General features: G+C 57.1%; 109 protein-coding genes and 2 tRNA genes (1 of these 111 running past the window's edge). 48 read left to right on the forward strand and 63 right to left on the reverse strand.

The features are described from left to right. The first annotated feature begins 17 nt into the window (after positions 1-17). The gene (locus KP708_RS06640; RefSeq protein WP_215757160.1) at positions 18-476 is read left to right on the forward strand and encodes a hypothetical protein; all 459 of its coding nucleotides are present in this window, start codon (positions 18-20) and stop codon (positions 474-476) included. A 19-nt stretch (positions 477-495) separates the two neighbouring features. Here the strand turns inward: KP708_RS06640 and KP708_RS06645 are convergent, their stop codons facing one another. The 4 genes from KP708_RS06645 to KP708_RS06660 all read right to left on the reverse strand — a co-directional run bounded on the left by KP708_RS06645 (position 496) and on the right by KP708_RS06660 (position 4,341). Further along, the gene (locus tag KP708_RS06645) at positions 496-1,263 is read right to left on the reverse strand and encodes a sulfite exporter TauE/SafE family protein (RefSeq protein ID WP_215748924.1); all 768 of its coding nucleotides are present in this window, start codon (positions 1,261-1,263) and stop codon (positions 496-498) included. Between the two features lie 114 nt (positions 1,264-1,377). Continuing rightward, positions 1,378-2,946 (reverse strand): 2-isopropylmalate synthase, encoded by a 1,569-nt coding sequence (locus tag KP708_RS06650; RefSeq protein WP_215748925.1) that lies wholly within the window; start codon positions 2,944-2,946, stop codon positions 1,378-1,380. 205 nt (positions 2,947-3,151) lie between these two features. Continuing rightward, positions 3,152-3,997 carry an N-acetylmuramoyl-L-alanine amidase gene (locus KP708_RS06655; RefSeq protein WP_252347279.1) on the reverse strand — a complete coding sequence of 282 codons (846 nt, stop codon included), beginning with the start codon at positions 3,995-3,997 and terminating at the stop codon, positions 3,152-3,154. Positions 3,998-4,179: 182 nt separating this feature from the next. Then, complete coding sequence (locus KP708_RS06660; protein ID WP_202206808.1) at positions 4,180-4,341, reverse strand: hypothetical protein; 162 nt, start codon at positions 4,339-4,341, stop codon at positions 4,180-4,182. A gap of 200 nt (positions 4,342-4,541) precedes the next feature. Between KP708_RS06660 and KP708_RS06665 the strand changes: the two genes are divergently transcribed. Next, positions 4,542-7,316: an Rne/Rng family ribonuclease gene (locus KP708_RS06665; protein WP_215757161.1), complete on the forward strand. Its 2,775-nt coding sequence runs from the start codon at positions 4,542-4,544 to the stop codon at positions 7,314-7,316. A gap of 66 nt (positions 7,317-7,382) precedes the next feature. Here KP708_RS06665 and KP708_RS06670 read toward each other — a convergent pair whose 3' ends face one another. From KP708_RS06670 to xseA, 4 genes are all read right to left on the reverse strand, one after another. Continuing rightward, entirely contained in the window at positions 7,383-8,234 is an 852-nt protein-coding gene (locus KP708_RS06670; RefSeq protein ID WP_215748928.1) for an NmrA family NAD(P)-binding protein, read from the reverse strand. 115 nt (positions 8,235-8,349) lie between these two features. Then, positions 8,350-8,703 carry a zinc ribbon domain-containing protein YjdM gene (locus KP708_RS06675; RefSeq protein WP_215748929.1) on the reverse strand — a complete coding sequence of 118 codons (354 nt, stop codon included), beginning with the start codon at positions 8,701-8,703 and terminating at the stop codon, positions 8,350-8,352. 85 nt (positions 8,704-8,788) lie between these two features. After that, complete coding sequence (locus KP708_RS06680; RefSeq protein WP_215748930.1) at positions 8,789-9,154, reverse strand: hypothetical protein; 366 nt, start codon at positions 9,152-9,154, stop codon at positions 8,789-8,791. Between the two features lie 45 nt (positions 9,155-9,199). After that, entirely contained in the window at positions 9,200-10,696 is a 1,497-nt protein-coding gene (gene xseA, locus KP708_RS06685; protein ID WP_215748931.1) for an exodeoxyribonuclease VII large subunit, read from the reverse strand. A 77-nt stretch (positions 10,697-10,773) separates the two neighbouring features. Between xseA and purD the strand changes: the two genes are divergently transcribed. Both purD and KP708_RS06695 read left to right on the forward strand, forming a co-directional pair. Continuing rightward, positions 10,774-12,003, forward strand: a complete 1,230-nt coding sequence (purD, locus tag KP708_RS06690; protein ID WP_215748932.1) for a phosphoribosylamine--glycine ligase — start codon at positions 10,774-10,776, stop codon at positions 12,001-12,003. 48 nt (positions 12,004-12,051) lie between these two features. Beyond that, on the forward strand, positions 12,052-13,167 hold the full coding sequence (locus KP708_RS06695; protein ID WP_215748934.1) for a hypothetical protein: 1,116 nt from the start codon (positions 12,052-12,054) through the stop codon (positions 13,165-13,167). 39 nt (positions 13,168-13,206) lie between these two features. On the opposite strand, the gene KP708_RS06700 is transcribed toward KP708_RS06695, so the two are convergent. The 3 genes from KP708_RS06700 to polA are packed head-to-tail and all read right to left on the reverse strand — an operon-like array spanning position 13,207 to position 18,269. Continuing rightward, a complete protein-coding gene (locus KP708_RS06700; protein WP_252347227.1) occupies positions 13,207-14,856 on the reverse strand; it encodes an ABC transporter substrate-binding protein in 1,650 nt (549 codons plus the stop codon). Further along, positions 14,857-15,465: an SCO family protein gene (locus KP708_RS06705; RefSeq protein ID WP_064273936.1), complete on the reverse strand. Its 609-nt coding sequence runs from the start codon at positions 15,463-15,465 to the stop codon at positions 14,857-14,859. A 14-nt stretch (positions 15,466-15,479) separates the two neighbouring features. Continuing rightward, positions 15,480-18,269, reverse strand: coding sequence for a DNA polymerase I (gene polA, locus KP708_RS06710; protein ID WP_215748936.1), 2,790 nt, complete (start codon positions 18,267-18,269; stop codon positions 15,480-15,482). A gap of 50 nt (positions 18,270-18,319) precedes the next feature. Here polA and KP708_RS06715 point away from each other — a divergent pair, with 50 nt between their 5' ends. Further along, on the forward strand, positions 18,320-19,342 hold the full coding sequence (locus tag KP708_RS06715) for an alpha/beta hydrolase (RefSeq protein WP_252347228.1): 1,023 nt from the start codon (positions 18,320-18,322) through the stop codon (positions 19,340-19,342). A gap of 62 nt (positions 19,343-19,404) precedes the next feature. Then, positions 19,405-19,481 (forward strand) — tRNA-Arg (locus KP708_RS06720). Positions 19,482-19,615: 134 nt separating this feature from the next. Here KP708_RS06720 and KP708_RS06725 read toward each other — a convergent pair. Further along, positions 19,616-20,428 carry a mechanosensitive ion channel family protein gene (locus tag KP708_RS06725; protein WP_202206503.1) on the reverse strand — a complete coding sequence of 271 codons (813 nt, stop codon included), beginning with the start codon at positions 20,426-20,428 and terminating at the stop codon, positions 19,616-19,618. Positions 20,429-20,739: 311 nt separating this feature from the next. Here KP708_RS06725 and fdhA point away from each other — a divergent pair, with 311 nt between their 5' ends. Together fdhA and KP708_RS06735 are read left to right on the forward strand one after the other, a co-directional pair. Further along, on the forward strand, positions 20,740-21,933 hold the full coding sequence (gene fdhA / locus KP708_RS06730; RefSeq protein ID WP_215748937.1) for a formaldehyde dehydrogenase, glutathione-independent: 1,194 nt from the start codon (positions 20,740-20,742) through the stop codon (positions 21,931-21,933). Between the two features lie 75 nt (positions 21,934-22,008). Continuing rightward, complete coding sequence (locus tag KP708_RS06735) at positions 22,009-22,578, forward strand: NADPH-dependent FMN reductase (RefSeq protein WP_215748938.1); 570 nt, start codon at positions 22,009-22,011, stop codon at positions 22,576-22,578. A gap of 76 nt (positions 22,579-22,654) precedes the next feature. Here the strand turns inward: KP708_RS06735 and gltB are convergent, their stop codons facing one another. From gltB to KP708_RS06750, 3 genes are all read right to left on the reverse strand, one after another. Further along, positions 22,655-27,175: a glutamate synthase large subunit gene (gene gltB / locus KP708_RS06740; RefSeq protein WP_215757162.1), complete on the reverse strand. Its 4,521-nt coding sequence runs from the start codon at positions 27,173-27,175 to the stop codon at positions 22,655-22,657. Beyond that, entirely contained in the window at positions 27,172-28,605 is a 1,434-nt protein-coding gene (locus tag KP708_RS06745; RefSeq protein ID WP_215748941.1) for an NAD(P)-dependent oxidoreductase, read from the reverse strand. Before KP708_RS06745 ends, gltB begins: the two co-directional genes overlap by 4 nt. 176 nt (positions 28,606-28,781) lie before the next feature. Next, entirely contained in the window at positions 28,782-29,738 is a 957-nt protein-coding gene (locus KP708_RS06750) for a complex I NDUFA9 subunit family protein (RefSeq protein ID WP_252347229.1), read from the reverse strand. Positions 29,739-29,848: 110 nt separating this feature from the next. Here KP708_RS06750 and KP708_RS06755 point away from each other — a divergent pair. The 7 genes from KP708_RS06755 (at position 29,849) to rpoN (ending at position 35,444) form a co-directional block, all read left to right on the forward strand. Continuing rightward, a tRNA-Leu gene (locus KP708_RS06755) sits at positions 29,849-29,935 on the forward strand. Positions 29,936-29,996: 61 nt separating this feature from the next. Then, the gene (locus tag KP708_RS06760; protein WP_215748943.1) at positions 29,997-30,641 is read left to right on the forward strand and encodes a ribonuclease D; all 645 of its coding nucleotides are present in this window, start codon (positions 29,997-29,999) and stop codon (positions 30,639-30,641) included. 21 nt (positions 30,642-30,662) lie between these two features. Further along, positions 30,663-31,649, forward strand: coding sequence for an SIS domain-containing protein (locus KP708_RS06765; RefSeq protein ID WP_086634479.1), 987 nt, complete (start codon positions 30,663-30,665; stop codon positions 31,647-31,649). Then, positions 31,646-32,416 (forward strand): LPS export ABC transporter periplasmic protein LptC, encoded by a 771-nt coding sequence (lptC, locus tag KP708_RS06770; protein ID WP_215748945.1) that lies wholly within the window; start codon positions 31,646-31,648, stop codon positions 32,414-32,416. Before KP708_RS06765 ends, lptC begins: the two co-directional genes overlap by 4 nt. Continuing rightward, positions 32,413-33,357: an LptA/OstA family protein gene (locus KP708_RS06775; protein ID WP_202206493.1), complete on the forward strand. Its 945-nt coding sequence runs from the start codon at positions 32,413-32,415 to the stop codon at positions 33,355-33,357. The genes lptC and KP708_RS06775 overlap by 4 nt, the downstream gene beginning before the upstream one ends. Continuing rightward, on the forward strand, positions 33,354-34,109 hold the full coding sequence (gene lptB / locus KP708_RS06780; RefSeq protein ID WP_046899759.1) for an LPS export ABC transporter ATP-binding protein: 756 nt from the start codon (positions 33,354-33,356) through the stop codon (positions 34,107-34,109). The genes KP708_RS06775 and lptB overlap by 4 nt, the downstream gene beginning before the upstream one ends. A 9-nt stretch (positions 34,110-34,118) precedes the next feature. Beyond that, the gene (gene rpoN, locus KP708_RS06785) at positions 34,119-35,444 is read left to right on the forward strand and encodes an RNA polymerase factor sigma-54 (protein WP_215748946.1); all 1,326 of its coding nucleotides are present in this window, start codon (positions 34,119-34,121) and stop codon (positions 35,442-35,444) included. A gap of 14 nt (positions 35,445-35,458) precedes the next feature. On the opposite strand, the gene KP708_RS06790 is transcribed toward rpoN, so the two are convergent. Further along, positions 35,459-37,078, reverse strand: coding sequence for an ABC-F family ATP-binding cassette domain-containing protein (locus KP708_RS06790; RefSeq protein WP_215748947.1), 1,620 nt, complete (start codon positions 37,076-37,078; stop codon positions 35,459-35,461). An 85-nt stretch (positions 37,079-37,163) separates the two neighbouring features. After that, positions 37,164-38,219 carry a hypothetical protein gene (locus KP708_RS06795; RefSeq protein ID WP_215748948.1) on the reverse strand — a complete coding sequence of 352 codons (1,056 nt, stop codon included), beginning with the start codon at positions 38,217-38,219 and terminating at the stop codon, positions 37,164-37,166. Between the two features lie 259 nt (positions 38,220-38,478). Here KP708_RS06795 and fucP point away from each other — a divergent pair, with 259 nt between their 5' ends. Continuing rightward, positions 38,479-39,813, forward strand: coding sequence for an L-fucose:H+ symporter permease (gene fucP, locus KP708_RS06800; RefSeq protein ID WP_215748950.1), 1,335 nt, complete (start codon positions 38,479-38,481; stop codon positions 39,811-39,813). Between the two features lie 160 nt (positions 39,814-39,973). On the opposite strand, the gene KP708_RS06805 is transcribed toward fucP, so the two are convergent. The 3 genes from KP708_RS06805 to KP708_RS06815 all read right to left on the reverse strand — a co-directional run bounded on the left by KP708_RS06805 (position 39,974) and on the right by KP708_RS06815 (position 41,186). Beyond that, positions 39,974-40,336, reverse strand: a complete 363-nt coding sequence (locus tag KP708_RS06805; RefSeq protein ID WP_215748951.1) for a RidA family protein — start codon at positions 40,334-40,336, stop codon at positions 39,974-39,976. A 9-nt stretch (positions 40,337-40,345) separates the two neighbouring features. Further along, the gene (locus tag KP708_RS06810) at positions 40,346-40,597 is read right to left on the reverse strand and encodes a DUF1150 family protein (RefSeq protein WP_202206487.1); all 252 of its coding nucleotides are present in this window, start codon (positions 40,595-40,597) and stop codon (positions 40,346-40,348) included. A gap of 76 nt (positions 40,598-40,673) precedes the next feature. Next, positions 40,674-41,186 (reverse strand): Hsp20 family protein, encoded by a 513-nt coding sequence (locus KP708_RS06815; protein ID WP_046899766.1) that lies wholly within the window; start codon positions 41,184-41,186, stop codon positions 40,674-40,676. Between the two features lie 166 nt (positions 41,187-41,352). On the opposite strand from KP708_RS06815, the gene def reads away from it, so the two are divergent. Genes def through truA form a run of 3 tightly spaced genes read left to right on the forward strand, consistent with a single transcriptional unit; the run spans position 41,353 to position 43,597 of the window. After that, positions 41,353-41,907, forward strand: coding sequence for a peptide deformylase (def, locus tag KP708_RS06820; RefSeq protein ID WP_215749418.1), 555 nt, complete (start codon positions 41,353-41,355; stop codon positions 41,905-41,907). A 6-nt stretch (positions 41,908-41,913) separates the two neighbouring features. Then, positions 41,914-42,825, forward strand: coding sequence for a methionyl-tRNA formyltransferase (fmt, locus tag KP708_RS06825; RefSeq protein ID WP_215748952.1), 912 nt, complete (start codon positions 41,914-41,916; stop codon positions 42,823-42,825). A 1-nt stretch (position 42,826) separates the two neighbouring features. Then, the gene (gene truA, locus KP708_RS06830) at positions 42,827-43,597 is read left to right on the forward strand and encodes a tRNA pseudouridine(38-40) synthase TruA (RefSeq protein ID WP_046899768.1); all 771 of its coding nucleotides are present in this window, start codon (positions 42,827-42,829) and stop codon (positions 43,595-43,597) included. A gap of 2 nt (positions 43,598-43,599) precedes the next feature. Here truA and KP708_RS06835 read toward each other — a convergent pair whose 3' ends face one another. From KP708_RS06835 to dapD, 3 genes are read right to left on the reverse strand one after another with little or no spacing between them, the layout of a single operon-like run. Further along, positions 43,600-44,178: a hypothetical protein gene (locus KP708_RS06835; protein ID WP_215748953.1), complete on the reverse strand. Its 579-nt coding sequence runs from the start codon at positions 44,176-44,178 to the stop codon at positions 43,600-43,602. Between the two features lie 38 nt (positions 44,179-44,216). Further along, entirely contained in the window at positions 44,217-45,362 is a 1,146-nt protein-coding gene (dapE, locus tag KP708_RS06840) for a succinyl-diaminopimelate desuccinylase (RefSeq protein WP_215748954.1), read from the reverse strand. A 3-nt stretch (positions 45,363-45,365) separates the two neighbouring features. Continuing rightward, on the reverse strand, positions 45,366-46,196 hold the full coding sequence (gene dapD, locus KP708_RS06845; protein WP_099211095.1) for a 2,3,4,5-tetrahydropyridine-2,6-dicarboxylate N-succinyltransferase: 831 nt from the start codon (positions 46,194-46,196) through the stop codon (positions 45,366-45,368). Positions 46,197-46,564: 368 nt separating this feature from the next. Between dapD and KP708_RS06850 the strand changes: the two genes are divergently transcribed. Continuing rightward, positions 46,565-47,449: a diguanylate cyclase domain-containing protein gene (locus KP708_RS06850; RefSeq protein ID WP_252347231.1), complete on the forward strand. Its 885-nt coding sequence runs from the start codon at positions 46,565-46,567 to the stop codon at positions 47,447-47,449. Between the two features lie 6 nt (positions 47,450-47,455). Here KP708_RS06850 and argB read toward each other — a convergent pair whose 3' ends face one another. The 6 genes from argB to rpmH all read right to left on the reverse strand — a co-directional run bounded on the left by argB (position 47,456) and on the right by rpmH (position 51,610). Continuing rightward, the gene (gene argB, locus KP708_RS06855; protein ID WP_202206481.1) at positions 47,456-48,391 is read right to left on the reverse strand and encodes an acetylglutamate kinase; all 936 of its coding nucleotides are present in this window, start codon (positions 48,389-48,391) and stop codon (positions 47,456-47,458) included. After that, complete coding sequence (yihA, locus tag KP708_RS06860; RefSeq protein WP_064273916.1) at positions 48,388-49,068, reverse strand: ribosome biogenesis GTP-binding protein YihA/YsxC; 681 nt, start codon at positions 49,066-49,068, stop codon at positions 48,388-48,390. The genes argB and yihA overlap by 4 nt, the downstream gene beginning before the upstream one ends. 6 nt (positions 49,069-49,074) lie before the next feature. Continuing rightward, entirely contained in the window at positions 49,075-50,796 is a 1,722-nt protein-coding gene (yidC, locus tag KP708_RS06865) for a membrane protein insertase YidC (protein ID WP_215748957.1), read from the reverse strand. 90 nt (positions 50,797-50,886) lie between these two features. After that, entirely contained in the window at positions 50,887-51,135 is a 249-nt protein-coding gene (gene yidD / locus KP708_RS06870; protein ID WP_215748958.1) for a membrane protein insertion efficiency factor YidD, read from the reverse strand. Then, positions 51,132-51,479 (reverse strand): ribonuclease P protein component, encoded by a 348-nt coding sequence (gene rnpA, locus KP708_RS06875; protein WP_046899775.1) that lies wholly within the window; start codon positions 51,477-51,479, stop codon positions 51,132-51,134. The genes yidD and rnpA overlap by 4 nt, the downstream gene beginning before the upstream one ends. After that, complete coding sequence (gene rpmH, locus KP708_RS06880; protein ID WP_202206479.1) at positions 51,476-51,610, reverse strand: 50S ribosomal protein L34; 135 nt, start codon at positions 51,608-51,610, stop codon at positions 51,476-51,478. The genes rnpA and rpmH overlap by 4 nt, the downstream gene beginning before the upstream one ends. Positions 51,611-51,752: 142 nt before the next feature. Between rpmH and KP708_RS06885 the strand changes: the two genes are divergently transcribed. Beyond that, positions 51,753-51,962, forward strand: coding sequence for a hypothetical protein (locus tag KP708_RS06885; RefSeq protein WP_252347232.1), 210 nt, complete (start codon positions 51,753-51,755; stop codon positions 51,960-51,962). Here the strand turns inward: KP708_RS06885 and gloA are convergent. The 19 genes from gloA to rpoZ form a co-directional block, all read right to left on the reverse strand. Further along, complete coding sequence (gene gloA / locus KP708_RS06890) at positions 51,946-52,335, reverse strand: lactoylglutathione lyase (protein ID WP_215748960.1); 390 nt, start codon at positions 52,333-52,335, stop codon at positions 51,946-51,948. The two genes, KP708_RS06885 and gloA, sit on opposite strands and share 17 nt — an antisense overlap. Continuing rightward, a complete protein-coding gene (locus KP708_RS06895) occupies positions 52,332-53,177 on the reverse strand; it encodes an LpxI family protein (RefSeq protein WP_371822656.1) in 846 nt (281 codons plus the stop codon). Before KP708_RS06895 ends, gloA begins: the two co-directional genes overlap by 4 nt. A 2-nt stretch (positions 53,178-53,179) precedes the next feature. Continuing rightward, the gene (gene lpxA, locus KP708_RS06900) at positions 53,180-54,037 is read right to left on the reverse strand and encodes an acyl-ACP--UDP-N-acetylglucosamine O-acyltransferase (RefSeq protein WP_215748961.1); all 858 of its coding nucleotides are present in this window, start codon (positions 54,035-54,037) and stop codon (positions 53,180-53,182) included. Positions 54,038-54,041: 4 nt separating this feature from the next. Then, positions 54,042-54,560: a 3-hydroxyacyl-ACP dehydratase FabZ gene (gene fabZ, locus KP708_RS06905; RefSeq protein WP_202206476.1), complete on the reverse strand. Its 519-nt coding sequence runs from the start codon at positions 54,558-54,560 to the stop codon at positions 54,042-54,044. A gap of 102 nt (positions 54,561-54,662) precedes the next feature. After that, a complete protein-coding gene (gene lpxD, locus KP708_RS06910) occupies positions 54,663-55,724 on the reverse strand; it encodes a UDP-3-O-(3-hydroxymyristoyl)glucosamine N-acyltransferase (RefSeq protein WP_215748962.1) in 1,062 nt (353 codons plus the stop codon). Positions 55,725-55,735: 11 nt separating this feature from the next. Beyond that, complete coding sequence (locus tag KP708_RS06915; RefSeq protein ID WP_174694768.1) at positions 55,736-56,647, reverse strand: OmpH family outer membrane protein; 912 nt, start codon at positions 56,645-56,647, stop codon at positions 55,736-55,738. A 58-nt stretch (positions 56,648-56,705) separates the two neighbouring features. Then, entirely contained in the window at positions 56,706-59,180 is a 2,475-nt protein-coding gene (gene bamA / locus KP708_RS06920) for an outer membrane protein assembly factor BamA (protein ID WP_215748964.1), read from the reverse strand. 168 nt (positions 59,181-59,348) lie between these two features. Further along, positions 59,349-60,449, reverse strand: a complete 1,101-nt coding sequence (gene rseP / locus KP708_RS06925; protein ID WP_215748965.1) for an RIP metalloprotease RseP — start codon at positions 60,447-60,449, stop codon at positions 59,349-59,351. After that, positions 60,442-61,665: a 1-deoxy-D-xylulose-5-phosphate reductoisomerase gene (dxr, locus tag KP708_RS06930; protein WP_215748967.1), complete on the reverse strand. Its 1,224-nt coding sequence runs from the start codon at positions 61,663-61,665 to the stop codon at positions 60,442-60,444. The genes rseP and dxr overlap by 8 nt, the downstream gene beginning before the upstream one ends. Then, positions 61,658-62,506, reverse strand: a complete 849-nt coding sequence (locus tag KP708_RS06935) for a phosphatidate cytidylyltransferase (RefSeq protein ID WP_215748969.1) — start codon at positions 62,504-62,506, stop codon at positions 61,658-61,660. The genes dxr and KP708_RS06935 overlap by 8 nt, the downstream gene beginning before the upstream one ends. Beyond that, the gene (uppS, locus tag KP708_RS06940) at positions 62,503-63,264 is read right to left on the reverse strand and encodes a polyprenyl diphosphate synthase (protein ID WP_215748971.1); all 762 of its coding nucleotides are present in this window, start codon (positions 63,262-63,264) and stop codon (positions 62,503-62,505) included. The genes KP708_RS06935 and uppS overlap by 4 nt, the downstream gene beginning before the upstream one ends. Positions 63,265-63,278: 14 nt before the next feature. After that, positions 63,279-63,845 carry a ribosome recycling factor gene (frr, locus tag KP708_RS06945; RefSeq protein WP_046899786.1) on the reverse strand — a complete coding sequence of 189 codons (567 nt, stop codon included), beginning with the start codon at positions 63,843-63,845 and terminating at the stop codon, positions 63,279-63,281. 70 nt (positions 63,846-63,915) lie between these two features. Next, the gene (gene pyrH / locus KP708_RS06950; protein ID WP_046899787.1) at positions 63,916-64,653 is read right to left on the reverse strand and encodes a UMP kinase; all 738 of its coding nucleotides are present in this window, start codon (positions 64,651-64,653) and stop codon (positions 63,916-63,918) included. 126 nt (positions 64,654-64,779) lie between these two features. Then, positions 64,780-65,667, reverse strand: coding sequence for a GTPase Era (gene era, locus KP708_RS06955; RefSeq protein WP_211496029.1), 888 nt, complete (start codon positions 65,665-65,667; stop codon positions 64,780-64,782). A gap of 25 nt (positions 65,668-65,692) precedes the next feature. Beyond that, positions 65,693-66,427, reverse strand: a complete 735-nt coding sequence (rnc, locus tag KP708_RS06960) for a ribonuclease III (RefSeq protein ID WP_215748972.1) — start codon at positions 66,425-66,427, stop codon at positions 65,693-65,695. Next, complete coding sequence (lepB, locus tag KP708_RS06965; protein ID WP_083956265.1) at positions 66,424-67,218, reverse strand: signal peptidase I; 795 nt, start codon at positions 67,216-67,218, stop codon at positions 66,424-66,426. Before lepB ends, rnc begins: the two co-directional genes overlap by 4 nt. A 61-nt stretch (positions 67,219-67,279) precedes the next feature. Then, on the reverse strand, positions 67,280-67,684 hold the full coding sequence (acpS, locus tag KP708_RS06970; protein WP_215748973.1) for a holo-ACP synthase: 405 nt from the start codon (positions 67,682-67,684) through the stop codon (positions 67,280-67,282). A gap of 4 nt (positions 67,685-67,688) precedes the next feature. Beyond that, on the reverse strand, positions 67,689-69,989 hold the full coding sequence (locus KP708_RS06975) for a bifunctional (p)ppGpp synthetase/guanosine-3',5'-bis(diphosphate) 3'-pyrophosphohydrolase (RefSeq protein WP_202206468.1): 2,301 nt from the start codon (positions 69,987-69,989) through the stop codon (positions 67,689-67,691). 38 nt (positions 69,990-70,027) lie between these two features. Continuing rightward, the gene (rpoZ, locus tag KP708_RS06980) at positions 70,028-70,423 is read right to left on the reverse strand and encodes a DNA-directed RNA polymerase subunit omega (RefSeq protein ID WP_202206467.1); all 396 of its coding nucleotides are present in this window, start codon (positions 70,421-70,423) and stop codon (positions 70,028-70,030) included. A gap of 205 nt (positions 70,424-70,628) precedes the next feature. Between rpoZ and KP708_RS06985 the strand changes: the two genes are divergently transcribed. Together KP708_RS06985 and KP708_RS06990 are read left to right on the forward strand one after the other, a co-directional pair. Continuing rightward, complete coding sequence (locus KP708_RS06985) at positions 70,629-71,234, forward strand: NYN domain-containing protein (protein WP_046899794.1); 606 nt, start codon at positions 70,629-70,631, stop codon at positions 71,232-71,234. Next, on the forward strand, positions 71,231-71,809 hold the full coding sequence (locus tag KP708_RS06990) for a hypothetical protein (RefSeq protein WP_215748975.1): 579 nt from the start codon (positions 71,231-71,233) through the stop codon (positions 71,807-71,809). The genes KP708_RS06985 and KP708_RS06990 overlap by 4 nt, the downstream gene beginning before the upstream one ends. Here KP708_RS06990 and msrQ read toward each other — a convergent pair. Together msrQ and msrP are read right to left on the reverse strand one after the other, a co-directional pair. After that, positions 71,781-72,428 carry a protein-methionine-sulfoxide reductase heme-binding subunit MsrQ gene (gene msrQ / locus KP708_RS06995; RefSeq protein ID WP_215748976.1) on the reverse strand — a complete coding sequence of 216 codons (648 nt, stop codon included), beginning with the start codon at positions 72,426-72,428 and terminating at the stop codon, positions 71,781-71,783. The genes KP708_RS06990 and msrQ overlap by 29 nt on opposite strands. Next, a complete protein-coding gene (gene msrP, locus KP708_RS07000; protein WP_215748977.1) occupies positions 72,415-73,359 on the reverse strand; it encodes a protein-methionine-sulfoxide reductase catalytic subunit MsrP in 945 nt (314 codons plus the stop codon). The genes msrQ and msrP overlap by 14 nt, the downstream gene beginning before the upstream one ends. Positions 73,360-73,438: 79 nt before the next feature. Here msrP and KP708_RS07005 point away from each other — a divergent pair, with 79 nt between their 5' ends. Together KP708_RS07005 and KP708_RS07010 are read left to right on the forward strand one after the other, a co-directional pair. Continuing rightward, positions 73,439-74,311 carry an NAD(P)-dependent oxidoreductase gene (locus KP708_RS07005; RefSeq protein ID WP_215748978.1) on the forward strand — a complete coding sequence of 291 codons (873 nt, stop codon included), beginning with the start codon at positions 73,439-73,441 and terminating at the stop codon, positions 74,309-74,311. Positions 74,312-74,382: 71 nt separating this feature from the next. Further along, a complete protein-coding gene (locus KP708_RS07010) occupies positions 74,383-74,991 on the forward strand; it encodes a superoxide dismutase (RefSeq protein ID WP_046899798.1) in 609 nt (202 codons plus the stop codon). 80 nt (positions 74,992-75,071) lie between these two features. Here the strand turns inward: KP708_RS07010 and yajC are convergent, their stop codons facing one another. Further along, a complete protein-coding gene (gene yajC, locus KP708_RS07015) occupies positions 75,072-75,416 on the reverse strand; it encodes a preprotein translocase subunit YajC (protein ID WP_086634449.1) in 345 nt (114 codons plus the stop codon). 17 nt (positions 75,417-75,433) lie between these two features. On the opposite strand from yajC, the gene KP708_RS07020 reads away from it, so the two are divergent. Together KP708_RS07020 and bla are read left to right on the forward strand one after the other, a co-directional pair. Continuing rightward, a complete protein-coding gene (locus KP708_RS07020) occupies positions 75,434-76,390 on the forward strand; it encodes an ATP-binding protein (protein WP_215748980.1) in 957 nt (318 codons plus the stop codon). Further along, positions 76,387-77,274, forward strand: coding sequence for a class A beta-lactamase (bla, locus tag KP708_RS07025; protein ID WP_215748981.1), 888 nt, complete (start codon positions 76,387-76,389; stop codon positions 77,272-77,274). The genes KP708_RS07020 and bla overlap by 4 nt, the downstream gene beginning before the upstream one ends. Positions 77,275-77,315: 41 nt before the next feature. Here bla and KP708_RS07030 read toward each other — a convergent pair whose 3' ends face one another. Further along, positions 77,316-79,730, reverse strand: coding sequence for a TonB-dependent receptor domain-containing protein (locus KP708_RS07030; RefSeq protein WP_215748983.1), 2,415 nt, complete (start codon positions 79,728-79,730; stop codon positions 77,316-77,318). A gap of 260 nt (positions 79,731-79,990) precedes the next feature. Here KP708_RS07030 and KP708_RS07035 point away from each other — a divergent pair, with 260 nt between their 5' ends. After that, the gene (locus KP708_RS07035; RefSeq protein WP_215748984.1) at positions 79,991-81,103 is read left to right on the forward strand and encodes a Rieske 2Fe-2S domain-containing protein; all 1,113 of its coding nucleotides are present in this window, start codon (positions 79,991-79,993) and stop codon (positions 81,101-81,103) included. Beyond that, a complete protein-coding gene (locus KP708_RS07040; RefSeq protein WP_215748986.1) occupies positions 81,100-82,113 on the forward strand; it encodes a bifunctional GNAT family N-acetyltransferase/(deoxy)nucleoside triphosphate pyrophosphohydrolase in 1,014 nt (337 codons plus the stop codon). Before KP708_RS07035 ends, KP708_RS07040 begins: the two co-directional genes overlap by 4 nt. A gap of 42 nt (positions 82,114-82,155) precedes the next feature. Here KP708_RS07040 and KP708_RS07045 read toward each other — a convergent pair whose 3' ends face one another. After that, positions 82,156-83,049, reverse strand: coding sequence for an SMP-30/gluconolactonase/LRE family protein (locus KP708_RS07045; protein WP_215748987.1), 894 nt, complete (start codon positions 83,047-83,049; stop codon positions 82,156-82,158). A gap of 101 nt (positions 83,050-83,150) precedes the next feature. Here KP708_RS07045 and KP708_RS07050 point away from each other — a divergent pair, with 101 nt between their 5' ends. Continuing rightward, positions 83,151-83,915: a molybdopterin-binding protein gene (locus KP708_RS07050; protein WP_215748991.1), complete on the forward strand. Its 765-nt coding sequence runs from the start codon at positions 83,151-83,153 to the stop codon at positions 83,913-83,915. Between the two features lie 47 nt (positions 83,916-83,962). Here the strand turns inward: KP708_RS07050 and KP708_RS07055 are convergent, their stop codons facing one another. Genes KP708_RS07055 through KP708_RS07065 form a run of 3 tightly spaced genes read right to left on the reverse strand, consistent with a single transcriptional unit; the run spans position 83,963 to position 86,301 of the window. Then, positions 83,963-84,937, reverse strand: coding sequence for an acetyl-CoA carboxylase carboxyltransferase subunit alpha (locus KP708_RS07055; protein ID WP_202206454.1), 975 nt, complete (start codon positions 84,935-84,937; stop codon positions 83,963-83,965). 60 nt (positions 84,938-84,997) lie between these two features. Then, positions 84,998-85,906, reverse strand: a complete 909-nt coding sequence (locus KP708_RS07060) for a tyrosine recombinase (protein WP_215748993.1) — start codon at positions 85,904-85,906, stop codon at positions 84,998-85,000. Between the two features lie 17 nt (positions 85,907-85,923). Beyond that, on the reverse strand, positions 85,924-86,301 hold the full coding sequence (locus KP708_RS07065; protein WP_215748995.1) for a hypothetical protein: 378 nt from the start codon (positions 86,299-86,301) through the stop codon (positions 85,924-85,926). 62 nt (positions 86,302-86,363) lie between these two features. Between KP708_RS07065 and aroB the strand changes: the two genes are divergently transcribed. From aroB to mtnK, 8 genes are all read left to right on the forward strand, one after another. Next, positions 86,364-88,046: a 3-dehydroquinate synthase gene (gene aroB, locus KP708_RS07070; protein WP_215748996.1), complete on the forward strand. Its 1,683-nt coding sequence runs from the start codon at positions 86,364-86,366 to the stop codon at positions 88,044-88,046. A gap of 319 nt (positions 88,047-88,365) precedes the next feature. Next, positions 88,366-89,505: an OmpA family protein gene (locus tag KP708_RS07075; protein ID WP_202206451.1), complete on the forward strand. Its 1,140-nt coding sequence runs from the start codon at positions 88,366-88,368 to the stop codon at positions 89,503-89,505. A gap of 146 nt (positions 89,506-89,651) precedes the next feature. After that, positions 89,652-90,215: a GtrA family protein gene (locus KP708_RS07080; protein WP_202206450.1), complete on the forward strand. Its 564-nt coding sequence runs from the start codon at positions 89,652-89,654 to the stop codon at positions 90,213-90,215. Positions 90,216-90,298: 83 nt separating this feature from the next. Continuing rightward, the gene (gene alaS / locus KP708_RS07085; RefSeq protein ID WP_215748998.1) at positions 90,299-92,938 is read left to right on the forward strand and encodes an alanine--tRNA ligase; all 2,640 of its coding nucleotides are present in this window, start codon (positions 90,299-90,301) and stop codon (positions 92,936-92,938) included. 116 nt (positions 92,939-93,054) lie between these two features. Further along, complete coding sequence (locus KP708_RS07090) at positions 93,055-93,738, forward strand: carbonic anhydrase (RefSeq protein WP_086634437.1); 684 nt, start codon at positions 93,055-93,057, stop codon at positions 93,736-93,738. A 14-nt stretch (positions 93,739-93,752) separates the two neighbouring features. Further along, positions 93,753-94,598, forward strand: a complete 846-nt coding sequence (locus KP708_RS07095; protein ID WP_215749424.1) for an endonuclease/exonuclease/phosphatase family protein — start codon at positions 93,753-93,755, stop codon at positions 94,596-94,598. 88 nt (positions 94,599-94,686) lie between these two features. Continuing rightward, on the forward strand, positions 94,687-95,379 hold the full coding sequence (locus KP708_RS07100; protein ID WP_215748999.1) for a hypothetical protein: 693 nt from the start codon (positions 94,687-94,689) through the stop codon (positions 95,377-95,379). Then, on the forward strand, positions 95,379-96,569 hold the full coding sequence (mtnK, locus tag KP708_RS07105) for an S-methyl-5-thioribose kinase (RefSeq protein WP_215749000.1): 1,191 nt from the start codon (positions 95,379-95,381) through the stop codon (positions 96,567-96,569). The genes KP708_RS07100 and mtnK overlap by 1 nt, the downstream gene beginning before the upstream one ends. 3 nt (positions 96,570-96,572) lie before the next feature. On the opposite strand, the gene KP708_RS07110 is transcribed toward mtnK, so the two are convergent. From KP708_RS07110 to rpsD, 3 genes are all read right to left on the reverse strand, one after another. Then, on the reverse strand, positions 96,573-97,430 hold the full coding sequence (locus tag KP708_RS07110; protein ID WP_202206446.1) for a PhzF family phenazine biosynthesis protein: 858 nt from the start codon (positions 97,428-97,430) through the stop codon (positions 96,573-96,575). A gap of 115 nt (positions 97,431-97,545) precedes the next feature. Further along, a complete protein-coding gene (locus tag KP708_RS07115; protein ID WP_215749001.1) occupies positions 97,546-99,093 on the reverse strand; it encodes a peptide chain release factor 3 in 1,548 nt (515 codons plus the stop codon). 118 nt (positions 99,094-99,211) lie between these two features. Continuing rightward, complete coding sequence (gene rpsD, locus KP708_RS07120; protein WP_007282513.1) at positions 99,212-99,829, reverse strand: 30S ribosomal protein S4; 618 nt, start codon at positions 99,827-99,829, stop codon at positions 99,212-99,214. Between the two features lie 347 nt (positions 99,830-100,176). Between rpsD and KP708_RS07125 the strand changes: the two genes are divergently transcribed. Next, a complete protein-coding gene (locus KP708_RS07125; RefSeq protein WP_202206444.1) occupies positions 100,177-100,647 on the forward strand; it encodes a BON domain-containing protein in 471 nt (156 codons plus the stop codon). 57 nt (positions 100,648-100,704) lie between these two features. Then, a complete protein-coding gene (locus KP708_RS07130) occupies positions 100,705-101,949 on the forward strand; it encodes an MFS transporter (RefSeq protein ID WP_215749002.1) in 1,245 nt (414 codons plus the stop codon). Here KP708_RS07130 and KP708_RS07135 read toward each other — a convergent pair. After that, the gene (locus KP708_RS07135; RefSeq protein ID WP_215749003.1) at positions 101,912-103,294 is read right to left on the reverse strand and encodes an MATE family efflux transporter; all 1,383 of its coding nucleotides are present in this window, start codon (positions 103,292-103,294) and stop codon (positions 101,912-101,914) included. The two genes, KP708_RS07130 and KP708_RS07135, sit on opposite strands and share 38 nt — an antisense overlap. 87 nt (positions 103,295-103,381) lie before the next feature. Here KP708_RS07135 and cysS point away from each other — a divergent pair, with 87 nt between their 5' ends. Genes cysS through KP708_RS07155 form a run of 4 tightly spaced genes read left to right on the forward strand, consistent with a single transcriptional unit; the run spans position 103,382 to position 107,374 of the window. Further along, positions 103,382-104,740 (forward strand): cysteine--tRNA ligase, encoded by a 1,359-nt coding sequence (cysS, locus tag KP708_RS07140; RefSeq protein WP_215749005.1) that lies wholly within the window; start codon positions 103,382-103,384, stop codon positions 104,738-104,740. A gap of 4 nt (positions 104,741-104,744) precedes the next feature. Continuing rightward, positions 104,745-105,521: an RNA methyltransferase gene (locus KP708_RS07145; RefSeq protein ID WP_010501168.1), complete on the forward strand. Its 777-nt coding sequence runs from the start codon at positions 104,745-104,747 to the stop codon at positions 105,519-105,521. Positions 105,522-105,552: 31 nt separating this feature from the next. Next, positions 105,553-106,512, forward strand: a complete 960-nt coding sequence (locus KP708_RS07150) for an ion channel (protein WP_215749426.1) — start codon at positions 105,553-105,555, stop codon at positions 106,510-106,512. Then, on the forward strand, positions 106,505-107,374 hold the full coding sequence (locus tag KP708_RS07155; protein WP_252347236.1) for an aldose 1-epimerase family protein: 870 nt from the start codon (positions 106,505-106,507) through the stop codon (positions 107,372-107,374). The genes KP708_RS07150 and KP708_RS07155 overlap by 8 nt, the downstream gene beginning before the upstream one ends. Before the next feature lie 47 nt (positions 107,375-107,421). Here the strand turns inward: KP708_RS07155 and gltX are convergent, their stop codons facing one another. Beyond that, complete coding sequence (gene gltX, locus KP708_RS07160) at positions 107,422-108,756, reverse strand: glutamate--tRNA ligase (protein WP_215749008.1); 1,335 nt, start codon at positions 108,754-108,756, stop codon at positions 107,422-107,424. Positions 108,757-109,048: 292 nt separating this feature from the next. Between gltX and KP708_RS07165 the strand changes: the two genes are divergently transcribed. Beyond that, positions 109,049-109,642 (forward strand): LemA family protein, encoded by a 594-nt coding sequence (locus KP708_RS07165; RefSeq protein WP_046900877.1) that lies wholly within the window; start codon positions 109,049-109,051, stop codon positions 109,640-109,642. Between the two features lie 23 nt (positions 109,643-109,665). After that, positions 109,666-110,505 carry a YgcG family protein gene (locus KP708_RS07170; RefSeq protein WP_371822660.1) on the forward strand — a complete coding sequence of 280 codons (840 nt, stop codon included), beginning with the start codon at positions 109,666-109,668 and terminating at the stop codon, positions 110,503-110,505. A 27-nt stretch (positions 110,506-110,532) separates the two neighbouring features. On the opposite strand, the gene KP708_RS07175 is transcribed toward KP708_RS07170, so the two are convergent. Beyond that, the gene (locus KP708_RS07175; protein WP_215749012.1) at positions 110,533-111,606 is read right to left on the reverse strand and encodes a glycosyltransferase family 4 protein; all 1,074 of its coding nucleotides are present in this window, start codon (positions 111,604-111,606) and stop codon (positions 110,533-110,535) included. A 258-nt stretch (positions 111,607-111,864) separates the two neighbouring features. On the opposite strand from KP708_RS07175, the gene KP708_RS07180 reads away from it, so the two are divergent. After that, on the forward strand, positions 111,865-112,065 hold the full coding sequence (locus tag KP708_RS07180) for an entericidin A/B family lipoprotein (protein WP_046899903.1): 201 nt from the start codon (positions 111,865-111,867) through the stop codon (positions 112,063-112,065). Between the two features lie 64 nt (positions 112,066-112,129). Here KP708_RS07180 and ade read toward each other — a convergent pair whose 3' ends face one another. Next, the gene (ade, locus tag KP708_RS07185; protein ID WP_215749013.1) at positions 112,130-113,827 is read right to left on the reverse strand and encodes an adenine deaminase; all 1,698 of its coding nucleotides are present in this window, start codon (positions 113,825-113,827) and stop codon (positions 112,130-112,132) included. Positions 113,828-114,034: 207 nt separating this feature from the next. Between ade and KP708_RS07190 the strand changes: the two genes are divergently transcribed. After that, positions 114,035-115,343 carry the 5' portion of a TonB-dependent receptor gene (locus KP708_RS07190; RefSeq protein WP_202206435.1) on the forward strand. Its footprint extends 1,223 nt past the window's final position, so only the first 1,309 of its 2,532 coding nucleotides appear in the window; it begins with the start codon at positions 114,035-114,037; its stop codon lies off the right edge, out of view.

Below are 115,343 nucleotides of genomic sequence, written 5' to 3' on the forward strand. Positions count from 1 at the left end.
GTCTAAGGATGTGTGACATGAGGTCCGTTAGCGTCCGCTCTGCGTTTCGGGGCGTAGCTCTGATTGGCGCGTGTGCGACCGGTCTTTCCCTGGGCGGTTGCCAGGGAAACTATGACCCGGGATCGCGCGCCCTGGGCGGCGGTCTTCTGGGAGGCGGCGCAGGTGCGGCCATCGGCGCACTAGCCGGCGGCGGTCGTGGAGCTGCCATTGGTGCGCTTGCTGGTGGCGCACTCGGGGCAACGACGGGCGCCGTCACGGCTCCCAATCGCCCGAGCTATCAGCAGGGCGGGTACCAGAACGGTTACCCCCAGCAAGGTGGCTACCCTCAGGGATATCAGCAGCAGAACGGTCAGTACCCGACCTATCCGCAGCAGCAATATCAGTGCCCACCCAACACGAACTGCCAGAACCCGTACCCTCAGCAGCAGGGCTATAACAACGGCGGCTACCCTCAGCAGAGCAATTACGGCTACTGAGTTTCACGGTTTCCGGATGTTAGATCATCCGGAAACCAATAACAGCGAGAAGAATACCCAGAACCCACCGCTGGGTGTCTTCGTGCAATTTGCCCGCACATAACGTTCCCAAAATAATTCCCGGGATGGATCCCATCAGAAGCGCCAGAAGGACGGCGGTATCCACCGCGCCCTCCAGCCAGTGACCTCCCCCTGCAATCAGCGTGAGCGGAACTGCATGGGCGATATCCGTTGCAACGAGCGTTCGTGTTGTCAGGCGCGGATAAAGCATCGTCAAGGCGGCCATGCCGACAGCTCCAGCTCCCACGGAAGACAGCGTCACCAACGTCCCAAGTAAAACACCGAGCAGAACCGTTAAAATCGTTTCAGCCCGGTCGCTCAGGGGTTTACGCCCTTCAGCCCATGTTCTGAGCCTTGGCTTCAGCAAAATTGCCGGTGCCGTCAGAAGCAGAGCTACACCGAGAACAACTTGGATCAGACGGGACGCAGCGTCCGACATACCCGCATGATGCAGGAAAATCAGGCACAGAAGACCTGCGGGAAGACTCCCCGCCATCTGCCAGCCAACAATCTTCCAGTTCACAACGCCCATGTGGCGGTTGAGCCCTGTGCCAACAATTTTCGTAACGGCTGCGTAAAGCAGGTCTGTCCCGACAGCTGACTGAGGCTTTGCCCCAAACAGCAGGATCAGCAGTGGCGTCATGAGGGACCCTCCCCCCACTCCGGTCATGCCTACCAGAAAGCCTACAAATAGACCCGACGCCGTATAAAGCCACGAATGCGGCATAGCTGCCCCTTCCAAATTCAGAAGGAGACAATATCAATCGTGTTATTTTTGTCTAGATCATCAATAAACTATATTAATTAGTTTATTGATGATCTCTCATGGTTCGTTCGAAGCTTAGAGTGCTTCAGGCTCAGTCCGCTCGCGCTTGGTGAGCAGCTTATTCAGGGCATGGATATAGGCACGAACAGCAGACACAACCGTATCGGCATCAGCACCCTGACCGTCTACGAGCTTGCCATTCTCTTGCAGACGAACCGTTGTACGTGCCTGAGCGTCTGTCCCTTCCGTGACGTTAGCCACCGAGAACAGCGCCAGTTCTGCTGAATGAGGGAATGCCTCACCGATGGCACGGAATGCCGCATCAACCGGGCCATTTCCACTGACAGCCGCATACTGGATGGCGCCATCAACGCTGATTTCCAGCTTGACCTGAGACTTCTGCTTGGTACCGGAAGCAACTTCCAGAGAAATCAGATGAACGCGCTCGTGGTCGCGACTTTCGTCATCGACCAGTGCACAGATATCGTCATCGAACACGACCTTTTTGCTGTCAGCCAGATCCTTGAACCGGGCAAAAGCGGCGTTCAGAGCCTCGTCTTCGAGCGGCGGGTAGCCCAGCTGAGCCAGCTTATCGCGGAATGCTGCGCGACCGGAATGCTTGCCCATCACAAGTGAGCTCTTGTTCCAGCCCACGCTTTCCGGCGTCATGATTTCATACGTGGCTGCGTTCTTCAGAACACCGTCCTGATGGATGCCGCTTTCATGTGCGAAGGCGTTCCGGCCAACGATGGCCTTGTTCGGCTGCACGTCGAAGCCCGTGATCGTCGCCAGCATCCGGGACATGCCTAGCAGCTTCGGCGTCTCGATGCCCGTTACCTTGCCGTACTGGTCATGACGCGTCCGCAGCGCCATGACGATTTCTTCCAGCGCAGCATTACCGGCACGCTCACCGATGCCATTGATCGTGCATTCGATCTGGCGTGCGCCGCCTTCGACAGCAGCCAGCGTATTCGCAACGCCCAGACCCAGATCGTTATGGTTATGCGTAGAGAAAATCACCTGATCCGCCCCCGGAACACGCTCACGCAGCATGGTAAAGATGCGGCGCATTTCTTCAGGCGTTGCAAAGCCAACCGTGTCGGGAATGTTAATGGTGTTCGCACCATTTTTGATGGCGACTTCAACACAGCGGCACAGGAAGTCAGGGTCCGTACGGGAACCATCTTCGGCAGACCATTCCACGTCATCCGTGTACTGGCGTGCCTTCTGATTGCCAGACGCAATAATGTCCAGAACCGTTTCAGGCTCCATCCGCAGCTTATACTTCATGTGCAGTGGAGATGTGGAAATAAAGTTATGAATACGGGAGCGTTCAGCACCCTTCAGAGCTTCGCCGCAGGACTCAATGTCGCGCTTGCCACCACTGCGAGCAAGACCGCAGATAACAGAGCCACGCACCTGCTCCGCAATGCTGCGAACACTCTCGAAGTCGTCCTTGGAGGCGACCGGGAAGCCCGCTTCGATCACATCCACACCAAGGGCGCTCAACGCATGGGCCATGCGGAGCTTCTCTTCGAGGTTCATGGAGAAACCGGGGGACTGTTCACCGTCACGCAGCGTCGTATCAAAAATGATAACGCGGTCGTCGGAAATCGTACCGAAGGACGGATGTTGGAAAGTCATGTCTTGATCATCTCGCTGGTCAGGAAATTTTCTGGTCTGTCATCCCCTGAACGCAACGGAACGCTGCCCGCCTTGATGTGGCGTTCAGGGGCCGATAAGTCGAAGCGAGAGGATCGAAAGAAATGTCATAGGCACGGAAAATGTCCGATTCTTTCGTCATGCGCAACCCACATGACTAAAAACTCTGCCCTGCGTTCTTATGGGGTCAGCCCGTCATCACCCCGGGCCGAGTTGAAAAGTACCGATCAACAGCGGTTTTCATAGCGCTCGCAACCTGTGTGCGGTGCACAGCCTGCCGCAGGGCGGCTTCATCCAGCCGGTTAGACATGAAACCCATTTCCACCAAAACTGACGGTATCTCTGCGGACTTCAGCACCACAAAAGCCGCATGGCGCGACGGATGCGTCAGCAGCCCAATGCGACTACGAAATGCGCCTACAACACTTGATGCCATGTGCGCAGACCCGCGCCGCGTTTCTTCAGAAACCAGACTGGAAAGGATCTGCTGGACGTCGGGAGACATGCCATGAAACGCCGGGCCGCCAAAGCGGTCTGCACTATTCTCCCGCTGGGCAAGAGCCGCTGTTTGAGCGTCCGACGCTCCGCTGGAAAGCGTATAGACACTCGCCCCGCGAACATCACGGTCATGCAGTGCATCGGCGTGCATAGAGATAAAGAGATGCGCCTGATGCTGCTGGGCCATTTCCACGCGCCCTTCCAGGGGAATGAAATGGTCCTCTGAACGGGTCATAGCCACGCGGTATTGTCCGGATGCCAGAAGCTGGCGCCGCAGTTCTGTCGCCGCAGCTTCGGCAATATGTTTCTCATACGTACCGGAAATACCGATTGCGCCAGGATCTTTCCCACCATGTCCGGGATCCAGCATGACCAGCGGTTTGGGTGGCGGCGCATTTCGGTGAACGGCCGGGGCCTGAAGCGGTTTGGCAGAGGGAGAATGCGCTGTCAGATGCTTAGTCCGGGCGCCGGCTCCCAAGGGAGCCACCGTGGAGAGGCAGGCAAGACCTTCCATTACCATGCGTCGCGTCAGCATCCGTTTACCCTGCGTCTTTTCGATCATCTGGACCTTCAATCATAACAGACACAGGACAATGTCTGAAACAAGGCAAAGCACCTTTTGGAGAGCCGTAAAAAGCCCTGCTTGCCAGCGGCCCTTCTTTAAGTCATCCTGTGCACCAAGGACCTGAAGAGAGCGGTCCGATCGTTTGTGGGCTTTTATCCTTTCCCCACAACGCTCCCGCCTCGATCGTCCGAGCCGCGACGCCCCATCGTTTGACATGTGCCGGACATTTTCTGCGCCATGTCCTGATCGGGCTGCTCCGGCAGAATTAGTTCAGTCCGGCACAGGCTCACAACCTGACCGGAGTGCGTTTTCATCCGGTACCAGACCACGGGCCGGACGTCTGTCAGGGGTCGAATGTCACGCGACGTGATCACAGCCAGGAGCCTAACCGAAACGGGACCAGATGCGTCCCGCGGTTTGGCATTCCGGTTGATCCGCCCCCTCCACCCCGTACAATCAGGTGTTCCCTCTGGCCCAAAGCGCCACACTGGAGCATCGTGGAGTTCAGTTTTCCATGACCAAGCGTATGCTTATCGACACCACACACGCGGAAGAAACGCGTGTTGTGGTCATGGACGGTGACCGCGTTGAAGATTACGACGTCGAGACATCATCCAGAAAACAGCTCAAGGGCAATATTTACCTTGCCAAGGTCATCCGCGTTGAGCCGAGCCTTCAGGCCGCTTTCGTAGAATACGGCGGAAACCGTCACGGCTTCCTCGCGTTCAGCGAAATTCACCCGGATTACTTCCAAATCCCCGTCGCAGACCGCGAGAAGCTTCTGGCCATCCAGGAAGAAGAAATTGCGTCTGAACAGCGCGCTGAACTTCCGGACAGTGAGGAAGAGCCTGCTTCTGACGAGACGGAAGAGAACGACAACCAGGATCGTCGCGCACCGGAGACCGTTGGTGGCGAGCATGACACAGGTGAGGAAAGCGCGGCTTCGCGTCGTACGGCCCGCTTTCTACGCAACTACAAGATCCAGGAAGTCATCCGCCGCCGTCAGGTTCTGCTTGTTCAGGTCGTGAAGGAAGAGCGTGGCAACAAGGGCGCGGCCCTTACCACCTACGTCTCTCTTGCTGGCCGTTATTGCGTTCTGATGCCGAATGCCCTGCGTGGTGGTGGCGTCTCTCGCAAGATTACGTCTGACACGGATCGCCGTCGTCTGCGCGACATTATCGCAGAACTGAACCTGCCCAAGACGATGGCCATGATCGTCCGGACCGCAGGTGCAGGCCGTCCAGGACCGGAAATCGTTCGGGACTGTGAATACCTGCTTCAGCTTTGGGACGACATCCGCTCACACGCGCTGTCATCCGTTGCTCCAACGCTGGTTTATGAGGAAGCAAGCCTCATCAAGCGCGCCATTCGCGACCTGTTTTCCAAAGACATCGAAGACATCATGGTCGACGGTGAGTCTGCGTGGAGAAGTGCGCGTGAGTTTATGCGTCTGCTGATGCCGCACAATGCTGGCAAGGTGAAGCTCTGGCAGAACCGTGGACAGAGCCTATTCGCGCGTTACAACGTCGAAGGGCATCTGGATGCGATGTTCTCCCCAACTGCACGCCTGAAGTCTGGTGGCTATCTGGTCATCAACCAGACGGAAGCACTCGTCGCCATCGACGTGAACTCCGGTAAATCCACGTCACAGCGCAACATTGAGGAAACGGCACTCCGCACGAACCTTGAAGCTGCTGAAGAAGTTGCGCGCCAGCTGCGCCTGCGTGATCTGGCCGGCCTTGTCGTGATTGATTTCATCGACATGGAAAGCCGTCGCCATAACGCTCAGGTCGAGAAGCGCCTCAAGGAATCTCTGCGTACCGATCGCGCACGCATTCAGGTGGGACATATCTCTCATTTCGGCCTGCTCGAAATGTCCCGCCAGCGCCTGCGTCCGTCCATCGCTGAGTCGCTACTGACGCCTTGCCCGCACTGTCAGGGCACTGGCTTCATTCGCGGTACGGAAAGCTCCGCTCTTCATGTGCTGCGTGCCATCGATGAAGAAGGCACCCGCCAGCGTGCCGCCGAGATCGATGTTCATATCGGATCGGACATTGCGCTTTACATTCTGAACAACAAGCGCGACTGGCTGTCTGACATTGAGCAGCGTCACCGCATGCGCGTGATCTTCCGCACGGAAGAAGATCTGCCCGCAGCAGACATGCGTATCGAGCGTATCCGTCCGCAAACGGCTGCACCGGCACCTGAGCCAGTACCAGCTCAGATTGCTGCACCTCACAACGTCCGCACGATCGAAATCATTGAGGACGAGGCGCCTGTCGTTCCTCAGGCAGCCGCTGCTGAAGCACAGGCTGAGCCTGCCCGGGGTGAAGACATCGAAGTCAACACGGGTGACGAGGAAGAGGGCAATAACGGCAGCCGTCGTCGTCGCCGTCGTCGCCGTCGGGGTCGCCGTGATCAGAATGGTGAGAACGAAACCGTTCAGGGCAATGCTGCCGAACCAAACGGCGAACAGCCTTCCGTCCACCGGTCTGACGATGAAACCGAAGAAGTCGGTCTTATCCCGGGCCGTCGCCGGACGCGCTTCAAGCGTGTTCAGAAGGAAGACGAAGTCGCAGCAGAAGCCCCGGTGCAGGAGAAGGTGTCCGTCCAGGAGGAAGCACCTAAGCCAGCACGCCACGCTCCGGTGCAGCAGCCTTCCCAGCGCCGCCGGGAAGAACGCCAGCCTGTTTCGCGTGGATATGCAGGCCCGACGCCGGCTGATCCGTTCGGTGGAAGCTTCGATATTTTCGATGTGATCGAACAGGCTGAAATGGAGCAGGCTTCCCGCCCGCTTCAGACGTCTACAGCAACCCCTGCCCGTCTTTCTGTCGAGAGCGCTCCGGTAGTTGACGTTGTCGAGATCGCTGCCGAGCCGATTGCTGCAGAACAGGAAAAGCCAAAGCGCACCAGAGGCCGCCGCAGCACCAAGACTGTGAAGGCTGAAGCAGCGGCACCGGTAGTGGCAGAMGAAGTCGTCGTGGCTGCTCTGGCCGCTCCGACGGAAGAGGAAGCTCCGGCAAAGCCAAAGCGTCCACGCACCCGTCGCACGACCAAGGCTACAGAAGCCAAGGCAGACGACGTTGTTGTGGAAGCAATGGCTCCGGAGGCCTCAGCTCCCGTCGCCGAGGAAGAGGCAACCGCCGAGCCGAAGCGTACTCGCGCCCGTCGCGCAACCAAGGCTGTCAAAGCCGACGATGCCGCAGCGGATGATGGAAACACGTTACAGCCCATCAACATTGACGAGTTGCCACCGGTGACGCGTCGCATGGGCTGGTGGAAGCGGTAACACCCGCTTCTCACCCCAACAAAAAGCCGACCGGATATTTCCCGGTCGGCTTTTTTTATGCCCGGCTTATGCGTAACGCTTCAGACAAGCTTCAAGGCTTGTGGAGCCCCGCACGGGGTCTGCGGGGCGGTCATAATGTTGATGAACAAAGAGCCCGGTCATGTTCACATAAGACTGCGCGGCTTCTTTCGAGAAACCATTTCCGCGATAGGTTTCATACCACCTCTCTTGGGGAATGACCTGCACTTGGACGGCGCGCCCTAATATTCTGGAAAGGGCGGCAACAACGTCTGAAGGCGTATAGCTCTTCGGCCCCTCGATATTGTGGATGCCCGTCTGTTCAACGTCAGACATCAGTAACTGACCTGCCAGACCTCCAACATCTTCTGGAGCGACCATGGGAAACGCCTGTGTTGGCGGCAGACATGTCTGTAGCACTCCTGTAGCTTTCGCAGCGCTCATCGCCCCTGCCCAGTTGCTCATGTAATAGGCCGCGCGGACAATACACACCGGAACGTTCAGGGCCTGCGCACCCTGTTCCAGCTCATACAAAACGCCAAGATCACCACAGTGCTTACCTGGCTGGGCTCCATAGGTGGATTGCACGACAAGCTTCTCCAAAGGGACGCCCCGCAGTGCTTTCAAAATGGAGCACACGGTCTTGCGTTCTTCCACATCCGTATTGCCAGATACTGCCGCAGGTGGATTGAGAACGAACACGCGCCGCGCCCTCTGAAAAAGCGCCCTCAGAGTATCGGTGTCATTCACATCCACTGCCGCATAATCTACGCCGTCATGGCGTTGTTCAGAGGCCCCAACAACCTGGCGGGTTACTACCGTGACATCATGCCCAGCCGCCAGAACAGTTTGTGCAACAGCGCGGCCGACATGGCCTGTCCCGCCAAGAATGACATACATGCCTGTATCTCCTGTATTTTTGGGAAACGCACCCCTAGAACGGCATCAGCCTTCGCAAGGAGACCTCACGAAGGCTGATAAAAGCACACGCGTTTTAACCGAATGGTAGAACCTGTCAGGATTTCTTTACGAATTCGGACTTAAGGTTCATTGCTCCAATGCCTGCGATCTTACAGGCAATATTATGCCCGTCCGTCGCATCAACAAGACGAATGTTCTTGACCTTGGTGCCGCTTTTCACAACCAGCGAAGATCCTTTGACTTTCAGGTCCTTCACAACCGTAACGCTGTCACCATCTACAAGGACATTGCCATTGGCATCTTTGATTTCCGCAGATGCTTCGCCAGCATCGGCCTGACCGCCCTCTTCCGGATTCCATTCATTGCCGCAGTCCGGACAGACCCACAGGGTCCCATCCGGATAAACATGCTCCGACCCACATTTGGGACATTTCAGCTCATCAGTCATATCAAACCTCACTCTTTCGTGAGATCCACTTTAAAGCACTGAAGATGATAGGGAAATGCGCCAGCTCAATCTGCCCGGAAAACTTTTACCGGCAGACGCTCTTATTGCCGTTTGCCGCAATGAACGTTCCCGTCAAAGGTTCAAAACACGCATTCTGCGGGCAGGACGACGTTGTGGTGGCTAAACCCTGCGCATAGAGAGCAGATCCTGCCAGATTGGCTTCACGCTGCGCTGTCCCGCAAAGCGGCGTATTTGACGGCGCAGACGGGTCATTCAGAAGCACCTTATGACCATCCGCCGGAGCTTCTTCGGCCAATCCCGGAGCAAAATCCTGCGGGGGAATCTTTTGGGCTGGAGCCTGCACGGCTGCATGAGAAGACGTGGCGGAAGGCTGCTCCGCACAAGCTGCCAGAAGAGGCAGGACAACAAGGCTCAACCAGAACGAACGCATGTGAACTCCGGATCACAAACCGGGCCACGCCCGGACACTTCACCATTAAAGACCCAGATCGGCCTGGGACGTAAGAAGGGTATCGAGTTTTGCCCCACGTTGGCCGTCAGCGAAAGACAGAACCACACGTCCGTTCAAAGGTTCCGCGTCGGAATGGGTCACGGGACGCCCCTTGCTATCCTGGACGAGCACATATCCCCTGCTGAGGATCGCCCTCGGGGAGACCGCTTCCAGATGACTTCCCAACCCATCAAGACGCGCTTTCTGAAGCCGGATGGCGCTATTGAGCGTTTCAGGAGACAGTCTCTGTCGTTCTACCCGAAGGTGGAACCGTTGGGACGCGCGCTGCCATGCCGTGATAAGAGCGGTCTCTGACGCACGAAGAGCGCTCTGTCGCCGTTCGATCATTAAACGTGGTGACGGAAGCTGCCTTGAGGGCGCCGTCAGGGCGGCCCTCGCCCGGCTGACAATCAGTTCCGGCGACGGCAGTTGCCGTACCGGAGCATCAAGGCGGCTTCTTGCGCGCATGACAAAGGCTGGAAGAGCAAGATCAAGGCGCTGGCTCCGGTCATCCAACCGCATGCGTGCAGTCTCAAGAAGAGACGGCAGATCTGGCAGTCGCGATGTAGCCTGCTCCAGCCTTGCCCGGGATGTCTGCATGATGCGGCTCAAACCGCCTGCGAGACGGGCCGTCCGATGTGCCAGATCCGCGACCAGTTCAGAGCGCAAGGGCACGGCCATTTCTGCCGCAGCCGTTGGCGTCGGTGCCCGCCGATCTGAGACAAGATCAATCAGTGTGGTGTCTGTCTCGTGGCCCACAGCAGAAATAAGCGGGATGGGACAGGCTGCGACGGCACGTAAAACACGCTCATCATTGAAAGCCATAAGATCTTCAAGAGAGCCACCGCCACGAGCGACAATCAAAACATCCGGCCGACGCGGCCTTTGCGCCATACCGTCAATGGCCGCAGCGATCTGGGCTGCTGCCCCCTCTCCCTGCACGGCAACAGGCCACAACAGCACATCCCGGGGAAAGCGACGTTCAATGGTCGTACGAATATCATGAAGAACCGCCCCGGACCGTGACGTCACAACACCGACAAGCGATGGCAGAAACGGAATGGGCTTCTTGCGATCGGCTTCGAACAGTCCCTCATCCAGCAGTTTGCGACGGAGGCGCTCGATATTGGCGAGCAGAGCCCCCTCGCCCGCAAATTCCATCCGATCAATAATAAGCTGATAGCTGGAACGCTCGCCATAGGACGAGACTTTGCCCGTCGCGATGACTTCGTTACCATTCTCAGGCGCCATGCCAAGCCGGGAAACGGTTCCGCGCCAGATAACGCCGGAGATCTTTCCGCCCTCATCTTTCAGGGACAGATAGATATGCCCGGACGGGTAACGCTTGAGTTCCGTCACCTCACCACGCACACGAACACGCCCGAATCCGGTCTCAAGCGTGCGCTTGATGGCTCCGGAAATCTCGGAAACTGAATATTGCGGCACATTCCCGCGTGCAGACGCGGCATCACTCTCCATCATGGCGCCAGTCTATGCTACGCACGCCGTCAGACGAAGCCCTGATCTTAGGGACCCGCAGATGAAAAAGGGAGAGCGGAATGCGCGTTTTGCTGGTCGGTTCCGGAGGGCGCGAACACGCCCTGGCAACATGTCTGGCGCGCTCGCCCAGTCTTTCGTCGCTTTATGCGGCACCTGGCAATCCCGGCATGGCCTCTCTGGCAACGCTTGTTCCGCTAAAAGCCGATGACGTCGCGGGGCTTGTCGCCTTTGCAAAAGAGCAGAACATCGACCTGATCGTTCCCGGCCCTGAAGCGCCTCTGGTGGTCGGTCTGGCGGATGCCTGCGTCGAAGCTGGCATCCCCTGCGCTGGCCCAACCAAGGCAGCGGCCCTTCTGGAAGGCAGTAAGGCGTTCACCAAGGACGTTGCGGATGCCGCTGGCATTCCAACAGCAAAATGGGAACGCTTCGAAGACGAGGCACCAGCCCTTGAATTCGTTCGCCGTCGCGGTGCGCCGATCGTCGTGAAAGCCGACGGTCTGGCAGCCGGTAAGGGCGTGGTGGTCGCCCAGAGTGTCGAAGAAGCGGAAGGCGCCATTCGCAAGCTCGGCATGCCGCTCGTCATTGAAGAATGTCTGGTGGGCGAAGAAGTCTCGCTGTTCGCGTTCTGCTCGGACGAAAAGGCCGTTCTGATCGGTGCAGCCCGCGACCACAAGCGTCTGGGCGATGGTGATACGGGGCCAAACACCGGCGGTATGGGTGCCATTTCCCCACCACCCGGTTTTGATCGCGCGGCTCAGGAAAAGGCGCTGGACCTCAGCGTCCGCCCGATGCTGGCGGAAATGGTGCGTCGCGGGACGCCTTTCCGTGGCGTGATTTTCGCTGGCCTGATGCTGACCAACGAAGGTCCAAAGCTAATTGAGTACAATGTCCGCTTCGGTGATCCGGAAGCTCAGGCTTTGCTCATCCGCCTCAAATCAGACCTACTCCCCATTCTTGCGGCTCTCGCAGATGGCAATCTCGATCATGCTGCCGCCGAGTTCTCCGACGAAGCGTCTATCTCACTGGTGCTGGCTGCTAATGGCTACCCGGATGCCCCGAAAAAGGGCGGTCGCATTTCGGGCATCGAACGCGCCGAAGCCGTCCCGGGCGTTTCGGTATTTCATGCTGGGACAAAGCTGGTTGACGGCGTTCTTGTCGCGGATGGTGGACGTGTTCTGACAGTCTGCGCCAAGGCTGCTACGCCAGAAGATGCACGTCGTCTTGCTTATGAAGGCGCGTCAGCCATCCAGTGGGAAGACAAGATTTTCCGCACCGATATCGGCCTGTAAAAACGATAGGCGGCGGCTTTCGGACGTGATCGGGGAAGAGATGAGAATATGACGTTGATCATTGCTGAAATTTACAACACAACCCCCATCCTGTTAGGCGACACTGCGGTCTTTCAGAAAGAACTTTCAACAACAACTGGGATTGAAGTCCCATTCGGAACGCCTTTAGTGGATATTCAATCCGCCCAACAAAAAATTATGCGCATAAACGCATTCTTTGCTGTCGGCGGCGCAGGCGACGCAGAAACAGTTCAAATTTTCTGTCGCCTCCTCTCTGAATGCGCCAACCATTTGAACCAAATGGCTGATCTGTACGCTTTCGTTGAAACGCAGCCGGTGGACTTCAAACCAGAAACTGAGATTGCTGGCGTTTTTTCTGGAAATGTTAAAGAAAAACCAGTCGCATTTCGAATTAATCTACGCCCACACCTTACTTTTACAGAGCGAATAAGCACTGGAAAGCGCTTCCTTATAGGTTCTGAAACTGCCATCCGCGACGTAACGCGCTTTCTGGAGAACAGCAAAGAGGTTAAGCAAGAGATCAATGTCGAGCGAGACCCTGAAGATCGTTTGATAAGCCTCATCAATCTATTGATGAACTATGACCGCGGAACATCGGCCGCTGGAAAAAATGGTTATGGCCTCGCCTATAGAGCGATATGGCACGACAATCATGATTTCCGAGCCCTTCCAGCCTACTTATCAATATTTGGTGCGATAAAATCTGAAATATCATGGGATAATGAAGCGTTATCAGGCTGGATACCAAACTCGCATGCATTTCTTTTACAATATGATACTATATATACTTCCACGATCATGATCATTCAAAGTAATAAAGATGCCAGAATTTGGGAAATTCCTCCATTAACAGAAGAAAAGTGTACGAAGGCAGAAATCACAAGGCCTACAAAACCGATATTTCCCAAAGCAGTTCCATTCGTTCTTTTACTCTGCGTAGATGTTCACATGCGACTTACTGGTGGTGCTTTTCCAAAAATTGTCCCCATTATCTGCCTTTGGAGATTGGGGAAAAATTCTCTCCTACAGCTTGATACCTTTGTCCCACCTAAAGACCTTTATGAATTAGTACCAAAGGAAGCTGTTTACACTATCGTCGACAATGCTTGTAAAAAATATTTAGATTTTCTATCAACCATATAATAATACTGACTAATTATCCTAAAATATTTCTCGTAATATTTACTGCACCCAAACATGCGAAAACAGCATGTGACTCAAAAGCGTCGAGTAATAATTTCCCAGTCTTTTCGAAACGAAATCAATGGTCTTCATCTGGATCATCGGCGCACCCGGCATCTGCCGCATGATCTCATGCCCCGCCACCTGCCAGATGGGCGCGGCTTTGGCTGGATCGGTCTGCGCCTTGGCCTGCTCGAACAGCCTCTGAACGTGCTGGTCACAGAAGCCGGTAAAGTTCGGGGAAATGGCAGAATTCGGATGGTAGTTATCACACCCGAACAAATCATCCAGAAAGGTTGAGGCGGACGGATAATCGGCAAACCAGTAAGCCAGAGCGATCTGCACATGGTTAGCCGTATTCTGCTCGTAAGAATCTGCCAGACCAGCCGTGATCGGGCGTAGCTGCGCTTTCAAGCCAATCTGCTGAAGCACATTCCGCAGATACGTCCCCATGCCCAGTTCGATAGCGCGGTTGGGCACAACCAGCGTGACCGCCTGCCCTTCCGCACCAGCCTCCCGAACCAGCCGCCGAGCCTCTTCCAGATTTTGCGGGCAGGACAACCCAAGGTCCGCGCCCGGAATACCATGCGGCACCATCTGGCAAAGCGGTTCAGAAATGGCACTGCCACCAAACAGAATGGTCATGGCATGTCGATTAACAGCCATACTGACAGCCTGACGGACCCGCTGATCTGTGAACGGCTTTTCGTGCACATTCATGGCCAGATAATACAGTCCCAGCAGCGGCTCGATATGAACCTGCGAGGTGTATTTCGCGCCAAGCTCACCCAGTCGGTCAGAGGGCTTGGCATCAAGCATCCAGTCATATTGACCCTGCTCGACCGCAGTAATCTGCGCCTCGTCAGAGAGACCAAAATTATACTCGATCCGGTCAGCAAACCCATCTGTCTGGGCCTGCGGGTTCCAGACATGAAAGTAAGAGTTTCGTTCCAGCACAATGCCATGCTCGGGATCGTAATGCGTGATCCGATAAGGCCCTGTGCCCGGCACGGTCTCATTCCCCACATCGTGCACAGACACTGACGCAGGCAGAATAACTGCGTGAGGGAACGCAAGCTTGTAGAGAAATTCTCCATCCGGATGAGCTAGATGAAACACGATCGTTCCATCTGGGCGCCCTTCCACACCCGGCAACGTGCAGTGATCCGGCGCATCCAGGCACTCTTTCGCACCGACAATCCCACCGTAGAATGAGGCGGCCGTCGGGCTGCCGACCCGATAGATCCGACGAAAAGACGCAACCACATCCTCAACACGAACCGGCGATCCATCCGAAAACTTCAGACCGGACCGTAAATGGAGTGTCCATGTCAGCCCATCAGGGCTGATGGTCGGCATGGCGTCCGCAAGATCGGGAACGACCTCCAACCCGGTAGGACCACGCGCCTCTCTGAACGTCAGCAGGGGATCGTACATATTGACGAACACCTGCATATACTGCGTGCCGTAATTAACCTGCGGGTCCAACGTCCCGCCGGGACCATCAGCGGTAAGCCGAAGCGTTCCACCTCTGTGCGGGCTGCCCAGCGTCTGCCCGTCCCAGTCAGGAGGTGTCTGCTCCTGAGCAAACGCCGTCCCGGCCACGCCAAGTGAAAGAGCGAGGAGAAAAGCCGGGACACGCATTGCCATTTAGCGCTTTGACAGCTGACGAAGGCGGGCAATCAACGCATCTGCATCGCCAGTCGCGTCGATCGTGCCAGCATAACGGGCACTTGGATCCATGATAACGATCCGCGGGGCCGGAACGTAATGATCACCCTCTTTCTGATCCGGAGCATGATACTCAGCCGTCATGGCCTTGATCATGTTCGGCGTACCCGTGAACGGCATCACATGGGGAGCGACCGGAATGACATAGTTTCTGAGGGCTTCGTTTTCATCAAACGGGTCCAGAGACACCGCAAGCGGAGAGACACGGACGCCTTGTGCATGAAGGGCCTGATACGCCTGCTCCATGCTTTTCAGCACCGGCTGGCAGCGATCTTCCGGGCAGTTGGTATCAAAGAACCACACCAGAACCCAGGTCCCGTGGAAGTCTCCTTCCGTCACCGTGCTTTCCCCTAGGGAATCAAGACGGAAGCTGCCGCCAACTTCATTTCCGTTGGACTGTACCAGCAGCCCCGGTCCACCATGAGAGGCCAACTGGAAGCCGACCCCGGCCAGAACTGCCGCAACTGCCAGCACTCCCCAGATGATGCGATTGCTGATCCGCTTGCGGCGTTCGTGTTGGGTTTCCATGGTCGTTCAGTCTCTCAGTGTGCGTCAGCCCAGCTCGGGCCAATACCGGTTTCAACCTCAAGTGCCACATCCAGCTTGGCAGCACTTCCCATTTCCTGACGGACGAAATCCGCCAATGCCTGCGCATCCTGCTCCTGAACTTCGAAGAGCAGTTCATCATGCACCTGAAGCAGCATCTGCGCTTTCAGGCCCGTCTCAGGCAGCTTTCTCGCCAGACGCACCATGGCCCGCTTGATGATGTCAGCGGCACCGCCCTGAAGCGGCGCATTGATCGCCTGACGCTCAGCATAAGATCGACGAGCGCCGTTCTTGTCCTTGATTCCCGGCACATAACAGCGGCGACCAAACGGCGTCAGAACGTAGCCATGTTCCTTCGCCTCTTCCTTGGTGCGCTCCATGTAGGCGCGGATACCGGGATAACGGGCAAAATACGCATCAATATAAGAGCGTGCTTCACCCGGCGAAATCTGAAGTTGGCGCCCCAGACCGAACGCTGAAATCCCGTAAATAATGCCGAAGTTGATGGCCTTGGCCCGGCGACGGGTCAGCGGGTCCATGCCTTCAATGGGAATACCAAACACTTCGGAGGCCGTGCGGGCATGAATGTCCTGCCCAAGATGGAACGCCTCCAGCAAAGGCTCGATCTTCGCCACATGGGCCAGAAGTCGCAGTTCGATCTGGCTGTAATCCGCAGACACCAAAACATGCCCCGGAGCCGCCACGAAAGCCTTACGGATCAGCGCGCCTTCTTCCGTCCGGATCGGGATGTTCTGAAGGTTCGGCTCATTGGAAGACAGACGCCCAGTGGTGGTAATGGCCATCTGGAAGGATGTATGAACGCGCTGCGTCCCTTGGTCCATCTGCTCAACCAGCGCATCGGCATAAGTCGATTTCAGCTTGGCCAACTGCCGCCACGACAGGATCTTCTGCGGCAGATCATGCCCCTGCTCCGCCAGCCCCTCAAGGACAGAAGAGTCTGTGCCCCAAGAGCCGCTTTTGGTGCGTTTTCCGCCCGGAAGCTCCATTTCGTCGAACAGGATTTCACCAAGCTGCTTGGGCGAACCCACGTTGAAACTGCGCCCAACCTGCTCGTGAATATCCTTCTCGATCACAGCCATACGCGTTTCAAAATCGGCCGACATGCGCCGGAGCTCGACGGCATCCACCTTGATCCCGACGTCTTCCATATCCGTCAAAACTTCAATCAAAGGCCGTTCGATTTCTTCATACAAAGCCAGTGACTGACGAAGACGTAACTGCGGACGCAGAACCTGCCACAACCGCAGCGTGACATCGGCATCTTCCGCCGCATATGCGGTCGCCTGATCCAGCGGCACTTCAGCGAACGGAATGCGCTTGCGCCCCGTTCCCGTCACGGAGTCATAAGTGATCGGCGTATGGCCCAGATGGAGCTGCGACAGTTCATCCATGCCCTGCCCGTGCTCACCCGCAGACTGCGCGTAGGAAATGAGCATCGTATCGTCGATCGGCGTTATTTCAGGCAGTCCAGCCTTGCGGAACACCGTCAGATCATATTTGGCGTTCTGGAAGATCTTCAGAACAGACGCATCCCGCATCAGCGGGGCAAGACGATCCAGCGTTGCGGCACGATCAAGCTGCTGATCGGTCGGCTGATCGTCCGGCCCATCCTGCAACAGATCCCGCTTGCCCTCATGCAGGAACGGCACATAACAGGCCTTGCCCGGCGCAACAGAGAGCGACAGCCCGACCATCTTGGCCTGACGCGCATTGAGGCTGTCCGTCTCCGTATCAACGGCGACGACCCCAGCCGTTCGCGCCTCGGCAATCCACCGATCCAGCGTCTCGAAATCTGTAACCGTTTCATACGGTCCATAAGATGCTTCAGAAAGCGTGACGGTCGGCGCCTCACCCTCCGCTGGCGCTGCCTTGGGACGTGGCACGGGCCTCGGCTTCGCCGCCAACCCCAAACCCATACGCTGGATCGTAGAATGGAAGCCCATCGTGTCGAGCCAGTCCCGGAGCGTTTCTTGAACCGGCTCACGGCACCCCAGTTCCTCAATCGGCTGCGGCAACGGCACATCATCCGCCAGCAGAACCAGCTTGCGGGACATCCGGGCGGCATCCGCAAATTCGATCAGGTTCTGGCGACGCTTGGAGGCTTTCATGCCTTCCGCAGCATCAAGTACCTTTTCCAGCGTGCCATATTCATTAATAAGCTGGGCCGCGCCCTTCGCGCCAATGCCCGGCACACCCGGCACGTTATCGGTAGAGTCCCCCATCAGGGCCTGAACATCGACAACCTGATCTGGCCGCACACCGAACTTGGCCTCAACCTCAGCTTCCCGAATCGGCTTCTGCTTCATCGGGTCCATCAGTTCGACACCAGGGCAGATCAACTGCATCAGATCCTTGTCCGATGAGATGATCGTGCAACGCCCACCCTGCGCCACTACAGCCTTGGCATAACTGGCGATCAGATCATCCGCTTCCCAGCCAGCCAGTTCAATCGACGGCACATTGAATGCCGCTGTCGCATCCCGGATCAGACCAAACTGCGGGCGCAGGTCTTCTGGCGGCTCCGGACGATGCGCCTTGTATTGCGGGTAAATTTCATTACGGAACGTGTGACGACCAGCATCAAAAATAACGGCCAGATGCGTGCCGACATGATCGCGCAGTAGCCGTGTCAGCATATTCGTGAAGCCGTAAACCGCATTGACCGGCACACCATCCGGGCTGCTCATAGGCGGGAGGGCATGGAATGCACGGAAAATGAACCCAGACCCGTCAACCAGAACCAGATGAGGCGTTTCAGACGGCACGAATATCTCCCTTCTCGCCCGGAAGGGCCGGACGTTCTAAAATCTTCGCGATGATAGGCTCATTCCCATCCGTTTCAAACCGCCTCTGGCGTCTTTCCTGCACCTTGGCCTGCTTTGCAGCCTGCACGCCGCTTCTCGGTGCCTGCACACACCGGCCAATGCCCGACCTGCATCCGACAGCGAAAGAAACAGCCCTCATTCCCCCGGATGTGACGCTTGACATGTCGGATGGCGCTCACATTCCTTTAAGAATTTATCCCGCAGCACACTCCTTGAAGGCCGTTATTCTGGCGCTTCATGGCTTTGGAGACAGCCGGGATGCGTGGGAATTCTTTGCACCTCCCCTGAGCACGGCCGGTATCGAAATCGTCGCCCCAGACCAGCGCGGGTTCGGCGCCACACAGGACGCAGGTGGCTGGAGCAGCACAGCGCGCATGGTTCAGGACACGCGAGAAGAGCTTACGTGGCTCCGCAGGCGTTATCCCGGTGCGCCTCTCTATGTCATGGGCGAAAGCATGGGCGGAGCCGTCGCCCTGCTCCTTGCGACCGACCCGCCACCAGAACTGTCCGGAACCATTCTTCTCGCACCAGCCATCATGAAACTCGGTGAGCTCTGGCAGACCGTTCTGGATGGCATCGATACAGTCGCGCCCCACTGGAAACTGGATGGATCAGCCGTCCCCGGAGAGCGCGTTGCGAGCGATAACATCCATGCTCTGCGACGCATGTATTTTGACCCGCTGACCCAGCATAGTTCGACCATTCATCCGCTTTTTGGCCTGACCCACCTCATGGCAACAGCTTTTGACGACGCACCACGGGTCAGAACGCCCATGCTTATGATTTTCGGTGGTCGGGACCAGTTCGTTCTTCCGTCTTACACCGCACGTCTGTTGAAACGCCTTCCCAACTCAGTACGACTAGATGAATTTCCGACGGCCCATCATCTGCTGAGCCGCGATAAACGAATCACAGCACAGGACGTCACCTCATGGATTTTGACGCCCGACCACGCCCTTCCATCCGGAGGAGACGTCGCTGCCGCCCTCTGGAAAGCCACCGCGCAACCTTGAACAAACAAAATTCTACTAAGGGCTTGGCAAGCCTGTCCTGAACCGTCTATTGGAAACCCGACGGACCCGTAGCTCAGCTGGATAGAGCGTTGCCCTCCGAAGGCAAAGGTCACGCGTTCGAATCGCGTCGGGTCCACCACCAATCTCAGAAATCGCTGTTTTAAGCCGAGTGGTTTTCCTTACGGAAACAACGGCGCTGTGCTCTTAATGGAACACGTTCAAAAGACCATAACGCGGCCTGCCCAGCATAATCCTGAACAGGCCTCAAAAAGGTCAGGCAGCGGTGCGAGCCGTAACACCCAGACGGAAGCCTTCTTTCTTCAGCGCCTGAATAGATGCTTCAGAGTACTTGGCAACCAGCGGCGTTACATTGCCCGGAGCACACCAGAAGCCCAGCGTAACGGCGACATTGGCCGGACGAGGCAGAAACGAAACGGATGGCGCGGGCGTCTTGAGAACCAGAGCATCATTTTCAAACAGCCCCAGAAGCAGGGCACGAGCCTTGTCGATATCGTCATTATAATCAATCAGCAGGCTGACCGATGCCAGCAGTCGCTCGGACTGGGAGCTGTTGATGACGACATTGTTCGAAAGCGTTCCGTTGGGCACGTAAACGATGTCATTCGTGGAATCCTGTAGCACAGTCCGGAACATCTCGATCGAGACAACCGTTCCGGTATTGCCCGCTGCCGTAATGGAATCACCCACCTTGAATGGACGGAACAGCAGGATCAGCACGCCACCCGCAAAGTTGGCGAGACTGCCCTGAAGCGCCATGCCAACAGCTAGACCAGCTGCACCCAGAACTGCGACGAAGGACGTCGTTGCAATGCCAACCATCGAAGCAACGCTGATCAGCAGAAGCGCCTTCAGCAGCAGCCCGACGACGCTGAGCAGGAAGCCCCTCAGGGTTGGCTCAATGTTGCTGGCGGCCATCATGCGGCCCATGCCGCGCGTGATCATGTTGATGATGGACCAGCCCACCAGCAGCACAATAATCGCCAGAACAAGCTGTCCGACATAGCTCAGTAGTGTGGGCAGCCAGCCATAAAACTGGCCCCATAACGTATTGACGTGATTTTCCATGAACACCTCGGTTGATCGTACAGTTGGCACCACCGTGCCTACAGATGAACCACAGGTTAATGGGGTTATAGGGCCAGCTTCAAGTCTGCCCTGGAAAGTCGGTTATATCCCGGCTCACAAACCACCCTCGAAAGAGGACGGCAAGCAACAGACATGTTTCCCATCACTTTCAGGCGAGAGGCGCGTCTGTAGCCCTATGTCACGGTTCCAGAGAGCATGACGAACGTTGAGGTCTCTGTACGACAACATTTCGTCGTGCCGGGCGAACCCGGCCGCAAGGGATGGCCGCTGCCCGAACCTGGAGAGAAGCCATGTCTGACGAAAACAGAGGGGTCGTTTATCTCGGCCCCAATCATGTTGAAGTCCAGCGGATCGATGACCCCAGAATGGAGAAACCCGATGGCCGGAAGATTGACCACGGCGTCATTCTCAAGGTCGTCTCCACCAATATCTGCGGCTCCGACCAGCATATGGTCCGAGGCCGCACGACCGCCCCATCGGGGTTGGTCCTGGGCCACGAAATCACCGGCGAAGTCATCGAAACAGGCTCGGATGTCGAAATGGTCCGCAAGGGCGATCTGGTCTCCGTTCCCTTCAACGTCGCCTGTGGCCGATGCCGATGCTGCCGCGAACAGCACACGGGCGTGTGCCTGACGGTCAATGCGAGCCGCGCGGGTGGCGCATATGGTTATGTGGATATGGGCGGATGGATTGGCGGACAAGCCCGGTACGTCATGGTCCCTTATGCCGATTTCAATCTGCTGCGCTTCCCTGACAAGGCTCAGGCACTTGAGCGCATCAGAGATCTCACAATGCTGACCGATATTCTCCCTACCGGATTCCACGGCGCCATCAATGCCAAGGTGGGTGTAGGCTCAACGGTCTATATCGCAGGAGCAGGCCCCGTCGGCATGGCCGCAGCCGCATCGGCGCGCATTCTTGGCGCTGCCGTCGTCATGATCGGCGATTTCAATCCTGAACGCCTCGCTCATGCCAAGGCGGTCGGGTTTGAGCCCATCAACCTCCAGAACCACGACAGGCTCGGTGACCTCATCGAACAGGTCATTGGAACACCGGAGGTCGACAGCTTCATTGATGCCGTCGGTTTCGAGGCCAAGGGATACGACGGAAAGGAACAACCTGCCGTCATCCTTAATCAGGCCATGGAAGTCACCCGGCCAGCCGGGGCCATTGGTATTCCGGGCCTGTATGTGACGGAAGATCCGGGCGCTCATGAAGCTGCGGCGCAGAAAGGCAACCTGACACTCCGGCTGGGTCAGGGCTGGGCCAAAAGCCAGTCGTTCCACACCGGTCAGACCCCTGTCCTGCGTTATAACCGGCAACTTATGCAGGCCATTCTGCATGGACGCCTGCCTATTGCTGATATCGTCAACGCCACCGTGATTTCACTGGAAGACGCACCACGCGGCTACCATGACTTTGACAATGGCGCGCCGCGCAAATTCGTTCTCGATCCTCACGGAATGCTGAAAACCGCAGCCTGACTCACTCTGACGTCATGTCATGGTTGCCCTAGCTTTTGGCCATGACATGACCGGCACTTCGATGGAGACCTGTCCATGCCCAACGATACGCCCCTGCATTTCGTCACCCTGCTCGGAAGCCTGCGCAAAGCATCCTTCAACGCGGCAGTTGCTCGTGCTTTGCCGGAGCTTGCGCCCGAAGGGGTTTCCATTACCCCGCTCGGATCAATCGGGGATTTTCCGCATTACAACGCAGATGTTCAGGACACAGGTTTTCCGGCTCCCGTTCTGGCCATGGCGGAGCAGATCCGGGCTGCAGACGGCGTCATTATCGTGACCCCGGAATATAATTATTCCATTCCCGGCGTACTGAAGAACGCCATCGACTGGCTCTCCCGTGTAACGCCTCAACCTTTCAGCGGCAAACCCGTCGCCATCCAGACGGCTTCCCCCGGCATGATCGGAGGGGCCAGAGCGCAATACAACCTCCGACAGAATATGGTGTTTCTGGACGCTTTTGTTCTTAACCGCCCAGAGGTCATGATTGGCATGGTCGCAGGGAAAGTAGATCCGGAAACGCTGAAACTGACTGACGAACCTACCTGCAAGTTTATTGCCGGCCAGATCGTTGCCCTTGCTGCATTAGCTCGAAAGCTTCGGAACTGACCCCGCAGAAGGCAAAAGAAAACCCCGCACCAGAAACCTGATGCGGGGCTGTTCAGAATTTACTCGATCAAAGCAATCAGGCTGAAAGCTTGGACAGATCTTCCTGCACATAGCCAATGACCTTGGCATATTCGCGGGGAACGATGTGCCAGAACTGCTCCAGCGTGTGCTCCCAGCAGTGCAGCAGGTCCGCGGCGTAAGTGCTGCCTGTTTCTTCCACATGCTGCTCGACCAGCGTGCGCAGTTCCACGTCCCAGCGGCTGCCAGGCTGCACGCGGTTCCACATCACCGTGTCCGGATTGATGCGGGATTCAAAGCGGTCCTTCGGATCGAGCACATAGGCCATGCCGCCCGTAAAGCCAGCACCGAAGTTATCGCCAGTTTCACCGAGGATCACGACCTTACCGCCGGTCATGTACTCGCAACCATTCGAGCCACAGCCTTCAACAACAGCCGTCGCACCGGAGTTACGAACCGCGAAACGCTCACCAGCCTGACCGGCCGCAAAGAGCTTGCCACTCGTCGCGCCGTACAGAACCGTGTTGCCGATGATCGCATTTTCTTCCGAACGCCACGTGGACGCCGGAGACTGACGGACAACGATCGTCGCACCCGAAAGCCCCTTACCGACGTAATCGTTGGAATCGCCTTCCACGATCATCTTCAGCCCCTGCACCGCGAAGGCACCCAGGGACTGACCAGCCGACCCACGGAGCGACAGCGTAAGCTGGCCTTCCGGCAGTTCGTGCATCCCGAACTGACGGGTGATCATACCGGAAATACGCGTCCCGATCGCACGATGCGTGTTCTGCACGTTGTAGTGCAGGTGCAGCTTCTCACGACGCTCGAACAGCGGGATCGCATCGGCCACGATCTGTGCGTCCAGCGTTTCCGGAACCTCGTTACGGCCCTCGCGGGTGCAGTAACGGGCATGTTCACCCGGATCGGCCTGCACCAGCAGGGAGTTCAGATCCAGATCATCCAGATAGTCCGCACCGCGGGACACCTGACGCAGCATATCCGTCCGTCCAATGACGTCCTTCAGGGAGCGAACGCCTAGATCGGCAAGGATATGGCGGATGTCTTCAGCAATCAGCGTGAAAAGGTTGATGACCTTCTCCGGGGAGCCCTCGAACTTCGCACGCAGCTTTTCGTCCTGAACGCAGACGCCGACAGGGCAGGTGTTGGAATGGCACTGACGCACCATGATGCAGCCCATGGCCACCAGCGCGGCCGTACCAATGCCGAACTCTTCGGCCCCCAGCATCGCCGCCATGACAACGTCACGACCCGTCTTGATGCCGCCATCGGTCCGCAACACCAGACGATGACGCAGCCGGTTCAGCATCAGCACCTGATGCGCTTCGGACAACCCCATCTCCCAGGGCAGACCCGCATAATGGATCGAAGACTGCGGGCTCGCCCCCGTCCCGCCCGAATGGCCGGAAATCAGGATCGCATCCGCCTTGGCCTTCGCCACACCAGCCGCAATCGTGCCGATGCCCGTCCGCGCCACCAGCTTAACCGTGACGGTCGCCGTCGGATTGATCTGCTTGAGATCGTAAATGAGCTGCGCCAGATCCTCGATCGAATAGATGTCATGATGCGGCGGCGGCGAAATCAGCGTGACCCCCGGCGTCGCATGACGCAGACGCCCGATCAGTTCCGTGACCTTGAAACCCGGAAGCTGCCCGCCCTCGCCGGGCTTCGCACCCTGCGCCATCTTGATCTCGATCTCGCGGCAGTCATTCAGATACTGCGCCGTCACACCAAACCGCCCGGACGCCACCTGCTTGATGGCCGAAGACGCATTGTCCCCGTTCGGACGCGGCTTGGAACGCTCGGCATCCTCGCCACCCTCACCGGAATCGGACTTCGCCCCGATCCGGTTCATGGCAATTGCCAGCGTCTCATGTGCCTCGGGGCTCAGAGCGCCCAGCGAAATCCCCGGCGCCACAAGGCGACGACGGATCTGTGTGATGCTCTCAACCTCGTCCACCGGGATCGGTGCATGAGGCGCTTTAAAGTCCAGCAGATCGCGCAGGGCGACCGGCGGCATCTGACGCACGGCATCCGCGTAACGGCGATACAGCGTATAGCTGTTGGCCGAAACCGCACTTTGCAGCATGTGCACAAGTTGACCGGAGAAGGCATGCGTCTCGCCCTGACGGCGCAGCTTGTAGCGGCCACCGACCGGAAGCGCTTCAACCTTCTGATCCCACGCAGCCGCATGAGCCTTCAGGATGTTGCGGGCGATACCCGGCAGACCAATGCCGGAAATACGCGACGGCATGCCTGGGAAGAACTCGGCCACCAGCGCACGGGACAGACCAATGGCTTCAAAGTTGTAACCGCCGCGGTAAGCCGAGATGATGGAAATCCCGAACTTGGACATGATCTTGAGCAGACCCTTGTCCACCGCTTTGCGGTAACGCTCCATCGCCTCACGCATCGTCATCTGGCCGAACAGGCCACGACGCAGACGATCCGCGATGCTGTGCTGGGCCAGCGCCGGGTTCACTGTCGTCGCACCAACACCGATCGTCACGGCAATAGCGTGAACGTCGATGGCACTGGACGTCCGAACGTTCAGGGACGTGAACGTGCGCAGGGAATGACGCACAAGGTGAACATGCACGGCGGCCGTCGCAAGGATCATCGGCACGGCCACACGATCCGGACCTGTGTTCTCATCCGTCAGGAACAGAKGGGTGCAACCGCCACGGACATGATCTTCCGCCTGAACCCGGATGGACGCGATCGCCGCACGCAGCCCTTCTTCGCCGTCCTCAACCGGGAAAGTACAGTCGATCGAGGCAGCGTTCTCACCGCAGACTTTCCGCAGTTCATCAAACTCCCCAACCGTCAGAACCGGGCTGGGAAGCTGAAGCAGATCGCACTGTTCCGGGCGCTCATCGAGAATGTTCCCCAGATTACCCAGACGCGTAATCAGGCTCATCACCCGTGTTTCACGCAAGGAATCAATCGGCGGGTTCGTAACCTGGCTGAAGCCCTGACGGAAATAATGCGACAGACCACGGTAGATCTTGGACAGAACCTGAAGCGGCGTGTCGTCACCCATGGAGCCCAGGGCTTCGGCAGCCGTCTCGACCATCGGGTGAAGGATGGTTTCCAGCTCTTCATGCGTCAGGCTGACGGCCATCTGCTGGCGACGCAGCACGTCCGCAGCCATACCTTCCGGCTCGACCACATCCCGCACGATCGGCTCGATATTGCGGATGCGCTTGACCCAGGACTGGAAATCCTGACGGGAGGCCAGCATTTCAAGCAGTTCATCCGGCTGGTAGAGGCGACCTTCCTTGAGATCGAGCGCCAGCGTCTGCCCCGGACCAAGGCGCCCGCGACGCTGAATGCGCGCTTCCGGCACGCGGACCATGCCCGCTTCCGAACCCACGATCAGCAGATTGTCATTCGTGATGGAATACCGCAGCGGACGCAGACCCGCACGATCCAGCCCGGCGATGACCCAGCGGCCATCCGTCGCACAGACTGCGGCCGGGCCATCCCAAGGTTCAATCACCGCATTGCAGTAGCGGAACATGGCCCGCGCTGCCGGAGAAATCGCGGAGTTCGCGCCGCTGGACGCCGGAATGAGCATCATCTTGGCCATCGGCGCGCTGCGGCCACCGAAGGTCATGAGCTCAAAGACGTTATCCAGCGCCGCCGTATCCGAACCCGCAGCCTGCACGACCGGTTTCAGATCATCCATGTAAGGATCGAGTGCCGCGTGTGACAGGCGCGTTTCGTGCGACCGCATCCAGTTGGTGTTGCCGGAGATCGTGTTGATCTCACCGTTATGCGCCACCTTGCGGAACGGCTGGGCCAGCTTCCAGGTCGGGAACGTGTTGGTCGAGTAACGCTGATGGTAGATCGCGAACCGAGAGACAAAGCGCTCGTCCAGAAGATCTGGATAAAAATCCGTCAGGTTCTCGGCAAGGAACATGCCCTTATAGATGACCGAACGGCAGGACAGCGAACAGATATACAGATCCACCTGCTGGCTTGTCGCCTGCTTCTCGATGCGACGACGCAGCACATACAGGTCACGCTCGAACTCGTCTTCCGTCCGACCGAGCGTATTGCGGATCATGATCTGTTCGATCTCGGGGCGCGTCTGGTTGGCCTTCTCACCAATGCAGGCCGTATCGATCGGCACCTGACGCCAGCCATAGATTCCGTAACCGAAGTTCAGAACCTCGGTTTCGATGATCTGACGGCCAGCTTCCTGCGACGCCAGGTCCGTCTTCGGCAGGAACACCATGCCAACGGCAATGCGACCGTCGATCGTGTCATCGCTGGAGCTGTTATGAATGGCCTCTGCGAAGAAATCCTGCGGGATTTCGACATGGATGCCCGCACCATCGCCCGTCTTGCCATCAGCATCGACAGCGCCACGGTGCCAGATATTCCCCAGAGCCTCGATACCTGCCTTCACAACAGCGCGGGACGGCTTGCCATCCAGCGCAGCCACAAGACCCACACCACAGGAATCGCGCTCCTGCGTTGGGTCATACAGCCCCTTCAGGCGCTCGACGTTCTCGGCATAATCGCGGATGAAATCGGTATTCTGTGTCATTCCGCGGCCTCCAGCGCCAGGGTCTTGGTCAGAGAAAGATGCATTGCGTCAGCCGCATCACGGCCGTCCTTGATGGCCCAGACAACGAGGCTGGCACCGCGTACAATATCGCCGCCAGCGAACACACCCGGCAGGCTGGTCTGGAAGCCGCCCGGCGGAACCGTCAGCGTGCCCCAACGCGTCACGGCAAGTTCCGGCTGCTGCCACTGGCCCGGCAGGTCTTCCGGATCGAAACCCAGCGCGCGGATCACAAGGTCGCCTTCAATAATGGAATGCTGGCCCGTGCCTTCGATAGAGCGGCGGCCCGTAGCATCCGGTGCACCAAGACGCATTTTCAGCACCTTCACACCTTCAACCGTACCTTCGCCCAGAAACTCTTCCGGTGCAGCAAGCCACTCGAAATTCGCGCCTTCTTCCTCGGCGTTGTAAACTTCCTGACGGGAGCCCGGCATGTTCGCACGGTCACGGCGATAAACGCAGGTAACCTTCTCGGCGCCCTGACGGATGGACGTCCGAACGCAGTCCATGGCCGTATCGCCACCACCGATGACAACAACACGACGGCCCTTTGCATGAAGTGCCACATCTTCGCCTGGGTCTTCGTCATATCCACGGCGGTTCGAAGCCGTCAGGAAGTCAATCGCATCCACAACGCCGTTCAGGTTTGCACCCGGAACATCTACGGAGCGCGAACGGTAGACGCCCGTCCCAAGGAACACCGCGTTATGACGCGTCCGCAGATCATCCAGCGAGGTTTCCCCCTCACCCGCACCGATTGGCGTGGAAAGATGGAAAATGATGCCCTGCTCTTCCAGCAGCTTGTGACGACGGGCCACGACATGCTTTTCCAGCTTGAAGCTCGGAATCCCGTAAGTCAGCAGGCCGCCCACACGGTCCTGACGTTCATAGACATGAACCTCATACCCGCGTGCCCGCAGACGTTCCGCACAGGCCAGACCGGCAGGGCCGGAACCCACGACGCCGACACTGATTTTGAGTTCACGATCCGGCAGACGCGGCTGCACCCAGCCCTGCTCGAAGGCATTTTCCGTAATGAAGCGCTCGACAGCACCGATAGTGACGCTCTCGAACCCCTTCTGGATCACACAGTTGCCTTCACACAGACGATCCTGCGGGCAGATGCGGCCGCAGATCTCCGGGAAGGTATTGGTGGCCGAAGACATCTCATAGGCTTCCTGCAAACGGTCTTCCGCCGTCAGCTTCAGCCAGTCCGGGATGTTGTTGCCCAACGGGCAATGCACGGAGCAGAACGGAATTCCACACTGAGAGCAGCGAGAGGCCTGCTCTTCAGCGCGGCTCATCGCAAACCCACGGTAAATCTCTCCAAAGTCTGCACGACGCTCAGCAGCGTCACGCTTCTCCGGAAGGATCTGTGGGTGATTGACGAACTGCAACATCCGTTCGGCCATGCGCCGTGTCTCCTAAAAACAGAACGCACGCCACGCGTACGAAATTTGTGGAATACCAGCTATTCCGTCAGTTTACGCGATAATAGTCAGCAATACTTACCAATATAAAAAAACCGACCTCATAACGTCACTTTTCTTGCGTCAGTGTCACATTTTATAGGTCCGATATGGACCAATTAGGCTTTTAGCTGGCGATAAAGCTTACAGATGCTTCCATTCAGATACCCCGGAACCACCATTCCCAGTGATGCAGGATGGATTCCGAGTGTCTGCAAGGTCTCAGCCCCCGGCTGTACGACATTATCGACAGACATCATGGCCACCTGGTCCCGTGTCAGCAGATGACGGGGCAACTTCTCCAGAACAGTCGCTTCAAGGCGCGCGACCACCTGCGGGATCGGGAGCAGGATTCTTGTACGACCCGACGCTTCGAGTACGAACGCCATAAGCTCACGCATACTCAGGATATCGGGACCACCGGCCTCAACCGTTAGACCTGCATTCTCCGGCTGCAGAAGTCGTAGCGCTGCTTCTGCAACGTCTTCCACAAATACCGGCTGATAATATGTGCGGCCAGCAAAAACCGGCAAAACAGGTGATAGCGCTGCGATCAAGGCAAACAGATTGAAAAAGCTGTCGTCCGTCCCGAACACCACAGACGGGCGAAGCAGACGCGCATCAGGAAAAACGTCCCGCACGACACGCTCTGCAGCCGCTTTACTCCGGCCATATGCCCCTGGAGACGTCAGAGAAGCACCAATGGCGGACATATGAACGTAATGCTTCACACCTGCCAGATGAGCCCGCACAGCTGCGAGCCGAGCGCCCTCGACATTAATGCGATGCAGAGTCTGCACATCTGGCGTCATGACAGACACAAGATTGACGACAGCGTCCACACCATCAAACAGACGATCAAGTTGCGCCGCATCATTGACTGACGTTTTCAGGAACTCGACGCGCCCTGTTCCGCGCGCTTTTCCAAGCCCCTGAATTTTTTCGGGATTCTGACTTCCCACACGAACGACATGCCCCGTGGCAACCAGCTTTCTCACCAAGCTGCGCCCGATAAAACCGCCACCGCCAATGACAGCGACCTTCTGCTGCCCCGCACCCGAAAAAAGTTTTTCCATTTCCCTGTTTTCTTTCATTCCAACTGTTGACGCTCTCATTCAGTCAATGTAAACGCCTCTTCACCAACCCGGGATGCCTCAGGAAACTGAAAAAACCCGGTGCTTTCTGAGCCCAGATGGCGGAATTGGTAGACGCGCAGGTTTCAGGTACCTGTGTCCGAAAGGACGTGGAAGTTCGAGTCTTCTTCTGGGCACCACAGACGGTCAGGTTCATACGAACCTTCCCCTCTGAGTTCATAAAAATTCGGTGACAACAAAATGAGCCAGCAGAACGCCATCCATCTTCATGACGGCGACCTGCCGGAAGATTTTGATATTGGCCCTGTTGTCGCCATAGATACCGAGACCATGGGTCTCAATCCCTACAGAGATCGCCTCTGCCTTGTGCAGCTTTCCGCCGGTGACGGTGAAGCACACCTCGTGCAGATCAAGCCTGTCTCCATGGGTGGCCGTGGCTATGATTGCCCTAATCTCAAAGCTTTCCTTTCGGATGCCTCGATCACCAAGCTGATGCACTTTGCTCGTTTTGACGTGGCCGTGCTCCAGAAGGCCTTTGACATCACGATCTCTTCCGTCATCTGCACCAAGATCGCTGCCCGCCTCGTCTATACGTTCACGGACCGTCATGGACTGGCCTATCTGTGCCGCGACCTGCTTGGCGTCGAGATCAGCAAGCACCAGCAGAGCTCGGACTGGGGCGCTGAAACCCTGACGGACGATCAGAAGCGCTATGCTGCATCTGACGTGCTTTATCTCCATGCCCTGTGGGACAAGCTTGAAGCCATGCTGATCCGGGAAGAGCGGCGGGAGCTGGCTCAGGCCTGCTTTGACTTCCTTTCAGCGCGCACCCGTCTGGACCTTCTGGGCTACGACGAGCCCGACATCTTCGCACACCGCGCGTAATCGCCTACACTGCGTCCCGACATGATAAACCCGGCTACCTCGCCCCTTCCCTCGGCCCTGCACACTCTTGCTGTCGAGCGACAGGGGCTTGAAGCGCTCGAAAGCGCCCTCGGCGGCTCTCTGGGGCAAGCTTTTAGCCACGCCATTGAGCGAATCCTTCTCTGTTCTGGCCGGCTGATTGTCACAGGGATCGGGAAGTCGGGTCATATTGGCCGCAAGATCCAAGCCACCCTTGCCTCTACCGGAACTCCGTCTCTTTTCGTGCACCCCGCAGAAGCCGCGCATGGTGATCTGGGCATGGTCGCGGCGGGGGATGTCATCCTTGCTCTCTCGAATTCCGGCGAAACCACAGAACTTGCCGCAATTCTGTCGTATGCGTCACACAGACAACTGGATGTGATCGCCATAACATCCGTCGAGACTTCAGCTCTGGCCCGTGCTGCCAAGATTGCTCTGGTTCTCCCTCCCGCCAGAGAAGCCTGCCCCATGGGACTGGCACCAACCACGAGCACGCTTCTCCAGCTTGCTCTTGGAGACGCGCTGGCCATCGCCCTTCTGGAAAAACGCGGCTTCACAGCCAACGATTTCAGCGTGTTTCACCCAGGCGGCCGTCTGGGCGCGCGTTTGCGCCCGGTGCGGGAGCTGATGCACACCGGAGAGGCCCTTCCACTCGGGGAAAAATCTCTCTCGCTTCGCTCGGTCATTCTGGAAATGACGCACAAAGCTTTTGGCTGCATGGGCGTGACGGACGAGAATGGCGCGCTGTGCGGTCTCATCACGGATGCGGATCTCCGACGGGCACTTCACAGTGATCTTGACACGACCACGGCGGAAGAGGTCATGAATCTCTCTCCAACCACGACAGCCCCCTCGACCCTGGCACAGGACGTCCTTCTTCTCATGAATGCACGCTCCAAACCGATCACGAGTCTTTTCGTCGTTGGAGAGGACGGACGCCCACAGGGCATCATTCACCTGCACGATCTCCTGAGGGCGGGCCTGGCATGACCGACTCGCCCAAGAATGACAAACGCCCCAAACGGGACGACTTTTCAGGAAACCGGAGCGAAAGCCTCGCCAAGCTTGACGCCCTGCGCCGTGCAGCATTCCAGAAGGTACGGACCGCTCCAAATCCGGAAGAGCTGGCTCGCCGCCGCTCTCTTCTGGGGTTCGCCAAATGGGCACTCCCAGGGCTCGCACTTGTTCTGCTGAGTTCAATTGCGGCGTGGCCCGAGATCTCTCATCTCGTCAATCAGAACCGTGCCGCTCTGAAGGAAATGGCCCGCCTGCGCGTTGAGAGCGGCAATATGGAAAATGCCGTCTATCGCGGTCTGGACGCCCATAACCACCTGTACATGATCACGGCACGCGTTACGCATCAGGAAGGCCCAGACCGTGTAGATCTGGTTGATCCAGTGGCGGATATCGAGCTGGCAGGCAATTCCTGGGCGCACATCAAGGCGGATCGGGGTGTCTACATGCAGCACGAGCAGACCTTGAATCTGGACGACAACGTGGTGCTTTACCGCGATGACGGGACGCTCATGAACGGCCCTTCCGCCGATATGGACCTGAAGCAGGACGTTATTGCATCCCACGACTGGGTCCATGCCGAAGGCCCATTTGGCAAGCAGGACGCGCAGGGCTATTTCCTGGACCAGCATGCAGGTATCATGCAGTTTACAGGGCCGGGTCTGACGGTCCGCAACGACGATAACGGCCCCCCTTCCATGGCGGCCCGCCTCCGCCAGGAAGGAGCCAAGACAGAGAAATGATGAGCCGCATCGCCAGACTGCTTCCCGTTGCAGGACTTCTCCTCGCCACTACCGCCACACCTGCCGCTTATGCGGATGGGCTGGATATGTCTCATGGCGAGGCCGTTAAGCTGTTCTGGAAAAGCGAGGAAATCTACGACCGGAACGCCCAGACAGTTACCTTGACTGGCGGTGCCCGCGCCGTACGAGGGGATGTAACGGTCGATGCCGATACGCTGATTGGCTATCTGCGCAAGAAAGCGGCTCCACAGGGGCAGCCAGCCACACCGCCGCCGTCGGCAAATGGACAGACGGGTGAAGCCGACCCGATGGGTGGCTCCCTTGAGCTGTACCGCATCGAAGCTCGCGGTCACGTCCATATCTATAACCAGACGGACCAAGGCTGGGGCGACCGTGCCCTGTATGACATGGATCAGGCCGTCATGGTCATGACTGGCAAGAACCTGAAACTTACGACGCCGCAGGATGTGCTCACTGCGCGTGACGTCATGGAATATCACTCCAAAACCCGCATGTCGGTCGGTCGTGGAAACGCAACTGTCACCACCAATGACGGGCGCCAGATCAAGGCTGACGTGCTGGTCTCCTTCAGTGCACCGGACTCCCCTGCACCCGCAGGACAGGCCCAGCCTGCGAAAAGCGACGGCAGCCCTCTTGGGGGTGGTTCTTCCAAATTGGATCGTGCTTATGGCTGGGGCCATGTCGTGCTTCGCACCCCCACTCAAACAGCAACCGGGGACAGAGGCGTCTATGTCTTTGCCAGCCAGATCGCCCGCCTGATCGGCCACGTGCATGTGACGCAGGGCCAGAACCAGAACAACGGGTCTCAGGCTATCGTCAATATGAAGACCGGCATTGCCACGATGCTGCCAGGATCTGACTCTCCTATTCAGGGACTGGTCGTTCCAAACGAAGCCAACAGCAGCCAGGCACCAAAGTGACAGACACATCCCCCTCATTTCCCGTGCTCCAGACCGGTCTGGTCGCCAGCGGGATCGGCAAGACCTACAAGAAGCGGGCTGTCGTCAAGAACGTGTCCATTCAGGTTCAACGCGGTGAGGCTGTTGGCCTCCTCGGACCGAACGGCGCAGGCAAGACGACAAGCTTCTACATGATCGTCGGACTGGTCCAGCCAGACACAGGCACCATTACGCTGGATGGAGCAGATATCACCCAACTGCCGATGTATCGGCGAGCCCGTCTGGGCGTTGGTTATCTGCCACAGGAAGCCAGCATTTTCCGCGGCCTAAACGTCGAACAGAACATCATGGCTGCGCTGGAAGTGATCGAATCCGATCCTGAAAAACGCGAAACCATGCTGAACGGCCTTCTCGCGGAGTTTGGCATCACGCATCTGCGCCACTCGCCGTCCCTGGCCTTGTCCGGCGGTGAACGCCGTCGTCTGGAAATTGCCCGCGCCCTGGCAAGCCAGCCGAACTACATCCTGCTGGATGAGCCTCTAGCCGGTATTGACCCTATTGCTGTCGGCGAAATTCGCGATCTTGTGTCTCACCTCAAGGATCGTGGCATCGGCGTGCTGATTACGGACCATAACGTCCGCGAAACGCTCGAAGTCATTGACCGCGCCTACATCATGCATGGCGGTCAGGTTCTGATGGAAGGTACACCGGAAGCCATCGTCGCCAATGAAGATGTGCGCCGGGTCTATCTTGGAGAGAACTTCTCGCTCTAATCTGACGGGATGCTCAGTCCCGGTCTGATTCAGCGCCAGTCACAGTCGCTCGTCATGACGCCACAGTTGCGTCAGGCGATTGCGATGCTGCAACTGGGCCATCAGGAGCTGACGCAATCACTTCAGCAGATTGCGGAACTGAACCCCCTTCTCGTTCTGGAATCCACGGACACTGCTCCCAACACAGAGCCCGCAGATCCCGCATCTGACTTGCACGATGATGACCCTGAACGGTTTACTTCGGGTTCGGAACGACCAGAGACTGCGGCCCCCGGCCCCACACTTCATGATGATCTGATTGCCCAGATCCATCTCCGGTTTCCCGTCCAGCAGGACTGTGCTGCCGCTCTTTATCTTCTGGCTTGCCTCGATGAGGCCGGACGATTACCGGAAGCAGTTTCAGGCCTTGCGGTCGAACTTGGTGTCGAGCCCGCTGTTCTTGAAACTATCCGCCAAGTTCTGATGCGACTGGAGCCTGCTGGTCTTTTTACACGCTCCTTGGGAGAGTGCCTGGCGGTCCAGCTGGAACAGAAAAATCGGCTAGATCCTGCCATGAAAATTCTTCTGGCTAATCTCGATCTTTTAGCCCGAAGGGACTGGCGGCTGCTCCGCCAGAAATGTCAGCTCGAACAGGACGACTTGCTCGATATGCTGACAGAAATTCAGGCTCTTAATCCCAGACCGGGCTTTGATCCGCGCCAGCCAGTCTCCCCCATTCAGCCAGACCTGATCCTCCGCAAAAATGGTCCAGGGTTCCGCCTGACATTCAATCATCGTCTGCTGCCCCACTGTCACGTGGATCTGGAGATGCAAAGCGCGCTCGACAGTTCAACAGACGCCGGACGACAGCTTCTTGCTTATGCAAACGAGGCCAATGCTGTCATCCGCGCGCTGGAAATGCGTCGCCAGACTATTCTGAAGATTGGAGCCGAGATCGTCCGTCAGCAGGCGGCGTTCTTTGAAGAGGGCCTCGCTGCTCTCCGCCCCCTCACCATGCGCGACCTCGCCACAGGCGCAGATGTCCATGAAAGCACGGTCAGCCGGGTTGTGCACGGGAAGTACATAGACACACCCCGCGGCATTCTTCCGCTTCGTATGTTTTTCTCTACGGCTCTTCAGGCCAGCGACGGCTCTACGCAAAGTGCCAGCGCCATTCAGCACCGCATCAAAACGCTGATCGCTTCGGAAGACGATGACATCCTGTCAGATGATGCCCTGACGACCCAACTTCAAAAAGAAGGGTTCGCCATCCAGCGCCGGACAGTGGCAAAATATCGGGAAGGCATGGGGATCGCAAAATCCAGCCAGAGGCGACGCCTGAGGAAAACCTCCTGACGTCTCAAGCCAGCTTAATGCAGGCCCGGCGCTTCCTGACCTGTACGCGCCACATATTCCGTATATCCGCCACCATACTGATGCACACCTTCCGGCGTGACTTCCAGAACGCGATTAGACAGGGCTGCCAAGAAGTGACGATCATGGGAGACGAACAGCATGGTTCCGTCATAGTCTGCGAGGGCCGTGATCAGCATTTCCTTCGTGGCCATATCCAGATGGTTGGTTGGCTCATCGAGTACGAGGAAGTTCGGTGGATCAAAGAGCATCAGAGCCATGACAAGGCGGGCCTTTTCGCCACCAGACAGAACCCGGCAGCTCTTTTCGACTTCGTCACCCGAAAATCCGAAACCACCAGCGAGCGAACGTAGAGCGCCCTGATTGGCCTGCGGGAAGGTATATTCCAACATTTCAAAGACTGTTCGGTCGCCATCAAGAAGGTCCATGGCGTGCTGGGCAAAATACCCGATCTTTACATTACTGCCGACGGTCACCGTTCCGGAATCCGGCGCCGTTGTCCCTGTCACCAGTTTTAGCAATGTGGACTTGCCAGCACCGTTCACACCCATGATGCAGCAGCGCTCACGCCGGCGGATCATCAGATCCAGTCCGTCATAGATCGTGCGACTGCCGTAGCGCTTGTCAACGCCTTGAATGTTGACCACCACATCACCCGAACGCGGAGCCGGTGCGAATTCGAAGCTCATGGCCTGACGACGCTTCGGCGGCTCCACGCGGTCGATCTTGTCCAGCTTCTTCACACGGCTCTGAACCTGCGCGGCATGAGACGCACGGGCCTTAAATCGCTCGATGAAGTTGATTTCCTTGGCCAGCATGGCCTGCTGGCGCTCAAACTGTGCCTGCTGGTGCTTCTCGTTCAGGGCCCGTTGTTCTTCATAGAATTCGTAGTTTCCAGAGAACGTCGTCAGGTTGCCGCCATCAATTTCGATCACTTTGTTGATGATACGGTTCATGAAGGCACGGTCATGAGACGTCATGAGCAATGCACCATCATAACCAGCAAGAAACTGCTCAAGCCAGATCAGACTTTCCAGATCAAGATGGTTGCTCGGCTCATCGAGCAGCATGACATCAGGCTTCATCAGAAGAATACGGCCCAGCGCCACGCGCATCTTCCAGCCGCCAGACAGAAGACTGACGTCTCCGTCCATCATTTCCTGGCTGAACCCGAGACCGTGTAAGACCTCACGCGCCTTGCCATCCAGCGCATAACCACCGAGATCCTCAAAGCGGCTCTGCACTTCACCGAAGCGCTCAATGATGCTGTCCAGCTCATCCATCCGCTCTGGGTCCGCCATAGCGGCTTCCAACTCGGCCAGTTCGGCAGCCACTTCCGAAACGGCACCTGCCCCGTTCATGACTTCCGCCACAGCACTGTGGCCGGACATTTCACCAACATCCTGGCTGAAGAAGCCGATGGTGACGCCACGATCCGTCAGAACGTTCCCTTCATCCGGCTCTTCCTGCTTTGTGATCATGCGGAACAGCGTGGATTTTCCCGCACCGTTGGGACCGACAAGACCCACCTTCTCGCCCTTCAGAAGAGCGGCTGAGGCCTCAATAAAAATGACGCGCTGGCCGTTATGCTTGCTGATATTGTCGAGACGAATCATGGATCCTCGGAGGCACTGGAAGCTGGAAATAAAGGGCTGTCGGGACTTACCCTTATCCCCGCATGGGCGGAACCCCAGAAAAAGCTTACTCAGGCACGCCTTCGTTCATGGCGTCATAGGCCTGCGGTGACAGGTCATGTGCGGAATTGTCCCGAATGACAGGAATGACTTTCTTCAGCCAGTCGGCATCCCGAATAACAAAATGCTGGAGCGTACGATTGTTACCTATGTTCCACGGCGCCCAAATATCCGATGTCCCAAGCATCTGGACATCGTTCGCCCCTGTATCAAAGAAATATGTGACTTCCTCCCAGGCTTTACCCATCGCCCGGAAATAGGTTGCACCGACGATCGTGGACGGAAAATGATCCTTGTTCTGGCTGATGGCTCTTTCCCCAATCAACAAAGGGAGCGGAGCCTTATCCAGATCCCAATCCGAGTAGGCAAAAGCGACCCTGTTGATGAACCAGCACTCTTCCTGCCCATCCTCCGGCTCCTGCAAAACACCCCGCGCATAACGCCGCACGTAGGCACAGTTTGAATTTGGCTGAAGAGGTGTCAGACTTTCTCCTGACCTTACCAGCACATAGCCAGTAGGTTCATGACCATCCATACGCGCGAGAAAAGCACCGCGCCTCACCGTTCCATCGGCAGCAGGCCTCTCCAGAACGGTTGCAAGTGTCGTCCAATCCCCTGGAGGCAACGGGATGGAATACGCGCCAAAGTTCAGGTCATGGCGAAAGACACGCCGTCTGTGATTTTGTTCAGCCGCCGCAGCTTCAAGTCCATTCAGTGAAAAGTCATTGTAACCAATAGCATAGTAAGGGACTTCCGAGGCGTAAAACTCATCACTCCTCAGTTCGACAGACATTCGCTTGGGGGGCTGGGGAGGAATAGGATAGGGAAAAACCTCCAGATCTTTCCGCAGCGCCTGTTCATCCTGCCTGACATCAGAACCCGTCTCTGCCTCTGGTCGAACGGGAACATTCAACCCGTTATCCAGAACGGAAGGCGTGTTGGCAGCTTGAGACGGGCCAAAAAATCCTGATCTCTGAAGGCTTGGCGTGATCAACGCACCACCCAAAGCACCGAGAGACGCCATCAGCAATAGACTCAGCAACTTCTCCCGACGTGTCATCATCTACTCATGCATGTTACTTTTAGAAACAAAGAGTGCCGATGCGGGGGCGGGCTGTAAAGGTCAAGAAGCCAGTGTAAATGTGGCATCTCCAGTCAATGTGATCTTTTGCCACTGTAAGAACATTTGAAATGATAAAAATATCGTTTTAGAACGTTATTTATGTGATATGCGCGATGAAAATCCTCTGCCCTCCCCCCTGTAGCCGACATGAGACCTCTTTTTTGTCTTTAGCGCTAAATCTACTTCCATGAGGCAATCCGTGGCCAAGTCTGACCCTATCGTCCAACTCCCGGACGGCTTTTACCTGAACCGCACGCCCCTTTTGGCTTTCGGGCTTCTATGTTGCCTGTTTTCCCTCTGGGGCTGCGCAATGAGCCTCAATGATGTGCTGATCGGGCAGTTCCGCAAGGCATTCATGCTGTCGGATTTTCAGTCCGCGCTCGTGCAATTTTCGTTCTACATCAGCTATTTTGTACTCGGTATTCCTGCGGGCATGATCATCAAGCGCTTTAGCTACAAATGGTCGATCCAACTCGGGCTGTTCCTGTATCTGATCGGCTGCTGCCTGTTCTTCCCCGCTGCCCATTTCGCGACATACCAGATCTTTTTCGTCGCCCTTTTTGTTGTCGCGGCGGGATTGGTCTTCATCGAAACTGCGGCCGATACCTATTGCACCCTGCTCGGCCCTCCGGGGCGCGGAACGCACCGCCTGAACTTTGCCAGTGCATTTCAACCGATTGGCGCCATTCTCGGCTCCAGCATGGGGGCCTACCTGATTTTCAAGGATGGCGACCTGTCACGCGAGCAGCTTTCCGCCATGCCTGCCGCTCAGGCCTGGCAGCATCAGCTCGGCATGATCCACGCCACCCTTGAGCCGTATGTCTACATTCTCGGGGTTCTGCTGGTCGTCATGATCGCGATTGGCGTCACGCGTTATCCGGCCTGCAAAGGGCGCGATCAGCAGCGCAGTCACGAACTGGATACTGCCGGGGCTCTCAAACGGCTGTTCGCAAATAAGCGCTTTGTCCTCGGTATCCTGACACAGTTTCTGTATGTCGGCGCACAGGTTGGCGTCTGGAGCTTCATCATCCGCCTCTCCATGCGACTAGGGCACATCAACGAACGGCAGGCCTCCGTGTACCTGATCGCCTCATTCTGTGCCTTCTTCGTCGGCAAGCTGGTTGCCAATTTCTTTATGCGGCACGCCCGTCCGGCGCGGGTTCTGTTCGTTTACAGCCTGCTTTGCATCGTGGCGCTGGGTTATGCGGTGATGGTGCATGACTTCACGGCTGTGTACGCGGCCATCCTCGTCAGTGGACTGCTCGGCCCCTGCTGGCCAACCATCTATGGCCTGACCGTCGATGAACTCGGCCATGACCGCGCTTATGGCGGCTCAATTCTGGTCATGAGCATCAGCGGCGGCGGTATCCTTCCGCTTCTGCAAGGCTACATCTCGGACGCTACAGGCGGAAACATGCAGCTTGCCTATATTGTGCCGATGGGATGCTTCGTCGTGATTGCGATGTTCGCAGCCTACTGCATGAAAAGCGGCGACGAAACGGCAGAACACGTCGTCTTCGATGCAACGCTTTAGGCCGGATGGGACCCACTTTAAGGCTTGTACGAACCTATCTTCGCACAAGCTTTGCCGAACGGTTCTTTAGATAAGGCCAGCAGCCCTACAAGTCGGAAGATACAAAAAAAGCGGTATGGCCACTAAAGCCATACCGCTTTTTTATGGAACTCTGCTGAGATCAGCGCAGGGCGGCAATCGCCGTAATTTCTACCCGCCAGTCCGGATCGGCCAGTTTCGCCTCAACCGTGGCACGGGCGGGCTTATGGCCTGTATCAAGCCACTTATCCCAAGCCTTGTTCATGTTCCCGATCTCATTGATGTCGGTCAGGAAGATCTGCACAGACAGAATACGGGTCTTGTCCGTCCCGAGATCAGCCAAAAGCGCGTCGATCTGGCGCAAGATGTCAGCCGTCTGGCCTTCGGTATCCAGCGTGGCATCGTCCGCAACCTGTCCGGCAAGATAAGCCAAACCGTTATGTGTCACCACGCCGGCCAAGCGGTTCTCTTCGAGGTGACGGATAATATCTGTATTGATGCTCACGCCAGAACCTTACTGAAGAAGAGTAGGAATCAATTCATGTTCGAGGATTGCGTCCATGGCGCTCTCCTCATCTTCGGCAACTGCCATCGGCGTGCCGTCAGCGGCGTGAATTGCCACCATCAACTCGCCGTCATGCAGCACTGATTTGACATAGGCCAGCTGGGACATCCCCAGCGTCCGAAGCTGCGGCCCCGTGATCCGCCTCAGATCTGCGGGGAGTACGTCTTCGTGCCCATCACTGTTTTCGAACGGGTTGTTCAATTCATAATCCTTACTGACACCTGAGGGCCTTTCCAGCCACAGTCAGGTTGAAACATTCATACTGTCGATACGTGACTTACTCGTCGTCGAGTTCCCGCACCGGCCGGGTCCGCCGGGCCGTCTTGACCACAGGCGGGACAACTTCGTGCTGAACCGTTTGCGGGCTCCCGCCAGTGCGCCGTCCCTGCGTGATAGCAATCCGTTTGACACGGACTTCGGGCTCCGGACGTAGAAGATCGATATGAAGCAGGCCATTATCAAGCCATGCCCCGCCAATCTCTATGCCTTCAGCCAAAACAAACGCCTTATGGAACTGCCGTGCAGCAATACCACGATGCAGGAAGATCCGTCCCTGGCTGTCATCGGTCTGACGTCCACGGATCACCAGCTGGTTGTCTTCCTGCGTGATCTGAAGGTCATCCATCACGAACCCGGCTACAGCCAGGGTAATCCGGAGCGCCGTCTGACTCAGCTGCTCGATGTTGTAGGGCGGGTAACCGTCTGACGTGGACTTGGAGGCACGCTCGAGCATCTGCTCAAGATGATCAAAACCAAGGAACATCGGGGATGTAAACAAGCGACCGGACATAGGGCTAGAGCCTCCTCCATGAGCGAGACAGCGGGAACCAGACCCTCCATGAGGCATCTGACGTGACCCTAGGATATGGTGGAGCAGGCTTTCTATGCAAGTTCTGCCTCGGGAAATGCTTGCTCGGGACTGGCATAAACAGTCGTCGCTCGCTACATCGCAAGGCATGAGCGAATTCGATTTCCTGTCCGGCATCGACGCGGTGCCGCCGACCCCGATCCTGATTGCCCCTGCGCCCGTGCTGCGTCAGGTCACCCGTGACGTCCGCGCGGAAGACATGGCGTTCCTGCGAGAGCAGCTTCCTGGCATGTTTTCCGCCATGTACAAGGCTCCCGGCATTGGCCTAGCGGCCCCGCAGGTTGGTCTTGATATGCGCTTCGCCCTTGTGGACGTCGCAGAAGACGATGCCCCCCGTGAGCCCATGGTTCTCATCAATCCGGAAATCGTCACGGATTCTGAGCAGATGGCTGTGCGGGAAGAAGGCTGCCTCTCCCTGCCGAACCAGTATGCAGAAGTGATCCGTCCCGAATCGATTCGCGTGCGTTACCGCAACCTCGCGGGCGAGATCATCGAGCGTGATGCTGACGGCCTTCTGGCCACATGTATCCAGCATGAAATGGATCATCTGGAAGGGATCCTGTTCGTGGATCACCTTTCCACACTCAAGCGCAACATGATCATGCGCCGCCTGGCCAAAGAGCAGAAGCTGAGAAGGCGTTAATCTCTGATGCGTCTGATCTTCATGGGTACGCCGGATTTCGCGGTTCCGGCCCTGCATGCCCTCATGGCCGCAGGACACGAAATCGTTGCCGTTTATACGCAGCCCCCACGTCCAGCAGGGCGTGGCAAAGCCGTGCGGCGTTCCCCTGTCCATGAAGCAGCCGAAGCAGCAGGCATTGAAGTGCGTACGCCTGCCCGCGTTCGCCGGGACGAAGCGGAGCATGAAGCCTTTGCTGCGCTCAATGCAGACGCCGCAGTAGTCGCCGCTTACGGGTTGATCCTGCCGAAAGCCATGCTGGATGCCCCTCGTCTGGGATGCCTGAATATTCACGCAAGCCTGCTTCCCCGCTGGCGCGGAGCTTCTCCTATCCAGTCCTCCATCGTGGCTGGAGACACCAGAAGCGGCGTTTCCATTATGCAGATGGACGAGGGTCTCGATACGGGCGCGGTCCTGCTGGAAGAAGCCACGCCGATCAGTCTGTCAGACACCGCCAGCACGCTCCACGATCGTCTGGCGGAAATTGGCGGCAGGCTGATTATTCGAGCACTGAGTGAGCAGCCTCGGGCTGTGCCACAGCCTGAAGAGGGTGTGACATACGCACATATGTTGAAGCGCGAAGACGGGCGTATCGACTGGTCACGGTCCTGCGAGGACATCGATCGCCAAATTCGGGGGCTGACACCATGGCCCGGCGCATTCACGATGCTAAATGGTGTCGTCCTTAAAATTGGCGCAGCTACCCCACGTCCAGAAATTGCAGGGCCTGTTGCCGGTAGCTCACTGGATGATGCTCTGACCATTACCTGCGGCACCGGCGCACTGCGCATTGACCGTATTCAGAGGCCAGGACGCAGCATGATGGACGCTGCAGATTTCGTACGCGGACAAGAAATTCCGGCAGGCACACGCTTTGACTGAAATGGATATCTCCCGCTGGGCGTTACGTCTCGAATATGACGGGACGGGCTTTGTGGGATGGCAGAAACAGCAAGACGGCGTCTCTATCCAGAGCCTCATTGAGGCGGCAGCGTCTCGGCTTGTTGGAAATCGTCCGGTCTCCAGCATCACCGCAGGCCGCACCGATGCTGGTGTCCACGCCTCCGGAATGGTCATTCACATCGATTTCCCGGGCGACGCCAAGATCAACGGGCGCCAGATCCGCGATGGCATGGGTTATTACCTCAAGCCTCACAGGGTTGTAGTTCTGGAGGCCGCACAGGTCAGCCTGGACTGGAGCGCACGTTTCTCCGCCATCTGGCGCAGCTACCAGTTCAAGATCCTGAACCGTCAGGCGCGCCCAGCCTTGCAGGAGACACACGTCTGGCACGTCAAGCGCGTGCTGGATGTAGACCTGATGCAGGAAGGCGCGAACTACCTTCTGGGCTCGCACGACTTTACATCATTTCGAGCCATCGCCTGTCAGGCCAGAAGTGCCGTCCGCACTCTTGATGTTCTGACCATTCACCGGGAAGGCGAACTGGTTATCGTGAACACGAAGGCACGCTCGTTCCTGCACCATCAAGTCCGAAATATGGTCGGCTCTCTGGTCATGGTTGGCTCTCGCCAGTGGCCGCCAGAAAAAATGCGCGAAGTGTTGGAAGCCCGGAACCGCTGCGCAGCCGGACCAACCTCTCCACCAGATGGCCTCTGCCTCACAGGCGTCGGCTATCCGGAAGATCCGTTCGCCTAAGTTCAGGGTGCCCCAAACAGATCCGCTATTGCGTTGTAATGCGGTGGGACCAGCAACAGCAGGCCGATCAGAAGGAATACGCTGACCGTCTGCAACACCGTCATGATGACAGACTGCCATGCCGTCATCACAAGCCCAACACGCGTGACATACCAGGTCAGCCACAGGCTATAGAGCCACACACCCACTGCGACACCAGCCAGCGCGGCAGAAGACGAGGCAGCAGCAGGCATGATGATCCTCATGATGCCTTCCGCCATGATCATCATGATAACCGGTAGCCACGCACACCAGAGCGAGGCCGTCGCATACCGGGTCCACAAGCCTTTCCGGCCGACAAACACGGCATAGCGTTCCGAGACGACGAGCTGAAGTAAGGGACAAACCAACTGAACCAGTGCGCGTATGGCCTGCAATTCCCGTTGATCCGCGGGCAACAGGAAGACACTGATCAGTTCGATGAGGGTTATGGCAATGGTGGGTGCCAGAGCCGCCATCAGCGGCTGAACCCCAGGGGAGAAACAGTTGATCCCCACCGCACGTCCGCGCCCCAGCAGCCAGACACCCAGTGGAATGCTCATTCCTCCAATCGGGGGAATACCGGTTGGACGGTCTGGAGTCACAGGCCAAATCTTTCCATGAACGTCAGATAGATCTGCGTCAGATCTTCAAGAGTCGAGACATCAACATGCTCGTCCCGCTTATGCATTGTCGCTCCGACCAGACCGAACTCTGCTACAGCACAGTATTGCGAAATGAAGCGCGCATCAGACGTTCCTCCGCCCGTATCGAGTTTCGGCTGCCGCCCTGTCACATCCTGAACAGCCCGCTCAAGACATTGAACTGCCGGTCCCGGCTGCGTCAGAAACGCCTCCCCACTGATGGAAACCGTAACTTCGCTGTCAGGTGCATGACGAGAGATAACTTCGCGGATCCACTCAGACAGGGCCGCACCAGTATGACAGTCATTGAACCGGATGTTCAGGCGCGCCTTGGCCTCGGCAGGAATGACGTTCGTCGCAGGATTGCCGACGTCAACGCTCGTGACCTGCAATGACGACGGGGAGAACCATTCCGTTCCCTCATCTAGGCAGCGTTCGGTCAGTTCACCGAGTGCCGGAAGGAGACGGTGGATGGGGTTATCGGCCAGATGCGGATAGGCAACGTGCCCCTGCACGCCCCGAACCACGATCTCTGCATTCATGCTGCCCCGACGACCAATCTTGATCGTATCCCCCAGAGCCGAAGGATTTGTGGGCTCTCCGAGCAGACAGAAATCAGGCACATCATTTCGAGCCGCCAGCCATTCAATGACAGGCTTCGTACCGAAATGAGCCGGGCCTTCCTCATCACCCGTAATCAGCAGGGAGATTGACCCCTTGAGGGTACTGTTCTGAAGAAAACGTGCGATGGCTGCCACCGAGCAGGCCACGCCGCCTTTCATGTCCGCGATCCCGCGGCCATACAGTCGCCCATCCTGAATTTGCGCTGCAAAAGGATCGTGTGCCCACCCTTCACCAGGGGGAACAACATCCGTATGACCCGCAAAGCAGAGAGACGGACGGCCAGTACCAATTTTAGCGTAAAAATTCGGCGTCGGAGCGTCCGCTGGTCCGAACGGCAAATGGACTACTTCAAACCCCATCCCTTCCAGCACCGATGCCAGAAGAGCCTGTGCCCCGTCATCGGCTGGTGTGACGGACTGACAGCGGATCAGATCCTGTGCAAGAGCAACAGGATCAGTCGGAAAAGATGGGGACGGCATGGATCAGTCGCGCAGCAGTTCGTTGATGGACGTCTTGGAGCGGGTACGCTCGTCAACGCGCTTTACGATCACAGCGCATGCGAGGGACGGCTGACCTGGCTCCTTCGGAGGCAGCGTCCCCGGAATAACCACGGAATAAGCTGGCACACGTCCCATGAAGATTTCACCCGTCGCACGGTCCACAATCTTCGTAGAGGCACCGATAAACACGCCCATGGACAGGACGGAGCCCTTCTCCACGATCACGCCTTCAGCAACTTCCGAACGGGCACCGATGAAGCAGTCATCTTCAATAATGACTGGAGCAGCCTGAAGCGGCTCAAGAACGCCACCGATGCCTGCACCACCGCTGATATGGCAGTTCTTGCCAATCTGGGCGCAGGAACCAACCGTTGCCCAGGTGTCGACCATCGTGCCGCTATCTACACGCGCACCCACGTTCACGAAGCTCGGCATCAGCACAACATTCGGCGCAATGAACGCGGAGCGACGAACAATGGCACCTGGAACAGCACGGAAACCGGCTTCAGCAAACCGGAACTGATCCCAGCCTTCAAACTTCAGCGGAACCTTATCGAAAGCAGGTTGACCGCCACATCCACCCACCATCACGCGGCTGTCGTACAGACGGAATGAGAGCAGAACAGCCTTCTTCAGCCATTCATGGACAACCCAGCCATCTTCGCTCGGCTCGGCAACACGCAGCGTACCAGCGTCCAGCCCTTTGAGAGCGGTTTCGACGACCTCGCGGTCCTCTCCCTCAGTCTGGGCGTTCAGAGTAGCGCGACGCTCCCAAAGAGCGTCAATAGCGGTGCGGAGCGTATCGTGAGGCATCAGGACCAATCCGGAAAAGGAGCAGAAAACCGCCGGACCATGCGGTCCCCGGTCCCGACTGTCAACGGCTCTTTCCCTGTGAGCATCATCCAGACCAACGTTAAGGCTTTGTTTACCTTTTGATCCTATGAAAAATCCAAGCTCTTTCGTCTCCGAAAAAGATCCGGAAAGCCAAAGGCGCCAGACCGTGTTCTCACATCGATTCACGACGCAGCACATTTATCGCTTCAACGATGCGGCACGTTCAGCCGCAAAATCATGGATCCTTTGCGGCAATGCATGACATTGGCCTGAAAAGCCCTCCCCCTCCGGTGGCGGAGCCGACTTCCCATCAAACCTTTCAGCTCCTGAGAGAGAGCCTGTCCTGCATGCGCAGCGCCGTTCTTCCCCGACTTGGCATCGCAGCAGCCCTCACCAAGGTACAGGAAGCGCTTGAAGCGGACTGCCTGCTCTTCAGCGCCTTTACACCTTCCGATCATAGCGTGGCCTTGCATCAGTCCGCCCCTCTTCCCGAAGGGTTTCAAGGGGAACTACAGAAATCTGGGTTCATGCTCGAGGAACGCGTCATCCAGTTTTCCTCAGATGTCCATCATGCGCTACTGATCTGCGAGCCCATCAGGAGCCAAGCCCTCATTGGCCTTCTATGCTGGAGAAAAACATCATGGTCAGCAGATGAAACTGAGCTTCTTTGCACTCTGCTGACAGTCATTGCGACGTTGCAGGATGTTGAAGGGCTTCACAGAAACGTCCTGAAGGGCGCTCACTATGATCTCTCGTCCAACCTTCTGAACTGGGAAGGCTTGAAACAGGAAATGGAGCGGCGCATTCCGCGCCTGGATCGAGACTGCCTCGCGGCGACCCTCATGATCGCGCATGTTCCCGGCTTGAGCGAAATAACCCAAACGCATGGATTTCAGGCAGGAGAAGACGCGCTCACACAATGCATTGCTTTACTCCGCAAGGCCGTGCGTCCGACAGACGCTATTGCCCGGCTCAGCGGCAACATGTTTGCGCTTTGGCTGGATGGAGGGGACCGTTTTGCCATGGCCGAGCGTGCCGAACGGATGACGGCGCATGGCATCCCGATCCTGATAAACCCACCTGTGCACCTTCCACTACACATCGGACTAATGTGCCGAGAAGCGAACGATCCGGAAAACACGGCAGATGATCTTCTGGCAAGAGCCAGTCAAGCCCTCCAGACCGGAGAAGAAGAGCAAAAAAAATGGCGCTTCTCACACGAAGCGCCATAAGCCAGATCAGGCTTTGATAAGAGTGCCGGGGCCTGCTCTGGTAAAGAGTTCCAGAAGGCAAGTGTGAGGAACACGACCGTCAAGAATAACTGCGGCCTTGGCACCGCTCTGCACAGCATCCAGACAGGTCTCAACCTTCGGGATCATCCCTCCGGAGATCGTGCCATCCTTGATGAGATTACGTGCTTCTTCCGCACTCAGCTCTTCAATCAGCTTGCCGTCACGATCCAGCACACCCGGAACGTCCGTCAGCATCAGCAGGCGAGATGCATGAACTGCACCGGCAATGGCACCTGCTGCCGTATCGGCATTGATATTGTAGGTTTCGCCATTTTCGCCCGCACCCACAGGCGCAATGACAGGAATAAGGCCTGATCCGAGCAAAGCATAAAGAACGCGCGGATCAATCTTCTCCGGCTGTCCCACGAAACCAAGATCGATAATACTCTCGATCTGGCTATCCGGATCACGCCGCGTGCGGGTCAGTTTACGAGCCTGGATGAGACTTCCATCCTTGCCCGAAATTCCAACAGCCATAGCACCAGCACTGTTGATGAGCTGCGCAACCTGCTTGTTCACACTTCCAGCCAGAACCATCTCGATCACATCGACCATGGCACTATCCGTAACGCGCAGACCATCCACAAACTGTGAGCGGATGTGGAGACGATCCAGCATGGAGCTGATCTGCGGGCCACCGCCATGCACAACGATCGGATTGATCCCGACGAGCTTCAGAAGTGCAATGTCATATCCAAATGCGCTGGCCAGCTTGCCCTCACCCATTGCATGACCGCCGTATTTCACAACGATCGTGTCACCGGCATAACGGCGCAGAAATGGCAGTGCACTCGCCAGAATAGCAGCCTGCTGCTGGGCATCATCCATATTCACGGCCGGGGGAATTTCCGGCAATTTTTCACTGTGGGTCTTTTTGCTCATGGCCGGACATCTCCTTCCCCTGAGGTCTGAACAGGATCTGCGAAACGGGCAATCTCTGCCCGAAGATCTTCAATGCCTTCCCCGGTCTGACTGCTGGTGCAGACAATCCGCGGGTAGGCCGCAGCCTGTTTGAGCGCGAGCGCTTCAACTTCCGCAATTTTGGCTTTCAGTGCCGTCGGCCGAACCTGATCGCACTTGGTCAGAACAATCTGGAACACCACAGCCGCACGCCCCAGCAGATCCATAACGTCCCTGTCGGACTGCTTGATCTCAATCCGTGCATCCAGAAGCAGAATAACGCGGGCCAGCGTGGTCCGTCCACGAAGATAGGCGAACATCATGTTCTGCCAGTCTTCCTTGACCGATTTTGCAGCCTTCGCGAAACCGTAACCGGGCATATCCACAAGAGAAATGCGGTCCGCGAGATTGAAGAAGTTGAGTTGCTTGGTGCGCCCCGGCTCCGAAGATGCTCTCGCCAGCGCACGACGCCCGGTCAGGGCGTTGATGATGCTGGATTTGCCAACATTAGAACGCCCGGCAAAAGCAACTTCCGGCCGACCGACCGGCGGAAGCTGGTCGATCTTCTGTGAACCAAAAAAGAACTCGCACTCCCCTGCGAAGAGCAGACGACCGTCTTCGATCTGTTCAGGGGTAGGAGGGCCAGCAGCTTCTTTCATGGTGTCTCAGCGTCCACTTTTAGTAACAGGAACCGGCAGCTTGGCACGGCTCTGAATGAAGGACTGCTGGGCGAATGTCAGCAGGTTGTTCCACGTATAGTAAACCAGAAGGCTGGCCGGGAAGTTGGACATCACGAACACATAGACCAGCGGCATGAACTGCATGATGCGGGCCTGAGCCGGGTCCATGCTGACCATTGTCTGGCGCTGGAGCAGCCAGAAAGTCACGCCCAATGCAGCTCCCCAGATGCTGACGTGCAGGAAGGAGAAATACACCGTCGGGTCGAAGGGGATCAGACCAAACAGGTTAAAGATGTTCGTCGGATCTGGGACGGACAGATCGTGAATCCAGCCGAAGAACGGGGCATGACGCTCGTCAATGCTGATGTTCAGCATCTTGTAGAGGCAGAAAAAGATCGGAGCCTGGATCAGAACAGGAAGGCACCCACTTGCAGGGCTAACACCCTCTTCGCGGTAGAGCGCCATGACCTTCTGGTTCATCACCATCGGGTCGTCCTTGTTCTTCTCACGGATCTCCTTGATCTTCGGAGCCAGCAGACGCATGCGCGCAGAAGACCCTGCCGCTTTGGAGGCCAGCGGGAAGAGCACAATCTTGACGATCAGTGTCAGCGCCATCAGCGCCAGACCGAAATTGCCCAGATGCAGATACAGCCAGTGCAGCAGGTACAGGATCGGGCGTGTCAGGAAGCTGAACCAGCCAAAGTCGATGGCTTTGTCGAGATCCGTAATGTGCAGGTTGCTGCTGTAAGCCTGCAGAAGGCTTGGCACCTTTGCACCAGCAAAAAGATGGCTCGTCTGCGTAACAGTGCCATTCGGCATGATCTGCTGCGGAGCCTGAGATACGAAGCCGATACGATAGGACCCTGCATTTTCCGGAACGTAAGCAAAGCTTGCCGTCACAGAAGACGTGGAGTCAGGTGCAACGGCCGTCAGCCAGTACTTGTCGCTGATACCGCCCCAGCCACCTGTGCCACCCTTGGCCCAGAACGTGTGATCAGGATGCTCAGCACCCTTACGAACGTTCTTGTAGGTCTCGTCGTTCAGGCGACCGTCCATGACGGCAATAGGACCTTCATGTGCCGTCCAGAAACCTTCCGGAGCCTGATAGTCACGCTGCACCCGCTGGAACGGAAGCAGCGCAACAGGCTGGGAGGAATGATTCTCCACCGACTGCACAGCCGAGAACATATAATGCTCATCAACTGAAAGGTGGATCGAGAAGATCAGACCTTCGCCGTTATCCCATGTCAGCGTGACCGGGTGACCCGGAGAGAGGGCCTCGTCCGCACTGGTCCAGACCGTGTTCAGATCCGGAACCTTCGCATTGGACCCCGGAGCGTTGCTCCAGCCAATTACGAAGAAGTTCGGATGCTCGCTGCCGGGCTTGTCCAGCAGACGGACAAGCGGACTGTCCTTTGCAAGAGTGGCACGGTACTTCGTCAGCACCGCATCATCCAGAAGCGCACCCTTGAGGTTCAGGGAGCCCTGCACGTCGTCGCTGGTAATCGCAATGCGACGAGCGACCACTTCCGGTTCAGGCGAGCCCTGAGCCGGACCAGCAACAGCCGGAGTGGACGGAGACTGTGTCGCAGTGGTTTGCGTCACAGCCGGATGACTGTCCGGACGGGGTTTCGGCATGAAATAGTCGAAACCGATCAGGATGAGGGCCGAGAGGATAATGGCCGCAATGATGCGCTTGATTTCCATCGGGCTGATGCCGGTCTTTCGTCTCTAACGGAGGAATGCTGAGCCTCAAGTGGCCGAAAACCGTTACCAAAACAATAGGCGCACGCGTTTTTAATGCCGATGAGCCTCGGGCGGGAGGTCACATCCCCCTTTTGACCAGGGGTGACATCGGAGGATTCTCTTCAATGCCAGCCAGCCGCCCCGAACAGGCCCATGCCCCTTGATCGCCATCATGGCATAGGTGCTGCACCCGGGTTCAAAACGACAGTTTCGGCCCAGATAGGGACTGATGAAGAGCTTGTAAGCGTCAATCAACGCAAGCAGGAAAACAGTGACAGCCTTATTGAAAAGGCGTGTCATTTTTCCAGGCCCTTGCGGAGCGCTTTACGAAGATCATCCTGAAGAAGGGGAAATTCTCGTCGGCGCGTACCATCGCGGCCGATCAGGACAAAGTCTCCCGAAGGAAGACCGTCCTCACGCGCTACAAGACGCAGCGCCTCACGGAGGCGGCGTTTTGTGCGGTTACGGATGACAGAGTTTCCAACCTTTTTCGTGACGGTAAAGCCGACACGGCTATCAGGCTGGCTATCATCCTGCAGCATCTGCACAACCATTCCCGGGGTAGCGACTTTACGCCCCTTACCGGCAACACGCAGAAACTGCGGCCGCTTTTTCAGGCGGCCAGCTGTGTGGTTCCGGCTCAGGCGGAGAGCTTCGAGCGGCCCTTGGTGCGACGGTTTGCCAGCACGCGGCGGCCGCCGACTGTAGCAGTACGTGCACGGAAACCGTGACGACGCTTACGAACCAGCTTGGAGGGTTGATACGTGCGCTTCATGACATCGATCCTTTAAAACCATGCAGACGCCTCTCTGGACATCCGCGTCGATCGGGCGCACGAAACGCCCGGTGAATGAGACCCGGGCTTGTACTCACCCGACCCTCCCCTGTCAATGCTACACCCTCAGGAACTTAAGGATATGAGCCAGAATCCCGCTCCACCACCGTCATCAACTGACGACTCCAAGGCATTTCGACATGATCTGCGAAATGCCCTCTCCCCGGCGATGCTGTGTGCAGACATCCTGACATCCCATTCAGACGAATCCGTCAGAAAACATGCAGGAACAATTGTCGAGGCGCTGGAAAAAGCACTGCGCCTCGTGAAGAAGCCTACTTCTTCTCAATAAGCTCGATCTTGTAGCCGTCTGGATCTTCCACAAAGGCAATGGTGATCGTGCCAAATTTCAGTGGCCCGGCTTCACGGGTCACTTTGCCGCCACCAATCCGAACAGCCTCTACAAGCGCGGCCACATCTGGCACGCCAATCGCAAAATGGCCGAAGCCAGTGCCGACGTCGTAATCCGTTTCCTGATCCCAGTTATAGGTCAGTTCAATTTCGGCCTGTCCATTCTCGTTATCAGCGAATCCGATAAAAACGAGCGTGTAACGGCCTTCACGAACTTCCTTGCGGCGCAGCTCTTTCATGCCAAGAAGGCTGTAGAACGCCAGACTGCGATCAATGTCTCGAATACGAACCATCGTGTGCAGAAATGTGCTCATTTTTCTTCTTTCAGATCTTCGCTTGTCAGCCCGTAAAGGAATAGCCCGTACCGGTCCGCCAAGGCGACGCAGCGGTCAGGGTCTGTCAACAACGTGACACCAGGCTGAAACGCGACGCCCCGCAATCCGTTCCGGGCCGCATTTTCCAGCGTCTCAGGGCCTATTGTCGGCATATCTGCCCTCAGGTCCTGTCCGCTTTTGGGCATTTTAATAAGGACGCCACCACTGCCAGCCTGCATCAGTTTGCCACAGCGCCCCAACATGGCATCCGTGCCCTCGAGAGCTTCGACAGCCAGAACCAGACCGCTCTGAACGACACACCCTTGCCCGATATCCAGCGCAGCCATGGCCCGCAGCACCTGAACACCACGTGCTATGTCCTGACGCGCCTGTTCGTCCGGCACAACACGGCCAAGCGTCCCGCTTCTTCCGGTCGCATGATCCAGGAATTCATGGGCACCGCGAACGATGAACCCTTCCTCCCCGAGAACACGCACGACCGCTCCGAGCAGCCCATCGTCTCCAAGGAAAATAGCGCGCCCCAGACGCGCGAGAATACGGGCGCCTTCTGCGTCCGGGCGTAAGTCACGCCATGCTGGGCGCCGAACGGGCCCGATCAGAACGAGCTCCCGGCATCCATGCTTTTTTAAGGCTGTCAGGATTTCTCCTACAGCAGCAAGGCGGATGATTTCATGTGGATAAGGTGCCAGACGGGCCATGTCCGCAAAATCACGGAATCCAACCACGAACACCGACTTCCCTTTTTCCAGAGCCGCCGCCGCAACCTTCGCAGGCAAGGGGCCAGCCCCGGCCAGAATACCGACGCAACCTGCCCCCATCACGCTCAGGCTCCTTCGGTTTCGGAAAGCCCCTCATTGCGGGCCACACGTGTCAGACCACGTCGGCTTGGCGCTTCCATAAAGTCCAGCATCTCAGCAATACGCGGCAAATGACCATACTCCCGCCGTACATCTGCAATGCGGGCTTCCAGCACAACCTCCGTACTGCCATGCCGAGGGTAGAGTGTCCGAAAGGCGCGACGCATGGCCTGCATTTCTTCCGGGCCCACACCAGACCGCTTCAATCCGATCCAATTCAGACCGACCAAGCGGGCGCGGTTTCCGAGAACGCTTCCGTAGGGGATGACATCCATCTCGACACCGCAAACGCCACCAACAACAGCGCCGCGACCAATGCGCACGAACTGATGGAGCGCTGCTGATCCCATGACCTTGGCATCGTCAGCAATCTCGACATGACCGCCCATGACAACATTGTTCACGATAATCACACGATCACCGAGAACACAGTCATGCGCCACATGAGCATTCGCCATGATCAAACAGGACGCACCGATTTTCGTCAGAGCATGTCCCTGCGCCGTTCCACGATGAATGGTGACGTTTTCACGGATGATGGTTTTCGCGCCGATCTCACAAAGTGTCGGCTCACCAGCATATTTGAGGTCCTGCGGTGCCATCCCGATCGTGACGAACGGATAGACTTCCACTTCCTCACGCAGGGTCGTGTGCCCGTCGACAATCACCGAAGCATGCAGGTGCACACCGTCGCCAAGTGTCACATGAGGCCCGACGATGCACCACGGACCAATGCGAACATTTTCCCCAATTCGGGCACGTTCATCGACAAGAGCAGTCGCATGAATCTCAGCGCTATCGGATCGTTTTCCTGCAATCTGCATCAGTTCAGCCCATGATCATGGCACTGAAGGTTGCCTCTGCAACGGCAACGCCGTCAACACGTGCAATGCCCTTGAATTTCCAGACATTCGCCCGCGACCGCTCTTTGACCACTTCAATACGAAGCTGATCACCCGGCCCGACCGGACGGCGGAACTTGGCGCCTTCAATGGTCATGAAATACACCAGCTTTCCTTCGAAAGCCTTGCCAAGCGTCAGGACCACAAGTGTCGCAGCTGTTTGAGCCATGGCTTCGATGATCAGAACGCCCGGCATCACCGGATGAGAAGGAAAGTGCCCCTGAAAGAAGGGCTCGTTCACCGTGACATTCTTGATGCCAACAGCGGACTCACCAGCCTTGATTTCCTGCATCTTATCAATCAGCAGGAAAGGATAGCGATGAGGGATCGCCTGCATGATCTGCAGAATGTCGATGCTCTCAGGAACCTGATGCGTTCCCGAAGCCCCTTCTGCCGGGGTCGTCTTTTCAGCCGGAGCGTCCACTCGATCCATTTTGTTCACCATGCCCTTCTAAGGGAAAATTTTGTCAGTTTTCTGCTCTCCGAGCAGTGCGGATGGCCTCCCTTAGCAAAACTGGCTACGGGATACCATCCGTCACCGGGCAGGTCAGTCGCCGCTTTTACGGGAGAGCTTCCGCAAAGTGGCTACGTTCCGGAAGAATTCCCGGAAGGGCATGGCGGGACTGCCGATCACATCCGCTCCCGCATCCACGTCAGACATGACACCGCACTGAGCCCCAACACGGGCCTTGTCACCAATCTTGATATGACCGATCAGGCCAGCCTGAGCGGCTATCGTGACGAAATCGCCCAGTTCGGTCGAGCCGGAAATACCAGCCTGCGAAACAACAATGCAGCATTTTCCAAGCTGGGCATTGTGTCCGATCTGAACCAGATTATCGATCCGCGTACCTGCTCCAATGACCGTATCGCGCATCGAACCACGATCAATCGTCGAGTTAGCCCCGATCTCAACGTCGTCCTCAATGACCACCAAACCAAGCTGCGGCACGGTCTCGAAACCAGCAGGGCCGACAGCAAAACCAAATCCGTCCTGACCAATGCGGGCGCCGGGATACAATGTTACCCGGTTCCCGACACGGGCGTGCGTCAGACTGACATGGCTGCCAATGCGGCAACGCTCACCGATCTCGACGCTTCGGCCAATCACGGCATGGGCACCAATCAGCGTACCCGGGCCAATTTTCGCGCCGTCTTCAACGACAGCGAAAGCCCCGATCTCAACATTCTCACCAATCTCAGCCGTTTCACTAACGTAGGCCGAAGGATGGCGAACACCCGTCGATGAGGGTGCGGGATGAAAGAGCGCTGCAATGCGGGCCCATGCAAGGTAGGGCGTTTTGCAGACAAGGCCCGCCGTATGTGCTGGCATCTTGTCGGCAAAAGCCGGCGCAAGAATGACCACCCCTGCACGCGTTTTTTCCAGAAGAGGCAGGTAGCGGCGATTATCCAGAAAACTCACGTCTTCCGGTCCCGCAACGTGCAATGGGGCAACCCCGCGGAAACTGACTGGATCCTCCTGCCCTTCAGCAGCAGGACGAACCTCGCTTCCCGATACTTCCGCAAGATGAGCCAGACCGAAAGGTCCAGCTCTCAGGAAGAAGCGCTCATCACCAGGTCGGTTTTCGGTGAGTACCTTATCAGCCACGGGATCAGGCCTCAGTGATGCTGCCGGAGAACGGACTCAGGCTGCGCGGGAGCCGAAGCTGGCGCTGCCTGTTCAGGACCCTGCGGCGCACGCTGTTCGTCTGCCGTCGTTGGCATCTTGCCAGACTTGGCGAGTTGCTCAGGATCAACGCCTTCGTCAGGAATAAACACGTGCGGCAGCGTCTTGTTCAGCTGGTTCGCCACTTCTTCCGTGATGTCCTGCTCACCCACGTGCAGCACAACCTGCTCGGCATGCAGAACAAGGTTCATGTTATGCGCGCCAGCAACGGCAGCAATGATGCCGTTGCCCTGCTCAAGCTCACGCTCGATCTGGTGAAAGGCGACCTGCGCGGCTTCCTGAACAATGCGAGCCTGATTGCCAAAATCGCGCTGATCCTTGGCGCGACGCTCCTGAAGATGGCGTTCACGAAGCTGGATTTGGTCAGCCGTAAGACTGCGGGCTTCGGATTGCAGCTTCTGCTGCTCACCACGCCAGGCACCCTCTTCACGCTGCACAGCCTGTGCCAGCTTGTCACGACGTGCGCCAAGAACCTGCTGGATCTCCTGCGCAGCAGACGACATCTGCATGACAGCCTGAACATTGATCACACCAATGACTGCAGCTGGTGGCGCAGCGCCCTTCGCAACAGTTGGCGGATTAGGGATCGGCGGCAACGGCAGAACCGGGGGAGCCTGCTGTGCATTCGGAGCAGCCTGCTCGTCTTCAACAGGCGCCTCAGCCATGGGCACACTGCGGCGAGGTGCCGGACGTGCAGCAGCCGGTGCATCCGGATGTGCGGCCTTGGGAACAAACCATCCACCGTTGTTGGCGGCCTGGGCGTGAGCAGCGGGTGCAACAGCAAGAACCGTCGCAGCCAGAAGCGCACCGACCGAGGCCGGGCGCATCAGGGAAATAAAGGTCATAACCACCTCTGGGAAAGGGGATGGAAGTGCTTGGAGCTCGAAGTCAGACACGCAGTTCTTAGAACTGCTGCCCAAAGCCAAAGCGCAGCGGGTAAAGACGATCGCCCTTTTCCTTACGCAGCGGTATGGCACCATCAATGTTCACAAGGCCGAATGGGCTCTTCCAGGAGATACCAAGGCCCGTGGAAACACGCGGGATCATGGTGTCACCCGTGATCGGGGTGTATTCGTAGCCAGACTGGTCGCGGCGTGAGTAATCCGTATATTTCTGCTTCACGCGAACACTGGAAAGACTACCCGCGTCCACAAAGTAACGACCGGAAATTCCAAGATCGTCACCCATTGGCATCGGAAAGTTAAGCTGTGCAGAAGCCGTATACATGAAACGGCCACCCAACAGATCTTCCTGACCTGCCCGTGGGAGATAGGCGAGTGTCGGGCAAGATCCGCTCGAAGTCCGCTGTGCGGTGGTGCAGATATGCCCCGAACGCGGGCCAACACCACCCTGCAAGAAGCCTCGCAGGTTTTCACCACCCAGGTAGAAGTTATCGATGATGTTACGGCGCCCGGAGTCACTCCAGTCGCCCATGTAACCGACGCCACCCTTGAACTGAAGGGTCCAGTCGTGGCTACCTGTAAGCTGGTCTAGTGGCAGATAATATGCACCGTCAGCCTTGACGCGATAGTACTTCGCATCGCCGCCCAAACCAGCAAAATCACCACCGACTTTCATCATGTACCCGTCATGAGGATTCATGCGTCGATCACGGCGATCATACGTCAGAGAGGTGCTGAGCTGCGAGAGAACAGACCAGCCAGCTGAGTCACGGACATACTTGGATGGAACCCATTCAATGTAATCCGGGTTCTCAGCCACAGTCTTCGCATCATAGAAGTTGCCAACCTGACGATCGACCAGCGTGTAGCTGAAGGACTGCGACAGATAGCGGTTATACGCATATCCAAGACGCAGGCTCATACCATACTGGGATTCTTTATAGCTCTGATACGTCTGGTAGTTATTCTGGATGAAGTAGAAGTCAGCACCAGCAACCAGGTTACGGTTCAGGAAGTACGGATCCGTAATGGAGATGTCAGCCTGTTTCTCATAGTACGCAACCGTACCCGAGATACCAGCGTCGATACCCGTGCCAAGCATGTTGTGCTGCTTGATGGACGCATTACCCAGCACACCAACGTCTGTGGAGTAACCACCACCCAGTGAGAACTCACCGGTCGGCTTCTCGACCACGTTGGCAGACACGTTCACACGATCAGGAGCGGAGCCCTGCGTCTGATCAACAGACACCGTGCTGAAATATCCGAGGTCCTGAAGGGCCAGCTTGGAATATTTCTTGTCAAACGGGGTGTACGGGTCGCCCTCTGCCATGGGCAGGTTGCGTCGGATCACGTTATCCCGGGTGATGGTATTGCCGTTGATGTCGATACGCTCGACATACACATGCGGCCCTTCAGTCACATCGAACAGAAGGTCAACAATCCGCTTTTCCGGATTACGGGCAATTTCAGAGCGCACCATCGCAAACGGATGCCCCTGAGCCTGCAACCACTCCTGCATGTTCGTCGTGTTATGCTGGATGGCAGTGCCGTCATAGATCTGATGCTTGAACAGCTCGATGTGCTTACGCATCATTTCCGGCGTGACGCGACGCACACTTGAACGAACGTCCATCTTGCCGATGCGATACTGCTCGCCTTCATGAACGGTGAACGTCACGTAGAACGACTTGTGATCGGGAGAAAGCTCGCCCGTCGCGTCGATCATGTGGAAATCGACAAATCCGTTATGAAGGTAAAAGCGGCGCAGCAACTCTGCGTCATACTTGATACGCTCAGGATTATACTCATCAGAAGATGAGAAGAAGCGATACCAGGTGTTCTCTTTGGACGAAATCACCTGAGCCAGACGGGCTTCACTGAACGCATGATTGCCAACAAAGACGATCTTATGGATCAGCGTCTGCTGAGCCTCGTTGATCTTGAAGACGACATCCACGCGGTTATGAGAAAGCTTGATGATCTGTGGCGTTACAGTCGCCCCGAAACGCGCCTTGCCCGCATACTGGTTCAGGATCTTCTGGCGATCAGCAGCCGTGGTCTGTGAGGAAAACACTGCACGGGGACGAAGACTGATTTCCTTGCGGAGATCTTCATCCTTCAGGGCGTGATTCCCTTCAAAGACAATGCGATTGACGATCGGATTCTCAACCAGATTCACCAGGAGAGTATTGCCCTCGCGGTGAAGGGTGACGTCCTTGAAAAGGCCCGTTGCATAAAGCGTCTTCAGGGAGCGATCCAGATCGTCCTGATTGAACGAGTCACCTGGCTGGGCAACCATGTACGACAGAACCGTGCTGGTCTCGATACGCGTGTTACCAGTGACCGAAATGGCCTGGATCACGTTGTTGCCTGAGGTTGCACCTGATGTCTGGTGCTGACGAGCAGAGCGGGCCTCCGCCACACCGAGAGCGGTCGGGAGAAGACATGCAGATGCCAGCAGCATCAAGCGCATGTTCGGGGACCGGGAACCTCTTGACCGTGATCCTGACAAACCGGTTTTCCTTGTAACAGATTTTTTGCAGGCGCCTGACACGCTACGCCATTGGCGGAGGTATCCGAAAATCCCCCCACCATGCAAGATCTCCCTTCACTCACGAAGAGTTACCGGGCGTATCTCACATTAGCTTCCTGCGTGAAACATCCAGTGAAACAGCCCCAGATTCGTGAGGTCATTCACTGTTGAAAAGAGGAAAAGCGCGCCGATAAGCGCCATTCCGACCTGCATGCTGACTTCCTGCACCCGGCGTGAAACCGGCTGTCCCTTGATGGCTTCGACGGCATAAAAGATCAGTCGTCCGCCATCGAGAACCGGGATCGGAAACAGATTAATCAGCCCAAGATTGATAGAAAGAAGCGCCATGAACGACACAATACTGGCCATGCCATAGCTGGCGACCTGTCCGGAGATCTGCGCGATTCGGATTGTTCCACCCAGCTCTCTTGCACTGCGCTGCCCCGAGATGATCTGCCAGACGCCCTGCAACGTCCGTACCGACATGGTCCATGTTTCCTGGACCCCCATGACGGCAGCCTTGACAGGAGAAACCGGTTTACCCGGAGATGCGGCAAAACCAACCCCCAGAACACCTGTCGGATGAGACCCAGCCTTCACACTGCCAATCGTAACGGGAAGCGTCAGATCCTGCCCATTGCGGCGCACTTCAAGTGTGGTCTCAGCTCCTGGTCGAGCCGCCACCGTTCCCATGACGTCTTCAGGGCCAGAGATGGAAAGCGAGCCAATCCGGGTAATGACGTCACCCGTTTTTACACCGGCCTTTTCTGCGGCACTGCCTGCCACGACCTGGGAAATATCCCCACGAAGCTGCGGCTTGCCCACTGTCGCGAACAGCAGGGTAAACGCCACAATCGCAAACAGAAAATTGAAAACAGGCCCCATCACGATCACCAATGCGCGGGAACCGACAGGCTTGTCATGAAAGGTACGCCCAGGAATCCAGGCCGCTTTCTGCTCATCCGTGGCATCGTCAGGGCCTTCAAACCCGTGCGGTTTGACGTATCCACCAAGCGGAATCGCACTCAGACGCCATTCCGTGCCGGATTTGTCATGCCACCGACGAAGAGCCGGCCCAAAGCCAATCGAAAACGTCTCTACCTTCACACCGCGCCAGCGGGCAGCAAGGTAATGACCCAGCTCGTGAATGAACACGAGGACGCCCAGAATTAGAACATAGGCAAGAATGGTACGCAGAAAATCATGCATGCAGGGCAGTCTCGCTTACTGTATTCCGCAGTCGGCCGTTTTCGCGAAGAATATGCTCTTCTGCCAAGGCCCGACCACGCGCATCCCATTCCAGGACTTCATCCAGCGTCGTCAGTTCAGGATTTTCCGTCATGGCCTGAAGAGCGCTGTCAATGGTTTCACCAATACCAAGAAACCCGATCCGACGGTTCAGAAAAGCGTCGACAGCTACTTCATTGGCTGCTGAGAAGACTGCCGGTGCAGCTCCCCCTGCCCTGAGAACCTGACGGGCCAGGCGCAGGGGAATAAAACGCGTCTCATCTGGGGCCTCGAAATCGAGGCGACCAAAGGCAGCCAGATCGAGGCGCTGACAGGGGGTTTCCATACGATCAGGCCACGCAAGTGTGTGAGCAATAGGGATACGCATGTCTGCTGACCCCATCTGCGCGACCAGACTGCCATCCCGGAACTGAACAAGCCCATGCACCACAGACTGAGGGTGCACCAGAACATCAATCCGGTCTTCTGTCAGACCAAACAGACGTGCGGCCTCAATAACCTCAAGGCCCTTATTGGCCATGGAAGCCGAATCAATCGTGATTTTCGCACCCATCGTCCAGGTAGGATGCTTCAGAGCCTTTTCAAGCGTCGCATCACGCATCTCTTCCAGAGTGGACTGACGGAAGGGGCCGCCTGAAGCTGTCAGCACGATCTTTTCGACCGTGCTCATGTCACAACCACCCAGAGCCTGGGCAATCGCATTATGCTCTGAGTCAACAGGAAGCAGCGTCGCACCAGCTTCGCCAACAGCTCGAAGCATCACATCGCCCGCACAGACGAGAGCTTCCTTGTTGGCGAGCGCGATTGCATGACCATTACGCGCGGCAGCAAGTGTCGGCTCCAGACCGGCTGCGCCTGTGATGGCAGCCATGGTCCAGTCCGCTTCCATCGCACCAGCCTCGATAACGGCCTGACGCCCGGCTGCGGTGCGAATACCGCTCCCTGCCAACCGTGCTTTCAGATCATCGTGCAGGCTCTCATCGTGAATGACAGCAATTTCAGCGCGAAGTTCACGAGCCTGCTCCGCAAGAAGCGCAACATTCCGCCCCCCGACCAGCGCCCGCACTTCAATATCGCTGCTTATCCGCTTGAGTAGATCGACCGTCGAAGTCCCGATGCTACCTGTACTGCCCAGAACGCTGATCCGCCGAGGCTTGGTCACAGAACCGTCAATCATGAGAAGATTCCCCCTGAGGAATGATACGATGCGCAGACCCGCCTATCAGATCCGCAGGAGTGGCAGACCAGAACACCTGCCCCGCAACTGCCAGTGACAAAAGCGCGGCAAGCGGTGCCGCAGCCAGTAGGCCATCAAAACGATCCAGCAGGCCGCCATGACCTGGAATCAGACGGCCGGAATCCTTGACGTTCAGTCTACGCTTGGCCGCACTTTCAAGCAGATCACCACTCTGGGAGAAAACACCCAGAACCGCCCCCCACAGGAGACCACCACCCACAAAGCCTGCTTCAGAAAGCCAAGCCACCATTCCCCCGGCAAAAGACGCACCAATCAGGCCGCCAATGGCGCCCGAGCGGGTTTTTCCGGGAGAGATTGAAGGGGCCAGTTTAGGGCCACCAAAGATGCGGCCTGTCAGATAAGCAAAACTGTCGCTGGCGATCACAACGCACAGCACGAACAGAACGCTCTCCAAACCATAGGGCAAATGTCGAAGCCAGAGGAACGAGAGACCGCCCAGAATGGAGACGACAACAGGAATACAGGCTGGAATACCAAAAATGAGGCTTGGCCAAACCATCCAGAATGCGCCGCTCCACTCGCCGCGAAGGGCCGCAACCCCTGACACCATCGGCCAGAGAAGAAGGAGGACGCCCCGCCAGGTGTATAATGGCTGCTTGATGAGGGTAAGCCCTTCCCAAACCAGCCCGAACATGGCCAGAAGGATGAGAGCGTTATAGATCATGCCGCCTTGCCAGAGGCATCCCCCGGCAACGACAACGAGAATGACAGCTGACGTCAGACGCAGCTTCAGATCAGACCACCGGGAAGATCCGCTCATGCTGGCCGACCGCCAAAACGGCGCTGCCGTCCGGCAAAATGCGAGAGAGCCTGCACAAACTCAGCTTCCCCGAAATCCGGCCACAAGACGTCCATGAACACCAGTTCCGCGTAAGCACTCTGCCAGAGCAGAAAGTTGGAGAGACGACATTCTCCACTTGTCCGAATAACGAGATCAGGATCTGGCATATCGGACGTCTGGAGCGCCTGATCCAGACGCTCCTCAGTAATATCGGACGATGCCAATGTTCCACTGGCAACCTGATCCGCAAGACGTCGTGCCGCCTGAACAATATCGGCTCGCCCGCCATAGGACAGGGCGAGCGTCAGAGTCAGGGTCGTGTTGGAAGCAGTCTTTGCTTCCGCACGGCGCAATTCCTCGCGCAACGCTCCTTCGAACCGCTCAGGTTCTCCGATAACGCGCAAACGCACCCCTTGCTCATGCAATTCATTGAGCTTGTGGCGCAGATAGAAACGCAGGAGCGATGTCAGATCACCGACTTCCTCAGCAGACCGCCGCCAGTTTTCCGAAGAAAAAGCGTAAAGCGTCAGATAACGCACGCCCTGACGAATGGCCGAACGAACGCAATCCTGCACAGCCTCGGCACCTTTCCGGTGTCCGGCTGCAACTGGCAGATTGCGCGAGCGCGCCCAACGCCCATTCCCGTCCATGATCATGGCGACATGGACGGGAACAGCGGCGCCTTCCCCCTCTCTTGATGAAAGAGAAGGCGTACTGGCCTGAGGAAGAGATCCCATTGTCAACGAAAATATCAGACCTGTTTAATCTCGCGTTCTTTCTCCGCGAGAATATCGTCAACTTTCTTGACGTACTGGTCTGTCAGCTTCTGCACGGAATCCGTCCAGGACTTCATGTCGTCCTGGCTGATGTCACCCTTCTTTTCGAGCGACTTCGTCTGTTCCATGCCATCACGACGAACACCACGCACAGCGATCTTGCCGTTTTCCGCATAACGATTGGCTGCACGAGCCAGTTCATTACGACGCTCTTCCGTCAGCACCGGAATGGGAACGCGGATCGTCTGGCCATCTGCAGCAGGGTTCAGCCCCAGTCCACCATCACGGATGGCACGTTCCACCGCACCAACCAGCGTTCGATCCCAAACGGAAACCGTCAGCATCCGAGCTTCCGGAACAGCGATAGATCCCACCTGAGAAAGCGGCACTTCGGAGCCATAGGCTTCAACCCGGATCGGCTCCAGCAGGTTGGGGCTGGCACGACCAGACCGCAGGCCAGAGAGGTCACGACGCAAACTCTCAATCGCACCATCCATACGGCGCGTGAGGTCAGCCATCAGGTCTTTCAGGTCAGCAGACATTAAGCTGTTCCTTTCTGAATCAACGTAAGTTCAGGAGAATATCCTGAAAGGTTCGTTAAAAATGAGGCGATCAGCCTGCTTCGATAACCCGTGTAAAGCGACCTTCGCCACGCACAACGGCTGCAAACGCGCCCGGAGCATGCATGTTGAAGACCACGATGGGCAATTTATTTTCACGAGCAAGACTGATTGCCGCAGCATCCATGACATTCAACTGACGTGCCAGAACATCCATGTACGTCAGCTGATCGTAACGCACGGCATCTGGATTACGACGTGGGTCATCGGAATAAATGCCGTCGACCTGCGTTCCCTTGAACACGGCGTCGCATTCCATTTCGTTGGCACGCAGGGCAGCAGCTGTATCCGTCGTGAAGTACGGGTTACCCGTTCCTGCGGCGAAAATGACAACGCGTCCCTTCTCCATGTGACGAACTGCCCGACGGCGGATATAGGGCTCAGCAATAGCGGCCATCTGGATAGCCGTCATAACGCGTGTCTCAAGCCCCTGACGTTCAAGACCGTTCTGGAGCATCAGTGCGTTGATGACCGTTGCCAGCATACCGGCATAGTCACCCTGCGCACGATCCATGCCACGTGCCGCTGCAGACAGGCCACGGAAAATGTTGCCACCACCGACAACGAGGCAGACCTGCACACCAGACGCCACAACCGCGGCGATATCGGCGGCGACCATGTCCACCATTTCCGGGTCCACTCCACCCGAGCCCTTACCCATCAGGGCTTCACCTGACACCTTGAGCAGAACACGTTTGTAGGAGGGGCTTTTGTCTCGTTGTTCGGTCATCGTGCCCGTCTCTTGCTGGATTTGTGGTGACTTTGCGCCTGTCATACAGACGCAGAGGGCTGGGAACAAGCGATGTCAGACACGAGGCTTCTTATGAAAAGCCCCGTTGACAGCGTTTCCACCCTGTTACTCTTCGAGGCCAATCGCCCTCAGGCGTGCCTTCTCTTCATCCCAGCCTGCCCGCTCCTTGACGTTCAGGAAAAGATGGCAGGTTCGCTCAAGCAGGCCCTGAAGCTCCAATCGTGCTCGTGCACCAATGGATTTGATTTTATGGCCGCCTTCGCCAATCAGGATCGCCTTATGACCAGGGCGTGACACGTAGATTGTGACTTCCACGCGCACTGATCCATCGGGGCGCTCCTTAAAGCTCTCGGTCTCGACTGTCGCCTGATATGGAATCTCTTCATGCGTCTGCATGAAGATCTGTTCACGCACCAGTTCAGCCGCAAGAAGACGATCCGGAAGATCCGTCAGATCGTCTTCCGGGTAGAGATACGGGCCTTCCGGTAGTTCACGTGCCAGATGATCCATCAGGTCATCAACACCGTCTCCGGAACGGGCGCTCAGCATGAACACATATTCAACGCTGATCAGGCTGCTGACATCCTTCGTCAGCGGCAGCAATTCTTCAGCACCAACAAGATCCGTCTTGTTCAGAACAAGCCAGACCCTCTTGCCGCTACCCGCAAGCTTGCCAATGATTTCACGCACATCATCCCGCAAGCCGGCCTTGGCGTCGATCAGGAGAAGCGTCAGATCGGCATCCTGAGATCCCGTCCAGGCCGCGTTGACCATGGCCCGGTCAAGCCGACGGCGCGGCTTGAAAATACCGGGCAGATCCACAAGGATGATCTGAGCATTGTTGCGAACCACAATTCCCAGCGTGCGAAAGCGTGTCGTCTGAGCCTTGGGGCTCACAATCGACAGTTTGGCACCGGCAATCCGGTTCAGAAGTGTTGATTTTCCAGCATTCGGGGACCCGACAAGGGCCACGAAACCGCAGCGTGTGGTCATGTACCAATCCTTTTCCACATGCGCCTCACGACGCTACGTTCTGACCAAGACGTTTCAGAAGATCTATTGCCGCCGCACTTTCGGCCACTCTCTTACTGCCTGCTTCTCCCTGCCCCGTCAGGCCAAATGCCTGAACGGCTACACGAAACACGGGCGCATGAGACGGCCCCTCTGCGGCGAGGAGTTCATATTTGGGGAGCGGAAGCCCTTTGGACAGGAGATATTCCTGCAACAGGGTCTTGGGCTCCTTGTGAGGACGGGCATGACTGTCAATCCGCCCTTCCCACTGTTGACGGACAACACGCCGTGCAGGCTCCAGCCCGGCATCCAGATAAAGAGCACCGAGTAAAGCTTCCATGGCATCTGCCCGGATGCTGGACAGGCGGCGAATACCGGCAGCCTCTTCATGCGGCGAAATCGTCAGAGCCGAAGACAAATGGATGTTATCCGCGATTTCGGCCAGAACCGGCCGGGAAACAAGATGGGCATGCCTTGGACCCAGCGCGCCTTCCTGCTCCAGCGGATAGTGTTCGAACAGCCACTCCGCCATCAGAAGGCCAAGCACCCGGTCTCCAATGAACTCCAGTCGCTCGTTCGAACCGGTTCCCTTAGGGCCCTGCGTACGTTTGCCACGACGAGGATCACGCCCACTGACCGCAGAACGATGCGTCAGAGCTTCCACGAGCAGATCCCGGTTCGCAAAGCGATGACCGAGCGCCTGCTCCATGGCCTCCATGGCCTCTTCCTGTGAAAGTTTCATGTGACAGGATGCAGAAAACGGTTCCAGCGAATTTCGACCGGCCAGTACCAGAACTGCCATGCCGGATGCCGCAAATCCATGGAGAACAGAACAAGCGGCGCACGCCCTACAAGGTTCTGCATCGGGACATAGCCGAGATCATCCGGACCATCGCCCTGAAAACGACTGTCAGCGCTATCGTCCCGATCGTCACCCATCGCGAAGAAATAACCCTGCGGCACGACATATTCTGGCGTGTCGTTGGCAAAGCCTTCGTCCGTCAGCTTGAGAATATCATGCTCGACAGGAGGGCGCCCTGCACTCCCAGGCAGCGCTTCCCGATATCGGTCACCACTCAGCAGACGGTTATTTTCGTCGACAACTTCGTAATGCCCCAGGGACGTCCGCGGCACTTCAATTCCATTAAGAAAGAGCTTTCCGCCCGTCATCTGAATGTGGTCACCCGGCAGTCCGACAATCCGCTTGATGTAATCAACGGAAGTGTTCTGGGTGAACCGGAAAACAGCCACATCGCCACGATGCGGCTCAGAGCCCATGATCCGTCCGTTAAAGAGATTGGGCGAAAACGGGAAAGAAAACCGTGAATAGCCGTAGCTGGACTTCGATACCAGAACGAAATCACCGATCTGCAAAGTCGGGATCATCGAGCCTGAGGGGATATTGAACGGCTCAAACACCAGAGAACGCACTGCAACGACAGCGAGCACCATAAGGGCAAGCCAGCGCACGCTCTCTCCCAGAGATTCTTCACGGGCCGCCGGCTTTGCACCAGCCTTCTCTGAACCCTTCACGGGGCTTTTCTCCTGAGTCATGGGACGCTCTTAACGCAGCTTGCCCGCAATGGCGAGCGCTTCAAACCCTAACAGACTGAATGATGACCTGCGCCAATGCAAAGGGAGGGTCATCCGTCAGGCTCACAAGGACGTCTGCCCGACATCCTGATGGCGTCAGACGCTCCAGGGCAAGTTGCGCTCCGCCGGAAAGAATGAGCCTTGGAGCGCCCTTTTTATCATTCAGAACCCCAATGTCCTGAAGTTGCACACCGTCAGCAACTCCCGTCCCCAAGGCTTTGACGCACGCTTCTTTGGCCGCCCAACGCTTGGCATAACTTCCCGTTCGCGCCGGACCAGACAGACGCTCGGCATGACTACGCTCAGCTTCGGTAAATACCCGGTCAAGAAAGCGATCTCCAAACCGGTCAATGCTGCGTTCGATGCGGGAAATCATGCACAGGTCTGTTCCCATGCCGAGAATCACGCCGTCATCCCTTCGCGCGCTCCACCTGCATCACACCCACGGCAGTCCGGAACGCGGCAATAAGTGACGAAAGATGCCTTAGGTCGCGAACTTCAAGATCAACCAAGATTTCCATGAAATCGAGCTGACGGTTCACAATCTTGAGGTTGATAACGCTGCCATTATATTTGGCTGCCGTATTGGTCAGCGTTGCGAGAACTTCGGGCTCATTTGCCGCGATAACAGACAGGCGCGCCGTGTAAGGAACTGCATCCTTACGTCTTCCAAGCGCCTCATAATCCCAGTCTACCTCAATGAAGCGCTCTGGCGTGTCCGCAAAACTCGACAGGTTCTGGCACCCACGACGATGGATCGTCACACCCTTGCTCTGAGCAATGATCCCGACAATCGGGTCGCCTGGCAGCGGACGGCAGCATCCGGCAAAACTCGTCGCAATCCCTGTGCCGATACCCTTGAGAATATTGGTGGACTGAACAACAGGCGCCGGACGCGCGGATGCGCTCCCCGCCCCTAAAAGAAGCGACTGACCAAAGCGCGGTGACAGACCCGGCACCATCCGAGGCGCCCGACCATTCTGCCGCAGATCCGGATATGCAGTATTGACCACATCCTTCGGACCCAACTGCCCGTTCCCGACAGCCACATAGAGATCTTCGATGGAACTCTGCCGAAGCTCCTTGAGGATTCCGTCAAGAACCTTTTCGGAGCCATCGACACCTTCCTGACGGAAGGCCTTGGCAATGGCTGCACGCCCATTGTCCAAATGTACCTGACGCTGCTGCGCGGCCACAAAACGGCGCACACGCGCACGAGCTTTGCCCGTAACAACAAACCGCTCCCATGACGGCGACGGTGTACCGCCACGAGCCGTCATGATCTCTACCTGATCACCGTTCTGGAGCTCATGACGTAACGGCAGAAGCCGCCCGTTCACCTTGGCTCCGACGCAGGTATCGCCCACCTGACTATGTACGGCATAGGCAAAGTCGACAGGTGTTGCGCCCCGGGGAAGCGAGATCAACTGCCCTTTGGGCGTAAAGCAGAAAACCTGGTCCTGATAGAGTTCAAGCTTGGTATTTTCCAAGAACTCATCCGGGGCCTGGCTGTCTTCCAGAATGTCCAGAAGATCCTGCACCCAACGCAGCTTCCGGCTACCCGCACCAAAAGCCGAAGATAGCGCCGCGGCTTCACGCTCGCTTGGCGTCGCATCTTCTTTATAGGCCCAATGCGAGGCCACGCCGTTTTCAGCAAGATCGTGCATTTCCGCCGTGCGGATCTGCACTTCAATCTTCTGATTACGCGGGTGACGGAGTGTTACCCCCGTATGCAGGCTTTGGTAGCCGTTGGCCTTTGGGGTGGAAATATAATCTTTGAAGCGGCCCGCAATCATCGGATAGGCGCCATGAATGGCACCCAAAGCCATGTAACAGGCATCACGAGTTGGAACGAGCAGACGGAACGCCATGATGTCCGAAAGCTGTTCGAACGCCACATTGCGTCGCTGCATCTTCTCCCAGATTGAAAAGGGAGATTTTTCGCGCCCGGTCACTTCGACTTTGTCGAGACCCGCTTCCGCACAAAGAGCAATAAGCTCCTTGCGAATGTGTTCAATAATGTCTGCGCCCTGCCCGCGAAGGAAGTTCAAACGCGCACGGATCGTGGCGTCTGCTTCCGGCTCAAGCTGGGCGAAGGAAAGATTCTGAAGCTCCGTCTTGACCCGGTCCATACCAATGCGCTCGGCGAGCGGCGCATAGATATCCATGGTCTCACGGGCAATACGCTGCCGCCGGTCCAGGCGCTGCACATAATGCAGCGTCCTCATATTGTGCAGACGATCCGCCAGCTTGACGATCAGAACACGGATGTCGCGTGACATGGCCAGCACAAGCTTACGGAAGTTTTCCGCCTGCTTCGTCCGGTCAGACTGCAACTCAAGCCGCGTCAGCTTCGTCACACCATCGACGAGGGATGCAACGTCTTCGCCAAATCGATTTTTCAGGGAGGCACAGGAAACGCCTGTATCCTCAACCGTATCATGCAGCAGCCCCACGATGATGGACGTCGTGTCCATCCTGAAACCTGCCAGAATATTGGCAACAGCAATCGGGTGAGTAATGTAGGCGTCGCCGTTATCCCGCCGCTGCTCGTTATGAGCATCGGCTGCCAGATCATAGGCAGCCTCGACGCGGGATAGATCAGCAGTCGGATCGTAACTTTCGATCCGACGGAGCAGCCCGCTGATGGACGGTTTGAAGTCCCCCGTCGCGACAGCGGTGCGCTCAACAGGAGGAGATGCGTCAGGCATGAAGCATACCCCCCTCAGTCAGGATAAAGCAGAGAAAATCAGCGGCGGCCCCGGCCACCCAGCTCTGCCTCAATGGCAGCAGCTTCATCAGCGGACATGTTGTCTGCCATGTGAGCATGCTCTTCTTCAGCCGAAACGTCCTGCAGACCGAAAATGTTCTGGTCCGTCGGGATGATGTCCATGACTTCTTCGTCCACAGGCTCCGGCTCGGGAGCGCGGGCGAGCGAACGGATGATGCCGTCACGCAGGCTACCAAGGTTCAGCTTGTCTTCAGCGATCTCACGAAGTGCAACGACCGGGTTCTTGTCGTTGTCACGATCGAGCAGCATCTCTTCGCCACGGGAGAGTGCGCGGGCACGCTGGGCAGCCAGCAGAACCAGCTCGAAACGGTTTGGAACCTTCTCGATGCAATCTTCGACGGTTACACGCGCCATGCGACTGGCCCCCTTCGGGTAAAACTATAGAAAATGAATACAGAAGAGGCTGGCATTAGCATGCTGTTCATGCCAATGCAACGCAGCCCCGCTTTTCTGCCATAATCCTGACCAAACTTAAATGCTGGCTGAATCGTTTCATGTTCTATCGTTGGGGCCTGTCTCTGTCAGGCGAGACAACACATTTTACAACCAGGAATATCATATGATTTTGCGTCAAAACGAACGCACCGCTCTCTTCATCGATGGCGCGAGCCTTCATCACGCCGCACGCAACCTTGGATTTGAAGTAGATTTTCGTAGCCTTCGCAGTCTGTTTGAAAGCCAGAGCCAGTTTCAGCGCGCCTTCTATTACGCCGCCATGCCTGAGACGGACGACTATTCTCCACTCCGCCCACTGACAGACTGGCTGGCCTACAACGGCTACCACCTGGTGTTGAAAAATGCCCGAGAGTTTACGGATCATTCAGGAAGACGCCGTATCAAGGGAAATATGGATGTCGAACTCACCGTAGATCTGCTTGAGCAGTCCTCCAGACTGGATCACGCCGTCATCATCAGCGGCGACTCGGATCTGCGTCGTGCGGTTGAGGCGGCACAGAGCCGTGGCGTACGCGTGACTGTCATTTCTTCCATGCGCTCGACCCCGCCCATGATCGGCGATGACCTGCGCAGACAGGCTGACCGTTTCGTGGAGTTGGCTGACATTGCTCCGTCCTTCACCCGGCGCCAGTCAGAAACGAGGCCGCGTCAGGCTCCTCCGGTTCGTCATCCAGCAGACATCAACAGTGACGAGAGCAGCGATACATGACGCCCCAGGCTTCTTCCGGTTCAATAACATCCGACGGTCACTCACCTGTTCGTTCAGTGGCCCAGCCATCCTTGTCCCCAAAGGAGGGACTTGGGCCTCTTACCGCTGAGCTGTTGATTGTCTGTCTCGATCCGGAAAAAGCCATCAAGACCCTTGTGCCGTTTCTGGAAGCACAGGGAATTTGTTGCACTGACGACAATCGTGATCCGCTTCTCATTCAGGCGCGGATCACACCTGTTACCCGCCACCTTCCGCCTGAGCAGGTTCCCCTCCCCACCGACATGGAGTTCTGTAGTGCCGCGCTGTGCGAGGAATTGCAGGACATGAGTGGGCTACGCCTCGTATTGGTTCTGGGCATCAGCGCTCATATCGCCGTTCTTGGAGCCTGTGGCATTCCTCTGACTCGGCTCGATTTCCGACCTGGCGACATTACATGCCTGCCAGACGGGCTCCTGCTTGCCGATGCATGCCACCCTCTCTCTGAAGAAGCTGCGCCTGAGCTTCTAACTCAGCGCAAAAATGCTTTGATAAAGCTTATTCCGCAGATCAGGAGCGCCTTGCGCCCGAGTGCGTGAACACGCTCCTGCCAGCGCTCACGAGCGCTGGCACTCTTGTCATCAGCACCAGCCCAATTACCGTTAGATAAAAGGCAGTCGTGCTGTTCAGTGTTTTGAACGAGAGAAAGAAATGTATGCCTGCCAGAACGGCAGCAACATAAACCAGTCGATGCAACCGCTTCCAGTTTCGCTTGAGCCCTCGCATTGAGATGCGATTTGATGTCACGGCGAGCGGCAGAAGCAACATCAGCGCCACCATTCCCAAAATGATAAATGGCCGCCGCGTTACATCTCGCCAGAAAATCGAAATATCAAACTGGAGATCCAACGCGAGATAGGAGGCCAGATGCATTACACCGTAGAAAAACGCCAACAATCCGGTCAATCGCCTGAACCTTAGCAGATTGATCCCGATAATTTTCTGGATCGGAGTGAGAGCAAGACAGATCAGCAGGAACCGAAAAGCCCAAAGGCCGAGGCTGCGCTCGAAGACATTGACTGGATCAGCACCAAGCTCTCCATTTTGTCCCTGCCATACCAGCCAGACAGCCGGAATGAGGCCAAGGGGATAAAGCACGACGTGCCAGTATCTCCGTAAAAAAGCAGTGCTTTTCCCTGATACGCTAGAAGCTTTCATGCAGGTTCATGCCTTTATAGAGACTGGCGACCTGCTCGGCATAGCCGTTGAACATCAGTGTTGGCTGACGCTTCGTGCCAAAGAGAGTCTTGGAGCCAATGACACGTTCACTCGCCTGGCTCCATCGCGGATGGTCAACCTGCGGATTGACGTTGGCGTAAAAGCCATACTCGTTTGGCGCCAGCCGGTTCCATGTCGTCGGGGGCTGCCGATCCAGCAGACGGATACGCTGGATGGATTTAATTCCCTTGAAACCATATTTCCACGGCACAACCAGCCGGATGGGAGCACCGTTCTGGTTGGGCAGGCTTTCGCCATAAATACCGACGGCCAGCAATGTGAGCGGGTTCATGGCCTCATCCAGCCTCAAACCCTCAACATAGGGCCACGAAATTCCTGAAAATGCACTACTCTGCCCCGGCATTTCGGAGGGCCTGACAACACTTTCAAAAGCAACATAGCGAGCATTGCTGTCAGGCTCAGCCAATGCCAGAAGCTTCGCCAGCGGAATGCCATCCCACGGGATAACCATGGACCACGCCTCGACACAGCGCATGCGGTAAATGCGCTCTTCAATGTCAGAGGATTTTAACAGTGCTCCAACATCAATGTGTTGAGGCTTTTTTACCATCCCTGAGATTTCGAGTGTCCATGGCAGTGGGTGGAAATCACCCGCATGAGAAACAGGATCATCCTTCTCCATCCCGAATTCGTAAAAATTATTGTACCCGGTTATGAATTCTTCCGGTGTGGGCGTTAGCCCTCCCGAATAAGGGCCAGGATGTGCTTTGAGAGCGTCCGCTTCAGCCGTCCCGGCAAGAGCAGCCATGAGACTCATGGCACTCCCTCCCAGCATCCCCCTGCGAGAAAGATAGACGTCTTGCGGGGTAATCTCCGATGGTGCAGGACGTGGATAGCGAAAAATCGCCATGATCAATTTCCGATCTGAATGAAACTCTGGCAGCCATAGTGCGTGAACTGAAGCAACGCATCGTAAGGAGCCTGTTTGCATGCCCGATATGAAAATCGGTTTTATCGGCTACGGCGCCATGGCCCAGCGGATGGGCGCCAATCTCCGTCGTGCCGGATATTCCGTCGTGGCCTTTGCGCCCTCCGGCGGCAAAGACGAAACGGAGATGCTTCCCTCCCCCCGCGCCATTGCAGAGGCTGCCGACGTCATCATCCTTTGTGTTCCTAACGATGCGGCTGAAATTCAGTCACTTCAGGGAGAAAATGGAATGCTTGCGGGCATTTCAGCAGGGAAGCTGGTGCTCGACACGTCAACAGTGTCTCCGGAGCAAGCACTGGCTCTTGCCAAGATCGCCGCAGAAAACGGATTTGTCGTTCTGGACGCCCCAATGTCCGGCAGTACACCTGAAGCCGAAACCGGCGACCTGGTCATGCTGGTTGGTGGAGATGCCGAGACTGTCGAACGCGCCAAGCCGATTCTGGATGTCGTTGGCAAGCTGACAATCCACGCCGGGCCCGCTGGCTCTGCCGCTCGGCTTAAACTCGTTGTGAATGGCGTCATGGGTGCCACGCTCAATGTCATTGCCGAAGGTGTGAGCTACGGCCTGAAAGCGGGTATCGACCGCGATGTCCTGTTCGATACACTCCAGCAGGTCGCCGTTGTCAGCCCCCATCACAAGCGCAAACTGAAAATGGGCCAGGACAAGTCCTTCCCATCCCAGTTCCCGACGCGCCTGATGTCCAAGGATATGGGCCTTCTGATTGATGCGGGACGTAAAGTGGGTGCCTTCATGCCTGCCATGGCCATAGCCGATCAGGCTCTGGGCCTTTCCAACCGCCAGCACGCTGACGAGGACTACTCAGCTCTCATCGGCGCGATGGAACACAGCGTTGCCAACACGCCTCATAAATGAGATCGATTATGACAGTGGTCACCCCTCATCCCTGAGGGAGTGACTTCTTCATTTTGCCAAGGAGTAACATCATGGCCTTCGAACTGCCCTCACTGCCCTACGCCGCCAACGCGCTCGCAGGCGCTGGCATGTGCCAGGAGACCCTGGAACTTCACCACGGCAAGCATCATCAGGCCTATGTCACAGCCCTGAACGGCTTCGTCGAAAGCAAGCCGGAACTGGCTGGCAAGTCCCTTGAAGAGATCATCGCATTCTCTCATGGCAAGTCTGACATTGCCCCGGTTTTCAACAATGCCGGCCAGCACTGGAACCATATCCTGTTCTGGAAGAACCTGTCCCCGACAGGTGGCAAGCTGCCGACCTCGCTTGAAAAGAAGATCACGGAAGACTTCGGCTCCGTGGATGCTTTCAAGACCGCATTCAAGCAGGCTGCCACAACGCAGTTCGGTTCTGGCTGGGCCTGGCTCGTTCTCGACAAGTCCGGCAAGCTTGCCGTGACGAAGACGGCCAACGGCTCCAACCCGCTCGCCGAAGGTCAGGGCAAGGCTCTTCTCGGCCTCGACGTCTGGGAGCACGCCTACTACCTCGACTTCCGCAACCGTCGTCCGGACTACATCACGAACTATCTGGACAAGCTGGCGAACTATGAGTTCGCAGAAGCTGAACTGAAGTCTGCCTGAATCTTTCAGACAGTCTGAAGACGGAAAACGCCCCGACCGGTCTCCCGGCGGGGCGTTTTTCTTGGCGCGCTAAGACCCGATCAGGAGTCGTTTGCAGCCTTGTCGCGAGACACGATGTTCGTGATCGTGGTGCGAACGATCTTCACACGGACACCCTGAGCGATTTCGACATCAACTTCGTCGCTGCCGTCACGGGTTGCCTGCACGATGCCAACGATACCGCCAGCCGTCACAACCTTGTCACCACGACGCAGACCGCCCTGCTCTTCACGGAGCTTGCGCTGACGCTGCTGCTGCGGACGGATCAGCAGGAAGTAGAAAACCACGAAGATGAAAATCATCGGGGCGAACTGAAGCACCGTCGGGTTCGCGAGGAGCCCGCCGCCATCGGCGGCCTGTGCGGAAGAAATGAACAGACTGCTCATGGAATATTGGTCCAGTCTTGAGTGAAACGTGCGGGGACCATATCGTCCGGAGTTTCCCCGTCAAGGACGGGCGCTTCCTTCATCACTGGCACAAAGCGAATTCCATGACCGATCACGCCCTGCTCAACGTCCTTGAACGTATTGCAGACAGCCTCGAACGCATGAGCCCCAAACCGCCAAGTGCTGATATTCTGAAGCACCATGATGCCTTTATCTGGCAGGCCGCGATGGGAACGCTTGCTCCGGTTGAGAAGGTTTCCGGCGTTACCCTTTCACTGCTTCGGGGGATTGAGCGACAGATTTCACAGGTCATGACGAACACACGTCATTTCGCAGAAGGCTTCACGGCCAACAACGTGATGCTCTGGGGCGCTCGCGGCATGGGCAAATCCTCGCTGGTGAAGGCTGCGATTGCCACAGTGAACGCCGAGCAGCGCGCCAAGGGACAGCCGACGCTCGCGCTCATCGAAATCCAGCGTGACGAGCTTTCCACCTTGCCGAAACTTCTGGCCGTTCTGCGCACAACCGATCGCCGCTGCATCCTCTTCTGCGATGATCTGTCGTTCGAAAGCCAGGATGCTGATTACAAATCTCTAAAATCTGTTCTGGATGGTGGTATCGGCGGACGTCCGGATAACGTTCTGGTCTATGCAACCTCGAACCGCCGCCATCTCATGCCGCGTGACATGATCGAGAACGAAACCGGGAGTGCCATTAATCCGTCTGAAGCCATCGAAGAGAAAGTCTCTCTTTCAGACCGTTTTGGTCTCTGGATCGGCCTGTATGGTGCCAGCCAGGACGAATATCTGGATATCGTCCAAACTTATGCCGCAGCCCGCAAGCTTCCTGTTTCGCCAGAAGACCTTCGCCGCAAAGCGCTTCAGTGGGCTCTCACGCGTGGCAGTCGTTCTGGACGTGTCGCGGCGCAGTTCATTGATGACCTGAGCGCAGACCTCGGTATTCCAACATCATGAAGCGCCGTTCTTTTCTCGCAGGAGCCACCTGCGCCTTCACTACGCTTCCACAGATTGCAGCAGCAGATTCCCGAGAGCAGGAGCAATCCGGATGGTGGGCACTGGATCTGGAAACGAACCGAGCACTCGGTGAAAACCCGGACATTCACCTGCCCATGTGTTCGACATTCAAATGGCTGCTGGCTGCCGCAACCTTGTCACAAACGGACTATGGCCGTGAACACCTGGGTCGAGAAATTGCCTTCAGCCGCAAGGATCTCATTTCGGCGTCCCCGGCTGTCAAAGACGCTCTCGCGGCGTCAAAAACAGCGCACGCCAGTCTGTCTGTTGGAGAGCTTTGCGCTGCAACGGTTTCACTGAGCGACAGCACCGCCGCAAACCTCCTTCTGAAGAGGCTTGGCGGCCCGGCGGCCCTCACACACTGGCTGCGCGATCATCATGACCCAGTGACAAGAGTGGATCGTTACGAGACGGCGCTGAACCGCGTTCCAATGGGGGATCTGCGAGACACCACCACGCCACGCGCCATGGTCTCGAACCTTCAGAACACGCTCTATGGCAACAATCTGAGTTCGGCTTCTCAAGCCCAGCTTCTCAAATGGCTCCTGGCCACCACAACCGGTCCCAAACGTATGCCGGCCGGATTGAGAGAAGGATGGCGCATCGGTCACAAGACCGGAACATGGACTGTGAAACCCGGCTACAATCCAGCCGTGGAACGGGCAGCGTCCGGAGATGTAGCGATCCTGCTTCCCCCTACAGGCAAGCCCGTTCTCGTAGCCGCCTATGCAGCAGGATATTCCATTCCTCAATCAGAGAAAGAGGGCTGGTTTGCCGATATCGCTCATCGTGCAACAGACCCCGACTGGCTACAGCGGCATTAAAAAAAGCTGGGAGACCTGTGTCTCCCAGCCTCTGAACATACTTAAAACGATGCGCTGACCGTTCCAAAGAACTCACGAACGGCTCCGCGTTCCATGGACTGATAATCGCCCGTCGCAGGATTGTCGTTCTGGCCCATCATGGCGATGTATTTCGTGTTGAACAGATTATAGACGTTGAAGCTCGCCGTGACGTCTTTCAGCACACTCAGCTTGCCGAAGCGGTACTGCATTCCGGCATTCGCCAGCCAGTATCCACCAACGGACGTATCATTCATGAAGCTGTAGTAGCGACGGCTGTAGTAGTTGGCATCGAAATGCGCCGTCGCACCCTTCCAAGTGTAAGACACGGACGTTTTGTACATCCAGGCCGGGTAATTGACGATGTTCTTGCCCGCCAGCGCGTAGAAACCACCCGCCGTATCGACGTCCCTATCGTAGGTACCCTTGTTGTAGCTCAGGTTGTTGCTGATGCTCAGACCTTCGATCGGCGTCAACGTGATATCGCCATTGGCACCCGTCATAGAAATATGACCGAAGTCGATCACCTGAGACACCGGATTGGTCAGAGAGCCAACAGCCGCCGCCAGGATCGGATGGATCAGGCTGGCATGGTAAACGGTCGCATTCGCCTGAAGATACTTGGACGTGTAGCGGTATCCACCCAGATAGACCCAGGCTTTGGACGGCTCGAGAGACTTCTTTTGCGCCTGAAAGGTCGTCTGATCTTCAACCGAATAAACCGAGTTCGCCACGCCATAGGCCGAGACTTCGTAGGCGCGCATATTCTCGGCCACATCCACATACAGCTCATGGTGGTTGTTGATGTGCCAGTCCAGATTAAGATGCGGCAGGAAGGCCTGAGAAGCCGTTAGCGAACCATTCGGCAGTTCGTCAGAGCCGGTCCAATCCGCGTTATTGTAGTTCGCGCCGCCTGAGGTCGTCGCAACCATGGACTTGAACCCGGCGTGCAACGTCAGACCTTCGGTCAGGCGGATGCTGTCCTGAAGATGAAACTGCATGACGTTGGTCGTCCACTGGAAGTTGTATCCTTCCAGAAAAGCCTTTCCATAAACGTCATAAGGCCCGACAGCCTTGAGCGGAGCGCCCTCGCCTAGCACCGGCTGCTGGTAATTGAACAGGCCAGCCTGCTGGTTGTTGTTTTCATACCAGACACCGCCCTCGATCGTGTGGCGTCCCCACTTGTAGCGAAGGCTCGTATCAAGACCGTAGCGTTCCTGGCGGTTCTGCCAGACTTCTTCTGAGAATGGCGCACCGTTCGGGGATGGGTCTTCGGAGTCCGTGTAGCTGTAATAGCCGGTCTGGCTGTGACCATAGACCGTTGTGTTCCAGGTCAGGTTATCTGTGAGAGCCAGATCGAAGTGCAGGCCACCCATGTAGTTGGTTTCAGCCTGACCGCCATCGTACATCGCGATTTCGGATCCATCGATACCCGGCACGCCACCATACCCAGCCGGAAGCGCTGCCGTGCCTTTTGCAATGCCGTAGGCCAGACCATAATTCGGATAGAGATGCGGCGTCCGCCATCCAAGATTCTTCAAAATCCCAACGGACGTATCCGGGTAGTTCCACTGAGCAAGGCTGGACCAGTTAAAGAAGGCAGACATGCGGCTGCGCTGCCCGATGGGCTGTACGAGCTTGGCATCAACCTGCTGCATGAACTGGTCACCACTCCCCATCCACATGCCCTCGTCGGTACGGGCATAAGACGTGTAGAACTTCGTACCAGAGCTGTTCAGCTTGCCGGAATCCAGCCGAACATAGGTGCGATAAGAATTATAGCTGCCAAAAGACTGGCTGACCTTGCCGCCACGCTTGTCGTTCGGATCAGACGACCCGATCTGGATTGTTCCACCCAGCGTGTTTGTGGATGGTAGTTCGACGGATCCGGCCCCCTGAGACATCCGCATGGACTGGATATCGTCAGGAATGATGGCAGAAGCGAGGCTCATGCCACTCACAGACTGATAGGTCTGATCGTTCAGAGGCACGCCATCAACTGTCACACCCATCTGATTCATGAAGAACCCGCGGACGTAAAGATTGGCGCCAAAGCTGTCGATTCCGAATGGATCCGTGGACGTGAAGCTGACCCCCGGCATCCGGTCCAGCATGCGGTAAGGGCTGGTTCCCGGCACAAACTGCCGCATGACGGCCTTCGAAACAGCCTGCTCCGCATCTCGACCCGTCAACTGGCGCGCCGTGACCGAAACGCTTTCTGTTGAACGGGATTCCAGATTTGTCCGCTGTGGGTGCTTCGCTGGAACAGCTGTTTTCTGAGCAGGCACCTTCGAGGGTGCTACCGGTGTCGTCACGCCATGACGGGATGGCGCATGCCGATGACCCAGCGCAACCTGCTTTGTCGTCTCAGCAGCGTGTGCCTGCGATTGAATAGCCAACAGTGCAATGGAAGACAGAAGCAGGGGTTTCGTGCGCACTGAGGCCAATACTCCGGGAACTAAGGGTAAGAAGAAAGGAAGCGGTGTCCTAGCCAAGCAATACTCATAGGCAAAGCCTCTGATCCCCGGGATGATGTTTCCATGACACCTAGTCTGTGCTTTTCCCGCCTCATGTTGCTCAAATGACGCTACTTCCCGTGATACATCCTGCCCCCTTCCTGCGAGAACCCTTTGCCTGTTAGGCTCGTTTAGAAAACATGCCTTTTGAAGGCCCGTCTTTACTCAGGATCGGGATATCCATGTCGCAGAGTACCTTAGAAGAAGCTGATATTGTCAGCAGCGTCTCTCCAGAACCCCAAGGACACAATGCGGACCTGCGTCGTATCCGTTCCAACCCGGACTACTGGTATCCTGTCGCATGGTCTCATGAGCTAAAAAGTGGGAAAACCATAGGCACACGCTACGCTGGCCAGCCAATTGCGCTCGTCCGCCCCCTGGACGGCAGTGTGTTTGCTCTGGAAGACCGTTGCGCACACCGTCAGGTTCCCCTCAGCCTTGGCCGTGTGAGTGGTGAAGCGGTACAGTGCTGCTATCATGGCTGGGCCTATGGCCGCTCCGGTCGGTGCATTGACGTCCCCTATCTTGGGAAGAACAAGCTTCCGAATGGTGTGCGGACCTATCCCTGCCGGGAAGAAGGCGGCCTGATCTTCATTTTCCCAGGTGATCCGGCAAAAGCAGAAACCACGCCCTTCCCCGCGCTCGGCTCAGTTCGTGATCCGGCCTACAAGACGCGCCGTTTCGGCAAGAAAGTCGCCTGTCACTACAGTTTCATGCATGAGAACCTGATGGATATGAACCATCAGTTCATGCACATGAAGCAGATGGGCCAGATGAAACCCCGTTTTTTGGGCGGCAAGGACGAGCCCACCCTCGTAGAGGCTCGCTACAGCTTCGCCCGGACAAGCGGCAAGCAACCCTGGGGCGAAGCGCTGATCTTCGGTGAACGGCGGGACGCAAGCGAGCGCTATGCTCACCGCGACGTCATGACAATCCGGACAGAGTATCCTTATCAGACCTTGAGGATCGCCACGGGTGACGAACCGCCCGTCATGGATCTGTGGATCGTCTACGTGCCGCAGGATGCAGAAGAGAAAACCTGCCGCGTTTTCGGCCTTTTGTCAGTGCGCAAACCGAAAGTCGGCGTCATTCTGGATATGGCATGGCCCTTCCTTGTCGCCTTTACGGAACGGATCTTTAAGGAAGACCGTGATATCGTAGAGCTCGAACAGGCTGCCTGGAACGAACTGGGCGGAGACCACAATCAGGAAGTTTTCCCTGTCATCAATACGCTGCGCCGACTGTTGGCACGTTGCGGTGTTCCTGAGGAGCAGGATACAACAAGGCCGACATGACACCTGAACTGAAAGCGGGGGATTTTCTTTTACGTCCCCTTCGCCCGGAAGACGCGCCAGCCGTCCATCGCCTCGTGAACGACTGGAGCGTGGTCCGCATGCTCAGTCGTCTTCCCTTCCCTTACCCGCGTGACCTTGCTGAGAAATGGATTGCCTCCACGCTGGAGGACAGTTCCCGGGGAAGCGCTCACCACTTCGCCATCACGCGCGACGGCGTTCTTCTGGGAGCTGTCGGGCTGGTCCTGTCGGACGACAGGCGTTCTGCTTCTCTAGGTTACTGGGCGTCCCCCGCCACATGGGGACAGGGCATGACAACATCTGCGGCCCGACGCGTCACGGAATGGGCCATTCAGGTGCTCAAGCTTGAGAAGCTTACGGCAGACGTCGCGGTTGATAATCCCGCGTCTTCCGCCGTCCTCCGTAAACTTGGCTTTCGGGAAACCGGCCGCTGCAGCCGTCGCTTTGTGTCACGTGGGACCGAATGCCCCATCATTGTGCACGAATTGACGCGGTCGAACTTCCTTCAACTCGACATACCGGCCCCCGTTGAAACGGCTTCTCCGACTGCACTGGAAGATCAACTGTCCGCTCCCGCACCAATACGCAAACCACGGACTCTTCTGGTCGTCGCAGCAGCTTTGCTGGATGCGCAGGGACGTATTCTTCTCGCGCGCCGCCCTGAAGGAAAACGTCTGGCTGGGCTTTGGGAATTTCCGGGCGGAAAGGTCGAGCGGGACGAGACACCGGAACAGGCCCTCATCCGGGAAATGAAAGAGGAGCTGGACGTCGATCTGACAGGAGCCTGCCTCGCCCCTTTCACCTTCGTCAGTGCAAATGCAGGCCCGTTTCATCTTCTGATGCCACTTTATGTTGTGCGGCGGTGGCGCGGCGTTCCTGCCCCACGGGAAGGGCAGGCGCTGGCGTGGGTGGAGGCAGCCGATCTGGCAAAATATCCAATGCCAGATCCGGATCTACCACTCATCCCACTCCTTCAGGAACTTCTGGGATAAACAGCCGGAACCGCTTCAAACATTCCGGCTGCCCGTTAAGGATCAATCGTTCAGCTGAAACTGATTCTGCGGCACACCTGCAATGTCGGTGCGAAACGCAAACAGCGATCCGGCCTGCGGCTCCTTGGAAAGAACGTCTTCATCCAGACCTTTGCGCGCCGTTGTCACAAAGACCGTCTTGAGATCATCCCCGCCAAACGCAACCTTCGTTACGTTCGTCACGGGCATATCAATGGATGGCAATTCTGTGCCGTCGGGACGGAAACGCGCGACGCGACCGCCTCCCCAGGTGCCACACCACAAATTGCCTTCGCTATCCGTAACGATTCCATCCGGGTAGCCCTGCGTCAGCGTGGCAAAGACGCGCTCGTTCGAGAGATCTCCGTTCTCATCAATATCGAAGGCATAAATCGTCTGCTTCGGGCTATGACAAACATACAGGACACGCCCGCATGGCGAGACAGCCGGACCATTCGAGACAATATACCCCTCGGTATGGTGCGTGATTTCCAGCCCCTCTTCCGTATGGATCACACGATAGATGGAGCCAGTCGGTTCTTCTTCCCCGTCATCCATTGTACCAAACCACACACGTCCCAGCGGATCCACACAACCATCGTTCAGACGGTTCCCTGGCATGTCAGGCTCAATCCTAGGGCCAGCCTCGAAGTCTCCGCTTTCAGGGTCAAAGCCATGCAGGCCATCGCGTAAGCCCGCAAGGAAAGTTCCGTTTGCAACCGGCAGCAGAAAGCCCAGACGGTCCGGAGCATCCCATGTCTTGTGATCGCCTGTTTCCGGCGTGAGACGATGGACCTTGGCAGCAATGATATCGACGAAATAAAGCGACTTTTCAGCCTCACTCCAGACGGGTCCCTCACCCAGCGTTGCACGCAGATCGAGAATACATTCAGGGAGATGGTGCTTCAGAGTGCTCATGGGTGTCCTGTTTGAAATGGGCATGGCCAGACGTCCGACCCTGCTCGACAACGCGGCACAACGCGCTACGTTTGGTCCACCAGACTATCAGGACGAGACTCATGCTTCAAAAAAACGCCTGCCTGCTCGTCATAGGCAACGAAATTCTTTCCGGTCGCACTCAGGACGCCAACACACAGGTTCTGGCGCGTGCGCTGAATGCCCAAGGTATCCGGCTTCTCGAAGTCCGTGTCATTCCGGACATCGAAGACCACATCATCCGAACCGTCACAGAATGTCGGGAGCGATTCGACGTAATTTTCACATGCGGCGGCATCGGCCCTACCCATGACGACATCACAGCTGAATGTATCGCCAAAGCCATGGGCGTTCCGCTGCTGCGTCACGAGCCGACATTCCAGAAGCTGGAAGCCATTATGGGGAAAGAAAAGTTCAACGCGGCCCGTCAGCGCATGGCCATGCTCCCGGAAGGCGCAACCCCCATCGAAAACGCTATATCGGCGGCGCCCGGCTTCAGCATTGGCAACGTGCACGTCATGGCCGGAGTCCCGTCCATTTTCGCCTCCATGGTGGAAACGTTAGTTCCCAAGATGGAAAAAGGCCCACCCCTGACGTCCGTAAGCTGGCATGCGGCGGGATTGAAGGAGGGGGACTTCGCGGACGATCTGCGCCATTTGCAGGAACAGTTCCCGAAAATTGATCTTGGGTCATATCCGTATGGCCTGACGAACGGCACGACGGGGACAGCTCTGGTCGCCAAAGGATACGATGCGTCAGCAGTTAAGAATGCGGGCTCTCTCCTGCATGATCTGATCATGGCGCATGGGCGCGATCCGATCAGCGGAGATCCGCCTCACAAGGCGTAAAGACCAAAAAAAAACCGCTGCTCCGAAGGGCAGCGGTTTTTTTCGTATCAGTTCAGAGACCCTCGGGTCATGGCCAGGAACTTGTCCCGCCGCTTCTGAACGAGAGCCGGACCTGTCAGCTTCTGGAGTTCCAGCAGCTCTTCGGCAATCACATTACCCACCGCGTGCACGGCGTCATCCGGAAGGCGCTGCGCCCCACCGATGGGCTCAGGAATGATCCGGTCAATCAGACCAAGCCCCAGAAGATCCTGCGCTGTCAGCTTCAGGGCTTCAGCAGCGGCCGGAGCCAGCTTAGGATCACGCCAGAGAATGGATGCTGCGGCCTCAGGCGAAATAACGGAATAGATCGAGTTCTCAAGCATCAGAACACGATCGCCCGCGCCGATAGCAATCGCACCACCGGAACCACCCTCACCAATCACGGTTGCGATCAGAGGGACAGGAGCCTTGAGGCAGATATCGATTGAGCGCGCGATGGCCTCGGCCTGACCGCGTGCTTCGGCATCAATACCCGGCCATGCTCCAGCTGTATCGATGAAGCTTAGAATCGGCAGCCCGAAACGGCCGGCCATTTCCACAAGGCGCTGTGCCTTCCGGTAACCTTCCGGGCGGGCCATGCCAAAATTATGAAGCAGACGCGTTTCCGTGTCGTGACCACGCTCCGTCCCAACCACGACAACCGGCTCACCACGGAATCGGGCAAGACCACCAATCATGGCCTTGTCGTCTCCGAAAGCACGATCTCCGGCCAGCGGCGTAAAGTCTGTTGTCAGAAGACGAACATAGTCCAGAGCCTTGGGGCGCTGGGCGTGACGGGCAACCTGCACCTTCTGCAACGGCGTAAGCTTTGCATAGGTTGCACGAAGCTGTTTGTCCGCCTTGTCAGAAAGACGGGCAACCTCGTCATCGATGTTGATGCCGCTGGTGCCGGAGTCCTTCTCCTGGCTGCCCATCTGGCGGAGTTCGTCGATTTTGGTCTCGAGTTCGGCGACCGACTTCTCGAAATCTAGGAATTGGCGCATGGCTGCCGGATAGCACGGCAACGCATCCGGAAACAGCCCCCCGGTTTTTTACGGGGTAGATCAGTCCCCAGACTGGATTTTCGCCAGTGGGTGATGCGCCGTCACGAGTTGCCTCAGACGTTCCGCCATGACCTGTGTGTAAATCTGGGTCGTCGCGATATCCGCATGACCCAGCAGCATCTGAAGCGCTCTCAGATCCGCGCCATGGGCCAGAAGGTGGCTGGCAAAGGAGTGTCTGAGCACATGCGGGCTCACCCGTTCAGGGTCAATTCCCGCCTTTAGTGCGCAGGCCAGCAGAATTTTGTCGAACCCCTGCCGGGTCAGTGGCTTGTCAGGATTCCTGCCTGGGAAAAGATACGGGCTTCCCAAGTCCCGGTCATAGTGAACCAGAGCTTCAGCAGCCTGCCGAGCACTGCGAGACAGAGGAACCAACCGCTCACGGCCGCCTTTGCCTCTCACGAGAAGCATTTCACCCTTTGCCTTCACACATGTCGCAGGCAAAGACAGGAGTTCTGAAATTCGGAGGCCCGTTGTGTAAAGAAGTTCAAGAGCCGCACGGGACAGCAGATCACGCCGTTCACTGTCGTGCCCTCTGGTTCCTTCTTCCAGAAGTAGTCGAATTTCTTTCTCATCCAGAGGACGAGGAAGCGAGGAACTGACTTTCGGAGCCTGCTGGCGATCCGTTGGATCATCAGACCGAATCGATTCCAGCATCAGAAATCGATAAAATTGCTTGAGACAGGACAGCCTGCGCGCTGCTGTACGAGCAGCCATCCCAGCCTGGGACAGGGAGGTCAGGTAACTTCTGACCTGCTCTCCCGTCGCCTGCGCCAAAGACGTTGGAGCACAATGACGGGAAAAATCCGCGAGGTCAGAGGCATAGGCCTGACGCGTTTTCAGAGCTGCGCCCCGTTCTGCCGCAAGCATTTCAAGAAATGCCTCGACATGCCAATCAGCCACCTCTGACATGCGTCAGGCCTGCCTGATCAGTGCGCCGGAACAGCAGCCCCCTGCAGAGGAGCAGGCTTAGGTGCAGGCATTGTGGGCAGCGGCGTGGATGGCGTCAGAGCGGGAGCGGCTGGAGCCACAGGTGCCGCAGCAACCGGAGGCGGGACAGGCGCAGGCTGAGCAGCTCCTGCGGCCGGAGCGGTCGGAACCGGCGGCATCGCCGGAAGAGCCGCAGCAGCAGAACCGGACGTAGCGAACATCGCCGCTGGCAGCTCTTTGTGAACCTGTGTCTGCTCAGGCGGAACAACCCCCATCCCCAGACGCAGGAAAAGTCCGCCCAGAACCACCACCAGAACCAGAGCACCAGCTCCAGCAATCATGGGCAAACGGGAAGATGAACGATCAGATTGTGCCATTATGTTCAGGTCTCAAAGTGCGGGCAGGACGTGATGCCCTCTCCTATGATAGGTAGCAGAGCATGTCACCTCTGCCACCCTCACTTTCCGCCGATCCGGCGGTATCTCTTCCCGTCCCGACCTGCACTGTTGTTCTGGTTGGCATGATGGGAGCTGGAAAAACCACCGTAGGCCGCCGTCTGGCGCAGCTCTACCGCCTGCCCTTCGTCGATGCGGATGCAGAAATTGAACGCGCCGCAGGCTGCACGATTCCGGAAATTTTCTCCCGCCACGGAGAAGCCTATTTCCGTGCTGGCGAACGCCGGGTCATCGAACGCCTGATCAAAGGCCCTCCCTGCATTCTCGCTACGGGTGGCGGAGCATGGATGGACGCCCAGACGCGCCATCTCGTTCGTAAGCATGCCGTGTCGATCTGGCTTCGCGCCCCTGTGCACGTTCTGCTCAGACGCGTTCAGGGCCGCGGCGGCAGACCTCTGCTCGCTCAAGGTAGCCCGGAAGAGGTCATGACCCGACTGGTAGGCGTTCGTTACCCTGTCTATGCGGAAGCAGACATCATTATTGATTGCGGAGACGAAACCGTGGAGCAAGGCGTGCAGCGCGTCCGTGAAACCCTCGCAGAATACCAACATCCTCAAAAAGTGCCTGTAGCTCTTGCACAGCACAGCTACGATGTTCTGGTCGGGCCGGACCTGATTTCGCGGGCAGGAGCTTGGGTTGCCCCACACCTGCGCCAGAAGAGGGTTGTCGTCATCACGGACGACACCGTTGCCACTCTCCACCTCTCCCGCCTGCTTCTGTCCTTCCAGGAGACAGGCATCCAGGCAGACGTCATCTCTGTGGCAGGAGGCGAGGAGAGCAAATCCCTGCACTGCTATGGCGACGTGATGACGCGTCTCCTGTCACTGGGAATCGAGCGTGGCACAACAATTGTCGCCCTGGGTGGTGGTGTTGTTGGCGATCTGGCCGGTTTCGTAGCCGCAACAGCCTTGCGCGGAATCCCGTTCATCCAGATTCCCACGACTCTGCTCGCACAGGTGGATAGTTCCGTCGGCGGAAAAACCGGCATCAATTCCCCGTCCGGCAAGAATCTGATCGGCGCATTCCATCAGCCCATCATCGTTCTCGCAGACAACTCCGCACTCGCGACTCTACCGCGCAGACAGCGAGTTGCGGGTTATGCCGAAATTGTGAAGTCAGGTCTGATCGCAGACCCTGATCTTTTCGCATGGTGTGAAACCAATGGACGATCTGTTCTTGACGGAGACCCGGCAGCTCTTGCGGAAGCGGTTCAACGTGCCTGTACTTTCAAGGCCGCTATTGTCGCCGCTGATGAACGTGAGCAGGCGAAACTGAATGGTCGCGCCCTGCTAAACCTTGGTCACACTTTTGGTCACGCCCTTGAGGCAGAGCTCGGTTATGACGGGCGCCTTCTGCATGGCGAAGGAGTTTCAATAGGTTTGCACCTCGCAATGGCTCTTTCCGTTCAACTCGGATATGCGCCAGAGGAAGACCTTTCTCGCCTGGACGAACATTTACGCACCCTCGGCATGCCAGTCAGCTTTGACTGGTTTGATATTCCGTTCTCAGCGCAGGTACTTCTCGATCACATGACTCGGGACAAGAAGATGCAAGACGGGAAAATTTCCTTTGTTCTTCTGCACGGTATTGGCAAAGCATTCACAAGTCGTGACGTCCCAATGGATACCGTCCGTAACTTACTGATAAATGAAGGCTGCACAGCATAAGGACCGTTACAGTCCTTTATGGTTTAGCCTAACTTTTTGTTTTTTAACTGCATTTGCGCAGCACAAATTCCCGGAAGACGCTGGCGTCCCTGCAAGTGTTCAGCTATGGCAGCAGGGACGCGAGGCGTAGATCGTGAAGCGGGCGGAATGAAATGTGACTTTTTTGTCACTCCTTCCACCCGAGTAGGTCTGGAAGGCTCTGTCTGGCTTTGTCCTAGGGAACTCCCCGATCTATATGCGCTTATGCATCGCGCTGGGTCCGTTGGTTGAAGCAGTTTTTCCAACGGCTCGAAACGTTAGTCACTAAGAGGACGAAAACATGCGTCTCCGCACGGCACTCCTTGCCATGACGTCGATGGTCGCCGCACCGTCGCTTGCCATGGCCAGCACGATCACCGGCCCGTACGTCAACATCGGCGGTGGTTACAACCTGGTTCAGCAGCAGCACGGCCGCTTCTCACCAACCACGCAGGCTGACGGCACGTCTAGCAACAACGCTAGCAGCTCACGCCTCCGCCACAAGGACGGCTTCACGGGCTTCGGTTCGTTCGGCTGGGGCTTCGGCAACGGTCTGCGCGTTGAAGTGGAGGGTGTGTACAACTACTCCCAGATCAACCACCGCACGCCGACGGCCGTTCACGGTTCCACGAACGGTTCTGACCAGGCTTATGGCGGTTTCGTCAACGTCCTGTATGACATCGATCTGGCCCACTTCGGCCTGAACGTTCCTGTCACGCCGTTCGTTGGTGTTGGCGCTGGCTACCTGTGGCAGCACTACAACCCGATCACGACGAACTATGCGAATGGTTCCGTCAACCGTATCGGTGGCACGCAGGGCAGCTTTGCGTACCAGGGTATCGTCGGTGCAGCTTACGACATTCCGGGCGTTCCGGGTCTTGCTGTCACGACCGAATACCGCTTCATCGGTCAGCAGTTTGCTGATGGCCCGTACCGCTCCACGGCCTACAACGGCTCTGGCGTTCACAAGGGCAACGTGAACTTCGACCCGCGCTTCTCGCACCAGTTCATCCTGGGTCTGCGTTATGCGTTCGACACGGCTCCGCCGCCGCCGCCGCCGGCTCCGGTCATCGTTCCGCCGGCTCCGACGCCAGCTCGTACGTACCTCGTGTTCTTCGACTGGGACAAGTCTGACCTGACGGGCCGCGCTCGTGAGATCGTTGCTCAGGCAGCTCAGGCTTCCACGCACGTCCAGACGACGCGCATCGAAGTTAACGGTTACACCGATAACTCCGCAGCCCACCCGGGCCCGCGCGGTGAGCGTTACAACATGGGTCTGTCCCTCCGCCGCGCACAGAGCGTTAAGGCTGAGCTGATCCGTGATGGCGTTCCGGCAGCTGCTGTGGACATCCATGGTTACGGTGAGCAGAAGCCACTGGTTCCGACCGGCCCGAACACCCGCGAGCCGCAGAACCGTCGCGTCGAAATCATCCTGAAGTAATTCAGTTTGAAAAAGACGCCGGAGCCTTCGGGCTCCGGGTTTCTGGAAAAGGCGTCCTTCGGGGCGCCTTTTTCTATTTTAAGGCCTTTGCAGCGTAAATCTGCGCACGCTAGAGCAATACCCACAGCCCCTCCGGAGATGTCCACTTGCGACGCACCCGAATTTTCTATCCCCGTTCACGCCCGCAGGTGATTGATCAGTTCCTTCGATTTGGCGTCGTTGGGGCATTCGGCTTCTTCGTAGACTGGGGAAGCGTGGAGGCTTTTCGGCCAGAAATTGGCCTCATCGCTGCAACCATTGCCGCCTATTTTGTTGCCGCCACCGTCAACTGGATTCTGAACCGCGCCTGGACGTTTCGAACCTCGGCGGCCGATAACCAGCACCTGATCCTTCAGTGGCTTCGGTTCCTGATCGCGAATGCCTTCGGGTTCCTTCTGAACCGCGGAGCAGTCTTCCTACTCTACGCCTTCGTACCCTTTACCGTCCGACATCCTGTTACGGCGCTCGCGATTGGTGCGGGTTGCGGCATGATGGCTAATTTCAACCTCTCCCGCCGGCTGGTTTTCAGGGCCAAAATTCCCGAAACCCCGATGGAACTCATGCAAATGGCTGTTGAAATCCCGGCTGCGGGTCTGACCTCTCCTGACCCCGAGCCTCAAATGCCTATTCCACAACCAACCATGGAACCCTTTGAGCACAAGGCCCCCTGAGGCGCACATTTCCAAGCTGCTCACAATGGTCTAGGAGTAACGCTGGTTTTTCCCGTTTTCTCCGGAATCTGACGCTTCATCCCATGACCAGCACAAACGACATCCGCTCAGCCTTCCTCGAATATTTCGGGTCGAACGGCCATCGCATTGTTCCTTCAGCGCCCCTCGTACCGCAGAACGACCCTACCCTGCTGTTTACGAACGCTGGCATGGTTCCCTTCAAGAACGTTTTTACCGGCCAGGAAACGCGCCCTTACTCCCGCGCCACAACCGCTCAGAAGGTTGTCCGCGCAGGTGGCAAGCATAACGATCTCGACAACGTCGGTTACACCGCGCGCCATCACACATTCTTCGAGATGATGGGCAACTTCAGCTTCGGTGACTATTTCAAGGCCGAAGCCATCGAGTTCGCCTGGAACCTGCTCACGAGAGACTTTGGCCTTCCCAAGGAAAAGCTTCTCGCCACGGTTTACGCTGAAGATGAAGAAGCTGCAGATCTCTGGAAAAAAGTCGCCGGCCTGAGTGATGATCGCATCATCCGTATCGGTACGTCCGACAACTTCTGGCGGATGGGCGACACCGGCCCGTGCGGTCCCTGCTCCGAAATCTTCTACGATCACGGCGACAGCGTCTTTGGTGGCCCCCCGGGCAGCCCGGACGAAGACGGCGACCGCTTCGTCGAGATCTGGAACCTCGTGTTTATGCAGTTCCTGGATCAGGCCGATGGTTCCCGCGACAATCTGCCGCGTCCTTCGATCGATACGGGCATGGGCCTGGAGCGTTTCGCTGCAATCATGCAGGGCAAGCGCGACAACTACGACACAGACACAATGCGCGCGCTCATTGAGTCTTCTGCTGACGTCATGCACCAAGATGCAGACGGACAGTTCAAGTCCAGCCATCGCGTGGTGGCGGATCATCTCCGCTCCACGGCTTTCTTGATCGCGGACGGCGTTCTTCCGTCCAAGGAAGGCCGGGGCTATGTCCTGCGTCGTATCATGCGCCGCGCCATGCGCCATCTGCACATCATGGGCGCCAAGGAACCAGTTTTCTACCGTCTGCTTCCTGCCCTGATCCAGCAAATGGGCGCAGCCTATCCGGAACTCGTGCAGCATCAGGCCCTCATCACTGAAACGATGAAGGGTGAAGAAGAGCGCTTCACAGCCCTTCTGGAACGTGGCCTGACCCTTCTGTCCGATGAAGTCAGCAACCTCGGAGACAACCAGGCTCTTCCGGGCGATGTTGCCTTCAAGCTGTATGACACTTTTGGCTTCCCGCTCGATCTGACGCAGGACGCCCTGCGAGAGCAGGGTCGCACTGTCGATGAATCCGGCTTCGAAACAGCCATGGCCGAGCAGCGCAAGCGTGCTCGCGCTGCGTGGGTCGGCTCCGGCGATACGGCGGCCGAAACCGTCTGGTTTGACGCACGCGACAAGCATGGCCCCAGCGAATTCCTGGGTTATGTATCGGAAAAAGCCGATGCTGAAGTGCAGGGCATTTTCCGTGGAAACGACGAACTCGCCGAAGCGCCCGCTGGCGATGACATTATTGCCATCCTGCTGAACCAGACACCGTTCTATGGCGAAAGCGGCGGTCAGGTTGGCGATCACGGCACACTCACAGCGAACGGTCTGCGGGTGCAAATCACGGACACCCAGAAGCGCAACGGCGATCTGATCGTCCACTACGGCAAGGTTGTCGAAGGCACACTGAAGCCTGGCATGGCCGTTCATGCAGAGATCGACCATGGTCGCCGTACGGCCGTCCGTGGCCATCACTCAGCAACGCATCTTCTGCATGAGGCCCTGCGTCGCCAGATCGGCACGCACGTTACTCAAAAGGGCAGCCTGAACGCCCCTGAACGCCTACGCTTCGACATCAGCCAGCCTCGCCCGCTGACGGACGCAGAACTTCAGGCTGTTGAGGCCGAAGTAAACGCCCGTATCCGTGAAAATGCGCCCGTCGAAACGCGCCTCATGACGCAGGAACAGGCTGTTGCCGAGGGCGCAATGGCGCTCTTCGGTGAAAAATACGGCGACGAAGTGCGCGTTGTTTCCATGGGCGTCGGAGAGGAAGGCCGTCCTGCCTACTCCATCGAACTTTGTGGTGGCACGCATGTTGGTCGCGTGGGAGAAATCGGCCCGTTCCGGATCGTGTCAGAAAGCGGTGTGTCTGCAGGCGTTCGTCGTATTGAAGCCGTCTGCGGAATTGCCGCAGAAAATCTGGCACTTGAAACTGAAAGCCGCCTGAAGCAGATCGCCGATCTTCTGAAGGTTCCTGTTTCTGAGGCCGTCACACGGGTCTCGGCTCTGCTGGAAGAGCGTAAATCGCTCAACAGCCAGATTTCAGAATTACAGCGGAAACTGGCCACAGGCGAAGGTACGGCTGCAACCGAAACCATCAACGGCATCACACTTTCAGCCCGCAATCTGGGGGACGTCAGCCCCAAGGAACTCAAAAGCCTGGCGGACAGCATCTCCAAGCAGATCGAATCTGGCGTTGTTGCTCTTATTTCGGAAGCGGATGGCCGGGGCAGCATCGTGGTTTCCGTCACGCCAGATCTCAAAGACCGACTGAATGCTGTCACGCTTGTCCGTGCGGCATCTGAAGTCATGGGAGGAAAAGGTGGCGGCGGACGGCCAGATATGGCGCAGGCCGGTGGCCCCAATGCAAATGCAGATGAAGTCTTTGCAAAGCTGCGCGAGCACCTTGCTGCGTCATAAACCGTAACGACAACAGATGTCAGGGCAGTAACAAATCATGAGACTACCGTTTTACTGCTTTACCTGCCCTGACAAAGCCTCCTAACTGCTCACTAGTTTATAAAAAGGAGAACACCATGGCCTGTGGTCGTGATACTCTGGCAAAACTGCTGAGCGGTGTCCGTACATTTGAGACGGACGTCTATCCTGACAGTGCGGAGCTTTTTGAGAGCCTGGCCTCCAGCCAGTCTCCTTCCACGCTGTTCATCACCTGCGCCGACAGTCGGATCAGCCCGAGCCTCATCACCCAGACTGAACCGGGTGAACTGTTCATTGTCCGGAATGTTGGCAACATCGTGCCGGCTTACGGTGAAATGCTGGGTGGCGTTTCTTCTGCCATCGAGTATGCCGTTGCGGCACTCAAGGTGAAGAACGTCGTCATCTGCGGCCACTCCAACTGCGGCGCCATGAACGCCCTGCTGGATCTGAACGCGCCGAAGCTGGACGCTCTTCCAACCGTTCGCAGCTGGCTGCGCAACGCAGAAGCAGCACGCGCGGCCATGGGTGATCTGAAGGCAGACGATGCCGGCCCGGCGGACATTCGCCAGCTGGCAGAATACAACGTCCTGCTTCAGCTTGCTCACCTGAGAACACACCCCGCGGTCGTTCGCGCCCTCTCTCAGGGCACACTGACCCTGCAGGGCTGGTTCTACGACATTCCGAAGGGTGAAATTCTCATTCTGGATGAGAAAACCCGTACGACCCGCTCCATCGAAAGCGTTCTTTCGGAAATGGGCGCCACACAGAAAGAAGCCGTCTGAGGTTTCTTTCCACACTGACCCTCGCCGCATGCTTTCTATGCGGCGAGGCTTTTCCAGCCCAGGCCAGAGACATCAAGCTCTCAACCTGGAATCTGGACTGGCTCTCCCTTCGCCAGACGGGAGATCCAGTACTCCCCGACGATGTTCACGGTCGTAAACCCAACGACTTCATTCGGCTGCACCAATACGCGACCCACCTGAACGCAGATCTCATTGCCTTTCAGGAAGTGGACGGCCCCGAACCTGCCGCGCAGGTCTTCGATCCCAAAACTTACCAGATCATTCTGTCCAACGCGCCCGTTATCCAGCGTGTCGGCCTAGCCGTCAGACGCCCGCTGAACGTGACGGTGAATGAAGAACTCTCAGCCCTGGATGTTACCGCTCCCGATGCGCCCCACCATCTGAGAACCGGACTTGATGTCACGGTATTAGACGGGAAAAGCCATCTCCGTATTCTGGTTGTGCATCTAAAAACCGGCTGCTGGGATCAGCCTCTCACTCAGCGCAAACATTCCTGCCCAACCCTGTATCAACAGTTCCAAGTCCTGGAAGACTGGATTGCAGAGCGTCAGGACGAAGGAGAACCCTATGCTGTTCTCGGTGACTTCAACCGCCGCCTGACCATGCACGACCCACTCATGCAGCAGATCGAGCATGATGCGCCCGTTCTTCTCACCACAGCAGGCAAAGCCAGTCCCTGCTGGAATGCAGAGTACTTCATCGACCACATCCTCCTTGGTAACGAAGCCCGCAGTTGGCTCGTCCCGGAGAGTCTACGGGTTATGACCTATCAAAACGATAGTGCGCCGGAAGGATTGTCTGACCACTGCCCCGTTTCGGTGCGCCTGCATCTGCCTTGACCGAGGCGACATCGGGGAAAGTGTTTTCCAGAACGGAATTATGCCCCATGAAGGCATGTGCTTCCCTCCCATCGTTCAAGGTTCCAACATGTCGCAGTCCCTATCCTGGCCCATCACACCACTTCAGCCAGATGTACGGGTGTTGGCTGACCGCCCACTCCCCACCCTGACGACTGAGCAGGAAGAGACCGTCTCGCGCATCTGGACCAAGGCACTTTCGGCGTATCCCAGCCTCTACAATGGCCGCGTCTTCTGTGCCGATGAAATCACCCCAGCCCGAATTCACGGCCACTGGTCCGAATACCGCCGCGTTCTTGCGCAGATGAAAGAGCCAGACGTTTATGGAGCGCACATCCTGCGCCCACTGGCCGTTGTGGGATTGATGTTTACGCCAGACGGCATTGTCATTGGTAGACGCGCTGAGACCTCGATCTACCTTCCCAGATACTGGCAGGGCGCTCCAGCAGGAAATGTTGAAAGCCGAGCGCAGGAGAGCACCATAGATCTCGCCGCGCAGCTTCTGGCGGAATGTGAAGAAGAACTTGGGCTCGTCCCAGCGGAATGCAGGGTAGGGCCATCCCTTTTGGCCTGCGAGCATCCCTCATCGCATATCGTGGATATCGGGATGCGGATTGACGTCTCCCTGACTTTTGAGGACCTTCAGAAGCGATGCCGCGAGCAGGGCAACGCCGAATACGGCGCACTGCACCTGATCCGCCCAGACCACACACCTGAAGGCCCAATGGTCCCAACCCTGGCCGCTCTGCTGGAACTGTCCTGATGCCGTATTTCACTCTCGATACTTCCAGCCTTCGACACTGGCTGACAGAACATGCCGATCTTGCATCCCGCCTTGGTGGAAACCCGGCAGACTGGACGATCCGCGAAGTCAGCGACGGTAATCTGAACACGGTTTTTATTGTGGCCGGTCCGGATGGGCAGCTTTGCTGCAAGCAGGCTCTGCCTCATGTTCGCGTGGCACCAGAATGGCCTATGCCTCTGGAACGTGCGCTGTATGAAGCCCGTTATATGCGTGCGACGGCAGACGCAGTTCGCCCGGCCGCGCCAGAGCTGTATTTCTACGATGATGAGATGTTCCTGCTCGTCATGGAATGCCTGACGCCACATGAGGTCCTGCGCTCTGCCCTGATCCGCGATGACGCGCAACCCGGTTTTTCGGCCAGCATCGGCCAGTATGTCGCCCGGGGCGTACATGCAACGAGTTGGATCAGTCGCCCCTTTGAAGTCGGCTCAAAACTCCTGGAGGAGTTTTCGGGCAACACGGCCCTCACCCGCATCACTGTCGATCTGATCCTCACCGACCCATTCCGCCCTTGCTCCCGCAACCCGGAGCCCGAAGCAGCCCTTCTGCCAGATGTGCAAGCCCTGCAGGCTGATAAGCTTCTTCACCGTGCAGCCGGCACACTTCAGGATCGCTTTCTGACGGCAAGACAAGCCCTGTTGCATGGAGACCTCCACACAGGCTCCATCATGTTACATCGCGATGATGTCCGCGTGATTGACGGCGAGTTCGCCACGATGGGCCCAGTCGGCTTCGATTGCGGGCTTTATCTGGGCAATCTGGCCCTTCACGCCTGCGCCGCGCCACACAAGCAGGATTTCATTAGAACCGAGATCATCGCGTTCTGGAGCAGCTTTAAAAATGAACTCCGCGCTTTGCTGAAAACGGGCGGTGGAGACGTCTGGGCGTTATCAGACGATACTCAGCGCGAAGAGATGCTTGAAGATTTCCTGACGAACATTTTACGAGACACAGCCGGTTTCTGTGGTCTCGAAATGATCCGCCGGACTATCGGGTTCGCTCAAGTCGCGGATTATACGCTTTGCTCCACGCCAGAAAGCCGTACGGAGGCGCGTCGTAAAGCTCTTCAGGCCGGTCGGCGCCTCATCTGTGAAGCACCAAGCGTAACAGCGCCCGAGGGTCTTCTGGCCCTTCTGAAATTTACATAAGGGTCATTCCTCCAGAGACAACTGACCTTCGATGCAGGTCACAACATGCCCGCCAATCCAGATATCATTGCCATCCTGGGTGACGTACACCGTCCCCTCCCGCCCTAAAACCGTTCCCTGCCGCGCCGTATAAGAAGACGGCGCAATTCCACTCTTGATAAGCCACTGCGCGATACCAGCATTCAGGCTTCCCGTGACCGGGTCTTCAAAGCCGGCGGCAGAAAACGCTCGAACTTCGAAGTCGGTATCTCCGGCCTGTACAGGCGCAACGATACCCACACGAATACCCGCAATCATTGCAAAATCCGGTTTCAGCGCCAGTGCTGTCGTGTGGCTTTTCAGAAGAAGAGCAAGCCATCCGGGGCCGTTATCCACCCACTGCGCGGCAACAACATCGGCATCCGACACTCCAAGACCCAACTTGATGCGCGCCAGTACATCCTCTTCAACGGCACCCGTTCGAATAAGGGGCGGCCCCGCGAAAGCAAGTCTACCGCTCTCTCGCCGAATCCTGACCAGCCCCGCACCGCACTCCTGAACAATATCTCGCCCTTCTGACGGGGCGGTGGAAGTCAGCCAGGCATGACAGCTCCCCAACGTTGGATGCCCTGCAAATGGCAATTCGCCAGATGGCGTAAATATCCGGACACGATAGTCAGCCTGCGGATTTATGGGCCGAAGCAGAAAGCTCGTTTCGCTCAGATTCATCCAGTTGGCAAAAGCTCCCATCTTCTGTTCCGGAAAGCCATCGGCCTCCAGAACAACAGCCAACGGATTACCTTTGAGGGGGCGAGACGAAAAAACATCAACCTGTCGAAAAGAGAATTTTCCCGAACAATCCGACAGATTTTCATGCAACATGGCCGCATACCTCACTCTTTTCATTTTGCTTAAGCAAGGAGAGTAGGCACAGAAACCACGTGCGACAATCACGATAAAAAAACCTCGCTCCCTGTGCAGGAGCGAGGTTTGAAAATCAGACCGGCGCCAGACCGATCTGTTTGATGTCATGAAATGCCAGATCGGGGTTCATTTCGATGGTACGACGCATCATGAAAGAGGAACTGGCGAGAAAAACCGGGTCCCCATCCAGATCGTCCGCCATGGATGAGCGATTCACCATCATGAACGCCTCGATTTTTTCACGGCTACCCGTGATCCAGCGCGCCAATGTGAACGGTGTGCTCTCAAACCCGATGGACACGCTGTACTCACCTTTCAGCCGAGACTGAAGCACATCCAGCTGTAGCGTGCCCACAACACCGACGATCGGCGGCAGACCATCCTGCGGACGGAAAAGCTGTACGACGCCTTCCTCAGCCAGTTCCACCAGAGCCTGACGCAGCTTCTTGGCTTTCATGGCATCATCAAGACGAACACGACGCAGAATTTCAGGCGCGAAGTGTGGTACCCCCGTGAAACGCAGTTCTTCGCTCTCGCTCAGCGTATCGCCAATACGCAATGTACCATGGTTCGGAATCCCAACCACGTCTCCGCCAAAGGCTTCTTCAGCCAACTGGCGATCACGCGCAAAGAAGAACTGCGGCGTATGAAGGGCAAACTGTTTGCCAGTCCGCACATGCTTCAAGCGCATCCCGCGCGTCAGACGTCCCGAACACACACGAGCGAAAGCCATACGATCGCGATGGTTCGGATCCATGTTGGCCTGAATTTTGAAAATCAGCGCCGTTACCTGTTGTTCGCTGGCCTGAACTTCACGGGTTTCCGTCGGCTGGGCACGCGGAGCCGGACCGTAAGCAACAAGTGCATCCAGAAGATCGGTCACACCGATTTCTTTCATAGCCGAGCCAAAGAACACCGGAGACAAGTGCCCGGCATCAAAAGACTCACGGTCGAATTCAGGCAGAGCGGCTTCCACCAACTCAAGGTCTTCCCGAAGCTGCACCATCCGCGGATCGGCTTCGTCCACCGGGTCCTTGGTGTGAACTTCACGCGTGCGAATATCAAAGGTGCCGATAAACGTCGCGGCACGGCCAATCGGCCACGTGGCAGGTGAGACGTCCAAAGCAAGGGAGTTGGAAATTTCGTCCAGAAGGGCAAAGCAATCCTGTGCTTCACGGTCCATCTTATTGATGAACGTGATGATCGGAATATCGCGAAGGCGGCAGATCTCGAACAGCTTGCGTGTCCGGTCTTCAATGCCCTTCGCGGCATCGATCACCATGACCGCACAGTCCACAGCCGTCAGGGTACGATAGGTGTCTTCAGAGAAGTCTTCATGGCCCGGCGTATCAAGCAGGTTGAAAACGCAGTCACCGTATTCAAACGTCATGACCGACGTCACGACGGAAATGCCACGGTCCCGTTCAATGCCCATCCAGTCAGACTTGGTACGGCGGCGCTCACCTTTGGCGCGCACGTTTCCGGCAAGCTGAATGGCACCACCAGCCCGAAGAATACGCTCGGTCAGGGTCGTCTTACCGGCATCCGGATGGGAGATGATGGCGAAAGTCCGCCGACGGGCGATCTCGCGGTTGATTTCGGCGCTGAGAGCTTCGGACATGGAGACTCCGGGAGAGACTGGAAGCCGGGGGCTTTAAAATGAGAAACGCCGGACGGGATGACCCGCCCGGCGTTTTCCGGTCGCTTGCTGATCCGGGCCCGAAGACCCGGGATCGGAATTAGCGGGAGTAGAACTCGACGACCAGGTTCGGTTCCATCTGCACCGGATACGGCACGTCAGAGAGAACCGGCGTACGCAGGAACGTACCCTTCATCTGGCGATGATCGACTTCAACGTATTCCGGCGTGTCGCGCTCGCCCGTCTGAACGGAGTCGAGAACGATGGCGAGGTGCTTGGACTTCTCGCGCACTTCGATGACGTCGCCTTCCTTCACGAGGTAGGACGGAATGTTCACCTTCTTGCCGTTGACCGTAACGTGGCCATGGCTGATGAACTGACGTGCTGCGAACGGCGTGATCGCGAACTTCAGACGGTATACAACGGCGTCCAGACGACGCTCCAGCAGACCGATCAGGTTCTCGGAGGTGTCACCCTTACGACGGACGGCTTCGTCATAGTACTTGCGGAACTGCTTCTCGCTGATGTTGCCGTAGTAGCCCTTGAGCTTCTGCTTGGCCATCAGCTGGATGGAGAAGTCAGAAGGCTTCTGCTTACGACGCTGACCATGCTGACCCGGACCGTATTCACGACGGTTCACAGGGGACTTTGCACGGCCCCAAAGGTTTACGCCGAGACGGCGATTAATCTTGTACTTGCTCTCAAGACGCTTTGACATGGGTTAACCCCTGTTCATACATCAGGCTCGCCCCATGCTGCATGGCGAGCCGTTTTGTTGCACCGGTAGGCCTCTCCCCGAATTGGGAAAGACGGGCGCGCACCCAAAAACCGGAGCCCGCGGGGTACAGAAACCCGCTTTATTGGTCCGGCCGGTACGTCCACGTTTCCGGCAGTGGACCCGCGCCTAACAGGTCTCACTCTGTCATGTCAATGAAAGGACGATTCTGACCCTTGTTATTTTCTCACATCGGAGGCCTATAAAGCGCGCAACCCTTCCCTGGGGATTTGCGCTAACGGTCTGGTACTCCCCCTGAATCCGGGAGCCATGTCTTTTTGAGTTTGCCCATGAAAATCTATCGCTTCAATCCCAAGGCTGGCCGCATTGCCGAGGGTTCCCTCGAAGGGCTGATCCAGTCTCTGGATTCACCGCCCCCGCCCAAGCCAGGCGAGAGCGCCATCAAGCGCGCCTTCAAGAGATTCGGCCTCGCACAGATGCACATGTCGCATCTCGTGATTGATGACCGCACGATCTATCTGCGTGGCAAGGCCGATTCCGCCAAAGCCCGTGACCAGATGATCCTCACGGCGGGCAACGTCGCAGGCGTGGCTGCTGTCGAAGCGGAAATCCAGGTGCCCCCCGGTACGCCTGATCCGAAGTTCCTCGAAATCAAGACAAGTCAGAACCTTGATGAAGTGGCTGAGAAGCTACCGGAAGATATTTCTGGCGATGAGCTGCTTGATGCAAATCAACCGCTTGTCACGAGCAAGGATGACATTTATCCGGGCCAGACAATTCGCCTGCCAACGGAGAATTGAGCTGACCGGCCCGGACGCTTCCATGTGAATGTGTCCGGCTAGCTTTTCAGGGTCCGGATGGTAGGTGGGTTTCCCCCTATTCCGGACCTTTTCCTTATGGAATTAATCGAACCAGTCGATGTCGAGCGGGTGCGCCCACCCCACGGTGTCGAGCCAGCCATGTTTGCTCTCATGCTGGCGACATTTACGATTGGGACTGGCGAATTCGCCATGATGGGCCTTCTGCCCGAATTCTCCCATTCTCTTGGTATTTCCATTTCCCGCGCCAGTTCCGTCATTTCAGCCTATGCGCTGGGCGTCGTGGTCGGAGCACCCCTCATTGCGGTTGCTGGTGCAAAACTCCCCCGTCGCACACTCCTGCTGGCCATGCTTGTGCTGTTCCTTGTGGGGAATATCGGCACGATCCTGATGCCGAACCTGCTCGACATTGAAGTCATGCGCTTCATCACCGGGCTCCCTCACGGCGCCTTTTTCGGTGTTTCCGCACTCGTTGGCGCCTCCATGGTTGAGCGTGCAAGACGTGGCCGCGCAGTCGGACGCGTTCTGTCGGGCATCATGATCTCCACGGTCGTAGGGTCGCCCCTGTCCACCTACGCCGCCAATCATCTGGGCTGGCGCGTCGCTTATGGTGCAATCTCTGCGCTTGGACTGCTCTGCTTCCTGGCACTTTGGTACTTCGCCCCACGCGACAAGCCCCATCCAGACGCAAATGCACTCGCTGAACTCGGAGCTTTCAAGCGGCCTCAGGTGCTCCTGACGCTTCTGACAAGCGCCATTGGCTTTGGTGGCCTCTTTGCAGTGTACACGTTCCTTACTACTGCTCTGTCAGACGTAACGCATCTCCCGGACTGGGCCGTTGCGCTTTATCAGATCGTCTGGGGGCTCGGCATGGTTGCTGGCAATTCATTCGGTGGCGCCATGGCGGACCGGAATATCAACCGAACGATCTTGTTCTCCCTCGCAGCCAGCTGCGTGTTCATGATCGGGTTCTGGCTGCTCTTGCCGTCTGCTGTCGCCATGCTGCTGATCACGTTCCTGATCCCGGCAACACTGATCGGCATTTCTCCCGCCATTCAGACGCATCTGATGGAAGTCGCGGGCGATGCACAGACCCTTGCGGCGTCGCTGAACAATTCGGCCTTCAACATTGCCAACGCTGCGGGCACATGGCTCGGGGCCTATCTGGTCAGTTCAGGGCACGGTCTGGGATCGATCGGCTGGGGCGCCGCGCTCCTCTCCGCAGCTGGGTTCGGGGCCTATCTGATTACGATGGCACAGGCTCGGCTTTCCGCATCACGCTGAAAAGCCGAACTCCCAAAGCAACAGAGCTCACCGTGAGCGCTGCCGCCATACCAACCCAAAGGCCTTCCGCACCCCAATGCTGCTGGAAGGCCAACCACCCGCCAAAGACAAGGCCGATCAGGCCATAATTCGTGACAGCAATTACCATCGGCCAGACGGCATCACCGCACCCACGCAGGGCGCCGCTGAACACAACCTGAAGTCCGTCCACAATCTGGTAGATCCCGGCAATCTTCATGAGCGTGATCACCAATGCAGCCGTAGACGGATCAGGTGCATGCCCCGTGAAGTACAGGCTGACGATTTTTTCTGGCCAGATCAGCAACAAGACTGAAGACAGAACAGACCAGATGAGCACCACCCAGATACCGGTCCACGCAGCCCGGCGGCTTTGATCCATTCGCCCTGAACCCCGCCAGTATGCCACCCGCACATTGGTGGACTGACCAATGGCCAGACACACCATGAACAGCAGTGCACTCACATTCACTGCAACCTGATGGGCTGCAAGGCTTTGTGTTCCAAGCTGCCCGGCCCGCAGGCTCGTGATCTGAAACATGAGAATTTCAGCAGCAGCTCCCATCATCATGGGCAAACCGAGCTTCAATAGTTCCTTCATGATAGGCCAGCGCACAGGGGCTGGCTTCATAACGGCCCGCACCCGAGGATGCATCAGACACAGCCCCGTCAGCGCAAAACTGATCGCCCAGCCCGTCAGGGTCGTAGCCGTGGCCGAGCCATACATCCCCATCGCAGGCAACCCAAACCACCCATGAATGAGCGCTGCATTGGTGATGCCATTGCAGAGCGCCATGGCAGGCATGATCCACAGCAGAAGCGTTTCCGCCCCGAGCGATGGGAGCGCCACACGCAGCACACCAATCACGGCCAGATCCGGCAGCAGGGATAACAGAAGGATATGAATGAAGTGGCTTCCCTGGGTTACCACATCCCCGGGTTCCGCCAGCCACGCAAACAATGGCTGCACGAACCATAAGAGCAACGCACAGGGGATGAAGATCAGGAGCGCCAGAACGAACGCAGCGCTCATGACGCTGCGACCGTCATGAGAATCCCGGCCGTGATCTTCCGCCCCACGACCATGAGAGAGAAGAACGCCCGCTCCACCCAGAATGGTCTGGCAGGTCACCATGGTGGTGAAGAAAAAAGTATTGGCCAGACCACCGACGGCCACTTCAGCAACCCCCAGACCACCCAGAAGGATGGTGTCCGTCACGCCCATGGACATTTCGGAAAGCTGGGAAAGTGCAAGCGGAAGAGCCACGCGCAGCAGGGCAAGAGCATGCCCGCGTGAGGAAGTCGGATCTTTGAAGGTTCTACACATAAGCCTCACTATCGCAGTGAAGATCATGCAGACAAGAGTAACAAAGCCTGTTGCACCAAAACGGTGGCTGGCGCATTGATCCCATCTATGGCCGATCCCGTTCCTCACGTGCTCCGTCTGCACGACACCCACGCGCGCGAAAAGCGACTGTTCACACCACTCGATCCGCAGAATGTGCGGGTCTATTTCTGTGGACCCACAGTCTATGACCGGGCGCATCTGGGCAATCTGCGCGCCATGATGGGCGCCGATATCCTGATCCGACTGCTCCGTGTGCTGTATCCACGCGTCACTTACGTCCGAAACGTTACGGACGTGGACGACAAGATCACAGCACGCGCGAAGGAGAACGGTGAGGACATCTCCGCCCTGACCGCCCGTACGACTGAAGCCTTTCATGAAGATTTGGCGTCACTCGGGATTCTGCCGCCGGATATCGAACCCCGCGCGACCCACCATATTGGTGAGATGCTGGCAATGATCGGGCGCTTGGTCGAAAACGGGCATGCATATGAAGCCGAAGGGCACGTTCTGTTCGCTGTCCGGAACTTCCCGTCTTATGGCGAACTTTCCGGCCGCTCGCTGGATGACATGATCGCTGGCGCCCGCGTCGAAGTGGCGCCCTACAAACGTGACCCTGGCGATTTCGTGCTCTGGAAACCGTCCACCCCGGATCAGCCCGGCTGGGACAGCCCCTATGGCCGTGGTCGCCCCGGCTGGCACATCGAATGCTCCGCCATGTCACACCGGTATCTGGGTGAGAGCTTCGATATTCATGGTGGCGGCGACGATCTGCTTTTCCCACACCATGAAAACGAACGTGCACAGTCTCTGTGCTGCTATCCGGGCAGCAAGTTCGCTACGCACTGGCTCCATAACGGCATGCTGCTCTCCAATGGGGAGAAAATGTCCAAGTCTTTGGGCAATTTCTTCACCATCCGTGAAGTTCTGGAAAAATCCCCGGCTGAACCACTGCGCCTGCTCTATCTAGGCGCCCATTATCGTTCGACGCTGGATTTCACCTGGGAAAAGCTGGAAGAAGCACGTCGCGTTCTGGATCGTCTCTATCGCGCCCTTGAGCGCGGTGATGCCCAGCAGGGCGCAGACGTTCCAGCAACCGTGCTGGACGCGCTGTGCGACGACCTGAACACACCACTCGCCATCGCTGCCCTTCACCCGCTGGCAGACGCCGCCATGCAGGGCGATCAGCAAGCTGCCTCTGGTCTTCTGGCCGCTGGCAAGCAGCTTGGTCTGTTCCAGGTTTCCCCGGCTGAATGGTTCCGCTCAGGCGTTGATGCGTCCGCCATCGAAGCGCTGATCGAAGAACGTCTGGCAGCCCGTAAAGCCCGTAACTTCGCCCGCGCGGATGAAATCCGGAACCAGCTTGCCGCAGAGGGAATCACGCTGGAAGACGGCCCCGGCGGCACCACATGGCGGAAGGCATAAATCCATGACCGGACGTGATGGTGGTGCCGATCTGGAACCGATCGGCGAATTTGATCCCGTTGTCATTCTTGTGCGACCACAGCTCGCCGAAAATATCGGTACAACAGCTCGGGCCATGGCGAATGGCGGGCTGTTCCATTTGCGCATTGTGGCTCCGCGGGACGGCTGGCCACAGGAACGCGCATGGCCCGCATCTTCCGGCGCCCATCGCATCCTCGACAACGCACAGGTTTTCGAAACGGTGGATGAGGCCGTGGCTGATTTGCACCGCGTTTTCGCCACGTGTCCCCGCCCCCGCCATGTCGTGAAGCCGGTCATGACAGCCCGCGGAGCGGCAGCAGAACTCCGTGTGGCCTCTACGCGCGGCCTGCGCACCGGCATCCTGTTCGGGCCGGAGCGCGCTGGCCTCGACGTCGAAGACATGGCCCGCGCCGATACGCTGGTGCGTTACCCGCTCAATCCGAAGTTCATGTCTCTCAACCTCGCACAGGCCGTGCTCGTCATGGCCTATGAGTGGTATCTGACCGAAGACATGACGCCCCCGCGTGACCTCATGACCAATGAGACGCATGTGGCCACCAAGGGCGAGCTGGAAAACTTCATGTCCCATCTGCTGCGGGAACTTGATGACTGTGGCTTCCTGCGCAACGAGCAGAAGAAACCGGGCATGATCCGCAATCTGCGGCATTTCTTCACACGAGGCGAAGTCACCGAACAGGAACTTCGCACGCTCCATGGCGTGGTCAGCGAACTGGTCAGCGCCAGAAAGGCAAGACGGTAAGACCATGATCCACTGGCGACACAGGCACCGGATGCATCCACGGCCTGAGGCGCTGGTGGCGGAAACGGCCAACCGCATCCGCGCTCACGTCCTGGAAGAAAACGGCCGGGGCGACATTATCCGTACCGGTCTGAAAGATGGCTCCTTCGGAGACCTCTACCATCACCTGATGACCATGACATGGGGGACATTCTTCTGGGCGTCCCTCCTTTTATATCTGGTGATCAACGTCGCCTTTGCAGCGCTCTATTATGTAATTCCCGGCAGCGTCAGTGGTGTTCCGCACGGGGATTTTCTCGATGACGTGTTCTTCAGCGTCCAGACAATCTCAACAGTCGGATACGGGACGATGGCTCCCGTAGGACGCTTAACCAACACCATTGTTTCCTTTGAAGTTCTCGCAGGGATGATGCTCAATGCGCTGGCAACCGGACTTGTCTTCGCACGCTTCTCCCGCCCCAGGGCCCGCATTCTGTTCAGCCATGTCGCCGTCGTGTCCTATGATGACCTGATCCCGACATTAACCATCCGCATCGCCAACCGCCGGCGCACGCTGATTCTGTCGGCCAACATCGAGATGACCCTGACGCGCCTGATGCCAGACGATCATAGTCGGCTTGTCCGCCGCTTTGACCGATTGGCTCTGATCCAGTCACATATGCCGATTTTTCGGATCAGCCTGAACGCCACACACATGATTGATGAGACCAGCCCGCTTTATGGCCTATCAGCAGACACCTTGATTGACCAGAATGCGGAAATCATCATCACGATGGATGGGACAGACGAAATCTCTTCCCAGACACTCTTCGCACGACATGCCTACGAGATCGGCCATGTGAAACACGGATACCGTTTCTCGGACATGATCCATCACCGCCCGGATGGCAGGGTCGAGGTCGACTTCACCCAGTTCCATACAACTGAACATGGGGACCACGAGCCGATTGATCCGTCCACAGCGCATGAAAGGCACCCCCACCATGTCTGATACCCAGCACAGCTTCGGAAAAAATGGCCTGACGGCAACGGTTTCCGCCCATGGCGCAGAGCTGACCTCTTTACGGACGGCTTCAGGACAGGACCTTCTCTGGACCGCTGGCCCCGCCTGGAAGCGTCACTCGCCCATTCTGTTTCCCATCATCGGGAAACCGCCGGAAAACATGACACTCAACGGAAAACCAGTCACGCTGAATCAACATGGCTTCGCACGTGACATGCTCTTCCACTGGGTTGAGCGGACAGAAATCGGCTGCGTTCTGGAACTGGAAGACACACCCGAGACCCGCGCACTCTTTCCCGCTGCCTTCCGCCTGCATCTCATCTACCGGATGGAAGAAACCGGCCTGCATGTCGGTTATGTTCTAATCAACCCGTCCGAAGATGTCCCGCTTCATGCCTCTCTGGGCGCACATCCCGCATTTATGTGGCCTCTCAAGCCAGAAGCGGAGCGCGCAGGTTATCGCCTGACATTTGAGAGGGTTGAAACCGATCAGATCCGGCGCATCAGCCCAGACGGGCTACTGCCAGATAGTGCCCCCTCCCCGATTAAGGATCGCGTTCTTCCGCTGGAAGACAGCCTGTTTGAAGCTGATGCCATCATCATGCTGGATGTACACAGCAAGGCCGTCGATTTTACAGACACGGACGGAAACGGCCTGCGTATCCGCTGGAACGGCTTCAGAGATCTCGGGATCTGGACCAAGCCAGGCGCGGGTTTCCTGTGCATCGAACCTTGGTATGGCTATGCCACACCCATTGGCTTCTCTGGCGATTTTTCGGAGAAACCAGGCCTGCTGCATTTGCAGCCCGGCGAAAGCTGGGAAGCTTTCTGGAGCGTTGAACCAGTCTGACGCTCGAAATTGGGAATGCCCGGATTACCGGCATTCCCAATCATAATTCAGGCGCCGATTGCGTCCTGAAGGCGGGACACCGTCCGCGCATGGCCCATCAGGCCCAGCAGCACATGCAGTTCCGGCCCGTTATCCTCACCCGTCAGCGCCAGACGGAGCGGCATGAACAGGGTCTTCCCCTTACGGCCAGACTTTTCCTTGAGAGCTGTCGTCCAGTCCTTCCAGGTGTCTTCGCCCCATGGCTCGGCGGGCAACGTCTCAAGCGCCTGCTTCAGGAATTCACGGTCTTCCGGCTGTGAGGGCGGAACAATCGTACCCTGCGTCACATCCCACCAATGCGGGATTTCTGCCGTCAAATCGACATTGCCACGCACCGCATTCCAGAATTCTTCCGTCGCCTCGGCCGGAAGATGTTCCTTCGCCACCGAGAACGGCAGGTTATGCAGAGCCTTGCGGTTCAGAGCCAGAAGCTGGCGCATATCGAACCGCGCCGCAGACTTGGAAACATGGGAGATCTCGTAGGCCACAATCGCCTCTTCCATCGTCATGACTTCCGGATCATCGGACGTCCCGACCCGTGCCAGATACGACACGATTGACATCGGCTCGATCCCATCCTGACGAAGCGACTTCAGGCCCAGCGCATCAAAACGCTTGGACAACTTCCCGCCGTCAGAATCCAGCAGCAGCGGCAGATGCGCGAACGTAAAGCGATCCGGCTTTGCACCCAGCGCTTCTGCAATATCAATCTGAACACCCGTGTTCGTCACATGATCTTCACCGCGGACGATATGCGTGATGCCCATTTCCAGATCATCAACAACTGACGCCAGCGTGTAGAGGATCGTGCCATCAGCGCGGATCAGAACCGGATCGGAGATTGCCGTCAGCTTGACGGAGCAATCGTCCATGACGAGATCCTGCCACTTACGGCTGCCATCCGTCAGCTTGAAGCGCCAGTGCGGCGTCTTGCCATTGGCTTCGGCACGAGCCCGCTGGTCAGGCGTCAGCTTCAGCATGGCGCGATCATAGATCGGGGCCTTGCCAGCCCGGATGCGCATCTCGCGCTTGGCGTTCAGTTCGTATTCGGTCTCAAAGCATGGATACAGCCGACCAGAGGCTTTCAGCTTGTCGATCGCCGCAGCATACCGCTCCATTCGCGAGGACTGACGGGCCTCTTCGTCCCAGTCCAGACCGAGCCACGCCAGATCCTTGCGGATCGCGTCCTCATATTCAGACTTGCTGCGCGCGACGTCCGTATCGTCGATACGCAGGAGGAACTTGCCGCCATGGCGGCGGGCGAACAGGAAGTTGGCGACGGCCTGACGGGCGTTACCAACATGGAGATAGCCGGTTGGCGATGGGGCAAAGCGCAGTTTCATGCCGCCTTAATGCCGCATGATTGCGCGTCATGCCAGATGCATGAAGCATCGTGTTCAGAACACCCGACACTCTCCAGTTTCTCGACACTCCAGCGGGCAAATAAAACATGGTCGCTCTACCGATATAACATAACGGGAAACCGGAATACTTGGCCCACAAACATGGACTAAAAAGAAACGTTTTTTCCTTCAGTCCATCCTGTTGTATAAAGGCGAAGAACAGACACTCACGACTGACGATTTTTTCTGCGATCGGAGTGATGATCCGTTTTTTGATTTAAGAGGACCCCTGATGAGAAAACTTCTCATTCCTGCCATTCTGGTAATCGGCATTATTGCCCTGCTGGGATCAAGCTATAACCGTTTCATGGGAGCGGACCAGAACGTCAAGGAACAGATGGGTCAGCTTCAGAACGAAGTGCAGCGCCAGACCGACCTGATTCCCAATCTGGTCAACACAGTCAAAGGCTATGCCACCCACGAGCATGACACTCTAACGGATTACGCTGCGGCACGTTCGGGTGAAACGCCCCTGAACCGCATTGACCCCCGCTCGGTCAGTGATGAAGACCTTCAGAAGAAGATCCTGGACGCACAGACCCGTAACGCACAGGAAATCAAAGCCATCAACGTCGTGGCTGAGCAGTCCCCGCAGCTACAGGCCAATCAGAACTTCACGAGCCTGATGGTTCAGCTTGAAGGCACACAGAACCGCATCACCGTGGCACGCCAGCGTCTGCAGCAGGCCATTTTGGCTTATAACCAGACAGTCATGCACTTCCCGGGCAACCTTGCCGCCGGGATCATGGGCTACCATCAGCGCGTCTACTACGAGGCTTCCCCAGCCGCACAGACGCCGCCAGTCGTAGACTTCTCCAAGCATTGATCTGACTGAAGGACCGGATGAACGTGCCGACTGTTTCCCGCCTGCTTCTAACGCGCACCCTGCATCTGGTCCTTGCCGTGACTGCCCTGCTGTGCCTGCCCCTGACGGGTGCGGCAGGCGCGACCACACCCTTGACCGAACTCGTCACAGATCCGCATCAGAGCCTGTCCGAGCAGGAACAGGATCAACTCGTCCAGAAACTGACGGATCTTCGGCAAACACTCCCAAGTCACCCACACATTCTGATCGTTCTTCCTGGCCATGTGGACGATATCGATCAGTATGCGAATGAGACGTTCCATGCCTCCGGCATTGGTCAAAAAGGTCAGGACAACGGTCTCCTGATCGTTCTGGATATTCCGGACAATCAGGCCCGCATCGAAGTCGGGTATGGATTTGAAGGCGATCTGACGGACCTTCAGACATTCAATATCCTGCATACCGCCCAGCCAGACCTGAAAGCGGGTCACTATGCCGCCGCACTAAACGGGATGCTGGATTCCATCGCCGACATTTTGCGCAAAAGCGAGACGCAGGTTCACGAGGAGCAGACCGCATCCGATGCGGACTTCAACATCAACGGATTTGATCTCGCACTCGGTGTCGGAGGAATGGTGCTGTTTGCCCTTGGCTCGGGCTTTACCGTCCGCGCTCAACGTCGCGAAGCTCAGGGCCTGCCGCTTTCAATCTTTGACCGTTTTCTGATCAGCATTCCTTGGGATGTCATCCTGAGCCTGCTGATCAATATTCTGTCGGCCGCTTCGCGCAATAACGCCAACGCGTCCGGCAGCGATAAGAAGAAAAACTCCTACAAATCCGGCGGAGGCGATTCTGGCGGAGGCGGCGCGAAGGATTCCTGGTAAAAGGCGCCTCTGTAAGTTTTTCTTGGATCAGCGGCCTGCTGCATCAATACGCAACAACTGAGCCAACGCCGCATCAAGTTTCTCGGGCGTATGATGCTGCGATATCAGATCACGTCCATGACGAACGACGGTCTCCCACCGAGGGGCCTGCGTGTAAAGCGCGACAATGGCATTCGCCATATCCTGCGGAAGATCCGCAACAGCCAGCTCTCTCAACTGCGGCCCAAAGTCAAAACCTTCAGCCGCAACGGATGTCATGACACACGGCACGCCATGAGACAGGCTGGTCAGCACTTTTCCTTTCGTCCCTGCTCCATACCGAAGCGGGGCAACCGTCACCCTGAGTGTTTTCAACACGCCTGTCAGATCCGGCACATGCCCAAGCACCACCAGACGTGCATCGTTTTGCGCCTGTTCTATCAGCCAATCCGGTGAACCTGCTCCCACAATCAGGAACTTGCACTCAGGTACTTTGGCAGACAGATCTGGCCAGACATGATCCAAGAAATAGCGCACCGCATCTTCATTCGGCCGATGTCCAAAATTGCCGATAAAGCCGATATTCTTGCGGTCCTCCCAGCGTTCTCCTTCGGCGGATGGTCTGGGAAAGGCCAGATGCACGATATGCGCCTCTGGAAGTTCCTGCCTCAAAAGATCCTTCTCATAGCTGGACACCACAAGTGTCGCATCAGCCCGGCGGATAACCCCGAGTTCATTATCCCGCGTGACTCCAGCAGCTTTGAGCGCAGCAGCATCGCCTGACAGGCGGGCTGCCCGCTCCTCCCGCAAGAAATGCAGATCACACGTATAGAAAATCATGCGGGCAGCGGGGAACGCGGCGCGGAGCCGATCATATGCCGCGCCGCCACAGCAAACCCGACATGGGATGCAGGCATCAATATCCGGTCCGATCTGCCGCAGGGCGTCGTCAATTCCGTCCCACCCGGGGGACACTGCGTCATGTCCAGGTGTCAGGCACCTAACCCCCAGGGATCGATAGACCGCAGCAGCACTTGCATCCCGCTGCTCTGAAGACAGAAAATATTCTCCCAGCGCCAGAAAGCTGACCCTGCATCCCAGCCGAAGCAGAGAGTGGATCATCGCATCCAGATCCATCGAGCCAGAATCATGGAGAGGCCTTGGAAAATTGCAGTCCACAATCAGGACTGATCTTTCTGACGAATGCCCCACGCTACGGCGAAACACTCTGGAAATCGCTTTGGCCCAACGAAATTTCTCTAACACTTCTCAGGCCTTTTTCCGTTCCTGCCCGCGCAGGTCAGCACTTAAAAACGCAACTTTTTGACATGACAGGCTTTTAGCCCTGAACTGATACACAGAACAGAAGGACATGCCCGCATGACCAAGACCCGTAAATCCACATTCGCTCGCCTGATGCTGGTCTCTGCCCTGCTCACAGGGACGGCAGTGTCCCTGTCCGCCTGCAACACGACGCGTGGCGCAGGCCAGGATGTCAGTGCTGTTGGCCATGCAACGTCCCACGCTGCAACCAGCGCACAGCAGGGTATTGCCAATGCGACGGGTGCTTCCACCCACTGATCAGCCTTTTCTTCAGGCTCGATAAGAAAGACCCGCTCCCTCACAGGAGCGGGTCTTTTTCGTTTCAGACCAGTTCCATTGTCCGAACATCAATCATTCCAAGATCTGTGATCTTGAGATGCGGGATAACAGGAAGAGGCAGGAAAGCCAGTTGCAGAAACGGCTCTTCCAGAGAAACACCCATGTCCTTCGCGGCCTTCCGCAACACGATCAGTTCGTCACGAACCTGCTCGAACGGGGCGTCACTCATCAGACCAGCCACAGGTAGCTTCAATTCTGCCAGCACCTTGCCGTTCTGAACGGCAACAAATCCGCCGCCTGTCGCCTCCAGTCGGTTCACAGCAGTCGCCATATCCGCATCGTTGGTACCCACAACGCAGATGTTATGGCTGTCATGCCCGACAGATGACGCCAGTGCTCCGTGCTTCAGGCCGAACCCTTTCACAAACCCCCTGCCGATATTGTCATTATGTCCATGTCGCGCCACCACACAGACCTTGGCCACATCGTTCGGAACATCCGGCAGGACCTGCCCGTTCTCTTCCGGCAATGTCAGCCGCAGATATTCCGTAATAATCTGCCCAGGAATGAGCCCCATCACAGGGCGGTCTGTTCCACTGCCCTGAATTTGCATATCCGACGCAGAAACCACACCTGGCAACTTCACACTGCCCAGCCCCACTGGCGGAATAATCTCCCGTTCAGCAAACAGGGCCTCCGTGACCAGACGCCCGGCAGAAATGACATCCGACACCAGACAGGTTTCTAGATTATCCAGAAGCACAACATCCGCACGCTTGCCGGGAGCAATCTGCCCGCGGTCCCGCAGACCAAAGGCAGTGGCAGCCGAAAGTGAGGCCGCGCGATACGCTGCAAGCGGCTCAACCCCCAGTTCGATTGCCCGGCGGATCAGAAAGTCCAGATGTCCTTCATGAGCAATTTCAAGCGGATTACGGTCGTCTGTGCAGAAAGCAAAGAAGGGCGACGTTGCAACATTCAGCAGCGGAACCAGTGCTTCCAGATCCTTGCAGACGGAGCCTTCCCGGATCAGCACGGTCATGCCCTTGCGGACTTTTTCCAGTGCTTCTTCCGCTGCGGTTGCTTCATGGTCCGTCGAAATGCCCGCGGCCAGATACCCATTCAGAGCCTTGCCACGCATCAGCGGCGCATGACCATCAATATGTCCGTCGGCAAAGGCAGCCAGCTTGTCCAGACACCCCGGATCGCCGTTCAGAACACCCGGGATATTCATGAATTCTGCCAGCCCGATCACCTTGGGATGGTCCCGGTAGGCCACAAGATCAGCTGCATCCAGTGTGGCCCCGGATGTTTCCATAGGTGTTGCAGGAACGCAGCTCGACAGATTGACCCGCAGATCCATGACCGTCCGCTCAGCGGCCGCCAGGAAATAGTCGAAGGCTGATCGCCCAAGGACATTGGCCATCTCATGGGGATCACAGATGGCGGTCGTCACGCCATGCGGCAGCACGCAGCGATCGAACTCAAAAGGCGTGACCAAAGAGGACTCAACGTGAAGGTGCGTGTCGATGAAACCGGGGACAGCAATCCGCCCACGTCCATCAATCTCCTGCTTGCCTTCGTAGGTGCCGTAAGTTCCCACGATCCGGTCCCCGCAGATCGCAATATCCGTCGGGACCAGTTCGCCGGTGACAAGGTCCAGAAGACGGACGTTGCGAACTACCAGATCCGCTGGTTCCCGCCCCTGCCCCTGAGCCACCCGGCGCTGGATTGCGTTCTGCATGCCTGAAACCTCCGAATGTCAGCAATGACCACTTATAGCGCGCAGAGGCCCTCGCACTCAAAAGAAGCTTTCACGCCACTTTTTGTTGCGGAAATATCACGATTATTTATGTCTTAATGTTTCACATCCCAAACTGTTGAAGAGTGTGACAAAGCGTGGTTTTTCCCTCCTCGCTTATTTCACTATCCGAGAAAGACCATCTTTCTGATGCGCCTTGCACGCCTTCTATCAACGTCCGCCCTCATGGCCCTGGGGGCCGCTCCTGCACTGGCGGCACCATCTTCTTCCAGTCCGGATCATAAGCCAGCCCGTCATCAGGCTGCGGCTCCATCCATGATGGGCAATACGGCACCGACAGATGAAGTGCATGAAGAGCACGTCTCCGTTAGCGGGCGTCGCAAGTACTTTGATGGTGTAACACGCCGTGACGTCGGTGGCGGTCTGATGCAGAAGCAGGACGCGGCGAAATCCGTCTCAAGTATCTCCCGCGACTTCATTGAAAAGCAGGCACCAGGTCAGGATCCGATGCAGCTCATTGCGCTGCTGCCCGGCGCCAACGTCTCTTCTTCAGATCCTGCAGGGCTGACTGGAAGCCACATGAGCTCCCGTGGCCTCGACCAGACGCAGATGGGCTTTACGCTTGAAGGCTTCCCGATCAACGACGTCGGCTCCTTCCAAACGTACTCTCAGGAAATCGTGGATTCCGAAAACCTTCAGAAGGTGAATCTGGCGCAGGGTTCTGCCGATCTGGACAGCCCCCATCTCAGCGCCGCAGGCGGCGTGGTCGACATGTACATGATTGACCCTAAGATGAAGGCAGGCGGAGCGTTCGACGTCTCTTACGGCTCTTACGACTACACCCGCGGCTTCCTACGCCTCGACACAGGCAAGATTGGCCACACGAACCTACGTGCGTATTTCTCCGGTTCCTATGCAACCGAAGACGCTATCCACAGTGAAGCAACGAACCGCAAGCTGCACGCGGAAGGCAAGATCGTGAACGACTGGGGCGACGGAAACCGCGTCTCTCTCGCGATCGTGGGTAACCGCCTCTACAACTACCTGAACCGCTCCGTGAACATGGCATCGTGGGACGAATACGGACTGGGCGTGAAGGACAAGTACGTATCGTCCTGCTCGGCTGGTGCGACCTGTACCCGACCGAACGGCACGACATTCAAGAACACGTCTGGCGCGACAATCTCAAACACCGTCTACAACGGCGTGTACAAGGACCCGACGGGCAAGAGCACGAAGAGTGACGCGGACTACTACAAGTTCCACCAGAACCCGTTCACCAACATCTATGTCAGCGCGCCATCCACCTTCAAGCTGACGGATCACCTGACGCTAACGGAAACGCCTTACTTCTGGTACGGCAGCGGTAGCGGCGGTGGCGCATATGCCGTCCCCACCAGCTATGGTGCCACGTCCATGGGCGGGAGCCTTGAAGGCAAAACCGTCGCCAAGGGTACACTGCTCTATGAACCGTCCATCACAACGACGTATCGTCCTG

This window comes from Gluconobacter sp. P5H9_a (assembly GCF_018812085.1).
GTDB lineage: Bacteria > Pseudomonadota > Alphaproteobacteria > Acetobacterales > Acetobacteraceae > Gluconobacter.

Coding starts and splice junctions, on each gene's coding strand:
- KP708_RS06640 (WP_215757160.1), top strand. CDS start 18: ATGAGGTCCGTTAGCGTCCGCTCTGCGTTTCGGGGCGTAGCTCTGATT.
- KP708_RS06645 (WP_215748924.1), bottom strand. CDS start 1,263: ATGCCGCATTCGTGGCTTTATACGGCGTCGGGTCTATTTGTAGGCTTT.
- KP708_RS06650 (WP_215748925.1), bottom strand. CDS start 2,946: ATGACTTTCCAACATCCGTCCTTCGGTACGATTTCCGACGACCGCGTT.
- KP708_RS06655 (WP_252347279.1), bottom strand. CDS start 3,997: ATGCTGACGCGACGCATGGTAATGGAAGGTCTTGCCTGCCTCTCCACG.
- KP708_RS06660 (WP_202206808.1), bottom strand. CDS start 4,341: ATGAAAACGCACTCCGGTCAGGTTGTGAGCCTGTGCCGGACTGAACTA.
- KP708_RS06670 (WP_215748928.1), bottom strand. CDS start 8,234: ATGTATGTCATTCTTGGCGGGACAGGCCATGTCGGCCGCGCTGTTGCA.
- KP708_RS06675 (WP_215748929.1), bottom strand. CDS start 8,703: ATGACTGATGAGCTGAAATGTCCCAAATGTGGGTCGGAGCATGTTTAT.
- KP708_RS06680 (WP_215748930.1), bottom strand. CDS start 9,154: ATGCGTTCGTTCTGGTTGAGCCTTGTTGTCCTGCCTCTTCTGGCAGCT.
- xseA (WP_215748931.1), bottom strand. CDS start 10,696: ATGATGGAGAGTGATGCCGCGTCTGCACGCGGGAATGTGCCGCAATAT.
- purD (WP_215748932.1), top strand. CDS start 10,774: ATGCGCGTTTTGCTGGTCGGTTCCGGAGGGCGCGAACACGCCCTGGCA.
- KP708_RS06695 (WP_215748934.1), top strand. CDS start 12,052: ATGACGTTGATCATTGCTGAAATTTACAACACAACCCCCATCCTGTTA.
- KP708_RS06700 (WP_252347227.1), bottom strand. CDS start 14,856: ATGGCAATGCGTGTCCCGGCTTTTCTCCTCGCTCTTTCACTTGGCGTG.
- KP708_RS06705 (WP_064273936.1), bottom strand. CDS start 15,465: ATGGAAACCCAACACGAACGCCGCAAGCGGATCAGCAATCGCATCATC.
- KP708_RS06715 (WP_252347228.1), top strand. CDS start 18,320: ATGATAGGCTCATTCCCATCCGTTTCAAACCGCCTCTGGCGTCTTTCC.
- KP708_RS06725 (WP_202206503.1), bottom strand. CDS start 20,428: ATGGAAAATCACGTCAATACGTTATGGGGCCAGTTTTATGGCTGGCTG.
- fdhA (WP_215748937.1), top strand. CDS start 20,740: ATGTCTGACGAAAACAGAGGGGTCGTTTATCTCGGCCCCAATCATGTT.
- KP708_RS06735 (WP_215748938.1), top strand. CDS start 22,009: ATGCCCAACGATACGCCCCTGCATTTCGTCACCCTGCTCGGAAGCCTG.
- KP708_RS06745 (WP_215748941.1), bottom strand. CDS start 28,605: ATGGCCGAACGGATGTTGCAGTTCGTCAATCACCCACAGATCCTTCCG.
- KP708_RS06750 (WP_252347229.1), bottom strand. CDS start 29,738: ATGGAAAAACTTTTTTCGGGTGCGGGGCAGCAGAAGGTCGCTGTCATT.
- KP708_RS06760 (WP_215748943.1), top strand. CDS start 29,997: ATGAGCCAGCAGAACGCCATCCATCTTCATGACGGCGACCTGCCGGAA.
- KP708_RS06765 (WP_086634479.1), top strand. CDS start 30,663: ATGATAAACCCGGCTACCTCGCCCCTTCCCTCGGCCCTGCACACTCTT.
- lptC (WP_215748945.1), top strand. CDS start 31,646: ATGACCGACTCGCCCAAGAATGACAAACGCCCCAAACGGGACGACTTT.
- KP708_RS06775 (WP_202206493.1), top strand. CDS start 32,413: ATGATGAGCCGCATCGCCAGACTGCTTCCCGTTGCAGGACTTCTCCTC.
- rpoN (WP_215748946.1), top strand. CDS start 34,119: ATGCTCAGTCCCGGTCTGATTCAGCGCCAGTCACAGTCGCTCGTCATG.
- KP708_RS06790 (WP_215748947.1), bottom strand. CDS start 37,078: ATGATTCGTCTCGACAATATCAGCAAGCATAACGGCCAGCGCGTCATT.
- KP708_RS06795 (WP_215748948.1), bottom strand. CDS start 38,219: ATGATGACACGTCGGGAGAAGTTGCTGAGTCTATTGCTGATGGCGTCT.
- KP708_RS06815 (WP_046899766.1), bottom strand. CDS start 41,186: ATGTCCGGTCGCTTGTTTACATCCCCGATGTTCCTTGGTTTTGATCAT.
- def (WP_215749418.1), top strand. CDS start 41,353: ATGAGCGAATTCGATTTCCTGTCCGGCATCGACGCGGTGCCGCCGACC.
- fmt (WP_215748952.1), top strand. CDS start 41,914: ATGCGTCTGATCTTCATGGGTACGCCGGATTTCGCGGTTCCGGCCCTG.
- truA (WP_046899768.1), top strand. CDS start 42,827: ATGGATATCTCCCGCTGGGCGTTACGTCTCGAATATGACGGGACGGGC.
- KP708_RS06835 (WP_215748953.1), bottom strand. CDS start 44,178: ATGAGCATTCCACTGGGTGTCTGGCTGCTGGGGCGCGGACGTGCGGTG.
- dapE (WP_215748954.1), bottom strand. CDS start 45,362: ATGCCGTCCCCATCTTTTCCGACTGATCCTGTTGCTCTTGCACAGGAT.
- dapD (WP_099211095.1), bottom strand. CDS start 46,196: ATGCCTCACGATACGCTCCGCACCGCTATTGACGCTCTTTGGGAGCGT.
- KP708_RS06850 (WP_252347231.1), top strand. CDS start 46,565: ATGCGCAGCGCCGTTCTTCCCCGACTTGGCATCGCAGCAGCCCTCACC.
- argB (WP_202206481.1), bottom strand. CDS start 48,391: ATGAGCAAAAAGACCCACAGTGAAAAATTGCCGGAAATTCCCCCGGCC.
- yihA (WP_064273916.1), bottom strand. CDS start 49,068: ATGAAAGAAGCTGCTGGCCCTCCTACCCCTGAACAGATCGAAGACGGT.
- yidC (WP_215748957.1), bottom strand. CDS start 50,796: ATGGAAATCAAGCGCATCATTGCGGCCATTATCCTCTCGGCCCTCATC.
- yidD (WP_215748958.1), bottom strand. CDS start 51,135: ATGACACGCCTTTTCAATAAGGCTGTCACTGTTTTCCTGCTTGCGTTG.
- rpmH (WP_202206479.1), bottom strand. CDS start 51,610: ATGAAGCGCACGTATCAACCCTCCAAGCTGGTTCGTAAGCGTCGTCAC.
- KP708_RS06885 (WP_252347232.1), top strand. CDS start 51,753: ATGAGCCAGAATCCCGCTCCACCACCGTCATCAACTGACGACTCCAAG.
- gloA (WP_215748960.1), bottom strand. CDS start 52,335: ATGAGCACATTTCTGCACACGATGGTTCGTATTCGAGACATTGATCGC.
- lpxA (WP_215748961.1), bottom strand. CDS start 54,037: ATGCAGATTGCAGGAAAACGATCCGATAGCGCTGAGATTCATGCGACT.
- fabZ (WP_202206476.1), bottom strand. CDS start 54,560: ATGGTGAACAAAATGGATCGAGTGGACGCTCCGGCTGAAAAGACGACC.
- KP708_RS06915 (WP_174694768.1), bottom strand. CDS start 56,647: ATGACCTTTATTTCCCTGATGCGCCCGGCCTCGGTCGGTGCGCTTCTG.
- bamA (WP_215748964.1), bottom strand. CDS start 59,180: ATGCGCTTGATGCTGCTGGCATCTGCATGTCTTCTCCCGACCGCTCTC.
- rseP (WP_215748965.1), bottom strand. CDS start 60,449: ATGCATGATTTTCTGCGTACCATTCTTGCCTATGTTCTAATTCTGGGC.
- dxr (WP_215748967.1), bottom strand. CDS start 61,665: ATGATTGACGGTTCTGTGACCAAGCCTCGGCGGATCAGCGTTCTGGGC.
- KP708_RS06935 (WP_215748969.1), bottom strand. CDS start 62,506: ATGAGCGGATCTTCCCGGTGGTCTGATCTGAAGCTGCGTCTGACGTCA.
- uppS (WP_215748971.1), bottom strand. CDS start 63,264: ATGGGATCTCTTCCTCAGGCCAGTACGCCTTCTCTTTCATCAAGAGAG.
- frr (WP_046899786.1), bottom strand. CDS start 63,845: ATGTCTGCTGACCTGAAAGACCTGATGGCTGACCTCACGCGCCGTATG.
- pyrH (WP_046899787.1), bottom strand. CDS start 64,653: ATGACCGAACAACGAGACAAAAGCCCCTCCTACAAACGTGTTCTGCTC.
- era (WP_211496029.1), bottom strand. CDS start 65,667: ATGACCACACGCTGCGGTTTCGTGGCCCTTGTCGGGTCCCCGAATGCT.
- rnc (WP_215748972.1), bottom strand. CDS start 66,427: ATGAAACTTTCACAGGAAGAGGCCATGGAGGCCATGGAGCAGGCGCTC.
- KP708_RS06975 (WP_202206468.1), bottom strand. CDS start 69,989: ATGCCTGACGCATCTCCTCCTGTTGAGCGCACCGCTGTCGCGACGGGG.
- rpoZ (WP_202206467.1), bottom strand. CDS start 70,423: ATGGCGCGTGTAACCGTCGAAGATTGCATCGAGAAGGTTCCAAACCGT.
- KP708_RS06985 (WP_046899794.1), top strand. CDS start 70,629: ATGATTTTGCGTCAAAACGAACGCACCGCTCTCTTCATCGATGGCGCG.
- KP708_RS06990 (WP_215748975.1), top strand. CDS start 71,231: ATGACGCCCCAGGCTTCTTCCGGTTCAATAACATCCGACGGTCACTCA.
- msrQ (WP_215748976.1), bottom strand. CDS start 72,428: ATGAAAGCTTCTAGCGTATCAGGGAAAAGCACTGCTTTTTTACGGAGA.
- msrP (WP_215748977.1), bottom strand. CDS start 73,359: ATGGCGATTTTTCGCTATCCACGTCCTGCACCATCGGAGATTACCCCG.
- KP708_RS07005 (WP_215748978.1), top strand. CDS start 73,439: ATGCCCGATATGAAAATCGGTTTTATCGGCTACGGCGCCATGGCCCAG.
- KP708_RS07010 (WP_046899798.1), top strand. CDS start 74,383: ATGGCCTTCGAACTGCCCTCACTGCCCTACGCCGCCAACGCGCTCGCA.
- yajC (WP_086634449.1), bottom strand. CDS start 75,416: ATGAGCAGTCTGTTCATTTCTTCCGCACAGGCCGCCGATGGCGGCGGG.
- bla (WP_215748981.1), top strand. CDS start 76,387: ATGAAGCGCCGTTCTTTTCTCGCAGGAGCCACCTGCGCCTTCACTACG.
- KP708_RS07035 (WP_215748984.1), top strand. CDS start 79,991: ATGTCGCAGAGTACCTTAGAAGAAGCTGATATTGTCAGCAGCGTCTCT.
- KP708_RS07040 (WP_215748986.1), top strand. CDS start 81,100: ATGACACCTGAACTGAAAGCGGGGGATTTTCTTTTACGTCCCCTTCGC.
- KP708_RS07045 (WP_215748987.1), bottom strand. CDS start 83,049: ATGAGCACTCTGAAGCACCATCTCCCTGAATGTATTCTCGATCTGCGT.
- KP708_RS07050 (WP_215748991.1), top strand. CDS start 83,151: ATGCTTCAAAAAAACGCCTGCCTGCTCGTCATAGGCAACGAAATTCTT.
- KP708_RS07055 (WP_202206454.1), bottom strand. CDS start 84,937: ATGCGCCAATTCCTAGATTTCGAGAAGTCGGTCGCCGAACTCGAGACC.
- KP708_RS07060 (WP_215748993.1), bottom strand. CDS start 85,906: ATGTCAGAGGTGGCTGATTGGCATGTCGAGGCATTTCTTGAAATGCTT.
- KP708_RS07065 (WP_215748995.1), bottom strand. CDS start 86,301: ATGGCACAATCTGATCGTTCATCTTCCCGTTTGCCCATGATTGCTGGA.
- aroB (WP_215748996.1), top strand. CDS start 86,364: ATGTCACCTCTGCCACCCTCACTTTCCGCCGATCCGGCGGTATCTCTT.
- KP708_RS07075 (WP_202206451.1), top strand. CDS start 88,366: ATGCGTCTCCGCACGGCACTCCTTGCCATGACGTCGATGGTCGCCGCA.
- alaS (WP_215748998.1), top strand. CDS start 90,299: ATGACCAGCACAAACGACATCCGCTCAGCCTTCCTCGAATATTTCGGG.
- KP708_RS07090 (WP_086634437.1), top strand. CDS start 93,055: ATGGCCTGTGGTCGTGATACTCTGGCAAAACTGCTGAGCGGTGTCCGT.
- KP708_RS07100 (WP_215748999.1), top strand. CDS start 94,687: ATGTCGCAGTCCCTATCCTGGCCCATCACACCACTTCAGCCAGATGTA.
- mtnK (WP_215749000.1), top strand. CDS start 95,379: ATGCCGTATTTCACTCTCGATACTTCCAGCCTTCGACACTGGCTGACA.
- KP708_RS07110 (WP_202206446.1), bottom strand. CDS start 97,430: ATGTTGCATGAAAATCTGTCGGATTGTTCGGGAAAATTCTCTTTTCGA.
- KP708_RS07115 (WP_215749001.1), bottom strand. CDS start 99,093: ATGTCCGAAGCTCTCAGCGCCGAAATCAACCGCGAGATCGCCCGTCGG.
- rpsD (WP_007282513.1), bottom strand. CDS start 99,829: ATGTCAAAGCGTCTTGAGAGCAAGTACAAGATTAATCGCCGTCTCGGC.
- KP708_RS07125 (WP_202206444.1), top strand. CDS start 100,177: ATGAAAATCTATCGCTTCAATCCCAAGGCTGGCCGCATTGCCGAGGGT.
- KP708_RS07130 (WP_215749002.1), top strand. CDS start 100,705: ATGGTAGGTGGGTTTCCCCCTATTCCGGACCTTTTCCTTATGGAATTA.
- KP708_RS07135 (WP_215749003.1), bottom strand. CDS start 103,294: ATGTGTAGAACCTTCAAAGATCCGACTTCCTCACGCGGGCATGCTCTT.
- cysS (WP_215749005.1), top strand. CDS start 103,382: ATGGCCGATCCCGTTCCTCACGTGCTCCGTCTGCACGACACCCACGCG.
- KP708_RS07145 (WP_010501168.1), top strand. CDS start 104,745: ATGACCGGACGTGATGGTGGTGCCGATCTGGAACCGATCGGCGAATTT.
- KP708_RS07150 (WP_215749426.1), top strand. CDS start 105,553: ATGCATCCACGGCCTGAGGCGCTGGTGGCGGAAACGGCCAACCGCATC.
- KP708_RS07155 (WP_252347236.1), top strand. CDS start 106,505: ATGTCTGATACCCAGCACAGCTTCGGAAAAAATGGCCTGACGGCAACG.
- gltX (WP_215749008.1), bottom strand. CDS start 108,756: ATGAAACTGCGCTTTGCCCCATCGCCAACCGGCTATCTCCATGTTGGT.
- KP708_RS07165 (WP_046900877.1), top strand. CDS start 109,049: ATGAGAAAACTTCTCATTCCTGCCATTCTGGTAATCGGCATTATTGCC.
- KP708_RS07175 (WP_215749012.1), bottom strand. CDS start 111,606: ATGATCCACTCTCTGCTTCGGCTGGGATGCAGGGTCAGCTTTCTGGCG.
- KP708_RS07180 (WP_046899903.1), top strand. CDS start 111,865: ATGACCAAGACCCGTAAATCCACATTCGCTCGCCTGATGCTGGTCTCT.
- ade (WP_215749013.1), bottom strand. CDS start 113,827: ATGCAGAACGCAATCCAGCGCCGGGTGGCTCAGGGGCAGGGGCGGGAA.